The following is a 114,694-nucleotide window of genomic DNA, read 5'->3' as shown; positions in this document are numbered from 1 at the left end:
GATGGCCCGGTTCGCGGCAACGGCAAGATCATCCAGGAACTCGAAGGCGTGTTCCGTGGTGCCCAGTGGAACGTCAACAAAGTCATCTGGGGCCGTTTCTGGGACCCACTGCTGGCCAAGGATACCGACGGCATCCTGCAGCGCCGCATGGACGAAGTCATCGACGGCGAGTACCAGAACTACAAAGCCAAAGACGGCGCGTTCGTCCGTGAGCACTTCTTCAACACGCCAGAACTCAAGGCGATGGTCGAAGACCTCTCCGACGACGAGATCTGGAAGCTCAACCGTGGCGGCCACGACCCGTACAAGGTCTATGCGGCGTACCACCAGGCGGTCAACCACAAGGAACAGCCGACCGTCATCCTGGCCAAGACCATCAAGGGTTATGGCACCGGTGCCGGCGAAGCGAAAAACACCGCGCACAACACCAAGAAGGTCGATGTCGAGAGCCTGAAGTCGTTCCGCGATCGTTTCGACATTCCGGTCAAAGACGACGAAATCGAAAACCTGCCGTTCTTCAAGCCGGAAGAAGGCAGCGCCGAAGCCCGTTACCTGAGCGAACGTCGTACCGCGCTGGGCGGTTTCGTGCCTCAGCGTCGCGCCAAGAGCTTCAACATCCCGACTCCGCCACTCGATACCCTCAAGGCTATTCTGGACGGCTCCGGCGACCGCGAAATCTCCACCACCATGGCCTTCGTGCGGATTCTCTCGCAGCTGGTCAAGGACAAGGAACTCGGCCAGCGCATCGTCCCGATCATCCCGGACGAAGCCCGTACCTTCGGCATGGAAGGCATGTTCCGCCAGCTCGGCATCTACTCCTCGGTCGGCCAGCTCTACGAGCCGGTGGATAAGGACCAGGTGATGTTCTACCGCGAGGACAAGAAGGGCCAGATCCTCGAGGAAGGCATCAACGAAGCCGGCGCCATGTCCTCGTTCATCGCCGCCGGCACCTCGTACAGCAGCCACAACCAGCCAATGCTGCCGTTCTACATCTTCTACTCGATGTTCGGCTTCCAGCGTATCGGCGACCTGGCCTGGGCCGCCGGCGACAGCCGCACCCGTGGCTTTTTGATCGGCGGCACCGCCGGGCGCACCACGCTGAACGGCGAAGGCCTGCAGCACGAAGACGGTCACAGCCACATCCTGGCCTCGACCATCCCCAACTGCCGCACCTTCGACCCGACCTACGGCTACGAGCTGGCGGTGATCATCCGTGAAGGCACGCGGCAGATGATCGAAGAGCAGCAGAACGTCTTCTACTACATCACCGTGATGAACGAGGCCTATGTCCAGCCCGCCATGCCGGCCGGTGTCGAGGAAGGCATCATCAAGGGCATGTACCTGCTCGAAGAGGACAAACGCGACGCGGCCCATCATGTGCAGCTGCTCGGTTCCGGCACCATCCTGCGGGAAGTGCGCGAAGCGGCGAAGATCCTCCGTGAAGAGTTCAACGTCGGCGCCGATGTCTGGAGCGTCACCAGCTTCAACGAGCTGCGCCGCGACGGCCTGGCCGTGGAGCGCAGCAACCGCCTGCACCCGGAACAGAAGCCCAAGCTGAGCTATGTCGAGCAGTGCCTGAGCGGCCGCCAAGGCCCGGTCATCGCCTCCACCGACTACATGAAGCTGTTTGCCGACCAGATTCGCCAGTGGGTCCCGGTCAAGGAATACAAAGTGCTCGGCACTGACGGTTTCGGCCGCAGCGACAGCCGCAAGAAGCTCCGGCATTTCTTCGAGGTCGACCGCAACTTCGTCGTTCTCGCCGCCCTGGAAGCCCTGGCCGACCGTGGCGATATCGAACCCAAGGTAGTGGCCGAAGCCATCGCCAAGTTCGGCATCGACCCGGAAAAACTCAACCCACTGGACTGCTGAGGAGACGCACTGTGAGCGAATTAATCCGCGTACCCGATATCGGCAGTGGCGAAGGCGAAGTCATCGAACTGATGGTCAAGGTCGGCGACCGCATCGAGGCCGACCAGAGCCTGCTGACCCTCGAGTCGGACAAGGCCAGCATGGAAATCCCCGCGCCCAAGGCCGGGGTGATCAAGAGCCTGAAAGTGAAGCTGGGCGACCGTCTGAAAGAAGGCGACGAACTGCTGGAGCTGGAAGTCGAAGGTGACACCGCTGCGCCGGCGGCTGCCGCGCCCAAAGCCGAGGCCGCGCCTGCCGCCGCCCCGGCCAAAGCCGCAGAGCCTGCCGCTGCACCGGCGGCTGCCGCGAGCGAGTCGGTACGGGACATCCACGTCCCGGACATCGGCTCGGCCGGCAAAGCCAAGATCATCGAGTTGCTGGTCAAGGTCGGTGATCGTATCGAGGCCGACCAGAGCCTGCTGACCCTGGAATCGGACAAAGCCAGTATGGAAATCCCCTCGCCGGCTGCCGGCGTGGTGGAAAGCCTGAGCGTCAAGCTGGACGACGAAGTCGGCACCGGCGACCTGATTCTGCAACTGCGGGTAGTCGCCGCTGCAGCGCCGGCCGCTCCGGCAACCGCAGCCGCTGCGCCCGTCAAAGCCGAGGCGCCAGCAGCCGCGGCCCCTGCGGCCGCACCCACGGCAGCGGCGGCGAAAGCCGAACCGGCACCGGTTGGCGCCCCCAGCAGCGAAGGTCGCCGAGTTCACGCCGGCCCTGCCGTGCGGCAACTGGCCCGCGAGTTTGGCGTCGAACTGGCGGTCGTCAGCGCCACCGGCCCACACGATCGGATTCTCAAGGAAGACGTGCAGGCCTACGTCAAAACCATGATGCAGAAGGCCAAGCAGGCACCGAGCGGCGCAACCGCGGGTGCCGGCATTCCGCCGATCCCGGAAGTCGATTTCAGCCGCTTCGGTGAAATCGAAGAAGTGCCGATGACCCGCCTGATGCAAGTCGGCGCCAGCAACCTGCACCGCAGCTGGCTGAACGTGCCGCACGTGACGCAGTTCGACTCGGCCGACATCACCGAGCTGGAAGCCTTCCGCGTCGCGCAGAAAGCCGTGGCCGAGAAAGCCGGCGTCAAGCTGACCGTGTTGCCGCTGCTGCTCAAGGCTTGCGCGCACCTGCTCAAGGAGCTGCCGGACTTCAACAGTTCGCTGGCGCCCTCGGGCAAGGCCATCATCCGCAAGAAATACGTCAACATCGGTTTCGCCGTCGACACCCCGGAAGGCCTGCTGGTGCCGGTGATCAAGGACGTCGACAAGAAGAGCCTGCTGCAGCTTGCGGCCGAGGCGGCCGAGCTGGCGGAAAAGGCGCGGACCAAGAAGCTCTCCGCCGACGCCATGCAAGGCGCCTGCTTCACCATTTCCAGCCTCGGCCACATTGGCGGCACCGGTTTCACACCGATCGTCAACGCACCGGAAGTGGCGATCCTCGGCGTATCGAAAGCCACCATCCAGCCGGTCTGGGATGGCAAGGCCTTCCAGCCCAAGCTGATGCTGCCGCTGTCGCTGTCCTACGACCACCGGGTGATCAACGGCGCCGCCGCCGCACGCTTTACCAAGCGTCTCGGCGACGTGCTGGGCGATATCCGCACGCTGCTGCTGTAACCCGCTTCACTTTCGAGCATGCCACGCTCGTACCTCAGCCCCGCCTCTGGCGGGGTTTTTTTTGCCTCGCGCCAGCCAGGACTATCAGCGCCATCCCCGCACAGGCGGGGACCCAGTCCACAACAGCGCGCAGCTACCCCTTCTGCACATTGCGCAGCAGGAAGGACAGCGCCTTGGCCAGCGCCGCGGCGCCCTCGTGGTCACGGCGGATACTCAACCATGGGCCGCCATCGGCCGGGCTATTGAGCACGCAGACCTGCTCGGTCAATGGGCAGTCATAACGGATATAGGGGTCGAGCCCGAACACCGACAAACGCTGGTTGCGCACCGCCAGGGACTTGCTCTGGGCCGCGCGTGTCTGCTCATGGATCAGCAATTCGCCCGGGGCGCTGACACTCAGCCGGTAGACCCGGTCATAGCGTTCGCTCTGCCCGACCTGATAGGCGGCACGCACCGCATAGCGCTCCAGCAGTTGATTGATATGGGCCAGCAGGGCCTTCCGCTCGTCCGTGGTCAGGTAAAGGCGTTTCAACTCGCTCAGATAGCGCGTCTGCTCGACGCCGCTCAGCGCATCGGGTTCAGCCGCGCGCGGCATCGGGGTGACCAGCAATGTGCTGAGCAGCACCGCCGTGAAAAACGCCAACGCCTTCAGCCGCCTTGTCAGTCTCGATCGCATGATGCACCCTTACCCAGCGCTATAGTGAAGTGGGCCATGGCCCCACTCGATCAGCATACTGGAAGCGAGTCGACCGATGAAAAGCCATACCGATGCCGCCAGCCGTCCGGCGGTCGAGGTTGTGACGCAGTTGCCAGTGCCCTCGCGGCTCGGCATGTTGCGTTTCGAGCGGCTCAATGAAGCAAGCTGGACCCTGCTGTTTCTCGACGCCACCTGCGAACGGCAACTGGGCCTGGCGGCCAGCGAACTGTGCGGGCTGATCGGTTCACCCTACGCCAGCCTGATGGAGCCCGAGGCGCGCTACCAGTTGCACGATGCGATTCAACTGCAACTGCGCGACAGCCCGCACTACCAGGTGCGCTATACCCTGCATACCCCGAAGGGGGCGCTGCACCTGCTGGAGCTCGGCGAAGCCTTCAAACAGCATGGCCGCCAGCTCCTGCGGGGTTATCTGCTGGCAACGGAGCAGCCCGCCCTCGCCCTCGCACCACCGCCAAACACCGAGCTGCATGTGCAGAATAGCCACCTGCAGGCGTCCCTGGAGCTGTACCAGCGCTCCCAGGAAGAGCACGTGCAGCACCTGGGCCGCAGCCGCGCCCAGCAAAACCTCATCGTGCGCCTGGCGCGGCATCGCTACAACTCCGACGACCCACTGCGCGAAGCCGCCGAGTTGATCACCCAGGCCGCCTGCGAAACCTATGCCGTGGCCCGCGCCAGCATCTGGCACTTGCGCCACGAACAGCTCGAACCGGTGGCGCTCTACTGCAGCGACCTCGGCCAGCACGAATTGCCTGATGCGATCGACGCGAGCGTCTACCCGCACTACCTGGCCGCGCTACACAGCGGCCGGGCGATCGATGCGCACAATGCCCTGCTTGACCCGCGCACCCGCGAACTGGCGGAAAGCCAGCTCAAACCCCGCGGCGTCAGCGCCATGCTCGACGCCAGCATCCGCGTCGGCGGCGAGGTGGTGGCGGTGCTGTGCCTGGAGCACGTCGGCGCCGCACGGATCTGGCAGGCCGACGAAATCGCCTTCGCCGGCGAGCTGGCCGATCAGTTCGCCCATGCCCTGGTCAACCAGCAACGGCGCAGCGCCAACAGCGAGCTGCACCTGTTCCGGCGCGCCGTCGAACAGAGCGCCAGCGCCTTCCTGCTGGTCGACCGCGATGGCCTGGTGGAATACGTCAACCCGAGTTTCACCGCGATCACCCTGTACAGCTCCGATGAGGTACAAGGCCAGCGCATGTCCGAACTGCCGGCACTGGAGAACCTCAGCGATCTGCTGTTCGATGCGAACTCCAACCTGGCCCAGCACAACAGCTGGCAGGGCGAGTTCCGCAGCCGCCGGAAAAACCTCGAACCCTATTGGGGCCAGCTGTCGATCTCCAAGGTGTACAGCGAAAGCGGCGAGTTGACCCACTACATCGGTATCTACGAAGACGTCACCCAGAGCAAGCTGGCGCAGCAGCGCATCGAACGCCTGGCCTACACCGACAACCTCACGCGCCTGGGCAACCGCCCGGCGTTTATCCGCAGCATGGAAGAATGCTTCGCGCGCAACAGCGAGCAGCCGGTCAGCCTGCTGCTGGTGGACATCGACAACTTCAAACGGATCAACGACAGCCTCGGCCACCAGACCGGCGACAAGCTGTTGATGAGCCTGGCGCGACGCTTGCGCAACACCCTGAACCCGAACGGCAGCCTGGCGCGTTTCGCCAGCAACGAGTTCGCCGTGCTGCTCGACAACTGCGATGTAGCGACCGGACAGCGGATCGCCGGGCAACTCCTGCAGACCCTGGATAAACCGCTGTTCGTCGACAACCAACTGATCAGCGTCACCGGCTCGGTCGGCCTGGCCTGCGCGCCGCTGCACGGGCAGGACCCACACACCCTGATGAAGCATGCCGGCCTGGCCCTGCATAAGGCCAAAGCCAACGGCAAGCATCAGGTGCAGGTGTTCACCGAGGCGCTGAATGCCGAAGCCAGCTACAAGCTGTTCGTCGAGAACAACCTGCGCCGCGCGCTGACGCAGAACGAGCTGGAAGTCTTCTACCAACCCAAGCTGTGCCTCAAGAGTGGCCAGCTGACGGGCATGGAAGCCTTGCTGCGTTGGAACCACCCGGAAAAAGGCATGATCAACCCGGACCAGTTCATCAGCGTCGCCGAAGACACCGGGCTGATCATACCCATCGGCAAATGGGTGGCGCGTCAGGCCTGCCGCATGAGCAAACAACTGACCGCGCTCGGCCTCGGCGCCTTGCAGGTGGCGATCAACCTGTCGCCCAAGCAGTTCTCCGACCCGGACCTGGTCGGCTCGATCGCCGCCATCCTGCATGAGGAACAACTGCCGGCCCAGCTGCTCGAACTGGAATTGACCGAAAGCCTGCTGCTGGAAGCCACCGAAGACACCCGCCAGCAGCTCAGCAGCCTGAAAAGCCTCGGCCTGACCCTGGCCATGGACGACTTCGGCACCGGCTATTCGTCGCTCAGCTACCTGAAGAAATTCCCGATCGACGTGATCAAGATCGACCGCAGCTTCATCAAGGACATCCCGGACAACCAGGACGACATGGAGATCACCTCCGCCGTAATCGCCATGGCCCACAACCTCAAGCTCAAGGTCGTCGCCGAAGGGATCGAGACTGCCGCCCAACTGAACTTCCTGCGCCGGCACAAGTGCGACATCGGCCAGGGCTACCTGTTCGACAAGCCGATTGCCGGCCGTGAACTGCTGGAAAGCCTGCGACGTTACCCGTGCCGACCAACGGCCTGAGACGACCGTAACGCCAGGCCTTGCAATCGGTCTACTGAGACATATCTCCTAGTGGCCTCTATGACCACTAGACACGCCCCCTCCATCTCAAGGAGCCGCCCGATGGTGCTGCGTTCGCAAATTCTCGCCCACAAACTCGACCTGCCGAGCGCCGAGCAGGCCTTGCCCGGCCGCGACAGGCCGATGCCCGTGCCGGCCAGCCATTTCGTCAACGGTCATGCGCTGCAAGCGCCTTTCCCGGCCGGCCTGGAACAGGCGATCTTCGGCCTGGGCTGCTTCTGGGGCGCCGAGCGGCGGTTCTGGCAACAACCGGGGGTGTGGACGACCGCCGTGGGCTACGCCGGCGGCCAGACGCCGAACCCGACCTACGACGAAACCTGCTCCGGCCTGACCGGGCATACCGAAGTCGTGCTGGTGGTCTTCGACCCGCGCGAAACCAGCTACGAAGCACTGCTGAAAGTATTCTGGGAAGTGCACAACCCGACTCAGGGCATGCGCCAGGGTAACGATATCGGCACCCAGTACCGCTCGGCGATCTACTGCACCAGCACCGAACAACTGGCCGCGGCCAACGCCAGCCAGGAGCAGTTCCAGCGCCAGCTCGAGGCCGCCGGCTTCGGCCCCATCACCACCGAAATCGCCGCGGCACCGGCGTTCTACTACGCCGAGGCCTATCACCAGCAGTACCTGGCGAAAAACCCAGGCGGTTACTGCGGCCTCGCCGGCACGGGCGTTTGCCTGCTCTAAGGCGAACCAGACCTTCGGCAAGCTGACTCACAGCTTGCCGAAGGTCTGAGTGCAACCAGCCAGCCGTCGGCCGCTTACTCCTCGATCAACCAATCCATCCGCCAGCCGCCCTGGGTTTGCGCCAGTGTCTCGGCCAACCAGGGCAGCAGCTGTTTGAGTTCTTCTTCCAGGCCCCAAGGCGGGCTGGCGATCACCAGACCCGAGCCGTTCAGACCGAACTCGGCGCTGTCGACGGGATGCACGTACAGCTCGACGCGCAGCAACTTGGGCGCGCCACTCTTGCCCAGGTCGTTATAGAAGCGTTTGAGCTGGCGCTGGTCCTTGATCGGATACCAGATCGCCGCCACCGTCTGGCGCATGCGGCTGACCGCTTCCTGCAGCGCCAGCGCACAGCGCTGCAACTCATCGGTTTGCTCGAAAGGCGGGTCGATCAGCAGCAGAGCGCGCTTCTGCGCCACCGGCAACAAGGCCCGTGGAATGTGCCAGCCCTCGCCCAGGTGCACGGCGACGCGGCGGTCGTGTTTCATGTTGTCCTTGAGCAGACGACCGTCTTCCGGGTGCTTCTCGTTCAGGTGCAGACGATCCTGTTCGCGCGTCAGCTGCCGCGCCAGCTCGGGCGAGCCAGGGTAGTAGCGCAGACCGCCGCCGGGGTTGAGCTCGCGCAGCACGCGCAGGTAATCGCCGGCCAGCTCCGGCACATCGGTGGCCTGCCACAGGCGGTTGACTCCCTCCAGCCACTCGCCGGTACGACTGGCCTGGTCGCCCTTGAGATCGTACAAACCGATGCCCGCATGGCTGTCGAGGTAGGCGAACGGCTGTTCCTTACGCCCCATCAGGGCGATCAGGCGCGACAACAGCAGGTGTTTGAACACATCGGCATGGTTGCCGGCGTGGAAGGCGTGACGGTAATTCATTGCGCAAGATCCTCGCAGCGCAGGCTGGACGAACAGTGCTCACCCAACCCCAAGGCCGCGCAGTTTACCAGCCCGCGACCTGCTGCGCGGCATGCAAACGGCGGCGCGGTTTTGCCCCTTTATCACGCGGCTGGATGTTACTAGGCGACAACCATGGGCCAGCCTAGACTCGACGCATTCAATCCGGCTGGCATTTCCGGCCGTCATTCCCCGGCTGTCTTTCACAGGTGCGCCCATGTCCGAGACCCTGCTCAGTTCCCGCAACCTGGCCTTCGAGCTGTACGAAGTGCTGGACGCCGAAGCCCTGACCGAGCGCGAGCGCTTCGCCGACCACAGCCGCGAAACCTTCGATGCCGCCGTGGGCACTGCCCGCAACATCGCCGAGAAACTGTTCGCGCCGCACAACCGCAAGGGCGACGAGCACGAGCCGGAGTATGTCGACGGCGCCGCCGTACTGATCCCGGAAGTGAAGCCGGCGGTCGACGCCTTCCTCGAGGCCGGTTTCCTGAATGCCACCCGCGAGTTCGAGGTGGGTGGCATGCAGCTGCCCAACCTGCTGTCACAGGCCTGCTTCGCGCATTTCCAGGCGGCCAACGCGGCCACCACCTCCTACCCGTTCCTGACCATGGGCGCGGCCAACCTGGTCGAAAGTTTCGGCAGCGCGGAGCAGAAACGCCTGTTTTTGCAGCCGATGATCGATGGCCGCTTCTTCGGCACCATGGCGCTCACCGAGCCGCATGCCGGTTCCTCGCTGTCGGATATCCGCACCCGCGCCGAGCCGGCCGCCGACGGCAGCTACCGGCTCAAGGGCAACAAGATCTTCATCTCCGGCGGCGACCACCCGCTGTCGGAAAACATCGTACACATGGTGCTGGCCAAGCTGCCGGACGCACCGCCCGGGGTGAAGGGCATCAGCCTGTTTATCGTGCCGAAGTTTCTGGTCAACGATGACGGCTCGCTGGGTAAGCGCAACGACGTGATCCTGGCTGGCCTGTTCCACAAGATGGGCTGGCGCGGCACCACCTCCACCGCGCTTAACTTCGGCGATAACGGCGAATGTGTCGGCTATCTGGTGGGCAAGCCGCACGCCGGCCTGTCCTACATGTTCCAGATGATGAACGAGGCGCGCATCGGCGTCGGCATGGGCGCGGTGATGCTCGGCTATGCCGGCTACCTGTACTCGCTGGACTACGCGCGCCAGCGTCCGCAAGGGCGCCTGCCGGACGGCAAAGACCCGAGCGCGGCCCAGGTCGCGATCATCGAGCACGCCGACGTGCGGCGCATGTTGCTGACCCAGAAAGCCTACGTCGAAGGCGCCTTCGACCTCGGTCTGTACGCCGCGCGGCTGTTCGACGACACCCAGACCCTGGCCACCGAGGAGGAGCGTCGCACCGCTCTTGAGCTGCTCGACCTGCTGACCCCGATCGTCAAATCCTGGCCCTCGGAGTTCTGCCTCAAGGCCAACGAACTGGCGATCCAGATCCTCGGCGGCCACGGTTACACCCGCGACTACCCGGTGGAACAGTATTACCGCGACAACCGCCTCAACCCGATTCACGAGGGCACCCACGGCATTCAGTCCCTCGACCTGCTGGGCCGCAAGGTGTCGATGAATGGCGGTGCGGCGCTCAAGCAACTGGTCAAGCTGATCCAGGGCTGCTGCCAGCGCGCCAGCGCCCACCAATCGCTCAACGATCTGCGCCAGCCCCTGGAACACCTGCTGACACGCCTGTCGACGGTGACCCTGGCGCTGCTCGGCGACCTGATGAGCGGCAAGGTCAACCAGGCCCTGGCCAACTCGGCGCTGTACCTCAAGGTCTTCGGCCACCTGGTGATCGGCTGGCGCTGGCTGGAACAGGCGATCCGCGCCGAACAAGGCCTGGCCCGAGGCAACCCCGCGGACGTCGATTTCTACACCGGCAAACTGCAGGCCGCGCGCTACTTCCTGACCTGGGAAGTGCCGAGCTGCCACCACGAGCTGGCCATCCTGGAAAGCCGCGACGACACCTGCCTGGCGATGCAGGACAGCTGGTTCTAGCCCTCGCGCAAGCCGCGTAGCCAACGCCCCGCCTTGTGCGGGGCGTTTTTTTGACAGGGTGCTCAAGGCGCAGGTTAGAATCGGCTGGCATGCGTACTGCATGCCCACTCCTCATTCCGCCTTGCCGTTACGCTCTGGAGCCCTCCTTGGATGCAACCGCCATCAATAACCTGTTCCTGATCGGCGCGCTGCTGGTCGGGGCAAGTATTCTGGTGAGCTCGCTGTCCTCGCGCCTGGGCATCCCGATCCTGGTGATCATCCTGGGCGTCGGCATGCTAGCCGGGGTCGATGGCCCCGGCGGCATCGGCTTCAACAATTACCCACTGGCCTACCTGGTCGGCAACCTGGCCTTGGCCGTGATCCTGCTCGACGGCGGCCTGCGCACGCGGGTTTCGAGCTTTCGCGTGGCGCTCTGGCCGGCCTTGTCGATGGCCACGGTCGGCGTGCTGATCACCACCGGGCTGACCGGCATGGCTGCCGCCTGGCTGTTCGACCTCAGCCTGATGCAGGGCCTGCTGATCGGCGCCATCGTCGGCTCCACCGACGCCGCCGCGGTCTTCTCCCTGCTCGGCGGCAAGGGCCTGAACGAACGGGTCAACGCCACCCTGGAGATCGAGTCCGGCAGCAACGACCCGATGGCGGTGTTCCTCACCGTGACCCTGATCGACATGCTCTACAAGGGCCAGAACGAGTTCGGCCTCAGCCTGCTCGGCCACCTGCTCAGCGAGTTCGGCATCGGTGCCGTGCTCGGCCTCGGCGGCGGCTGGCTGGTGCTGCAACTGATCAACCGCATCCACCTGGCCCACGGCCTCTACCCGCTGCTGGTGGTCAGCGCCGGCCTGCTGGTGTTCGCCCTGACCAACTTCCTGCACGGCAGTGGCATCCTCGCCGTCTACCTGTGTGGCCTGGTGCTGGGCAACAAGGCGATCCGCTCACGCCACAGCATCCTGCACATGCTCGACGGCCTGGCCTGGATGGCGCAAATCGGCATGTTCCTGGTGCTCGGCCTGCTGGTGACCCCGCACGACCTGCTGCCGATCGCCCTGCCTGCCCTGGCCCTGGCGCTGTGGATGATCCTCTTCGCCCGGCCGCTGTCGGTGCTGGTCGGCCTGTTGCCGTTCCGCGCCTTCCACGACCGCGAGAAGGTTTTTATCGCCTGGGTCGGCCTGCGCGGCGCGGTACCGATCATTCTCGCGGTGTTCCCGCTGATGGCCGGCCTGGAGCACGCGCAACTGTACTTCAACCTGGCCTTCTTTATCGTCCTGGTCTCGCTGGTCGTGCAGGGCACCAGCTTGCCGTGGGTGGCCAAGTGGCTGCGGGTGACGGTGCCGCCGGAGCCCGCACCGATCTCCCGCGCGGGCCTGGAAGTACACCCGACCAGCCAGTGGGAGCTGTTCATCTACCGCCTCGGTGCGGAAAAATGGTGCATCGGGGCGCCGCTGCGCGAGCTGAAGATGCCAGAAGGCACGCGCATCGCCGCGCTGTTTCGCGGCAAGGAACTGCTCCACCCGTCCGGCAGTACCACCCTGCAAGCCGGCGACATGCTCTGCGTGGTCGGCCACGAACATGACCTGCCGGCACTCGGCAAGCTGTTCAGCCAGGCACCGAAACGTGGCCTCGACCTGCGCTTCTTCGGCGATTTCGTTCTCGAAGGCGATGCCGAACTGCGCGCGGTTGCGGCCCTTTACGGGCTGAAACTCGGCGATATCGACGGTAACCTGCCGCTCAGCCGCTTTATCGCCAACGAGATCGGCGGCGAACCGGTAGTCGGCGATCAGGTCGAGTGGAACGCCCTGACCTGGACGGTCGCGGCGATGGAAGGGAACAAGATCCGCAAAGTCGGCGTCAAATTCCCCGAAGGCAGCCGCCCAGGGCCAGGCCTGCTCCTCTAAACTGCAGCACTTCTCGAGCCCCGCGATCAGCGACCATGCCATTTTTACGTACTCTGTTTACTGCCAGCCTGCTCGGCCTATGCCTGAGCATTCTCCCTCTGCAGGCTGCCGAGCCGCCCACCAGCGGTGCCGTGCAAAGCGCTCTGGACAACCTCAGCGCGCGCAAGCTGCCCGAAGCCGAACAGCTGGCCGTCAAGCAGACCCTCGAAAGGACCTTGGAGTTTCTCAGCGCCAAAACCGATAGCGAGCAACGCCTGAACGACCTCAAGCAGAAGCTCGCCGAAGCGCCGCGACTGACCAGCGATGCCCAGCGTGAACTGGCCAAGCTCGACGCCAGCGCGCCAATACCTATCGCGCAGCGTTACGCCAACACTCCAATACCGCAACTCGAGCAACAGCTGACCGACCGCAGCACCCAACTGGGCGACTGGCAAAAAGCGCTCGCCGAGGCCAACAGCCAGATCATTACCGCCCAGACCCGCCCCGAGCGTGCGCAGGCGGAAATCAGCAGCAACCAGACCCGCACCCAGGAGATCAACAATCTCCTCAAAAGTGGCAAAGACAAAGGCAAGCCGCTGACCCCGGAACAGCGCGACCTGCTCAACGCCGAACTCAGCGCATTGAACGCGCAAACCTTGCTGCGCCGTAAAGAGCTGGCCGGCAGCAACCTGCTGCAAGACCTTGGCAACAGCCAGCGTGACCTGCTCATCGAGCGCATCGCCCGCGTGGAGCAAGAAAGCAGCGACCTGCAATCACTGATCAACGAGAAGCGCCGCGCACAATCGGAAAAGACCGTCGTCGAGCTGTCGAAGGAGGCACAGAAGGCTGGCTCCGACAGCGTCCTGGCCAGCGAAAGCGCCCGCAACCTCAAACTCTCCGACTACCTACTGCGGGCCACGGACCGGCTCAACGACCTGACCCGGGAGAACCTGCAGACCAAACAGCAACTGGACACCCTGATCCAGGCCGACCAGGCGCTTGATGAGCAGATCAATGTGCTCAAGGGCAGCCTGCTGCTGGCGAAGATCCTCTACCAGCAGAAGCAGGCGCTGCCGCACCTGGCGATGAACAAGGAGCTGGCCAACGAGATCGCCGATATCCGCCTGTACCAGTTCGAGCTCAACCAGGAACGGGAAAAGACCAGCAATCCACAGAGCTATGTCGACAGCCTGCTGGCCAGCCAACCCGCCGAACAGGTCACCCCGGAGCTGCGCAAGACCCTGGTGGAGCTGGCCACCACCCGCAGCGAGCTGCTCGATCGCCTGAGCCGTGAACTGAATGCGTTACTCAACGAATCCATCACCCTGCAACTGAACCAGAAGCAGTTGCAGAGTACCGCCAAGGCCCTGCAGGCAACCCTCGAAGAGCAGATGTTCTGGATTCCCAGCAACAAACCGCTGGACCTCTCCTGGCTCAGGCTGGCACCGCGTTTCCTGGAAAAACAACTGGCCGACGTGCCCTGGGGCTCCGGCCTCAAGGAACTCGCCGAAGGGCTGGGCGACCGCCCCTGGCTGTTCGTTCCGTTGCTGCTGCTGATCGGTGTGCTGCTCTGGCGACGCCACTTCATCTACGACAAGCTCAAAGAACTGCACCAAGACATCGGCCACTACAAACGCGACAGCCAATTGCACACGCCGCTGGCGTTACTGCTCAACGTGCTCCTGGCCCTGCCGGGGGCATTGTTCCTCGGCCTCTGCGGCTTCGCGCTGCGCATCGACGCACGCGGGCAGAACGCCGCGCTCGGTGGCGCGCTGCTGGAAATGGCTCAGGCCTGGCTGGTGTTCTACACCCTGTACCGCATTCTTGCCCCGGGCGGCGTGGCCGAGTTGCATTTTCGCTGGGCGCGGCCGCAGGTCGCCTTCCTCAGCAAGCAGATCCGCTACCTCGGCCTGGTGGTGATGGCGCTGGTGGCCGTGGTGACGGTCGCCGAACAGCAACCGGCCGCTCTGGCCGAGGACGTCATCGGCATCTTCATCGTGCTCACCGGCTTCGGCCTGATGACCTGGCTGCTGGGCAAACTGCTGCTGGCCGAACCGATGCGCGAACACGCCTCGCCCTTCCGCCTGCTGATCGGCGCGGCGTTCACCCTGCTGCCGGCCGTCCTGATGGTCGCCGTCGGCTTCGGTTACTACTACACCGCGCTGAAACTCACCGACCGCCTGATCGACACCCTGTACCTGCTGATCATCTGCCTGATGATCGAAGCGGCCTTCGTTCGCGGCCTGTCCGTCGCCGCACGGCGCCTGGCCTATACCCGCGCGCAAACCAAACGCCAGGCGCAGGCGAAGGAAAATGCCGACGGCGATGAAGTCTCGGTCGAGGAGCCGGCCCTGGATATCGAACAGGTCAACCAGCAGTCGCTGCGGCTGATCCGCCTGGCCCTGCTCGCCGGCTTCATCGCCTGCCTGTACTGGGTCTGGGCCGACCTGATCAGCGTGGTCGCCTACCTCGACGACGTCACCCTCTACCAATATTCCAGCGGCACCGGTGCCACCGCCACCCAGGTGCCGATCAGCCTGCTGGACGTACTCGGCGCGCTGATCATCGTCGGCCTCACCGTCGCCCTGAGCAGCAACCTGCCGGGCCTGCTGGAAGTGCTGGTGCTGTCACGCCTGCAACTGGCGCAAGGCAGCGCCTATGCCACCACCACCCTGCTGTCCTACGCGATAGCCGGCATCGGTATCGTCAGCACGCTGTCGACCCTCGGGGTCAGCTGGGACAAACTGCAATGGCTGGTGGCGGCGCTCTCGGTCGGTATCGGTTTCGGCATGCAGGCGATCTTCGCCAACTTCATTTCCGGGATCATCCTGCTGTTCGAGCGCCCGGTGCGCATCGGCGACCTGGTCACCATCGGCACCGTCACCGGCACCGTCAACCGCATCCACATCCGCGCCACGCACATCACCGATGGCGACCGCAAAGCGGTGATCGTGCCGAACCAGACGATTCTCACCAGCCAGTTGATCAACTGGACGCTGACCGACACCATCACCCGCATCGTGCTGACCTACAACGTCGTTCGCGGCTCCGATCTGGAACTGGTGCGCAAGCTGATGCTGCAGGCGACCCAGGAAAACTCGCGAGTGCTGCGCGACCCCGCACCGACCGTGCAACTGACCGCTTACGGCGCCTCGACCCTGGACCATGAGTTGAAGATCTACGTGCGCGAACTGGGCGACCGCGGCCTGGCCACCGATGAGCTCAACCGGCGTATCGACCAGCTGTTCCGCGACAACGACATCAACCCCAGTACCACGCCGCAGATGGACGTATTCATCAGCAACCGCCACGGCCAGGAGCAGCAGATCAGCGCGGCGACCGAGACCAGCGCGCTCCCCGAGGCGCCGGCCAGGGTCTGAAACAGCGGGCTGCCGCCTCCCCGGCCAGCCCGCGACATGTTAAAACGGAACGTATGAAAAGCCTCGACGAACTCGTCTTCGACAACCGCTTCGCCCGCCTGGGCGATGCGTTCTCCACCGAAGTGCTGCCCGAACCCATCGCCGAGCCCCGCCTGGTGGTCGCCAGCACGGCCGCGCTGGCCCTGCTCGACCTCGACCCGGCACAGGCCGAGGAGCCGGTGTTCGCCGAACTCTTCAGCGGCCACAAGCTCTGGGAAAACGCCGAGTCGCGGGCGATGGTCTATTCCGGGCATCAGTTCGGCTCCTACAACCCGCGCCTGGGCGATGGCCGCGGCCTGTTGCTCGGCGAGGTGCTGAACGACGCCGGCGAGCACTGGGACCTGCACCTCAAGGGCGCCGGGCAGACGCCCTACTCGCGCATGGGTGATGGCCGCGCCGTGCTGCGCTCGTCGATCCGCGAATTCCTCGCCTCCGAGGCCCTGCACGCGCTGGGCATCCCCAGCAGCCGGGCGCTCTGCGTGACGGCTTCGGACACACCGGTCTGGCGCGAGAAGCAGGAGCGCGCGGCCATGCTGCTGCGCCTGGCGCCGAGCCACGTGCGTTTTGGCCACTTCGAGTATTTCTATTACACCAAGCAGCCGGAACAACTTAAACAGCTCGGCGAACACGTCCTGCGCTGCCATTTCCCCGCCTGCCTGGAGCAACCCGAACCCTATCTGGCCTTCTTCCGCGAGGTGCTCGAGCGCAATGCCGAACTGATCGCCTACTGGCAAGCCTATGGTTTCTGCCACGGGGTGATGAACACCGACAACATGTCGATCCTCGGCATCACCTTCGATTACGGCCCCTATGCCTTTCTCGACGATTTCGACGCCAACTTCATCTGCAACCATTCCGATGACAGCGGCCGCTACTCCTTCAGCAACCAGGTGCCGATCGCCCACTGGAACCTCAGTGCGCTGGCCCAGGCGCTGACACCCTTCATCAGCGTCGAAGCCCTGCGCGAGACGTTGAACCTGTTCCTACCGCTGTACCAGGCCCACTACCTCGACCTGATGCGCCGTCGCCTGGGCTTGAGCCAGGCCGATGAGCGGGACGCCGCGCTGATCGAACGCCTGTTGCAATTGATGCAGAGCAGCCCGGTGGACTACACGCGGTTCTTCCGCGAGCTCGGCGACAGCGCCCCACGCGAGGCGCTGCAGCGCCTGCGGGAAGAGTTCATCGACCTCGCCGGGTTCGATGCCTGGGCCGCCGACTATCAGGCGCGCAGCACGGGGGAAGGCGTCACCCAGACTGAGCGGCAACGGCGCATGCACGCGGTCAACCCGCGCTACATCCTGCGCAATTACCTGGCGCAGCAGGCCATCGACGCCGCCGAGCAAGGCGACTACAGCGAAGTGCGGCGCTTGCATGCGCTGCTCAGCAAACCCTTCGACGAGCAGCCGGGCATGGAACGGTACGCCGAGCGCCCACCGGAATGGGGCAAGCACCTGGAGATCAGCTGTTCGTCTTGATGCTGGCCGGCTCGCAGGAGCGGGCCATGCCGGCGACTCGCTCGCGAACATGGCCCGCCGCCTAGCGGTCTTCCAATAGCCACTCCAAGCCCATCGCCACATGCACCTGCGTGCTATCGAGCAAGGGCAGGGGGGACGCGCAGCCCTCCAGTAGCAGGCCAATTTCCGTGCAGCCGAGAATCGCCGCCTCGGCGCCTTCGGCCCGCAAACGCTCCAGGGTCTCCAGGTAAAAACTGCGCGCCGGCGCATTGAATTGCCCACAGCAGAGTTCCTGAAAGATCACCCGATCGATCTCGGCCTGCTCCGACGCCTCCGGCACCTGCACCAGAATCCCGAAGCGTTCGCTCAAGCGCTCGCGGTAGAAGGCCTCCTGCATGGTGAAGCGTGTGCCGAGCAGAGCGGCGCGTTGCACGCCGCCTGCTTGCAGCGCCTGGCCCACTGCGTCGCCGATATGCAGCAGCGGAATGCTCAGCGCGGCTTCGATCGCCGGCGCGACCTTGTGCATGGTGTTGGTCGCCAGCAGCAGCGCCGTCGCACCGGCACGCTGCAAACCCTTGGCGGCACGGGCCAGGCACTCGCCGGCAGCGTCCCAATCACCGGCTTTCTGCAGGGCCGCGATCTCGGCGAAATCCAGCGAATGCAGCAGCAACGGCGCCGAATGCAGGCCGCCCAGCCGCTCACGCACGCCCTGATTCAAGGCCCGGTAGTAAGTCGCCGTCGACTCCCAGCTCATCCCGCCCAGCACACCCAGAGTACGCATCGCTTTGTCCTTTCGCAGTCAGACCCCGAGCCTAACCCCCTGAGTGCAAGCGTCACCAGACACAGGCGGCTACACGGCGGGCGGTACAGTGCCCATCAATAACTTAAAAGCATATAACCCTGCGCAATGATTCTTAGACTCTCTAAGCAAAGGCCACTATCTTGGCGCCACCGCGCGGCTAACCGCCCGACTTACTCACGCTCAGGCTAGCTGTAGATGAAAATCCGCGACCTCGACTTCACCCAGAACCCAATCAACAATGAACACGAAGCATTGGGTTTACCGCCAGTCGAAGATTATGTTTCGCACCCCGCCAACCACCCCATCCTGCGGGCGGCCATGTGGCTGGCGATTGCCATCCTGATCAGCCTGTTGCTGTTCCTGGCCTGGCGCCTGTTCTTCGGCGACCATGAAAGCACCGGCCTGGAGATCATCGAAGGGGCGCTGAACAGCCCGCTGTTCTGGAGCGCCGTGGCCGTCGGCTTTTTCGCCCAGGCCATCGATGGCGCACTCGGCATGGCCTATGGCATCACCGCCACGACCTTTCTCTTGGGCGCCGGCGCCTCGCCTGCCGCGGCCAGTGCCAGCGTGCATATCGCCGAAGTCTTCACCACCGGCTTGTCGGGCATCTCCCACGTCAAGCTGGGCAACGTCAACAAGTCCCTGTTTCTGCGCCTGCTGATCCCCGGCATTATCGGCGCGGTACTGGGCGCGGTGGTCATTACCCAGTTCGACGGCAAGGTGCTGAAACCATTCATCTCCGCCTATCTGCTGATCATGGGCCTGTACATCCTGAGCAAGGCCTATCGGCATGTGGTGCACAGCAAGCAGCCCGAGCACATTGCCAAGCTGGCGTTGTTCGGCGGCTTCGTCGACGCCGCCGGCGGCGGTGGCTGGGGCCCGGTGGTGACCACCACGCTGCTCGGTTCCGGCAGCGACCCGCGCACCACCATCGGCTCGGTCAACTTCGCCGAGTTCTTCCTGACCATCGCCAGCGCCACCTCCTTCATCCTGCTGGCCGGCCAGCCAAGCACCTGGCTGCTGGTTGCCGGGCTGGTATTCGGCGGGTTGTTCGCCGCGCCGTTTGCCGCGCTGCTGTGCAAAAAGCTGCATGCCAAAACCCTGCTGGCCATCATCGGCAGCTTGATCACCCTGCTCAGCGCCTACAACATTTACACCGCCCTGGCCTGAGGGCGGCTTGCCGCGGGCTTGATATCTGCCCTGCTCGGCTCCAGCTAGCAGGCATACCGCCCGCCCTGGAGCCTGTCATGTCCGCCCCCCTGCTGATCCCCTGCCTGCACTGCAACGGTCTCAACCGCATCCCCGCCGAACGCCTCGGCGATACGCCGCGTTGTGGACGTTGCAAAGACGCCGTGCTGAGCGCCACCCCCTTCGACCTGACCCCCGGCAGCTACGCCAGCCAGATCAAGGGCGACCTGCCATTGCTGGTGGATGTCTGGGCCAGTTGGTGCGGCCCCTGTCAGGCGTTTGCGCCGACCTTCCAACAAGCTGCCGGCCAGCTGCTCGGGCGCTGCCGCCTGGCCAAGCTCGACAGCGAAGCCCACCAACAGCTGTCGGCACAGCTGGGCATTCGCTCGATCCCCAGCCTGATCCTATTCAAGAACGGTCGCGAACTGGCCCGCCAGAGCGGCGCTTTACCGCTGGCGCAACTGCTGGCCTGGCTGAAGGGCCATGGCATCTGAGCATTTCGGTCAGCCGCGGCGAGCGCCACGGTCATTGCCGCCGGGTGGGTAACGGCTAGGCTGGTAGACAGCCAACAAGAAGGAAGACGCCATGCCGTTCCCCGCTGAAATCGCTCGCCAGTTCACCGAAGAAAAGATCGCCTTCGTCAAACGCAGCAACCTCAAGGCCGAGGTGCTCGAACCGGGTTTCGTGCGCCTGTGCATGCCCTTGGCGGGCAACGAGAACCATATCGGCACCCTGTACGCCGGCGCCCTCTTCACCCTGGCGGAAATCCCCGGCGGCGCATTGTTTATCACCAGCTTCGACGCCAGCCGCTTCTACCCGATCGTCAAGGAAATGAACCTGCGTTTCCGCCGCCCGGCCACCGGCGATATCCGGGTCGAGGCGCGCCTGAGTGCGCAGGAGATCGAACGCCTGCAAAACGAAGCGGCGAGCCTGGGCAAAGCCGAATACCTGCTAGAATTGCAGCTGACCGACGACAGCGGCGAGGTGGTGGCGGAGAGCCGTGGCCTGTATCAATTACGCGTCCACTGACGCCTGACCTTGCCATAGGTCAAAACACCAGCTAAGCAATGAGACACAATAAATTGCCGACACGCATCGGCAGGAGAGCCGTCTCATGTTCAAACACATCCTCATTGCCCACGACCTGCGCGACACCGCCGACATGGCCCTGTGCCGCGCGACGCAGTTGGCGCGCCAGCACGACGCCAAACTGACCATCCTGCATGTGCTCGACCCGAGCCAGAGCAGCCAGCAACATGACCAGGCCCACCAAGCCCTGGACCGCAGCCTGACCCAATATGCGCCGCCTGACAGCGCGTTGCGCCTGCTCAGCGGCAAGCCATCGGAGGTGGTGTTGCAGCAGTTACAGGAGTTGGATTGCGACCTGCTGGTGCTTGGCGGCCACCATCAACGGCATGATTTTTTCTCCGGCACCAGCCTGGATCGCATTGCCCGCCACTGCCCCGTGCCGCTGCTGCTGGTGGCGCGCAACGAGTTCCAGCCTTATCAACACGCACTGTCGGCCATCGACTTTTCGCTGTGCGCCTGCAGCGCTCTGGCGCAGGGCTACAACCTGCTGCCAGCAACGGCCGAGCTGCACGCCCTACACGTATTCGAACCGGCCAAGGGCACGCCAAAACAAGTCGAAGCGCAATTGCAGATCCAGCAGGCACTGATCGACCAGTTGCTGCATGACGAAGCGCAAAACCTCCCAGCCGGCGGCCCGACACTCAGCCACTCGGTGCAGCAGGGCGGCATCTTGCGCTGCCTGCAAGAGCAGCTGCGAACCCGTCGCAGCGAGCTGCTGGTGCTTGGCAGCCACGGCCGTAGCGCATTGTCACAGGCGCTGCTCGGCAGCCTGGCCCAGCATTTCCTGCACAAGGCGCCGTGCGATATTTTCGTCGTGCGCTAGTTCGGCAACCCACCCACGCGCAAGGAGGCCAAAGGCAGCTTTGCGCGTGGTAACCGGCTAAACCGTGCTGTCCAGCAAGCGGTGTAGTTCAACGAACTGCTGGGTCAGCTTGTGCCGTGGTTCGAAGAAGATCAGCGGCGTGGACACCTGGTGCGATTCGCGCATCTTCACCGAACTGGCCAGGTACACCGGCAATACCGGCAGGTTCTCGGCAATCAGCTCATCCAGCAATTGCTGCGGCAGCGTTGCCCGTGACTGGAACTGATTGACGACTATGCCCTCGACTTCCAGCCCTTCGTTGTGGTCTTCCTTCAGCTCTTCGATCTCGGCCAGCAGGCCATACAGCGCCTGCCGGGAGAAACTGTCGCAGTCGAAGGGGATAAGCACACGATCGGCGGCGATCAGCGCGGAAACCGTGTAGAAGTTCAGTGCCGGCGGGGTATCCAGGTAGATCCGGTCGTAATCCTCAGCCAGTTCATCGAGCAGCTTTCGCAGCTTGTTGATCTTGTGTTTGGCTTCGAGCTTGGGTTGCAGGTCGGCCAACTCGGCGGTGGCGGTGACCACGTGCAGGTTGTCGAACGGCGTCTCGTAGATATCGACCTTGCCCTTCTTGGCAAAAGGCCCGGCGGCCAGGGTCTGCTTGAAGAAGTCGGCAATACCCATGGGGATATCGTCACCGGTCAGGCCGGTGAGGTACTGCGTCGAGTTGGCCTGCGAATCGAGGTCGATCAGCAACGTGCGATAACCCTCCGAGGCACTCACCGCCGCCAGGTTGCAGGCGATACTGGATTTACCCACCCCGCCTTTCTGATTGAACACTACACGTCGCATACCGCACCTCCCTGAGCCACTCCAATAGCTAGGGATTCTATGCAAAGCGCGTGACAAGGGCGAGGCAGATAGTCGAGCAGTGACCAGCGGCGCGGTTATTCCAGACAAATACCGCCACACTCACCGCACATTTGCCCAGTTAACCAGCAAGATGCGGCGTTTTGCCGCCATCGACAGCTCCGCGTAGCGCCCGAGATAATGCAACCAGCATTTGCCTGAGCTCCGCCGGGGCGGGATAATGCCGGCGCTTTGCTATGGCGCTATCGACAAGGCTTTTGTCGCTAAGGAATCGCCCTCGTCGACATGGATGCCCACAGGGGCCGAAAAGAGCTCTCAGCCCGATGCATTTCAGTATTTCCCAATGGCGCGCCTGGGCTCCCGGACTGGAGAGCCCCCAAGACTGGCAAGCCTGGAACCGGCAACCCTGGCGACCCGCCCCGAGCGCAGCGCAACCGGACGTCGCCTTTCTCCCCCCCCTGCAACGCCGTCGTCTCAGCCGCCTGGCCCGCATGGCCTTCAGCGTCGGCTGGCCGCTGGCGGAACAAGCCGCGAGCGCGGAGCAGGCGCACGTGCCCTTGGTGTTCGCCTCGCGACACGGCGAAACCAACCGCACGTTCGCCCTGCTCAGCGACCTGGCCGCGTACGCGCCGCTGTCACCGACGCAATTCAGCCTCTCGGTACACAACGCAATCATCGGCCAGTGGTCGATCCTGCGTGGCGACACCAGTGAGATGACCGCCCTGGCCGCCGAAGGCGATGGTCTGGAGCACGCGATACTCGAAGCCGGCATGCTGCTGACGGAAGGTGCCCCGGCAGTGCTGGTGGTGGTCGCCGAGGATCTACCGCCCGCGACCTATGCGCCCTGGATCGACGATGTGCCGTTCCCCTATGCCGTTGGTCTGCTACTGACGCCCGGCACAGACTGGCAACTGAGTCTCAGCGAGAATAGCGCGCGCGCGGCGGCGGCCGAATGGCCCCATGCCCTGGACCTGCTGCGCAGCCTGCTCAGCAATCACCCCCTCTGCCAGCATCATTGGAAAACCCGCACATGGACTTGGCAACGCAACCTTTGAACAATCGCGACGGCCACTACTACTGGCGGTTGCTGGCCACGGCCTTGAGCTTCGCCCTGTTCGGCATTGGCGGCGTACTGCTGCGTGTGCTGGTTTTCCCCTTGCTCGCCCTGCTGCCGGGCGACGCCAGGGCCCGCCGCACCCGCGCCCGCGCCGTGGTCAGCCGGACTTTCCACCTATTCGTCCAGTTCATGTTCCGCAGCGGCGTGCTCACCTACGAAGTGGAAGGAATCGAGCGCCTGGGCCAGCCTGGGCAACTGGTGATCGCCAACCACCCTTCGCTGATCGACGTGGTGGTGCTGATCGCCTTCATCCGCGACGCCAACTGCGTGGTCAAGCAGAGCCTGTGGGACAATCCCAGCATGCGCGGGCCGATCCGCGCGGCGCAGTACATCAGCAACAGCGGCAGCATGGACATGCTCGACGAAGCCGCCGGCGCCCTACGCCAAGGCCAGACCCTGATCGTCTTTCCCGAGGGCACCCGCACCACGCCGGGGCAGGCGCCACAATTCCATCGCGGCGCCGCCGCCATCGCCCTGCGCGGCGCACGCATCGTCACCCCGGTGGTGATCAGCGTGAGCCCCACCACCCTGACCAAGGCCGAGCCCTGGTACAGCATTCCCGTGCGGCGCTTCCACTTCCGCCTGCGCGTCGGCGAGCATATCGACCCGCAACAGTTTGCCGCCCTGGGCCCCGCGCCCGTCGCCTCGCGCAAGCTCAACGAACATTTGCACCAGCACTTTATTAAGGAGCTCGCCAAAGATGAGCGATCTGCAGCTTGAGATTAAAAACCTGATCATCGAGGCCCTGGGTCTGGAAGATATCGGCCCCGATGACATCGACGCCGAGATGCCCTTGTTCGGCGAGGGCCTGGGCCTCGACTCGGTCGACGCCCTGGAGCTGGGCCTGGCGATTCAGAAGCGCTTCGGCTTCAAGATCGACGCCGACGCCAAGGACACCCGCAAGCACTTTGCCAACGTCGCCAGCCTCGCAGTCTTCGTGACCGCCCAGAAAGCCGCGTAAGAGAGAACGAGCATGCAAAACCGTGACGAAATTTTCAGCACCCTGCGCGCCGCCCTGGTGGAGCTGTTCGAGCTGGAACCCGAGCAGGTCGTGCTGGAAGCCAACCTCTATCAGGACCTGGAAATCGACAGCATCGACGCCGTCGACCTGATCGACCACATCAAGCGCAAAACCGGCAAGAAACTCGCCGCCGAGGAGTTCAAAGCGGTGCGCACCGTCGGCGACGTGGTCGAGGCGGTGTATCGCCTGGTCAATGCACCCGCGGCATGATGGCCCCCGCATGAGCCGCCTGATCGGCCTGACCCTGCTGCTGGCCGGCCTGAGCTACCCCTTTGCGGTGTATTTCGGCCAGCAGCACCTGTCACCGCGCTTCTTCGCCCTGTTGCTCGGCGGCCTCTGGCTGGCACGGCTGCTGAGCCAGGCGCAACGCCCCGGCAGCCGCTGGATGGCCGCGGCCGCATTGTCGTTCTGCCTGCTGCTCGGGCTGGCCGACAACCGCGAACTGCTGCGCTGGTACCCGGTGCTGATCAGCCTGTTCGGCCTCTGCCTGTTCGGCCTCAGCCTCAGCCAGCGCTTCGGCCCGCCGCTGGTCGAGCGCCTGGCGCGCCTGCGGGAGCCGCAGCTGCCGGCGGTGGCCGTGCGCTATACCCGGCAGGTGACCAAGGTCTGGATTCTGTTCTTCCTCGCCAATGGCAGCCTCGCCAGCGCCTTGACCCTGTGGGCGCCACTGAGTTGGTGGGCGCTGTACACCGGGCTGATTTCCTACGCGCTGATGGGCCTGCTGTTCGCCGGCGAATGGCTGGTGCGCCAGCGCGTGCGGGGGCAGGCATGAGCTGGCTCGGCCTGGAACGCCTGCTGCTCGCCGAACAACCGGCGCGCTGCGTCACGCTGGCGCCCGGCCTGCTGCACGGCGAACTGCGCGCGCAGGCCCTGGGCCTGGCCGCCGGTTTGCAGGCGCGCGGTGTGCAGCGCCTGGCCGTGCACCTGGAGGATGCCGCCGAGCTGGCCAGCGTCCTGCTCGGCGCCTGGCGCGCCGGCGTCCGCGTGCTGTTGCCAGCCGATCTGCAGGCGCAAACCCGCCAGCGCCTGAACGCCGAAGTCGACCTCTGGCTGAGCGATCAGCCCGGTGATGCCAGCCTGGCCAGCCTGCTCGCCGAGCCGCTACCCGGCGCCCTGCTGGACCTGGATCACCTCGGCCTGACCCTCTGCACTTCCGGCTCCAGCGGCGAGCCCAAGTTGATCGACAAATCCCTGCGCCAGATGAGCGATGAAGTCCGCGCCCTGGAACAGCTGTGGGGCGCCGAGCTGGGACAGGCCTGCATCGTCGGCAGCGTGGCCGCGCAGCACATCTACGGCTTGCTGTTTCGCGTGCTCTGGCCGCTGTGCGCCGGGCGGCCGTTCGTCCGCCGCGCGCAGCCGTTCCCGGAAGACCTGCAACGCATCAGCCTGGGTCTCGGCCGCGATGCCAGCGCTGCGAACGAGGATGCAGCGGCTGTTCGCGCCGCGACTGCCGCGCCGTTCGACTTTGCCTGGATCGCCAGCCCCGCCCTGCTCAAGCGCATGGGCGACAACCTCGACTGGCCGGCGCTGCGCCGCGTACGCCGGGTGTTTTCTTCCGGCGGCGCATTGCCGCCGGAGGCCGCGCAACACTTGCGGGCACAGCTCGGCCAGTGGCCGACGGAGATCTTCGGCAGCTCGGAGACCGGTGGCATCGCCTGGCGCCAGGGGCCCAGCCTGTGGCAGCCCTTCGCCGACGTGCAGTTGAGCCTGAACCGCGAAGGGGCGCTGCGCGTCGCCTCGCCCTATCTGCCCAACGGGTATATCGAGCAAACCGCCGATGGCGCCAGGCTCGAAGCCGACGGGCGCTTCGAACTGCTCGGGCGCCTCGACCGTATCGTCAAGCTGGAAGAGAAACGCATCTCCCTGCCGATGCTCGAGCAGGCCCTGGCCCACCACCCCTGGGTACAGGACGCGCGCCTCGGGGTGATCCAGGATCAGCGCGCCTACCTCGGTGCCCTGGTCGCTCTCAGCGACGCCGGCCTGCATGCCCTGCGCAACCAGGGCCGGCGCAGCGTCACCGGCGGCCTGCGTCAGCACCTGAGCGAACACTGCACGGCCCTGGCCCTGCCACGGCGCTGGCGCCTGGTCCGGCAGTTGCCGTGCAACGCCCAGGGCAAGCTGCCGCAAGCCGAGCTGGAGGAACTGCTCTACGCCCCGCGCCCCCGGCAACCGCAGGTGCTCGCGCAGCGCGAAGAAGACGGCCAGTGGCATCTGGAGCTGGAAGTCCCGCCGGATCTGGCGCACTTCAGCGGGCACTTCCCGCAAACCCCGATTCTGCCTGGCGTGGTGCAGGTCGACTGGGCACTGGGCCTGGCCCGGCAGTTGCTGAACCTGCCGCCGCGCTTTGCCGGTATGGAAGTGCTGAAGTTCCAGCAACTGGCCCGCCCCGGCGACCGCCTGCACCTGCACCTGCGCTTCGATGCCGAGCGCGGCAAGCTGTACTTCAGCTACCGCAATGGCACCGCCGCCTGCTCGTCCGGGCGCATCCTGCTGGGGCCGGCGCATGCCTGAACTCCGACTCTGCGCCGTGATCCCGGTCTACAACCATGAACACGCGGTCAGCGCGGTGGTCGACCAGTTGCGCGCCGCCGGGCTGCCCTGCGTGCTGGTCGATGACGCCTCGCGGCCGAGCTGCGCCGCGGTGCTCGACCGTCTCGCCGAGCAGCCGCAGGTGTACCTCCGGCGCCTGGAGCAGAACCAGGGCAAAGGCGGCGCGGTGATGGCCGGGCTGCGGGCGGCAGGCAACCTGGGGTTCAGCCATGCCCTACAGGTGGATGCCGACGGCCAGCACGACCTGCATCACCTCGCGCCCTTTCTCGAGCAGGCGCGGCAGGCGCCAGATGCCCTGATCTGCGGCTACCCGCAGTACGACGCCAGTGTGCCCAGGGGTCGCCTGTACGGCCGCTACGTGACCCACGTCTGGGTCTGGATCAACAGCCTGTCGCTGCACATCCGCGATTCCATGTGCGGCTTTCGCATCTACCCGCTGGCACCGACCCTGGCATTGATCGATGCGGTGACCATCGGCACGCGCATGGACTTCGACACGGAAATCATCGTGCGCCTGAGTTGGCGCAACCAGCCGATGCACTGGCTGCCGGTGCGCGTGCACTACCCGGCGGACGGCGTCTCGCACTTCCGCCTGCTGCAGGACAACCTGCTGATCTCGAAGATGCACGCCAAACTGTTCTTCGGCATGCTCGGCCGCGCGCCGCTGATCCTTTGGCGGCGCTGGTACGGGCGCCGCAGGTGGCGCGGATGAGCCGCGAGCATTGGGCCGCACACCGCGAACGCGGCAGTTTCCTGCTGATGCGCGTCACCGCCTGGGCCGCGCGTCACCTCGGTCGGCGAGTACTGAGCCCGCTGCTGCACCTGATCGTCCTGTACTTCTTCCTGTTCGGCCGCCGCGCCCGTCTCAGCATCCACACGTATCAAAGCCGTCTGGCCAACTGGAGCGGCCGCGCCGACCTGCGCCCGACCCCAGGCTCGGTGTTCCGCCAGTTCATGGCCTTCGCCGACGCCCTGCTGGACAAGCTCGACGCCTGGAACGGCCGCCTGCGCCTGGACCAGATCGACATGCACGACCCAGCCAATCTGCGCGGCCAGTTACGTGGCGAGCGCGGGCAGATGCTGGTCGGCGCGCACTTGGGCAACCTCGAAGTCTGCCGCGCCCTGGCCGAGCTCGGCGAGCAGGTGCAGATGAATGTGCTGGTACACACCAAGCACGCCGAACAGTTCAATCGCCTGCTCGGCCAGGCCGGCGCCAGCCACCTGCGGCTGATCCAGGTCAGCGAGCTGGACCCGGCGATCATGCTGCAACTGAGCCAGCGCCTGGAGCGCGGCGAGTGGCTGGCGATTGCCGGTGACCGCGTGCCGCTGCACGGCGCACGCAAGGCCCGGGTGGATTTCCTCGGCCAGCCCGCCGACCTGCCGCAAGGCCCGTGGCTGCTGGCCGGGCTGCTGCAATGCCCGATCAACCTGCTGTTCTGCCTGAAGCACGAGCAGCGTTATCGGCTGATCCTCGAGCCCTTCGCCGAACGCATCGAATGGCGCCGCAGCGAGCGCGAACAGGTGATCCAGCACTACGCCCAGCGCTATGCCGAACGCCTGGCGCAGCACTGCCTGCAAGCGCCGCAGCAATGGTTCAACTTCTTCCCTTTCTGGAATACCCATGACGACAGATCAGCCTGAACCGGTAGTCTTCGGTGAGCGCCCGCTGAGCATCGAGCAGGTGGTCAACCTGGCCGAACAGCACAGCCCGAGCCAACTGCAAAGCGACAGCGGGTTCCGCCAACACATCGCCAAGGGCGCGCAGTTCCTCGACTCGCTGCTGGACAAGGAAGGCGTGATCTACGGTGTCACCACCGGCTACGGCGACTCCTGCGTGATCGCGGTGCCGCTGGTGCATGTCGAAGCGCTGCCCCGGCACCTGTACACCTTTCACGGTTGCGGCCTGGGCAGGCTGCTTGAACCGGCCGCCACCCGCGCGGTGCTGGCGGCGCGTTTGCAGTCGCTGTGCCAGGGCGTTTCCGGGGTGCGCATCGAGCTGCTGGAGCGGCTGCAGGCCTTTCTCGACCAAGACATCCTGCCGCTGATTCCCGAAGAAGGCTCGGTCGGCGCCAGCGGTGATCTGACCCCGCTGTCCTACGTCGCCGCGACTCTGGCCGGCGAACGCGAAGTGCTCTGGCGCGGTCAGGTGCGCAGCGCCGCCGAAGTGCATGCCGAACTGGGCTGGCAGCCGCTGACGCTACGGCCGAAAGAAGCCCTGGCACTGATGAACGGCACCGCGGTGATGACCGGCCTGGCCTGCCTGGCATTCTCGCGTGCCGATTACCTGCTACAACTGGCCACCCGCATCACCGCCCTCAACGTGCTGGCGCTGCAGGGCAATCCGGAGCATTTCGACGAGCGCCTGTTCGCCGCCAAGCCGCATCCGGGGCAGATGCGGGTCGCCGCCTGGTTGCGCCAGGACCTGGCCATCGACGCGCCAACCGCGCCACTGCACCGCCTGCAGGATCGTTACTCGCTGCGCTGCGCGCCGCATGTGCTGGGGGTATTGGCCGACAGCCTGGGCTGGCTGCGGCAGTTCATCGAAATCGAGCTGAACAGCGCCAACGACAACCCGATCATCGACGCCGAGGCCGAGCGCGTGCTGCACGGCGGGCACTTCTACGGCGGGCACATCGCCTTCGCCATGGACAGCCTGAAAAACCTGGTGGCCAACGTCGCCGACCTGCTCGACCGGCAGCTCGCCCTGCTGGTGGACAGCCGCTACAACCATGGCCTGCCGAGCAACCTCTCCGGCGCGCCGGCGGCCACGGCGATGATCAACCACGGCTTCAAAGCGGTGCAGATCGGCACCAGCGCCTGGACCGCCGAAGCCTTGAAGAACGGTATGCCGGCGAGCCTGTTCTCGCGCTCCACCGAGTGCCATAACCAGGACAAGGTCAGCATGGGCACCATCGCCGCCCGCGACGCCCTGCGCAGCCTGGAGCTGACCGAACAGGTCGCCGCCGCCACCCTGCTGGCCGCCAACCAGGGCGTCTGGCTGCGGGAGCGCGAAGCCGACGCCCGGCCGCTGCCGGAACCGCTGGCGAACATGCGCACGCAATTGAGCGAGGACTTCCCGCCGGTGATCGAAGATCGCGCCCTGGAAGCCGAACTGCGCCTGTGCCTGACGCGCATCCGCAGCCGGCACTGGAGGCTCTATGGATAAACACTATGTCAGGGCCAATGTCTTTTGTAGGAGCGGGCCATGCCCGCGAAATGGACAACGCCAAGGCTTCGCGGGCATAGCCCGCTCCTACGGGTTCCTCGTCTGTCCTCTGACGTGGGCGGGGCATGATTATGCGTAGCCGTGGCGCGGTGCAGGCCGAGGTGGAAATCCTCGTGCCGTTCTTCGACATCGACATGATGGAAGTGGTCTGGCACGGCCATTACGTCAAATACCTGGAAGTCGCCCGCTGCGCCCTGCTGGACAAGCTCGCGCACAACTACGCGCAGATGCGTGAGGCCGGCTACGCCTGGCCGGTCATCGACCTGCAACTGCGCTACATGCGCGGCGCACGTTTCGGCCAACGGCTGACGGTGCGGGCCGAGCTGATCGAATGGGAAAACCGCCTGAAGATCAACTACCTGATCTGCGACGCCGAAACCGGCGAACGCATGACCCGCGCCAGCAGTGTGCAGGTCGCGGTGGAGATCGCCACCCGGGAAATGCTGCTGGCTTCGCCCAAGGTGTTTGTCCAGGCGGTCGAGCGGGTGTTGCGGTGAGCCTGCGCACCTTGCGCCATCGACCAGGGTTCCTGCTGCTGGCGCTGCTCTGCGCGCCCCTGGCCCAGGCCTTCGACCTGGATCAGCTCGCCGCGCAACTGGGCAAACCGCAGGTGCTGCGTGGCGAGTTCATCCAGGAAAAGCACCTGCGTGCACTGCCGAAACCGCTGACCAGCAGCGGCCACTTCGTGCTGGCCAAGCAGCATGGTCTGCTCTGGCTGCTGCAAAGCCCGCTGCAGCAGGACTACCGCATCAGCGCCACAGGCATTGCCCGGCGCGCCGCCGAGGGCTGGCAAGCCCTGCCGCAACAGGGCGCCGGTGCGCAGCAGAACCGCCTGTTCCTCGCCGTGCTGCAGGGCGACAGCAGCGGCCTGCAAAAGGATTTCGACCTGGCCCTGAGTGGCGATGCCGAGCACTGGCAACTGCAGTTGACGCCCAGGGCCGCGCTGCTCAAACAGATTTTCACCGCCATCAATATCGAGGGCGGAGCCCTGGTGGAACGCATCGAACTGCTGGAAACCCAGGGCGACCGCACCCTGATGCGCATGCCCAACAGCCTTGCCGACAACGCATTGAACACAGCGGAGCAGCATGACTTCGCTGAATAAGCACCGCTGGAGCGTCCTCGAGCGCTGGCTGCCACGGCTCTTCAGCCTGTTGCTGCTGGCGCTGTTGGCGCTGGCCGGCTGGCAGTGGCGCGCGGGGCCGCCGATCTCGGCCAATCTGCTGGAGCTGGTGCCGAGCGACGCGCCCGATGCATTGCAGCAGCTCGCCGAACAGCGCATGCAGGAGCCGCTCAACCGCGAACTGGTGCTGCTGATCCGCCACGCCGACAGCCAACGCGCCATCGCCATGGCCGCCGAAGTGGGCGCTGCGTGGCAAGCCAGCGGGCTGTTCGAAAAGGTCCAGTGGAACCTGCAAGCCGACTTCCCCGCCTTGCGCCAGCAACTGCTGCAAGGCCGCCTGGCGTTGCTTGGCGGCGCCGACCGGCAACGCTTGATCGACGACCCGCAAGCCTTTATCGAGCAGCGCGTGCAGGCGCTGTACGACCCGTTCAGCAGTTTCAGCCTGGTCAGCAGCGAGCAGGACTGGCTCGGCCTGACGCAACTGATCCAGCGCAACCTGCCGCGCAGCGGCAACGTCAGCCCTGACCTCAGCGGCGCGCTGCTGGCGCAGAACCAAGGGCAAACCTGGGCCTTGCTGCGGGCGCGCACCCTGGGCAGCGCCTTCGATGGCAACCTGCCGGAGCAAGTCGCCGAACGCGTGGCCAGCGCCCGGCAACAGGTGCAGGCGCAAGGCGGTGAACTGCTCGCCAGCAGCGGCCTGCTCTATGCGGCCAGCGGCGAACAGCAGGCCAAACGGGAAATGAGCCTGATCGGCGGCGGCGCCAGTGCCGCCGCGCTGCTGTTGATGCTGCTGGTGTTTCGCCGTGTGCGCGTCCTGCTGGCCTTTATCCCGGCGCTGGTGGGCATCCTTAGCGGGCTGGTGGCCTGCGTCGCGCTATTCGGCCATATCCATGCGCTGACCCTGGTGCTGGGCGCCAGCCTGATCGGCGTAGCCATCGACTACCCGCTGCATTACCTGTCGAAAAGCTGGACCTTGCAGCCCTGGCAGGGCTGGCGCGCATTGAGAGCCACCCTACCCGGGCTCAGCCTCGGGCTGGCGACCAATGCCATCGGCTACCTGGCGCTGGCCTTCACGCCCTTTCCGGCCCTGCAACAGGTGGCGATCTTTTCCGCCGCCGGCCTGCTCGGCTCCTACCTGTGCTCGGTGTGCTGGCTGCCGGTATTGATCGGCAACCAACCGCTGCGCCCCTGGCCGACACCTTTGCGGTGGGCACAGGCGCTGTTGGAAGTGCGCAATCGACTGCTGCAACGCATCGGCACACCCTGGCTGCTGGCTGCCTTCCTGCTGTTCTGCGCCGCCGGCGTGGCCCAGGTGACCAGCAAGAACGACTTGCGCCAGTGGATCAGCAGCCCGCCGCAGTTGCTCAGCGAATCGCAACGCATTGGCACACTCATCAACTACCAGCCCACCAGTCAGTTTTTCCTGGTCCGCGCCGCCGACCAGCAGCAACTGCTGCAACGCCAGGCGCAACTTGGCCAGCGCCTGGAGCGACTGGTGGCACAGGGCAAGCTCGGCAGCTACCTGGCCTTGAGCCAACTGCTGGCGCCAGTAGCGGAACAACAGCGGCTGCGCCAGGCCCTCGCGCAACTGCCAGCGCATGCCCAGGCATTGCAGGCCCTGGGCGTCACGGAGCAGGCCTTGGCGGCCGAGATCCGGCAGTTGCAGGCGTTGCCCGAGCAGAACCTGGAGCAAGCCCTGGCAGGGCCGCTGGGGGAAATCTGGCGGCCGCTATGGCTCGGCCAGGACAGCAGCCGGCCTGGACAGCCAGGGGTTGCCGGCCTGGTCAGCCTGCAAGGCTTGAGCGATACCAGCCTGCTGGCCGCCCAGGCCCAAGGGCTGCCCGGCGTGCAGGTGGTGGATCGGCTGGCTGCGCTTAACCGCCTGTTCGCCAGCACGCAGTTCAACGCGGCAGAGCTCAAACTGCTGTCCTGCCTGCTGATCCTCGCCGTGCTCTGCCTGCCGTTCGGCCTGCACGGCGCCTTGCGCAGCCTGGCCGTGTCGCTGCTCGCCGCCCTGGCCAGCCTGGCCAGCCTCGGCTGGCTCGACCAGCCACTGACGCTGTTTAGCCTGTTCGGTCTGTTGCTGGTCACCGCCATTGGCGTGGACTACGCGATCATCATGCGCGAACGGGTCGGCGGCGCGGCCACCAGCCTGCTCGGCACCCTGCTCGCGGCGCTGACCACCTGGCTCTCGTTTGGCCTGCTGGCGCTGTCGAGCACCCCGGCGGTAAGCAATTTCGGCCTGGCCGTTGGCCTCGGGCTGCTGTTCAGTTTCCTGCTCGCGCCCTGGGCGGCCAGTGAAGAGCAGGCGCAAGAGCAGCTGCACGCGGAGCTGGCACGATGAGCGTTGCACTGTTCTGGTTCGCACTGCTGGCGTTGTTCGCCGCGGCCACCTGGCTCGGCGCGCGAATCCGGCTGATCCCGATCGTCAGCCAGTTGCTGCTGGCCAGCCTGGGCATCCCGCTCCTGCTGCTGTTCTGGGTCGAGCCGCACGCCCAACTGAGCGCTGCGCAACTGCTCGCGCCGGCCTGGCTGCAAAGCCTCTACGGCCTGAGTTTCGCCCTGCTGCTCGGGCATATCCTCAGCGATGTGATCGACCTGGAGCTGAGCCCGCAGAGCCTGAAGATCGCCTTGCCGAGTTTTCTGCTGCCGTTCGGCTGCGGCCTCGGCTGCGCGTTCTGGCTGTTGCCGGCGCAGCCCTGGCTGAGCGGCGTGGGCATCGGCCTGCTGTTTTCGATCACCGCGATTCCGGTGCTGTACCTCTACCTGCAGAACATCGACTATCCACCGGCCGCCACTAAGCGCCTGCTGCATGCGGCGATTTTCATGGATCTGCTGTGCTGGAGCCTGTTCGCCCTGGCCCAAGGCAGCAGCCAGCCCGAGCAACTGCTCTGGCCGGTGCTCGGCGCGCTGTTGCCACTGTTGCTGCATAAAATGCTGGGGCTGCGCCATGGGCTGTTTTACAGCCTGCCATTCTTCGCGTTGATGCTGCTGATGCAGCAATTCCAGCTCAATGCCCTGGTCTTCGGCATCGGTTACATGCTCTGCCTCGCCGGGCTGAAGCAGCCATTCCAGCTACCGCTGCCGAAACCGCTCTGGCAGTGGCTGCAGAACGGCTTGGCAATCCCGCTGATCCTCGCCTGTGGCGTATTGCAGGTGGACTTCGACAACGCCTGGCAGCACTACTCCTGGCTGCACCTCGGCGCCTTACTGGTGCTGCCGGTACTGAGCAAGCTGGCCGGCAACTGGCTGGGCCTGGGCTGGGCCGAACCGAATGCCAGCCGGCGGGTGAAGTGGCGCGAAAGCGTGCTGCTGAATATCCGCGGGCTGACCGAGTTGGTGTTCCTCAACCTGCTTCTGCAGCAACAGCTGATCGACGCCCAGGTGTATTTCAGCCTGCTGCTGATGAGCCTGTTTTCCACGTTGCTGCCGGCCCTGCTCGGCATCGGCAAATCTTCCGCAGGACAACCCGCAGCAAGGAGCTCGTATGGTGGCGTTTGACAGGGAGGCGGCGGCACGCGAGCAGCGTCGCGTGCTGGTGATCGGTGCCGGGCCGGCCGGGGCGATAGCCGCCGCGCTGCTGAAACGCCGGGGCCACGATGTGCTGGTCATCGAACGCCAGCGCTTTCCGCGCTTCTCGATCGGCGAAAGCCTGCTGGCCCACTGCCTGGACTTCATCGAAGAGGCCGGCATGCTTGAAGCGGTCCAGGCCGCCGGCTTCCAGCCCAAGAACGGCGCGGCCTTCGCCTGGGGCGAGCGCTACACGCACTTCGACTTCCGCGACAAGTTCACCGCCGGCAAGGACTGGACCTTCCAGGTGCAGCGCGCCCGCTTCGACAAGCTGCTGGCCGACCAGGCCGAACTGCAGGGCGTGGAGATCCGCTACGAGGAAGAAATCATCGCCGCCGACTTCAGCGCGCAGCCGCAACTGACCGTGCGGCGCGCCGATGGTAGCGCGTATAGCGTGCAGGCCGACTTCGTCCTCGACGCCAGCGGCTATGGCCGGGTGCTGCCGCGCCTGCTCGACCTGGAAGCACCGTCGAACTTCCCGCTGCGCCAGGCGCTGTTCACCCATATCGAGGATCGCATCGACGATCCGGCCTTCGATCGCGAGAAGATTCTGGTCAGCACCCACCCGACCCTGCGCGATGTGTGGTTCTGGACCATACCGTTCAGCGATGGCCGCTGCTCCCTCGGCGTGGTCGCCGCTGCCGCGCGCTATACCGGCCGCCCGGCGGATCTGGACGCCTGCCTGCGCCAGTTCATCGAGGAGACGCCGAACCTGCGCCGCCTGCTGCAACATGCGCAGTGGGACACCCCGGTGCGCAGCCTCGGCGGCTACTCGGCGAACGTGAAAAGTCTGCACGGCCCGGGCTTTGCCCTGCTCGGCAATGCGGCGGAATTCCTCGACCCGGTGTTCTCCTCCGGGGTGACCATCGCCATGCGCTCGGCGAGCATGGCCGCCGGCCTGCTGCACCGCCAGTTGCAAGGCGAAACGGTGGACTGGCAAAGCCAGTTCGCCTTACCGCTCAAGCGCGGCGTGGACACCTTCAGGGTCTATGTCGAGGGTTGGTACGACGGTAGCTTCCAGGATGTGATCCACCATCCCGGAGGTTCGCCGGCGATCCGCCAGATGATCAGCTCGATCCTCGCCGGCTACGCCTGGGACGAGCGCAACCCTTATGCCGCGGAGCCCCAGCGGCGCCTGCGGGTACTCGCCGAACTGTGCGCCACGACGTGAAAAGGACTTCCATGAACCCTGCCGCCGCTAATTACGTGACAGAAACCCGCTTCGGCTTCTGGTTCCTGCAGAGCCGCGTCTGGCAGCAGCATGTGCTGCGCGTGGCGATCAACGACCTGCAAGGCCTGATCGACCAACCGCTGCCCGCCGACGCGGTGCTGCTGGATGTCGGCTGCGGCCAGGGCAAGTCCTTGCGCCTGTTGCAGGAAGCTTTTGCCCCGCAGCGGCTGCTGGGCCTGGATGCCGACCCGCAGAGCCTGCTCATGAGCCGCGCCGAAGCCGAACACCAGGGACTCGCGGTCGAGCTGTTCAGCAGCGACTGCGCCGCCATCCAGCGGCCCTCGGCCAGTGTCGACATCCTCTTCTGCCACCAGACCTTCCATCATCTGGTGGAACAGGAAAAAGCCCTCGCCGAGTTCTGGCGCGTGCTCAAGCCGGGCGGCTGGCTGCTGTTCGCCGAATCGACCAAGTTCTACATCGACACCTGGGTGATCCGCTGGCTGTTCCGCCACCCGATGCAGGTGCAGAAAAGCGCCGAGCAGTACCTGCAAATGCTGCGTGAACAGGGCTTCGAGTTCGGCCCGCAGAACCTCTCCTACCCCTACCTGTGGTGGAGCCGCTCCAGCGACTTCGGCCTGCTGGAACGCTGGGGCCTGTGCCGGCCAAAACCCTTCGGCCAACGCGAGGAAACCCTGATCAACGCCGCCGCACGCAAACCGCTGGAGCCGAACGCGCTATGATGCGCCGCCTCTGGCTGCCCTGGTTGCTGTTGCTGACGGCCTGCGCCCAACAGGCGCCGTTGCCCAGCACCGCACCGAGCGTGGCCTGGCCGCTGCAACTGCATGTGCAGCGCGAGCAGGCCGGGCAGCGCCAGGACTGGCTGTTGGTGGTGCAGCAGGAAGGCCCGGCACTGCGCTGGTCGCTGCTCGACCCGTTGGGAATTCCGCTGGCCCGGCAGCTATTGAGTGGCCGTCAGTGGCAAAATGACGGGCTGCTGCCGCCCAACCCGCAAGCCCGCGAACTGTTCGCCGCCCTGCTGTTTGCCCTGACCCCGCAAGCCGAACTGGCGCAGCGCTATGCCGGGGCCGACTGGCAGGTGGATGGCCAGCGCCGCACGCTGCGCGAGGCCGGCCAGCCGCGCTGGCAGATCGAATACCGGCAACCCCTGAATTTCCGGCTCAAGACCACCAACGGCCTGAGCTACCGCGTCGAGACGCTGCAATGATCAAGCAAGACTCATCCCGATGACCGCCTACCTGAATGCCCTCGGGTTGCTCTGCGCCCTTGGCAGCGGCAAACAGGAAGTCGCCGAGCGGCTGTTCGCCGGCGACGCCTCGGGCCTGAGCTGGCAGGACGGCTGGGTGCCGGAACGGCGCCTGCCGGTCGGCGCGATCAGTGGCATCTTGCCCGCGCTACCCGCCGGCAGCCCGGCCCAGGCAACGCGCAATAACCAGTTGCTGCTGGCGGCGGCGCTGCAGATCGAGACGGATATCCAGCAGGCCATTGCCCGCTACGGCCGCGCGCGGATCGGGGTGATCCTCGGCACCAGCACCAGTGGCGTGCAGGAAGCCACCCAGGCGATTGGCCACTTGCTGCAGGACGGCGAGCTCCCCGCCAGCTACCACTACGGACAACAGGAACTGGCCGCACCGGCTGCCTTTCTTGCCGACTGGCTGCAGCTGAGCGGCCCGACCTATGTGATTTCCACCGCCTGCACCTCCAGCGCCCGCGCCCTGCTCAGCGCCCGCCGCCTGCTCGACAGCGGCATCTGCGACGCGGTGCTGTGCGGCGGTGTCGACTCGCTCTGCCAGTTGACGCTGAACGGTTTCAACTCGCTGGAAGCCCTGGCCAGCGAGCGCTGCAACCCGTTCTCGCGCAACCGTGCGGGGATCAACATCGGCGAAGCGGCGGTGCTCTTTCTCATGGCCCGCGAGCCGCTGGCCAGCCAGACCGGCACACCGATCGCCCTCCTCGGCGCCGCTGCCAGCTCCGATGCCTACCATATCTCCGCCCCCGAACCGCAGGGCCTTGGCGCCCAGCAGGTGATGCACGCGGCGCTGGCGGATGCCGGCCTGGCGGCCGAGCAGATTGCCTACCTGAACCTGCACGGCACCGCTACCGGCCACAACGACGCCATGGAAAGCCTGGCGGTCGCGGCGCTGTTCCCGGCGGGGGTGCCCTGTTCGTCGACCAAACCGCTGACCGGCCACACGCTGGGCGCGGCCGGGGCCTTGGAAGCCGCATTCTGCTGGCTGAGCCTGGCGGCCGAAAACCGCGAACAGCGCGTGCCGCCGCACCTGTGGGACGCCGAAGCCGACCCGCAATTGCCCGCCCTGCGCCTGACGAACAACGCGACCCGCCTGACCGGCACCGCCCCCCGACGGATGATGAGCAATTCCTTCGCCTTCGGCGGCAGCAATATCAGCCTGGTGCTTGGTCACCCGACGGAGGGCAGGCCATGAGCCTTTGGCCGATAGCCGAACTGCTGCCGCATGCCGGCGACATGATCCTGCTGGACCGGGTGCTCAGCTTCGGCGAAGAGGAGGTGCGCACTGAACTGACGGTGCGTGCCGGCGGTCTATTCAGCCAGGCCGATGGCAGCCTGCCGGCCTGGGTCGGGGTCGAGCTGATGGCGCAGAGCATCGCCGCCTACGCCGGTTGCCAGGCGCGCCAGGCCGGGGCACCGGTGGAGCTGGGCTTTCTGCTCGGTACCCGCAGCTTCCAGTGCAACGTCGAGGCCTTTGCGCTCGGGGCGCAGTTGCAGATCCACGCCATCCGCTCGCTGCAGGACGACAATGGCATGGGCGTTTTCGAGTGCCACCTGAACGGCCCCGGCATTCATGCCGAAGCCCGCCTGAACGTGTTTCGCCCACCGCAAGTGGCCAGCTACCTGGAAGAGCCCGCACATGATTGAATCGATTCTGCTAACCGGCTCCAGCCGGGGCCTTGCCGCCAGCGCCATGGGGCGCCACCGTCAAGACGCTCAAGAGCCTGCACATGACTGAGTCAATTCTGGTAACCGGCTCCAGCCGGGGCATCGGCCGCGCCATTGCGCTGCGCCTGGCTCGCGCCGGCCATGACCTGGTGCTGCACTGCCGCAGCGGCCGCGACGAAGCCGAAGCGGTACGCGCACAGATCCTCGAACTGGGGCGCCAGGCGCGCATCCTGCAATTCGATGTCGCCGACCGTGCCGCCTGCCGCGAGCGGCTGGAAGCCGATGTCGAGGCCCATGGCGCTTACTACGGGGTGGTCTGCAATGCCGGCCTGACCCGCGACGGCGCCTTCCCGGCGCTGAGCGAAGAGGACTGGGACCTGGTCATGCGCACCAACCTGGACGGCTTCTACAACGTCCTGCACCCGCTGATCATGCCGATGATCCGCCGCCGCAAGGCCGGGCGGATCGTCTGCATCACCTCGGTCTCGGGGCTGATCGGCAACCGTGGCCAGGTCAACTACAGCGCCTCCAAGGCCGGCGTGATCGGCGCCGCCAAGGCCCTGGCGATCGAGCTCGGCAAGCGCAAGATCACTGTCAACTGCGTCGCGCCCGGGCTGATCGACACCGCCCTGCTGGATGAAAACGTGCCGATCGAGGAACTGCTGAAGATGATCCCGGCACAACGCCTGGGCACGCCGGAAGAAGTGGCCGGCGCGGTGAATTTTCTGATGTCGGATGAAGCGGCCTATATCACCCGCCAAGTCCTCGCCGTCAACGGAGGGCTGTGTTAATGAAACGTGTGGTCGTCACCGGCATGGCCGGTATCACCTCGCTGGGCAGCGACTGGGCCGGCATCGAGGCGAATTTTCGCGCCAACCGCAGCGGTATCCGGCGGATGCACGAATGGGACCGCTTCACCGAGCTGAATACCCGCCTGGCCGGGCCGATCGACGACTTCGCCGTGCCCAAGGCCTGGACCCGCAAGCAACTGCGCAGTATGGGCCGGGTCTCGCGGCTGGTGGTGCTGGCCGCCGAGCGGGCATTGACGGACGCCGGGCTGCTGGATGACCCCTCGATCCGCGACGGGCGCATGGGCGTGGCCTGCGGCTCGTCCACCGGCAGCACCGACGAGATCAAGGCGTTCGGCAATATGCTGCTCAATTCGGTGGCCGACGGGCTCAACGCCAATTCCTATGTACGCATGATGCCGCACACCACGGCGGCCAATATCAGCATCTTCTTCGGCCTCAAGGGCCGGGTGATCCCCACCTCCAGCGCCTGCACCAGCGGCAGCCAGGGCATCGGTTATGCCTACGAGGCGATCAAGTTCGGCCGCCTGCCGCTGATGCTCGCCGGCGGCGCCGAGGAGCTGTGCCCGACCGAGGCCATGGTGTTCGACGCGCTCTATGCCACCAGCCTGAAGAACGATGCGCCGCACACCTCGCCACGCCCCTATGACAGTGGCCGCGATGGCCTGGTGATCGGTGAAGGCGCCGGCATCCTGGTGCTCGAAGAACTGCAGCACGCCCTCGCCCGTGGCGCCCATATTCACGCCGAGATCGTCGGCTTCGGCAGCAACGCCGACGGCCAGCACGCCACCAAGCCGGAACAGCTGACCATGCGCCGGGCCATGGAGCTGGCGCTGGAGGATGCCAATCTGGCGCCCGCCGCCATCGGCTACGTCAACGGCCACGGCACCGCCACCGAGCAGGGCGACATCGCCGAGACCCTGGCCACCAGCAGCCTGTTCGGCGCGCGCATGCCGATCAGTTCGCAGAAGAGCTTTCTCGGCCACACGCTGGGCGCCTGCGGGGCGCTGGAGTCCTGGTTCAGCATCGAGATGCTCAACCGCGACAGATATATCCACACCCTCAACCTCGACCAGGTCGACCCGCAGTGCGGCGAACTGGACTACCTGCGCGGCGAAACCCGGCAGATGAGCAACGAGTACGTGATGAACAACAACTTTGCCTTTGGCGGACTCAACACTTCGTTGATTTTCCGCCGCTGGCGCTGACCCCCAACCTGTAACCACTGGAGATCACGGAATGTCCCACCTGATTCGCGCACTGCTGCTGTCCATCGGCCTGGCCACTCTGGCGGGCTGCACCAGCAAACCTGTGGAGAACATCCAGCAAAGCGTACCGGCCGCCAGCGTGCGCAGCAGCGCGGACATGCAGCGGGCAATCGTCAGCGGCCTGAACCAGCGCGAGTGGCTGGTGCAGCAGATCGGCCCGAGCGAGATCCGCGCCGAAATCACCCAGCGCGGCCGGCACCATGCGGAAATCACCATTCCCTACAGCGCCAGCCAGTTCGCCATCGAATACCGCAGCAGCCGGGGCCTCGACTACAAAAATGGGAAAATCCATCGCAACTACAACAACTGGGTCAACAACCTGCGCGCCGACATCCTCCAGGAGCTGCAGGCGCAAAGCCTGGGACAGCGCTGAAGCCCGTCTTGTCGAAGCCACCCTCTGCGCCAGGTATTTCCGTGCGGTTCTATAGCGTTGCGCTAAGCAAATGCGTCGGTTATACCCTGGCCCTGATGTGTCTGGCAGCCTGCGGCACCTTATCGCGCATGCCGGTCGACCCCTCCGATCAGCAGACGCTGCGCTTGGCCCGCAGCGGCGACCTGGGTGCTGAAGTCGACTCCCTGGCCCAGCCGCTGATCGACGCGCAGCGAACCCCAGGCCTGGTGGTTGGCGTGCTCAGCGCCGACGGGCAAAAACACTTCTTCGGCTATGGCGTCAGCGATCAACTCAGTGGCCGCAAGCCGGATGGCGACACGCTGTTCGCCGTCGGCTCACTGAGCAAAGGCTTTCTCGGCGATATCGCCGCCTTGCTGGTGCAGGACGGCCGGCTGAACTGGGATGACAGCCTCGAAAGCCTGTTGCCCGCCAATACGCCGCTGAGCGACGACGCCAAGCGCATCACCCTGCTGCAATTGGCCACCCACACTTCCGGCCTGCCGCGCCAGCCGATGACGCCGCAAACCCTCACGTACTTCATCGAGTACCTGTTCACCGGCAACAGCTTCTACCGGCACTTCGACCGCGCCTACCTGCTCAACTACCTGGCTGACTTCGACCGGCCCGCGCAGGTCGAACCGCAGTATTCGAACATCGGTTATGGCTTGCTGAGTTACGTGCTGGAAGTGCGCACCGGCAAGAAGGTCGATGAGTTGCTGCAGGAGCGCGTCGCCGCGCCACTGGGCTTGAGCAACACCAATTACCTGCCGGAACAGCTGGCCGGCTACAGCCGCCGGGCTCGCGGCCATGCCGGCGACCAACCCAAGTTCATCCGCCGCGGCCAGCCCGTTCCCGACTGGCAGTTCACCGACATCCTGCATGGCACGGCGGCGCTCTACTCCAACGCCGATGACTTGCTCAGCTACGCGGCGGCGCACCTGCGCCCCAGCGCCAACGCGAACATGGATGCGGCGCTTCTGGACACCCTGCAGGTACGCGTCGACCGACGCCAGGAAGCGGCCGCAGTAGCCTGGATCGTCGATGACATCGGCGGGCGGAAAATCACCTACCAGATCGGCCTGGTCGGCGGCTACTCCAGCTATATCGGCCTGGACACCGAGCACAGGACCGCCGTGGTGGTGCTGCAGAACAGCTTCAACTGGAGCAACGACGTGGGCCATCGGCTGTTGCTGCGCATGGCCGGCGCACTCGATGAGCGCCGCGACAGCGCGCCGCGCCTGACCCAGCAACCATAAAAAAGGCCGCATCAGCGGCCTTTTTCGTAACCCCTCAGGGGTGGTACCGCGCCGACAGCTCATGCACCGCTTCGAGGAAGGCGCCGGCGTGGGCCGGGTCGACTTCCGGGGTGATGCCGTGGCCGAGGTTGAACACATGGCCACTGCCCTGGCCATAGCTGGCGAGGATGCGCGCCACTTCGGCGCGGATTGCCGCCGGCTGGGCGTAGAGCACGGTCGGGTCCATATTGCCTTGCAGCGCCACCTGATCACCGACGCGACGGCGGGCGTCACCGATGTCGCAACTCCAGTCCAGGCCCAAGGCGTCGGCACCGCTGGCGGCGATCGACTCCAGCCAGAGTCCGCCGTTCTTGGTGAACAGGATCACCGGCACCTGGCGGCCGTCGTGCTCGCGGATCAGGCCGCTGACGATCTTCTGCATATAGGCCAGGGAGAACTCCTGGTAGGCGGCGGCGGACAGGTTGCCGCCCCAGGTGTCGAAAATCTGCACGGCCTGGGCGCCGGCGCGGATCTGCCCGTTCAGGTAGCGGGTCACCGACTGCGCCAGCTTGTCGAGCAACAGGTGCATGGCCTGCGGGTTGTCGTAGAGCATGGCTTTGGACTTGCGGAAGTCCTTCGACGAACCGCCTTCGACCATGTAAGTGGCCAAGGTCCAGGGGCTTCCGGAAAACCCGATCAGCGGCACACGACCATTCAACGCGCTGCGGATGGTACGCACGGCATTCATCACATAACCGAGGTCCTGTTCCGGATCGGGGATCGGCAGTGCCTCGACATCGGCCAGGGTGCTGATGACTTTCTTGAAGCGCGGGCCTTCGCCGGTCTCGAAATATAAACCCTGGCCCATGGCATCCGGGATGGTCAGGATGTCGGAGAAGAGGATCGCGGCATCCAGTTGCGGGTAGCGGTCCAGCGGTTGCAGGGTGACTTCGCAAGCGAACTCGGGGTTCTGCATCAGGCGCATGAAATCGCCGGCTTTCGCCCTGCTGGCGCGGTACTCCGGCAGGTAGCGACCGGCCTGACGCATCATCCACACCGGGGTGACGTCGACGGGCTCCTTGAGCAGGGCACGGAGGAAGCGATCGTTCTTCAAGACAGTCATGGCAGGTTTCCGACAAAAAGTGCGGGAATTTTGTAGGGTGGGTCGGCCGTAACACGGCGTAATCCACCACCCACAGGCGAAAAAGATCAGGCATTGTCGCAAAGCACAAAACAAAAGGCACGGCGAGTGCCGTGCCTTTTGTCTATCGCGACGATTTGCCTCATCGCTCTCCGTCGGGTGGGTTAGCCGCGCAGCGGCGTAACCCACCCGACGAATCACACGCCCAGATAGTCGAGGATGCCTTCGGCGGCTTGCCGCCCCTCGAAGATCGCGGTCACCACCAGATCGGAACCGCGCACCATATCGCCGCCGGCGAAGATTTTCGGGTTGCTGGTCTGGTGCTTGAACTGCGACTGCTCCGGCGCGACCACACGGCCCTGGCTGTCGGTCTGGATACTGAACTGCTCGAACCAGGGCGCCGGGCTTGGGCGGAAGCCGAAAGCGATAATCACGGCATCGGCCGGGATGATCTCTTCGGAGCCCGGGATCGGCTCGGGGCTGCGCCGGCCACGGGCATCCGGCTCGCCGAGACGGGTCTCGACCACCTTTACGCCTTCGACCTTGTCTTCGCCGACGATGGCGATGGGCTGGCGGTTGTAGAGGAATTTCACCCCTTCTTCCTTGGCGTTCTTCACTTCTTTACGCGAGCCGGGCATGTTTTCTTCGTCGCGACGATACGCACAGGTCACGGCCTTGGCGCCCTGGCGAATCGAGGTGCGGTTGCAATCCATGGCGGTGTCGCCACCGCCGAGCACCACGATCTTCTTGCCCTTCATGTCGATGAAGTCTTCCGGCGACTTCTCGAAACCGAGGTTGCGGTTGACGTTGGCGATCAGGAAGTCCAGCGCGTCATAGACGCCCGGCAGATCCTCGCCGGGGAAGCCGCCTTTCATGTAGGTGTAGGTGCCCATGCCCATGAACACGGCATCGTAGTCTTCCAGCAACTGCTCGACGGTCACGTCGGTGCCGACTTCGGTGTTCAGGCGGAACTCGATGCCCATACCGGTGAAAATTTCCCGGCGACGGCTGAGTACGCTCTTTTCCAGCTTGAATTCGGGAATGCCGAAGGTCAGCAAGCCGCCGATTTCTGGGTTCTTGTCGAACACCACCGGACTCACGCCATTGCGCACCAGCACGTCGGCACAACCCAGGCCGGCCGGACCGGCGCCGATGATCGCGACCTTCTTGCCGGTCGGCTTGACCTTGGACATATCCGGACGCCAGCCCATGGCAAAGGCGGTGTCGGTGATGTACTTCTCCACCGAACCGATGGTCACCGCGCCGAAGCCATCGTTGAGGGTGCAGGCGCCCTCACACAGACGATCCTGCGGGCACACGCGACCGCAGACTTCCGGCAGGGTGTTGGTCTGGTGCGCCAGTTCGGCGGCAGCCAGGATGTTGCCTTCCGACACCAGCTTGAGCCAGTTCGGAATGTAGTTGTGCACCGGGCACTTCCATTCGCAATACGGGTTGCCGCAACCCAGGCAACGATGCGCCTGGTCGGCCGCTTGCGCTGGCTTGAAGGGCTCGTAGATCTCGACGAATTCCTTCTTGCGCTGACGCAAGAGCTTCTTCTTCGGATCTTTGCGCCCGACCTCGATGAACTGGAAGTCGTTGTTCAGACGTTCAGTCATTTTAAAACCTCATCAAGCTGTAGGGCGTGATCACGCTAATCACGAGTCGCGTCAGCTCTGCGACCACGCCCCTAGGCGCAAATTATTGTGGGTTGGCACGGGTGCTGGAAAGCAGCGACCCCAAGCTGGCGGCTTTCGGCTTGACCAGCCAGAACTTGCGCAGGTAGTCGTCGAGGTTTTCCAGGAGGTTGCGACCCCACTCGCTGGACGTTTCCTGAACATACTCGGCAAGCACGCGCTGCAAGTGGCTACGGTAGGACTCCATGGCCTCGCCGCTGATCCGCTGGATTTCCACCAGTTCGTGGTTCACCCGGTCGACGAAGCTGTTGTCCTGATCCAGTACGTAGGCGAAACCGCCGGTCATGCCGGAACCGAAGTTGTAGCCGGTCTTGCCCAGCACGCAGACGAAACCGCCGGTCATGTATTCGCAGCAGTGGTCACCAGTGCCTTCGACCACGGTGTGGGCCCCGGAGTTACGCACGGCGAAACGCTCGCCGGCGGTACCGGCGGCGAACAGCTTGCCGCCCGTGGCGCCGTACAGACAGGTGTTGCCGATGATGGCGCTGTCCTGGGTTTTGTAGGCGCTGCCGGCCGGTGGCACGATGACCAGCTTGCCGCCGGTCATGCCCTTGCCGACGTAGTCGTTGGCGTCGCCTTCCAGGTAGAGGTTCAGACCGCCGGCGTTCCACACACCGAAACTCTGCCCGGCCGTGCCCTTGAAGCGGAAGGTGATCGGCGCCTTGGCCATGCCCTGGTTGCCGTGCAAGCGGGCGATTTCACCGGAGACACGGGCACCGATGGAACGGTCGCAGTTGCAGATATCCAACTCGAACTCGGCACCGGTCAGGCCATCGATGGCCGGCTTGGCCAACTCGACCATGTGCTCGGCAAGCTTGCCGAGGTCGAACGGCGGGTTGCGCTCAACCTGACAGAACTGCGGCTTGTCGGCCGGGATATGGTCGCTGCCGAGCAGCGGGGTCAGGTCCAGGTGCTGTTGCTTGTCGGTTTCGCCCGGCAGCATTTCCAGCAGATCGGTACGCCCGATCAGCTCTTCCAGGCTGCGCACACCGACCTTGGCCAGCCACTCGCGGGTTTCCTCGGCGACGTAGGTGAAGAAGTTCACCACCATGTCGACGGTGCCGATGAAGTGATCCTTGCGCAGCTTGTCGTTCTGGGTAGCGACGCCGGTGGCGCAGTTGTTCAGGTGGCAGATGCGCAGGTATTTGCAGCCCAGGGCGATCATCGGTGCAGTGCCGAAGCCGAAGCTTTCGGCGCCGAGGATGGCCGCCTTGATCACGTCGAGGCCGGTTTTCAGGCCGCCGTCGGTCTGCACCCGAACCTTGCCGCGCAGGTCGTTGCCGCGCAGGGTCTGGTGGGTTTCGGCCAGGCCGAGCTCCCACGGTGCGCCGGCGTACTTGATCGAGGTGATCGGCGAAGCGCCGGTGCCACCGTCGTAACCGGAGATGGTGATCAGGTCAGCGTAAGCCTTGGCCACACCGGCGGCGATGGTGCCGACGCCCGCCTCGGCAACCAGCTTGACCGATACCAGGGCCGCAGGGTTGACCTGCTTGAGGTCATAGATCAGCTGCGCCAGGTCTTCGATGGAGTAGATGTCATGGTGCGGCGGCGGCGAAATCAGGGTCACGCCAGGCACTGCGTAACGCAGCCGCGCGATCAGGCCGTTGACCTTGCCACCCGGCAACTGGCCGCCCTCACCGGGCTTGGCGCCCTGGGCGACTTTGATCTGCAGCACTTCGGCGTTGACCAGGTACTCCGGCGTAACACCGAAGCGGCCGGTCGCCACTTGCTTGATCTTGGAGCTGCGGCTGGTGCCGTAACGGGCCGGGTCTTCGCCGCCCTCACCGGAGTTGGAGCGCGCACCGATGCGGTTCATGGCTTCGGCAATGGCTTCGTGAGCCTCCGGCGACAGGGCGCCGAGGGAAATGCCGGCGGAGTCGAAGCGCTTGAGAATGGCGTCCAGCGGCTCGATCTGGTCGAGTGCCAGCGGCTCATCGAGCACTTTGACCTTGAGCAGGTCGCGGATCATCGACACCGGGCGGGTATCCACCAGGGTCGTGTACTCCTTGAACTTGGCATAGCTGCCCTGCTGCACGGCGGCTTGCAGGGTGTTCACCACATCCGGGTTGTAGGCGTGGTATTCGCCACCGTAGACGAACTTCAGCAGGCCGCCCTGCTGGATCGCCTTGCGGTTGTTCCAGGCCTCATTGGCCAGCAGTTTCTGCTCGGCTTCGATATCGACGAAGCGCGCGCCCTTGATCCGGCTGGCGACGCCGCGGAAGCTCAATTCGACCACTTCTTCGGACAGACCGACCGCTTCGAACAACTGCGCACCGCGGTACGAGGCCACGGTGGAGATGCCCATCTTCGACAGGATCTTCAGCAGGCCTTTGGAGATGCCTTTGCGGTAGTGCTTGAACACCTCATAGAGGTCGCCGAGCACTTCGCCGGTACGGATCAGGTCGGCCAGCACTTCGTAGGCCAGGTAGGGATAAACCGCCGAAGCGCCGAAGCCGATCAACACCGCAAAGTGATGAGGGTCGCGGGCGGTGGCGGTTTCCACCAGGATGTTGCAGTCGCAACGCAGGCCTTTTTCCACCAGACGGTGATGCGCGGCACCCACGGCCAGCGAGGCATGCATCGGCAGCTTACCCGGCGCGATGTTCCGGTCGGTCAGCACCAGCAGGGTCTTGCCGCCACGCACGGCTTCTTCGGCCTGATCCGCGACATTGCGCACCGCGGCTTCGAGACCGAGGGTCTCGTCGTAGTTGAGCTCGATGACCTGACGCTCGAAGCCCGGCGTTTGCAGAGCCATCAGCGAACGCCACTTGGCCGGCGAGATCACCGGCGAGCTGAGGATCACGCGGCTGGCATGGGCCGGCGATTCCTCGAAGATATTGCGCTCGGCGCCCAGGCAGATCTCCAGCGACATCACGATGGCTTCGCGCAGCGGGTCGATCGGCGGGTTGGTGACCTGGGCGAACTGCTGACGGAAGTAGTCGTAAGTGGAGCGCACGCGCCGGGACAGCACCGCCATTGGCGTGTCGTCGCCCATCGAGCCGACTGCTTCCTGGCCTTGCTCGGCCAACGGCCGCAGTACCTGATCACGCTCTTCGAAGGTGACCTGGAACATCTTCATGTATTGCTTGAGCTGCTCGGCGTCGTAGCTGGCCACGCCATGGTCGTCTTCCATGGTCGCCTGAATACGCACGGCACTCTTGCGCAGCCACTGCTTGTAGGGATGACGCGACTTCAAGCGACTGTCGATATCGTCGGTGCCCAGCACCTGGCCGGTTTCGGTATCCACGGCAAGCACCTGCCCCGGGCCGACGCGACCTTTGGCAATCACTTCATCCGGCTGATAACCCCAGACACCGATCTCGGAGGCGATGGTGATGTAGCCATTGCGGGTGGTGACCCAGCGCGCCGGGCGCAAACCGTTGCGATCGAGCAGGCAGACGGCATAGCGACCGTCCGTCAGCACCACACCGGCCGGGCCGTCCCACGGCTCCATGTGCATGGAGTTGTATTCGTAGAAGGCGCGCAGGTCGGCGTCCATGGTCTCGACGTTCTGCCATGCCGGCGGAATGATCATGCGGATGCCACGGAACAAGTCCATGCCGCCGGTGACCATCAACTCCAGCATGTTGTCCATGCTCGAGGAGTCCGAACCGACGCGGTTGACCAGCGGCCCCAGCTCGTCCAGGTCCGGCAACAGGTCGTTGCTGAATTTGGTCCGCCGGGCCTGGGCCCAATTGCGGTTGCCCGTGATCGTGTTGATCTCGCCGTTGTGGGCGAGGAAACGGAACGGCTGGGCCAGCGGCCACTTCGGCAGGGTGTTGGTGGAAAAGCGCTGGTGGAACACGCAGATCGCGGTCTGCAGGCGCTCGTCACTCAGGTCCGGGAAGAACTGAGCGAGATCGACCGGCATCATCAGGCCTTTGTAGATGATGGTCTTGGGCGAGAAGCTGCAGATGTAATGCTCGCTGTCGGCCGCGTTGGTCACCGAGGAACGACGACGAGCGCAGAACAGCTTGATCGCGAATTCCTGGTCGCTGAGGCCTTCGCCACCGATGAACACCTGCTCGATCTGCGGCAGGCGCTCCAGGGCCAGACGGCCGAGCACGCTGACATCGATCGGCACCTTGCGCCAGCCGATCAGTCGCAGCCCGGCGGCCTGAATCTCGCGATTCATGTTTTCCCGGCCGACGCTGGCCTTGGCTTCGTCCTGATTGAGGAAAACCATGCCCACGGCGTACTGCTTCGGCAACTCGACGCCAAACTGCTGCTGGGCGATAGCGCGCAGGAACGCATCCGGCTTCTGCATCAACAGGCCACAACCGTCGCCGGTCTTACCGTCGGCGTTGATCCCGCCGCGGTGAGTCATGCAGGTCAGGGCTTCAATAGCCGTCTGCAGCAAATGATGACTCGCCTCGCCCTGCATGTGGGCGATCAGGCCGAAGCCGCAGTTATCCTTGAACTCATCAGGATGGTACAGACCTGCTTTCATAGGGACTCTCACCAGGCAAACTTATATCTATTTCAAACACTTACCTTGCGCGCAGGTCATGCGCCAGCTTTGCGCAGGCAAAAGGGGGGTCATTGTACACAGCCACACAGGGGCTCACAAATGTCTCGCGACGACACCGCGAAACCTTATGTCGCTAATCTAGAAGAAAAGACCGGTCGGTCGTGCTAGCGACCGCCTGGTCATGTCAGCCCGACACTCAGCGCGCCTGGGCTTCCTTCTGGATGCTGGCGAAGGTTCGCGGCCAGGGCTTGCTCGCCTGGACCTTGTCCGGCAGGGCCTTGATCGCCGCCTGCGCGGCAGCGCGCGTGGCAAAACTGCCGTATGTCACCACATAGAGCGGCTGCCCTTGGTGAACCTTCTTGAAGTAGCGGTACTCGCCACCCTGCTGACGCACGAACGCCTGCGCACTGCTCTCCGAGCGAGTGCCCAGAACTTGCAACGCATAATGCGCTCCAGCCTGACTGCGGTACCAACCCGCCCCTGCCGGCGAAGCACTGGCGACAACCTTTTCCACTGGCTTGGCGGCAGCTTTCACCGGCGCAGTCACTGCCGGCTTGGGCGCAGGCGCAACCACCGCAGGCCTGGGCGCCACAGCAACAGCCGGGCTGGCCGACTGATCTGGCACTGCCGGCGGGGCCGGGCGAGTGGCCGGCGCAACAACGGGGGCCACTGGAACAGCGCTCGCCACCGCACCCAACGGCGGCGCAACACTGGTAACCGTCGGTGGTACGGAGCCCGGCGCCGACGCCGGCTCAGCCAGTCCAGCATCCTCGCCATCCGCCAACCCTGCGGCCTGCGCCAACGGCTCGCGGATCACCGGCTGCGCCTGCCCCACCAACGGCAATGGCAACGGTTGGGTCGAGCCGGCAAATTCGATAGCCGGAGCATTCGGTTTGGGTTCCACGGCTGGCTCAGCATCCGCCGCAATTGGCGCCACAGCCGAGTCCAGCGGCAACTGGGCGGCCACCGGCGCAGCCGGCTCGCTATCGCTACGCCCCTGCATCAGCCAGGCTGCGCCCACCGCTATTGCGACCACAACCAAGGCCAACAAATGCTTTTTTGGCAGATTGAAACTGAAACCCGGACGCTGAGCGGCACCGCGCTGGGCCAACATCGTCTCAATCAAGGTATCGCGCGCCACCTGATTGATCGCCCCAGGCCAGCCTCCGGACTGCAGATGGATATCGGCGACCTGTTCATCGGACAGAATTTCCACCCCCTGCCCTGCACCGTCCAGACGCTGCGCCAGGTAGTCGCGCGTTTCATCTTCGCTATAGGGCTGCAACTCGATGGCATGGAAACGCTCCTCGCCATCGGCCAGCAACTCAAGGCGCGCAAGCAGCGCGACCTCACCAAACAGGAACACATGCGCCCGCCCGTCGGCATTGCCGGCCGCCAACAGCAACAAGGCATCCAGCGAGGAGTTATCCAGCGCCTCGGCATCATCAACCAACAGGTAGACCTCCTGCCCGGTCAACGCCAACTGCGCGACCTGCGCCAGAACGGCCTGCGCATCCGACTGAACCACGTTCAAACCCTGGGCGATCTGCCGCATGACGCCAGCCGCATCGGACGCACCACGGGCAGAAACCACTACGCTGTGCACGGCCTGTTTGTTGGTGCTCGCTACTAGCGCCTGGCGCAGCAGGGTCTTGCCACTGCCCTGCGGCCCACTGATAACCAGCAACAACTGGCTGTAACGCGCCAGATGATGAAGCTGACCCAGCACCGGCTTGCGCTGCGCCGGGAAAAACTTGAACCCCGGCACGCGCGCCGCGAAAGGATCGTGACTGAACTGGTAGTGGCCGAGAAAGGCCTCATCGGCATGCAAACTGGTCATGGGACTCTCAATTAGTCTTTAAGCTGTTCCACCATGGCGCGGTAGTCCGCAGCCAAGGTGGCATCCAAAATCTCGCGGGGAAAATCACCCGTCACTACGGCATCGCCCATCTGACGTAACAACACCAGACGCAAACGGCCGCCCAGAACTTTCTTATCGACCGCCATATGCTTGAGAAAGTCATCCGCCGTCATATCCTGCGGCGGTATCACCGGCAGGCCTGCCCGCTGAAACAGACGGATTGCGCGATCGCGCTCGGCCGCCGTAATCCAGCCAAGACGGCTGGACATCTCCAGCGCCATGACAGTACCGGCAGCCACCGCCTCCCCATGCAGCCAGACACCATACCCTTGCTGGGTTTCTATGGCATGCCCGAAGGTATGCCCCAGATTGAGCGTCGCACGCACACCCGACTCGCGCTCGTCAGCCCCGACAACCCGAGCCTTGGCCGCACAGGAGCGCTCGATCGCCTCGGTCAACGCCACCTGATCAAGCGCACGCAGGGCCTCGATATTGGCCTCCAGCCATGCCAGGAAGGGCTCATCGCAGATCAAGCCATACTTGATGACTTCCGCCAGCCCCGCCGAGAGCTCGCGTGCCGGCAGCGTAGTAAGCGTCGAGGTATCGATCAGCACCGCCTGCGGCTGATAGAAGGCCCCGACCATATTCTTACCCAGCGGGTGGTTGATCCCGGTCTTACCGCCCACCGAGGAATCGACCTGCGAAAGCAGGGTGGTCGGCACCTGAATGAAGTTGACTCCACGCTGGTAGCAGGCCGCTGCGAAACCGGCCATATCGCCGACAACACCGCCCCCCAGGGCAATCACCGTGGTGCTGCGCTCATGTCGAGCCGTCAGCAGACCATCGAAAATGCTCTGCAGGGTTTCCCAACCCTTGAAGGCCTCGCCATCCGGCAGCACAACAGTCGCCACCTCGTAGCCCGCCAGCACGCGAGTCAACGCCTCCAGGTAAAGAGGCGCAACGGTTTCATTAGTAACGATAGCCACTTGCCGCCCGGCAATATGCCGCGCGAACAGCTCGGGACGAGCAAGCAAACCCGCCCCGATATAGATGGGATAGCTGCGATCGCCAAGCTCGACCTGAAGAGTTTGCATGAGGCCCCCACGATAAAAGGGCTCTAGGATAGCGCAATTCCGCCTGCGCTTTAACGTGGAGACAGCGCCTCGAGGCGCTCGAGAATTTCCTGCACCACCATCCGCGGTGGCCGCTCGTCGGTTTCAATCACCACATCGGCGATCTCACGGTAGAGCGGATCACGAATATGCATCAGGTCGCCCAGCACCTTACCGGGGTTTGCTGTGCGCAACAGCGGGCGATTTCGATCACGCGACGTACGATCCAGCTGTTGTTCGACGGAAGTATGCAGGTAAACCACCCGCCCTCCCGCCCGCAACGCGGTACGGTTTTCCGGGCGCAGGACAGCACCACCGCCCGTAGCCAACACCACACCATCCAGCTCGCAGAGCTCGACAATCACCGCCTGTTCGCGCTCACGAAACCCAAGCTCGCCCTCGACATCGAAAATCCAAGGAATATTGGCACCCGTACGCTGCTCAATTTCCTTATCAGAATCTTTGAACGGTAGTCTCAGCTCTTTAGCAAGAAGCCGCCCGATGGTGCTCTTACCAGCCCCCATCGGGCCCACGAGGATCAAATTTCGCACAAAATTAACGGCTCACTGCAATCGCCTGATTGTTCATTATACGGGGAGTGAGGAAGACCAGCAGCTCGGATTTCTTGTCTTCCACGACGTCACGTCGGAACATCCGCCCCAGGTAAGGCAAGTCGCCGAGGAACGGAACCTTATCGACAGTCTTACTTTGCGTGTTGGAGAACACGCCACCAATCACGATTGTCTCACCATCGCTGACCAGCACCTTGGCGTTGACTTCGTTTTTCTTGATTGGTGGCACGCCATTCAAGGCATTTACAAAGTCAGCCTCGTCCTTGGTCACCTTCACTTCGATGATGATGCGGTTGTCCGGGGTGATTTGCGGTGTCACCTCAAGCGACAGCGCAGCCTCTTTGAACGACGTACTGGTCGCACCGCTGGAACTGGCTTCCTGGTAAGGAATTTCAGAACCTTTGAGGATTTTCGCCGTTTCCTTGTCCGAGGTGACGACCTTGGGCTGGGAGACGATCTCGCCGTTGCCGGTTTTCTCCATGGCCGACAGCTCCAGATCGAGGATCAGGTTGTCGGTGACGAAACCGATGCCGATGCCCGCGGTACGGTTAGCCACGCCCATGTCGACGAACGGGAAGTTGCCATTGCTGTCGTCACCGGAGTCGCCACCTTCATCGCCATTGTCATCGTTACCATAGACTACCCCACGACCGTTGCCGAACAGCTGAGAACCACCCCAACGCACGCCAAGGCTCTTGTCGTAGTCGACGTTGGCTTCGACGATGCGCGCCTCGATCATCACCTGACGAACCGGAATATCCAGCTGCGCAACGATCCGACGCAACTCATCGAGCTTGGTCTGGGTCTGGTAGGCGATGATGCTGTTGGTTCGATCATCGACCGTGATGGAGCCACGCTCATCAGAACCCTCGGCAGCGGCAGCATTTTCATTGCCGCTGCTGGTTACCGACTGGAACAGCTTGGCGATATCCGCGGCCTTGGCATAGTTGACCTGAATCAACTCGCGACTCAGGGGCGCCAGCTCGGCAATCTGCTTCTGCGACTCCAATTCCTGGCGCTCGCGGGCGGCGATTTCATCCGCCGGCGCAACCAGCAGGACGTTGCCGACCTTGCGCTTGTCCAAGCCCTTGGTTTTCAGCACCAGATCCAGCGCCTGGTCCCACGGCACATTCTGCAGGCGCAGGGTAATGTTGCCTTGCACGGTGTCGCTTGCCACCAGGTTCAGGTCCGTGAAGTCGGCGATCAACTGCAGGACCGAGCGAACATCGATATCCTGGAAGTTCAAGGAAAGCTTCTCGCCGCTGTAAGCAAAACGCTCAGCCTTACGCTTCTCGACATCGTCCTGGGTGAGCGGTTTGACGCTAATCGTCAGCTTGTTATCGGTCTGATAAGCCAGGTAATCATAGAAACCGGTCGGTTCGATGGTAATGGTTGCCTTATCGCCTGTTTCAACGGCGCTGACAAACTGAACCGGCGTTGCGAAGTCTTTGACATCCAAGCGTACGCGCAGAGATTCCGGCAGCTGGGTTTTCGCGAAGCTCAAGCGAATTTTGCCGCCCTGCTCTTGAATGTCCGGGCTGACCGACGGATCCGACAACTGGATGACGACATTGCCTTCACCCTGTTCGCCGCGCTGAAAATCGATATTGCTGATGGATTTACCAACAGCTGCGTAAGTCTTCTTCACGGGTGCCTGCGCCTGCGCGGCAACGGGCGCAACAACGGGCGCGGCAGCGGCGACGCTGCCAGCGCTGTCACCCACGACCACGTACAGGTTATTGCCTTCGGCACGCGTGCTGTAGGGAACCAGGGTCGACAGGTTGATGATCAGCCGCGTGCGATCCTTGGCCTCGACCACGGTAACGCTGCGCGCATTACCGACACCCAGCTCACGGTTCTTCGAACCCAGCTGATTGGTCACGCCCGGCAAATCAAGGGCAATACGTGCAGGTTGTTCAATGGTGTAGCCACGCGGCGCCGTTACCGGCTCGTCGAATGCCAGCTTCAGCTCCACCCGATCACCAGGCAGTGCAGCGACGTCCAGCGTTTGCAGGCTGGCGGCCAGCAGGGCCGGTGAAATCAGGGTAGCTAACAGGGATATGCAGAGGCGCGAAAGCGAGCTATTCATTCTCAGGTTCCGTTGTACAGACCGGTCATTATTTTTCATATTCACCTCGCCCTTAAGAGCGCTCCTTGAGAGAGAGGCTTCGCGGCCGTTCCAGCCAGCCACCTTCACCATCAGGAACAATTTCGATCACATCAATTTTCGCTTCGTTAATTGTCAAGATGCGACCATTGTTGCGCCCCAGGTAATCACCCACTTTGACTCTGTGGACACCGCCCGCGCCATTTACCAGAGCGAACGTTCCGCCATCATTGGAAAGCGTCCCGACCATCTCGAAAACTTCGATATTGAAGCCCTCGAGAAACTGCTTGACCCGCGTTTCGTCGGGCTTGATCTCTTGAGAACCTTTCGGCCGGCTGACCAGATCAATTTTTATCGGCGGCTGGAATGGGCTACGCAATGCAGCGGCGCTGTAAGTGAAGGCCTCGTAAGGCTGAAACTTTGGCAAGGGCTCAATAGAACCCTTCGGGCGCGTACGAACCTCGTCCATATACACCTGAAGATCATTGAAATCGCCACTCGAACCACAACCGCTCAAACTAGCCAGCAACAAACCGCACACCATCAGATTGGAGCTCTTCATTTCTGCAGCCCCTTATCGTTGTAACGGTAGGTCTTGGCGAGGATGCTCATGTGCAGCTTCGAGGTGCTCTCCTCGCTGACTGGTTTGATCTCGAAGTCATGCAGCGTCACGATCCGAGGCAGGCTGGCCACGCCACTGACGAAAGTCGCCAAGTCGTGATACGCACCCACCACGGAAATCTGAATCGGCAACTCGATATAAAACTGCTGCACGGCTTCCGGCAGTAATTTAATTTCTTCGAACTCCAAGCCACTGCCCAGCCCAGTGCGCGTTATATCCTCGAGCAGCCCGGGCACTTCGGTATCACTTGGCAATTGCCGCAAAAGAGCGCCGAAAGAGACTTCCATCTCTTTCATCTGTTCTTTATAGGCTTCCAGGTTGGCCGCTTGAAAGGCTTTGGTGGAGAACTGCTGCTTGAGGGTCTCTTCTTCGCTTCGCTGCTGATCCAGCTGCGTCTGCAAATCTTTAAGGTGGAAGTTGTAGCCCAGCGCCAGAACCACAACCAAGAGCAGAAAGCAGGCTATGACCTTGACCGCCGCCGGCCAGGAGCCGAGGTTGTTGAGATCGAGATCGCCAAGGTCTATTTTGCGCAGGTTTTCCAGGGACTCAGCCAGACTCATTTCTTGGCTCCTTCGGCTTCAACCGACGGCTGCGTTTGCTGCACAGTCAGCTGGAAGACATTGGCCTGATCCAGCTCTCCAGCCGTAATGGCCTTGACCGCCGTCAGGTTAGGCGCGTCCAGCCACTGCGAAGCATCCAGATTACGCATCAAATTAGAAACCCGATTGTTTGACTCGGCCGCACCATCGATGGAGATGCTCTTACCCACCATTTTCAGGGAGTTGAAATACACGCCATCAGGCAATGTGCGAGCCAACTGGTCGAATACCCGCCCGATAATGGGTCGATTGCCCTGCAGATCCTGGATGATTTTCATCCGTTCCAGGAGCTGTTGACGGCGGGTCTTGAGCTCGCTGATCTCCTTGATTCGCGCATCCAGAACGGCAATTTCTTTACGCACGAAGTCGTTGCGTGCGTTTTGCTGTTCGATGGCGCCATTCAGGTACTGATCGCCAAGGAAAACGCTGCCGCCGGCCACTATCAATACACCCGCAAGAGTGACCAAAAAGCGTTGTTTGCGCTCCTCGCGCAGCTGCTCCCGCCAGGGAAGTAGGTTGATGCGCGCCATCAGTCGAAACTCCTCATCGCCAGACCACAGGCAATCATCAGCGCCGGGGCATCACTCGCCAAAGCCCCGGCATTGACCTTGCCACTAAGCGCCATGTCCGCGAAGGGATTCGCCACCAGGGTCTGTGTCCCGATCTTTTGCTGGATCAAGCGGTCCAGATCAGGAATCGAGGCCGTCCCTCCCGCCAACAGGATGTAGTCGACATCATTGAACTGGCCTGCCGCGAAGAAGAACTGCAGCGAGCGGGAAACCTGCTGCACCACCGCCTCTTTGAACGGTTGCAACACTTCACTGTCATAGTCATCCGGAAGACCGCCCTGCTTCTTGGCAAGCCCGGCTTCCTCCACCGACAACCCGTAACGACGCTGAATTTCTTCTGTCAGTTGCTTGCCGCCAAAGAGCTGCTCGCGGGTATAAATGGTCCGACCGTTGTGCAGCACGCTCAGCGTGGTCATGGTCGCGCCGATATCGACGATCGCGACTGTCAGCTCGTCATGCCCGCTACCCAACTGAGCAGCCAGCAAGCTGTAAGCCCGCTCAAGGGCATAGGCTTCGACATCGACGACCTTCGCCGTCATGCCGGACAGCGCAAGTGCCGCCTCACGCACCTCGACGTTCTCCTTGCGGCACGCCGCCAGCAGCACATCGACCCGCTCGGCATTACGCGCCGAAGGCCCCTGCACTTCGAAGTCGATCGCGACTTCTTCGAGCGGATAAGGAATGTACTGGTCGGCCTCGATCTTCAGCTGGTTCTCCAGCTCATCGTCCGAAAGCCCCGCCTCCATCTCGATGGTCTTGGTGATCACCGCCGAGCCCGCGACCGCGACCGCGACCGTCTTCACCCCGGTTTTGGCTTTGGCCAGAACACGAGACAAGGCTTGACCCACGCCTTCCAGCTCAGCGATGTTTTTCTCGACAACTGCATTAGGGGGGAGTGGCTCGACAGCGTAGGCCTCTACCTTGTAGCGGCTTCCTGAGCGACTCAATTCGAGGAGCTTGACCGAGGTCGAACTGATATCGATCCCCAGCAGCGTATTCGCTTTCTTATTGAAGAGCCCTAGCACGACCGATTTCCTATTGGCATCCGCGACTTACGGACTATTTATGTTTTTTCACATTAAATAACAGTCTTGACATAAGCGCAAATGGCTACCCGGGAAAAAAAACGCTTATAATGTGAACAGTTTTCCCCTTTTAACATCGCCTTACGCTTAACTCTTTCTTTTATCTGGAAATCCAAAAATTTTGATGCGTCTGCTGAAGTTTTTCTGGTGGTGCTGCGTAGCCGTTTTTTGTGGACTGTTGCTCAGTCTCAGCGGCGCTTTTCTCTACCTAAGCCCTGCCCTGCCATCCGTCGAATCGCTTCGCAGCATTCAACTGCAGATCCCTCTGCGGGTCTATAGCAGCGACGCCAAGCTGATTGCCGAATTTGGCGAAATGCGCCGCTCCCCGATCCGCTTCGCCGACATCCCCCCGGACTTCATCAAAGCCCTGCTATCGGCCGAAGATGACAACTTCGCCAATCATTATGGCGTTGACCTCAGCAGCCTAATGCGTGCTGCCACGCAATTATTGAAAAGCGGGCAGATCCAATCTGGCGGCAGCACCATCACCATGCAGGTGGCGAAAAACTTCTTCCTCACCAGCGAAAGAAGCTTTTCCCGCAAGATCAATGAAATCCTGCTTGCGTTACAAATTGAGCGCGAGCTCAGCAAGGATGAAATCCTCGAGCTCTACGTCAACAAAATCTACTTGGGCAACCGCGCCTACGGCATCGAAGCGGCGGCCCAGGTTTATTACGGCAAATCCATGCGCGACCTGAGCCTGGCGCAGATGGCCATGATCGCCGGGCTGCCAAAAGCGCCTTCGCGCTTCAACCCGCTGGTGAATCCGCAACGCAGCCAGGAACGCCGCGACTGGATCCTCGGGCGCATGTACAAGCTCGGCAAGATTGATGAGGCACGCTTCCAGGCGGCCATCCATGAACCGATCAATGCCAGCTACCACGTTCCCACACCAGAACTCGCCGCACCTTATATAGCGGAAATGGCGCGCGCGGAAATGGTCGGACGCTATGGCAGCGAGGCCTACACGGAAGGCTTCCATGTCACCACCACGGTGCCCAGCAGCTTGCAGGAAGCCGCCAACAGCGCGGTTCGTAACGGGCTGATCAGTTACGACCAGCGTCACGGCTATCGCGGCCCGGAGACCCGTCTGCCGGGCATGACGCGCGAAACCTGGCAAGCCGAGCTGACCAAGCAAAAATCACTCAATAGCCTCGAACCCGCCATCGTCAGCCAGGTGGAAAAAAGCGGCATCCTGGTACTCGGCCGCAACGGTCAGGAAGAAGCCGTCAGCTGGGATAGCATGAAATGGGCACGCCCATTCCTCAACACCAACAGCCTTGGCCCGCGCCCGCAAAAGCCGGAGGATGTCGTACAGGTCGGCGACCTGATCCGCGTTCTGCGCCAAGAGGACGGCAGCCTGGCGTTCAGCCAACTGCCCGCCGCGCAGAGCGCGCTGGTGTCTCTCGACCCGCAGAACGGTGCGATCCGCGCCCTGGTCGGCGGCTTCTCCTTTGACCAGAGCAACTACAACCGCGCCGCGCAAGCCAAGCGCCAGCCCGGCTCCAGCTTCAAACCCTTCATCTACAGCGCGGCGCTCGACAAGGGCTACACCGCGGCGAGCCTGGTAAACGATGCGCCCATCGTGTTCCAGGAAGCCGGCATGGACGAAGCCTGGCGTCCGAAGAACGACAGCAACACCTTCCTCGGCCCCATCCGCCTACGCGAAGCCCTGTACAAGTCGCGCAATCTGGTTTCGATTCGCTTGCTGCAAGCCATTGGCATCGAATATGCCCTGAACTACGTCAGCCGCTTCGGCTTCAACAAGCAAGAATTGCCGCGCAACCTGTCCCTGGCCCTCGGCACCGCCAACCTGACACCGCTGGAGGTCGCCAGTGGCTGGAGCGCCTTTGCCAATGGCGGCTACAAGGTACAGCCCTACCTGATCGAGAGCATCCATAGCCGCAAGGGTGAGCCCCTGTATGTCGCCAACCCCGCCAGCGTACCCAGCGGCGAAGCTGCCGCCAGCAACTTGGAGCCAGCCGCCGACAGTGACAACGCCGCCCCGGCACAAGCAGCGACAACCGCCATGCAGCCCGTGGTCGCCGAGCGGATTGTCGATGCCCGCACCAGCTACATCATGACCAGCATGCTGCAGGACGTGATCAAGCGTGGCACCGGGCGGCGCGCGATGGCCATGGGCCGTAGCGACCTGGCCGGCAAGACCGGGACCACCAACGAGTCCAAGGACAGCTGGTTCTCCGGCTACAACGCCGACTACATAACCACCGTCTGGACTGGCTTCGACCAACCGGAAAGCCTCGGCCGCCACGAGTTCGGCGGCACCGTCGCACTGCCGATCTGGATGAGCTACATGAGCGCCGCACTCAAGGACAAGCCCGCGCACACGCTGCCCGAACCGAGCGGCCTACTGACCCTGCGGATCGACCCACTGAGTGGCCGCGCCGCCACACCGGGCACGCCGAACGCCTACTTCGAGCTGTTCAAGAGCGAAGACACGCCGCCGCCGATGAGCGAACTCGAGCCTGGCTTGGCAGTGCCCGGCAGCCCCCTCCCGGCCGACGAAGCCACACCTATCGACCTGTTCTAAACCGGCACAACCGCCCACGGACAATACCCAAACCCCTCAGGCGCCCGAACGACAGACAATAAAAAGCCCCGCATCTGCGGGGCTTTTTCATGCAACCGACAACGACTCAGCCGTTGAACACGTCATCCACTGACTTCAGCGGATAGTGCTTCGGGTAGGGCAGGGTCGCCACACCGCTCTCGATTGCCGCCTTGGCCACCGCATCGGAAATCACAGTGATCAGACGCGCATCCATCGGCTTCGGAATGATGTACTCGCGGCCGAACGACAGCGCGATCCCACCATAGGCATCGCAGACTTCCTGCGGCACCGGCAGCTTGGCCAGCTCACGCAGGGCCACGGCGGCGGCAATCTTCATCTCTTCGTTGATGCGTGTCGCGCGAACGTCCAGTGCCCCACGGAAGATGAAGGGGAAGCCGAGCACGTTGTTGACCTGGTTCGGGTAATCCGAACGACCGGTGGCCATGATCACGTCATTGCGCGTGGCGTGAGCCAATTCCGGGGCGATCTCCGGGTCCGGGTTGGAGCAGGCAAACACGATCGGATCGGCCGCCATGCGCTTGAGGTCTTCGGCGCTGAGCAGATTGGCCCCGGACAGACCGACGAACACGTCAGCGCCGTCGAGCGCATCCGACAACGAGCGCTTGTCCGTCTCGTGAGCGAATACCGCCTTGTACTGGTTCAGATCGTCGCGCCCGGCGTGGATCACCCCTTTGCGGTCGACCATGAAGATGTTCTCGATGTTCGCGCCCATGCTCACCAGCAACTTCATGCAGGAGATGGCGGCGGCGCCTGCGCCGAGGCAGACGATCTTGGCTTCCGGCAGCGTCTTGCCGACGATTTCCAGGGCATTGAGCATACCGGCTGCGGTCACGATGGCGGTGCCGTGCTGGTCATCGTGGAACACCGGAATGTCGCACTGCTCGATCAGCGCACGCTCGATCTCAAAGCACTCTGGCGCCTTGATGTCTTCCAGGTTGATGCCGCCGAAGGTGATGGAAATGCGCTTGACCGTATCGATGAACGCCTGCGGACTTTCCGAATCGACTTCGATATCGAATACGTCGATGCCTGCGAACCGCTTGAACAGCACCCCCTTGCCTTCCATCACTGGTTTGGAAGCCAGCGGGCCGAGGTTGCCCAGACCGAGGATTGCCGTGCCGTCGGAAATCACCGCCACCAGGTTGCCCTTACCGGTGTACTTGTAGGCCAGTTCGGGATCGCGCGCGATCTCACGAACCGGCTCAGCCACACCCGGGCTGTAGGCCAGCGACAGATCGCGGGCGGTCGCGGTAGGTTTGGTCAGCTCGACACTCAGCTTCCCTGGGCGGGGATTGGCGTGGTATTCGAGAGCGGCAGTTTTCAGATCAGACATGTTGGCATTTCCGCTTTTTTTGCTGTTGAACAGACAGGCCGCGAGGATACGCAAGATGCCGAAACCTAACAAGACTGAGCAGTCAGTCTGCGTCAAGGTCTCTAGCGTAAGACTTTAAGCCAGTCACCGGGGCGCGGCTCGCCGCTCGGATAGAGATGATTGAGCAACCGCAAGCGCGCTTGCGCGTCGGCCGGCAACTTACTTTCCCGAGCTAACTGAGCCATGGTTTGCCCGCTTTTGGCCTTGATCATGTGCAGCCGCAGCGGTTGAGCCAGCTTACGCTCATCATCCTTGAGCGGGCGAAAACTCTTGATCACCTCGAGGAAGTTGGCGTCCTCGGTCTCCAGCGAAGCCGGTGGCTTGACCGCGGCCACGAAGAGATAAGCCTGCGCGCCCCTGAGGAGCACCGCAACGCGCCTTGCCGGGCTGCCGGGCATAACCGCGGTGTAGCCTTGCAAACCGGCCTGCTGCAACGACTCCTCCGCCGCCAGCCGCCGGCCGCCCGTGCGCTCTTTGATGAAGGCAGCCGGGGTCTGGCCTGGCTTGGCCTGCTCCAGGGTCATGGCGATAAAGGCCTGCTGATCGGCCGTGTGCCCGATCATCGCGTCGGGGCGATTGAGCAGCGTCCAACCCGCCGGGTAGCCCAGGGTAAAGTCCAGGTCGGCGTGATAGAAGCGCTGCCCCCGGCGCACGCCGGTCGCCTGCGAGTCGCCGAATGGCAGGCCCTCCAGGTGCTGCAAAAACACCTCCTGATTGACCTCCTGCTGCCCGCCAGCCAAGGCCCTGGCCGGACCTATCACCTCTTGCAACCGCCGATCGTTACCCGGATGGGTATCGAACAAACCATGGTAGCCACTGGCCGGAGCGGCCTGGCCGCTCTTGGCCGCCTGATCGCGGGCGAAGTCGTCCTGACTCTTGAGCACTGCAACCACTTCGATCATCGCCTGCGGATCGTAGCCGCTGCGCGCCAGGTACTGCGCCCCGAGACCATCCGCCTGCAACTCCATGTCGCGACCATAGCCGCGGACGAAGGCCGACCCCAGCGCCCCGGTCAGGTCGGCTGCCGCGCCGACTCCGGTGCCGATCGCGACCGCCTGCCCCAGAATGCCCCAGGCCTGCGACTGACTCTGCTGCTGGACGCTGTGGCGCGCCGTGACATGACCGATTTCATGCCCCAGCACCGCGGCCAATTCGGCTTCCGAACTGAGATAGGCGAGCAGCCCGCGATGGATATAGATGTAGCCGCCCGGCAGGGCGAACGCGTTGATATCCGGGCTGTCGATCACCGTGAAGCGATAGCTCAGGTTGCTGCGATGGCTGTGCTTGGCCACGCGCTCGCCGACCTGCTGAACATAGGCCTGGAGCTTCTCATCGGCATAACGCGGGTACTGCTTGGCGATTTCCTGGCTGTAACTGCGCCCGAGATCGAGCTCCTTCTGCTCGCTCATCATCACGAAGTTGTTCTCGCCGGTCGCCGGGTTCAGCGCGCAACCGGTCAACGCCGCCAACAACAAAAGCACAAGCGCAAAACGCAGACTCACGGCAACACCTCAAGCATCGACGCATGGGTCAAGGGCAACATCCAGCGAGCTTGCCCAGGTTTTACGCCGCCACGCCGGGAGCGGTCAATCACCCAGCCGCGCGCCTCGACACGCCGCCCCTCCAGCCCCTGCAAGCGCTCAAGGTCGAATTGCGCGAGCAGCTTCGGCGCAACCCGCAGCACCAGCGAGTCGTCCAACTCGAGCCACACGCCGCCACGGTTGCGCTCGACCTTCAGCACCTGCCCGCGAATCAAGGCGAAGCCACCCGTACTCAGCTGCTCCGGCGTGCGCACTGGCGACTGGCTCCAGAGCCCGAGCCGCGAAGCCCGCGCACTGCGCTCGGCGGCCTGCTGGCAACTCACCAGCGCCACATTCGGCGCCACCGCTACCAGATAACCAAGGCCCTCGGCCAGCAACTGCGCCTCCAGGTTTCGCCCCTGACGGTCATAGCCGTGCGCCAAGGTACGACCGTAGTGATCCTTCGCCTCGCGCCCCGGCTGCAAGGCGATACGCCCGTCACTGGCGTCGACCAGCGCCTGCAGGCGGCGCCGGGCCAGCTCGGCGAACGGCTCGGCCGAGCGCCCATGATGAGCCAGCTCAGGGGCATTCACACCGATCAAGCGCACGCTGCGGCCATCGCTGAGCTTCAACGTGTCGCCATCGACCACCTGCCGGACGCTGACGCTCGGCAACCCGGACGGCAGCGGGCAAAATGCCTGGGCCGGAAAAACCACGGCGAGAGAAACGAAAAAGGCGCCCGCAAGGGACGCCTTTTTCAACAGCATGGAAAAGCTCATCAAGCCTTCCGAGACAGCAAAGCCACTTAGGCCTTGGAGCCGAACACACCGAAACGCTGCTTGAAGCGATCAACACGGCCGCCCACGTCCAGCACTTTCTGCTTGCCGGTGTAGAACGGGTGGCACTCGTTGCACACGTCCAGGCTCAGCGGCTTGGCCAGGGTGGAGCGAGTTTCGATCACGTTGCCACAGCTGCAAGTGGCGGTGATGGCTTCGTAGGTAGGATGAATATCAGCTTTCATGGTGTATTCCTCAGGTCTGACGTGCCGCCACCCGACACAATTGTCGAATACCGCACGGAATTAGGCCGCGGATAATACCAGAGCACGACAACGACGCAAGCCACTCTCTGCACCGATCGTCGTCTGGCTGCGTGCTAAGATCGCGCCTCGCTCACCAGGAACTCCTCGCGTGCCCGACGCCATTCTGCGCCTCGCCCTGCCCTCGCCGCTGCGCCGCCTGTTCGACTACAAGGCCCCGGCCGGCGTCAAGCGCGCCGACCTGCAACCGGGCATGCGCCTGCGCGTGCCGTTCGGCCGACGCGAGATGATCGGCATTCTGGTCGAAGTCACCGAACACAGCGAAGTGCCGGCCGACAAACTGAAGCCGGCGCTGCAACTGCTCGACACGCAGTCACCGATGCCCGCGACCTTCTTCAAGCTCTGCCTGTGGACCGCGCAGTATTACCAGCACAGCCTCGGCGACACCTTCAGTTGGGCGCTGCCGAATCTCCTGCGCCAGGGCGAGCCGGCCGAAGCCCGGCAAGAGCGCTTTTGGCATATGACCGAGGGCGCCCGCCTCGACGACCCGCGCCTGGCGCGCGCGCCGCGGCAACGCGACGCCCTGAGCACCATCGCCCAGCACCCCCATGGCGTCGCACACCAACTGCTCAGCCAATTGCAGCTGAATAAAGACAGCCTCGAACTGCTGCGCGAGAAAGGCCTGGTCAACATCGAGGTGCGCCGCCACGCCGTCAGCCCGCGGCACGCCAACTGGCTGGCGCAACCTGAGCTGCCGCTGAACCCCGAGCAGCGCGCGGCGACCGAAGCGATCCGCACCGGCCTCGACAGCTTCAAGGCCTTTTTGCTGGCCGGGGTGACCGGCAGCGGCAAGACCGAGGTGTACCTGCAGCTGATCCGCGAAACCCTGGAGGCCGGCAAGCAGGCGCTGGTGCTGATCCCGGAGATCAACCTCGGCCCACAGACCCTGGCGCGCTTCGAGCGCCGCTTCAACGCACGCATCGCCCTGCTGCACTCGGCGGTGAACGATCGCGAACGGCTGGATGCCTGGCTGGCGGCCCGCGATGGCGAGGCGGACATCATTATCGGCACCCGCTCGGCGCTGTTCACCCCGATGAAGAACCCGGGGCTGATCATCATCGACGAGGAGCACGACGCGTCTTATAAACAGCAGGAAGGGCTGCGCTACCACGCCCGCGACCTGGCCCTGGTCCGTGCGCGGCAGGAAAACATCCCGATCGTGCTCGGCTCCGCCACCCCGTCGCTGGAAAGCCTGCAGAACGCCCACGCCGGCCGCTACGCCCTGCTGCGCCTGAACCAGCGCGCCGGCGGCGCCCAGCAGCCGCGCTTCCTGCGCCTGGATATCAAGAGCCGGCCGCTGGACAGCGGCATCTCCGGGCCCATGCAGCAAGCCATCGGCCAGACCCTGGCGGCCGGCCAGCAGGTGCTGGTATTCCTCAACCGCCGCGGCTTCGCACCAACGCTGCTGTGTCATGACTGTGGCTGGCTGTCGGAATGCCCGCGCTGCGATGCGCGCATGACCGTACACCAACGCTCCGGCGAGTTGCGCTGCCACCACTGCGGTCATGTCGAACGCCAGCCGAGCAACTGTCCGCAGTGCGGCAAGGTCGATCTGCGCCCGGTCGGCGCCGGCACCGAACGCGCCGAGGAGCGCCTGGCGATTCTCTTCCCGAACGTCCCGGTGCTACGCGTCGACCGCGAAAGCACCTCACGCAAAGATGCGATGCAGCAATTGTTCACCATCATCCAGCGGGGCGAACCGTGCATCCTGATCGGCACCCAAATGCTCGCCAAGGGCCACCACTTCCCGCGGGTGACCCTGGTGTCGATCCTGGATGCCGACGGCGGGCTGTTCTCCGCCGACTTTCGCGCCAGCGAGCGCATGGCCCAGTTGATCGTGCAAGTCGCCGGCCGCGCCGGGCGTGCGGAAGAGCCGGGCCGGGTGATCATCCAAACCCACCTGGCCGACCATCCGTTATTGGTGCAACTGACCGAGCAAGGCTATTTCGCCTTCGCCGAACAGGCCCTGAGCGAGCGCCGCGCCGCCGGCCTGCCACCCTTCTGCCACCTCGCCCTGCTGCGTGCCGAGGCCCATAAGCCGGGGCAGGCGGAAGGTTTTCTCGATGATGCCTGCGTCGAAGCCGAACACCTGCTGCGCGAGTTGAACCTCAGCGGCATTGAACTACTCGGCCCGGTGCCGGCTCCGATGGAGCGTCGCGCCGGCCGTTACCGCGCGCAACTGTTGCTACAGGCCAACGCCCGCGCGCCGCTGCATCGCCTGCTCGGCAGCTGGCTGCTGGCACTGGAAGGCATGCCGGCGGGCCGGGCGGTGCGCTGGTCGCTGGATGTCGACCCGATAGACCTGTTCTAAGCGTCAAAAGCCCCTGTAAGCAGCGCATTCGAGCCGTTATCCCGTAAGCGCAACTGACCAGCGCGGTTGGCAAGGCCGCCACAGCCACGGATAATGGCCCATTTTCCACCCGCTTCCCGGCGCACTGTCGCCCCGATGGCCGCACGAGCAGACCATGAAAGACACCATTCGCCAGCTGATCCAGCAAGCCCTCACCCGCCTCGTCAGTGAAGGCGTGCTGCCGCAAGGCCTCAGCCCGGCGATTCAGGTCGAGAACAGCAAGGACAAGACCCACGGCGACTTCGCCAGCAATATCGCCTTGATGCTGGCCAAACCGGCCGGCCTGAAGCCGCGCGAGCTGGCCGAGCAGCTGATCGCCGCACTGCCGGCCGATGCGCAGGTCAGCAAGGTCGAGATCGCCGGCCCGGGTTTCCTCAACTTCTACCAGGACAGCCAGGCCCTGGCCGCCCGTCTCGACGCCGCCCTGGCCGATGCCCGCCTCGCGGTGCGCAAGGCTGGCCCGGCGCAGCGGGTGGTGGTCGATCTGTCCTCGCCGAACCTGGCCAAGGAGATGCACGTCGGCCATCTGCGCTCGACCATCATCGGCGACGGCGTGGCGCGGGTGCTGGAATTCCTCGGTGACGAAGTGATCCGGCAGAACCACGTCGGCGACTGGGGCACCCAGTTCGGCATGCTGCTGGCGTACCTGCAGGAAAACCCGGAAAGCAGCGAAACCGAACTGTCCGACCTGGAAGGCTTCTACCGCGCGGCCAAGCAGCGTTTCGATGAGTCCGCCGAGTTCGCCGACCGCGCCCGCGAGCTGGTGGTGCAGTTGCAGGCCGGCGAGCCCGAGTGCATGCGCCTGTGGCAGCGCTTCAATACGATTTCCCTGGCGCACTGCCAGAAAGCCTACGACCGCCTGAACGTCAAACTGACACCGGCCGACGTCAAAGGTGAAAGCGCCTACAACGACGACCTCGCCCAGGTGGTTGCCGACCTCAAGGCCAAAGGCCTGCTGGTCGAAAGCAACGGCGCCCAGTGCGTGTTCCTCGACGAATTCAAGAACGCCGAAGGCAACCCGTTGCCGGTGATCGTGCAGAAGGCCGGCGGCGGCTACCTGTATGCCACCACCGACCTGGCAGCCATGCGCTACCGCAGTCAGGTGCTGAAAGCCGATCGCGCGCTGTATTTCGTCGATCAGCGCCAGGCCCTGCATTTCCAGCAGGTGTTCGAAGTGGCGCGCCGCGCCGGTTTCGTCCACGCCGGCATGCAACTGGAGCACATGGGCTTCGGCACCATGAACGGCGCCGACGGCAAACCGTTCAAGACCCGCGATGGCGGCACGGTGAAGCTGATCGACCTGCTCGATGAAGCCCAAGAGCGCGCCTACGCGCTGGTCAAGGACAAGAACCCGGAACTGGCCGAAGATGAGCTGCGGACCATCGCCCGCGTGGTTGGCATCGGCTCGGTGAAATACGCCGACCTGTCCAAGCACCGCACCAGCGACTACAGCTTCAACTTCGAGCAGATGCTCAGTTTCGAAGGCAACACCGCGCCGTACCTGCTTTATGCCTACACCCGCGTCGCCAGCGTGTTCCGCAAGCTCGGCCAGGAGCACACCCAGATCGACGGCCAGATCAGCCTCGATGCTCCACAGGAACAGGATCTCGCCGCCAAGCTGGCGCAGTTTGGCGAAGTGCTCGGCAACGTCGGCGAAAAGGGCACGCCGCATATTCTCTGCACCTACCTGTATGAGCTGGCCGGGCTGTTCTCCAGCTTCTACGAGCACTGCCCGATCCTCAGCGCCGAGTCGCCCGCACAGCAGCAGAGCCGCCTGCGCCTGGCCGCACTGAGCGGACGCACCCTCAAGCAAGGCCTGGAACTGTTGGGCCTGGAAACACTGGAGCGCATGTAAGTTGGCGGCTAAGAAAAAACCAGCACCCAAGCGCGGCGCCAGCCGCTATCAGGCACCACCCAGGCAACCGGTACCCGGCTGGGTCTGGCTGGCCTGCGGTCTGGCCATCGGCGTCTTCATAATGTTCTTGATGAAGCTGGAGCCGGGCCGCGACGAGGTCAAACGAGCCAAGCCCGAGCAGCCGGGCAACCGCACCGCGTCAGCGCCAAAAGCACCGATCAGTGCACCTGCCCCGCAGGCACCGGCGAAGCCGAAGTACGACTTCTACACCCTGTTGCCGGAGTCCGAAGTCATAGTGCCGGCCGATGCCGTACCGGAGAAAACCCCGCCGGCACCGACCCCGGCCGAGCTCGCCAAGGCCGACGCCGCCCGCGCCGAAGCCGCGCTCAAGGGCGAAACGCCACCACCGCTTACCGTTGCCGTGAAGGCGGCTGTGACCCAGTACTTCCTGCAGGCCGGCTCGTTCCGTAAACAGGGCGATGCCGACAAGGTGCGCGCGCAGATCATCCTGCTCGGGCAAAACGTGCAGGTAGAATCCGGCACCGTGCGCGAGGAAACCTGGTACCGCGTGCTAGTCGGCCCGTTCAGCAACCGCGAGCAGCTCACCAGCGCGCAGAAGAAGCTGGCTGGCAATGGCTTCAGCAATCTGCTGTTACAGCAGCGACAGAGCCGCTAACAGGCCACTGAAAACTACCTGCGTTGCCGATACGGCGTTAAAAATGGCTTCGGAAAGCTCATTTACAGCTCGTAAACTCCGCTTCCTCAGCCATTTCTGCCTTGTCTCGGCTGCCTCGCCTACGTTTTCAACGGCCCGTTAAGCCGCTGCTCGCGTCCGCCGGTTGAAATGCCGGCGGGCGTCCCCCATATGAGTTTCCATTAGGGCATTTCGCCCCGCTGCGTGGAGACTCACCCTTGACCACCATCGTTTCAGTCCGCCGCCACGGCAAAGTCGTCATGGGCGGCGACGGCCAGGTGTCCCTCGGCAACACCGTGATGAAAGGCAATGCCAAGAAAGTCCGACGCCTCTACCACGGCCAGGTGATCGCCGGCTTCGCCGGTGCCACTGCCGATGCCTTCACCCTGTTCGAGCGCTTTGAAGGGCAGCTTGAAAAACATCAAGGCCACTTGGTGCGCGCCGCCGTCGAACTGGCCAAAGAATGGCGCACCGACCGCTCCCTGAGCCGCCTGGAAGCCATGCTGGCAGTCGCCAACAAGGACGCCTCGCTGATCATCACCGGCAACGGCGATGTGGTCGAACCCGAGGACGGCCTGATCGCCATGGGCTCCGGCGGCCCCTTCGCCCAGGCCGCCGCCCGCGCACTGCTGATGCATACCGACCTGTCCGCCCGTGAAGTCGCCGAAACCGCGCTGGGTATCGCCGGCGATATCTGCGTCTTCACCAACCACAACCTGACTATCGAGGAGTTGGACCTCGCTGTCTGAGGCCCGCCCAATCCCATGCCTATGACGCCCCGCGAAATCGTTCACGAACTCAGTCGCCACATCATCGGTCAGGACGAGGCCAAGCGCGCCGTCGCCATCGCCCTGCGCAACCGCTGGCGGCGCATGCAACTGCCCGCCGAGCTGCGCGCCGAGGTGACCCCGAAAAACATCCTGATGATCGGCCCCACCGGTGTCGGTAAAACCGAGATCGCGCGCCGCCTGGCCAAGCTGGCCAACGCGCCGTTCATCAAAGTCGAAGCGACCAAGTTCACCGAAGTGGGCTACGTTGGCCGCGACGTCGAGTCGATCATCCGCGACCTGGCCGATGCCGCGATCAAGCTGCTGCGCGAGCAGGAAATCGTCAGAGTCCGCCACCGCGCCGAAGACGCCGCCGAAGAGCGCATCCTCGACGCGCTGCTGCCGCCGGCACGCCCGGGATTCAATGAAGACCCGGTGCCGAGCCATGATTCCAGTACCCGCCAGCTGTTCCGCAAGCGCCTACGCGAAGGCCAGCTGGACGACAAGGAGATCGAAATCGAGGTCGCCGAGCATCCGGCCGGGGTCGAAATCATGTCGCCGCCCGGCATGGAGGAAATGACCAACCAGCTGCAAAGCCTGTTCTCCAACATGGGTAAAGGCAAAAAGAAAGCCCGCAAGCTGAAGGTCAAGGAAGCCCTGAAACTGATCGGCGATGAAGAAGCCGCGCGCCTGGTCAACGAGGAAGAACTCAAGGCCCGCGCCCTGGAGGCGGTCGAACAGCACGGCATCGTCTTTATCGACGAGATCGACAAGGTCGCCAAGCGTGGCAATTCCGGTGGCATGGACGTGTCCCGCGAAGGCGTGCAGCGCGACCTGCTGCCGTTGATCGAAGGCTGTACGGTGAACACCAAGCTGGGCATGGTGAAAACCGACCACATCCTGTTCATCGCCTCCGGCGCCTTCCACCTGAGCAAGCCGAGCGATCTGGTGCCGGAGCTGCAAGGTCGGCTGCCGATCCGCGTCGAACTCAAGGCGCTGAGCCCGAACGATTTCGAACGCATCCTCACCGAACCGCACGCTTCGCTGACCGAGCAATACCGTGAGCTGCTGTTGACCGAAGGCCTGGCCATCGAGTTCGGCGCCGACGGCATCAAGCGGCTGGCCGAGATTGCCTGGCAGGTCAACGAGAAGACCGAGAACATTGGCGCCCGGCGCCTGCACACCCTGCTCGAGCGCCTGCTGGAAGAAGTGTCCTTCAGCGCCGGCGACCTGGCCGGGCAGCAGAATGGCCAGGCGATCCATATCGATGCGGCCTATGTGAACAGCCACCTCGGCGAACTGGCGCAGGACGAAGACCTGTCGCGCTATATTCTGTAGCCCTGCAAGGCGGATAATCGCGCAATGCGTTATCCGCCTCACCTCCAGCCAGAGCCCTGAAGATGCGTGTCCCCACTGCCATCGAGCTGCACAAAGCCTCGAAGACCCTGACGTTGAAATACGGACCCGACGAGGTCTACAACCTGTCCGCCGAATTCCTGCGCGTGCACTCGCCCTCGGCCGAGGTGCAGGGCCACGGCAAACCGATACTGCAAACCGGCAAGCTCGGAGTCGGCCTGAGCAAAATTGAACCCGCCGGGCAGTACGCACTAAAACTGTGCTTCGATGACGGCCATGACAGCGGTTTGTTCACCTGGGATTACCTCGACCAGTTGGCACAACGCCAGGAAGCGTTGTGGGCCGACTACCTCGCCGAACTGGCGCGGGCCGGAAAATCCCGCGATCCCGCCGAGTCGGTGGTCAAGCTGATGCTCTAGGTTAGGCCCTGCCGTGGTTAGGGCGAACTTTCTAATCGGGCTCGGCATACTCTCCCGCGCGCATGGCCAACCGACTGGCCAACTTGCGAAAATTCTTAAACTCGGGTAACCAAGTAGCTGGCAAGTTCCGTGCATTTGGCTAAGCCAGATGCAACGAATGAAGCGGAGTTCGCTCCGCCCCCGGTAACCCGAGCAGTACTTGGCTCTGAGCCCTGTGTCACCGCGCACAGCAGCATGCCGGTATCCGTCTCAGGACAATGGAGCGTCGTAGATGAGCAATAAAAATAACGAAGATCTGCAGCGTCAAGCCTCGGAAAACACCCTGGGTCTGAACCCGGTGATCGGCTTGCGCGGCAAGGACATTCTGGCGTCCGCGCGTATGGTGCTGACCCAAGCCATGAAACAACCCTTGCACAGCGCCAAGCATGTTGCCCACTTTGGCCTGGAACTGAAAAACGTCCTGCTCGGCAGCTCGGAACTCAACCCGGAGGCCGGTGACAAGCGTTTCGCCGATCCCGCCTGGAGCCAGAACCCGCTGTACAAGCGCTACCTGCAAAGCTACCTGGCGTGGCGCAAGGAACTGCACGACTGGGTCGAGCACAGCAACCTGTCCGAGTCCGATGCCAGCCGTGGCCACTTCGTCATCAACCTGATGACCGAAGCCATGGCGCCGAGCAACAGCCTGGCCAACCCGGCGGCGCTCAAACGCATTTTCGAAACCGGCGGCAAGAGCCTGCTCGATGGCCTCTCCCACCTGGCCAAGGACATCGTCAACAACGGCGGCATGCCCAGCCAGGTCAACATGGATGCCTTCGAAGTCGGCAAGAACCTGGCCACCACCGAAGGCTCGGTGGTGTTTCGCAACAACCTGCTGGAGCTGATCCAGTACCAGCCGAGCACCGAACAAGTGCACGAGCGTCCGCTGCTGGTGGTGCCGCCGCAGATCAACAAGTTCTACGTATTCGACCTCTCGCACGAGAAGAGCCTGGCGCGCTTTTGCCTGCGCAACGGCCTGCAGACCTTCATCGTCAGCTGGCGCAACCCGACCAAGGCCCAGCGCGAATGGGGCCTGTCGACCTATATCGAAGCGCTGAAAGAAGCCATCGACGTGATCATTGCCATCACCGGCAGCAAGGACGTCAACATGCTCGGCGCCTGCTCCGGTGGCATCACTACCGCCGCCCTGCTCGGCCATTACACGGCGCTCGGCGAGAAGAAGGTCAACGCCCTGACCCTGCTGGTCAGCGTGCTCGATACCAAGCTCGATACCCAGGTCGCCCTGTTCGTCAACGAACAAACCCTGGAAGCCGCCAAGCGTCGTTCCTACCAGGCCGGCGTTTTGGAAGGCAGCGACATGGCCAAGGTGTTCGCCTGGATGCGGCCCAATGACCTGATCTGGAACTACTGGGTCAACAACTACCTGCTCGGCAACGAACCGCCGGTGTTCGATATCCTCTACTGGAACAACGACACCACTCGCCTGCCGGCGGCCTTCCACGGCGACCTGATCGAACTGTTCAAGACCAACCCGCTGATCCGGCCAAATGCCCTGGAAGTCTGCGGCACGCCGATCGACCTGAAACAGGTCACCGCCGACATCTTCTGCCTGGCCGGCACCAACGACCACATCACCCCCTGGGAAGCCTGCTACCGCTCGGCACGACTGTTTGGCGGCAAGATCGAATTCGTCCTGTCCAACAGCGGGCATATCCAGAGCATCCTCAACCCGCCGGGCAACCCGAAAGCGCGCTTCATGACCAGCGACACGCTGCCGGCCGATGCCAAGGTCTGGCAGGAAGACGCCACCAAACACACCGATTCCTGGTGGCTGCACTGGCAAGCGTGGATGGCCGAGCGTTCCGGCAAACTGAAGAAAACCCCCAGTTCGCTCGGCAGCAAGGCCTACCCGGCGGCCGAGGCGGCGCCAGGCACTTATGTGCATGAACGCTAGGCACACATGAACACCCGGTATGGACAAGAACTCAGCGCGCGGCCTCGATCCACGAGTCCGCGACCTGACACGGCTACAGCTTACGTCACACTGCCCGCGGCACTTGGAAGTGCCGCACGCCACTCCAGCCTTTACCGGCCAGGGCGGCAGCCACGAAGCCAGCCAGGGAAGCCAGCTTCGTCATTCTGGGAAAGCGCTGGACGGCGTCCCCAGCAGTTCAATCCATAGGGTTCTGCGCATGCCGTTACCATTTATTTTTCGCACCATCGACCTCGACGGACAGACCATCCGTACGGCCGTCCGTCCAGGCAAGGCGCACCTGACCCCGCTGCTGGTGTTCAACGGCATCGGTGCCAACCTGGAACTGGTGTTTCCGTTCGTCCAGGCCCTCGACCCCGATCAGGAAGTGATCGCCTTCGACGTCCCTGGCGTTGGCGGCTCCTCGACCCCCAGCAAACCCTACCGCTTCCCGGGCCTGGCCAAGCTCGCCGCGCGCATGCTCGACTACCTCGATTACGGCCAAGTCAATGCGATTGGCGTGTCCTGGGGCGGCGCGCTTGCGCAGCAGTTCGCCCACGACTACCCGGAACGCTGTAAAAAACTGGTGCTCGCCGCCACCTCGGCCGGAGCCGTCATGGTGCCGGGCAAGCCCAAGGTACTTTGGCGCATGGCCAGCCCACGACGCTATGTGCAGCCGTCCTACGGCGTGCAGATCGCCCCGGACATTTACGGCGGAGCGTTCCGCCGCGACCCCAACCTGGCCCTCGCCCATGCCAGCAAGGTGCGCTCCTCGGGCAAGCTCGGTTACTACTGGCAACTGTTCGCCGGCATGGGCTGGACCAGCATCCACTGGCTGCACAAGATCACCCAGCCGACCCTGATACTGGCCGGTGACGATGACCCGCTGATCCCGCTGATCAATATGCGCCTGCTGGCCTGGCGGATTCCGAACTCCGAGCTGCACGTGATCGACGACGGCCACCTGTTCCTGATCACCCGGGCCGAAGCGGTCGCACCGATCATCATGAAATTCCTCCAGGAGGAGCGGCAACGCGCGGTCATGCACCCGCAACCCATGCCACTGCGCGGTCACTGAGCAATGCCGCGAACACGCGCACCGAGTTGGTACGCCGTCTATTCACTTGACCCAATAGAGGGCCTCGTGTAACACAGTTGTTTCTTCGCGCGGCTGTCTGGAATGCACCTCCGGCGCGCCTTGGTACAAGCCTTGCTGCTGACCAATTTGACGTTGAGTCCTTGACGGTTTGACGACGGAGTGTTGCCACATGCGAAATAAATCTGCCGCAGATCCTGTACCCGCGGCCTTCATGAATGCGCAGAACGCCGTACTTGGCCTGCGCGGCCGCGACCTGTTCGCCACCGTGCGTTCACTGGCCCTGCAGGGCCTGCGCCGGCCGGTGCACAGCGCCAAGCATGCGCTGGCCCTGGGCGGCCAACTGAGTCGCGTACTGCTCGGCGATACGCTGCACAAGCACAACCCCAACGACCCGCGCTTTGCCGACCCGGCCTGGCGTCTCAATCCCTTCTATCGCCGCAGCCTGCAGGCCTACCTGGCTTGGCAGCAGCAATTGAATCTCTGGATCGATGAAAGCGACCTGCCAGCCGATGACCGCGCCCGTGCGCGGTTCGTCGCGACGCTGATCGGCGATGCGCTGGCGCCCTCCAACAGCCCACTCAACCCGTTGGCGGTCAAGGAGTTGCTCAACAGTGGCGGCACCAGCCTGTTCAAGGGCATGCGCCATCTGTACGACGACCTGCTGCACAACCACGGCCTGCCCAGCCAGGTCAGCAAACAGGCCTTCGAGGTCGGCCGCAACCTGGCCGCCACACCCGGCTCGGTGGTCTTTCGCAACGAGATGCTGGAGCTGATCCAGTACAAGCCGATGAGCGAAAAGCAGTATGCCCGCCCGCTGCTGATCGTTCCGCCGCAGATCAACAAGTACTACATCTTCGACCTCAGCGCGGAGAAGAGCTTCGTCCAGTTCGCGCTGAAGAATGGCCTGCAGGTATTCATCGTCAGTTGGCGCAACCCCGACGCCCGCCATCGCGAGTGGGGCCTGTCGAGCTATGTGCAGGCCCTCGAAGAGGCCGTCGACGTGACCCGCGCCATCAGCGGCAGCAAAGAGGTCAACCTGATGGGCGCCTGCGCTGGCGGCCTGAGCATCGCGGCCCTGCAAGGCCACCTGCAAGCCAAGCGGCAGTTGCGCAAAGTCTCCAGCGCCACCTACCTGGTCAGCCTGCTGGACAGCCAGATCGACAGCCCGGCCATGCTCTTCGCCGATGAGCAGACCCTGGAAGCCGCCAAACGCCGTTCCTACCAGAACGGCGTCCTGGATGGCCGCGACATGGCCAAGGTGTTCGCCTGGATGCGCCCGAACGACCTGATCTGGAACTACTGGGTCAACAACTACCTGCTCGGCAAACAACCCCCGGCCTTCGACATCCTCTACTGGAACAACGACAACACCCGCCTGCCGGCCGCCCTGCATGGTGACCTGCTGGACTTTTTCAAACACAACCCGCTCACCCGCCCCGGCGGCCTGGAAATCTGCGGCACGCCGATCGACCTGCAAAAGGTCACGGTCGACAGTTTCAGCATCGCCGGCATCAACGACCACATCACGCCCTGGGATGCGGTCTATCGCTCGACCCTGCTGCTGGGCGGCGAACGCCGCTTCATGCTGTCCAACAGCGGGCATATCCAGAGCATCCTCAACCCGCCGGGCAACCCCAAGGCCAACTATTACGAGAACGGCAAACTCAGCTCAGACCCACGCGCCTGGTACTACGACGCCAAGCAGGCCAGCGGCAGCTGGTGGCCGCAATGGCTGGAGTGGATTCAACAGCGCTCCGGCGAGCAGCGGGAAACCCTGCTGGCGCTGGGCAACCAGAGCCACCCGCCGATGGAGGCCGCACCCGGCACCTATGTGCATATACGTTGACCGCCTACCTGAACGTTGAGAAAACTGGCCAGCAAGCACCCGGCCAGTTACCGCCAGACCCTAAATGGAAACCGGTTTAAGATCGTTGCGAGCGCAGGTCAGCTCAGGCAAGGCGCAACCAAGCGAAGCGCAGAAACAGCCAAAGGCTGGCCCGCCGGGTGAGTGAAGCGGGCCTGTTTCCGTATCACGCCCCAAGCCCGCAGCAGAGCGTAAACAGGTTTTAAGAAGAGTGAATGAAAACCCGCGACCGCATCCTCGAATGCGCCCTGGCGCTGTTCAACCAGCAGGGCGAACCAAACGTTTCCACCCTGGAGATTGCCAATGAGCTGGAGATCAGCCCGGGCAACCTCTACTACCACTTCCACGGCAAAGAGCCGCTGATCATGGAGCTGTTCGAACGCTTCCAGACTGAGATGGCACCGCTGCTCGACCCGCCCATCGATGTGCGCCTGGACGCCGAAGATTACTGGCTGTTCCTGCACCTGATCGTCGAGCGCCTGGCGCACTACCGCTTCCTGTTCCAGGACCTGTCCAACCTGGCCGGGCGCCTGCCCAAGCTGGGGCGCGGCATCCGCAACTGGTTGAATGCCTTGAAGCGCACCCTCGCCTCACTGCTGGCCCGCCTGAAGGCCGAGGACCAATTGGTCAGCGATACCGCAGCGCTCGGCCTGCTGGTCGAACAGATCACCCTGACCTTACTGTTCTCCCTCGACTACCAGCGCATCCTTGGCCGCGACGGCGAGATTCGCCTGGTGGTTTTCCAGGTGATGATGCTGGTGGCACCGCACCTGCGCGCAGGCTCCCGCCACGCGGCCGAACAGCTGGCGCAGGGCTACCTGGACGCCTGAGCAAGCCCGTACCGAGGGCCGATGCTACCCAGAGGCGAACAACCCGGCACGGGGCTGCGAAGATTGTCGGCCTTGCTCATGGCATTCCAGCCCACTTTGCCGCTGACGCAGTGCTTCGCGAGTGCGCCCAACGCCGCCACCCTGAAACGCAAACGCCCGGCGCATGGCCGGGCGTTTTTGGTCCTGAAAAACTCAGGACGGGTTGCTTGGCGTCACCGCAGCAGGCGTTGCCACCGGAGCAGCAGCCGGCGTTGCGACCGGCGCTGCGGGTGCAGCAGCCGGCGTTGCGACCGGCGCTGCGGGTGCAGCAGGCTTAGCCGCTACCGGCTTGGCGACAGCAGGTTTAGCCGCTGGTTTGACGGCCGGCTTGGCCGCAGCTTTGACCGCAGGCTTCGCGGCCGGTTTGGCTGCGGGCTTGGGCGCGGCCTTGACTGCTGGTTTAGCCGCAGGCTTGGCAGCAGCTTTAACCACTGGTTTGGCCGCAGGCTTGGCAGCGGGTTTGGCAGCCGCCTTGGCCACTGGCTTGGCAGCAGGTTTCGCGGCGGCTTTAACCGCGGGCTTGGCCGCAGCTTTGACCACAGGCTTGACCGCTGGTTTAACCGACTTGGCGGAAATGCCGGTCAGTTTTTCCAGCTGCTTGGTCAGGGTCTCAACCTTGCCGTGCAACTCTTTCACTTCGTTGCGGCTCGGTACGCCCAGACGCGAGATCGCGCTGTTCAGACGTTTATCAAACGCCTCTTCCAGCTCGCCCCACTTGCCCAACGCCATACCTTTGACTTCATCGACCTTGGATTTGGCCGACTTGGCCGAGGACTTCACGGCACCGACTTGCTTGTCGACTTCGCTCTTGGCCAGCTTCTCGGCTTTCTCGCCATCCTGAACCAGGTTGTCGAACAGCTTGTTGCCGTCCTTGCTGATCTTCGAATAGGCACCTAGGCCAGCCAGCCAGATTTGGCGCGAGTATTTTTCAACTTCGCCAATCCACGAGCTGCTTTCTTTTTCGACTTTCTTCTTAGCGACCATCCCGCTCTCCTTATTGAGTCTTAGCGACACGTGCAACCAACGCATTCAGCACGTCCAGCTTAGCAGAGAGCGCATCGACGTCCTGACGCGAAGGAATACCGAAACGATTCAAGGCACTGGCGACCCGACGGTCGAAGGCTTTTTCGATCTTGTCGAGCTGCCCTTCAACTTTGCTTTTAACGCTGGTCACGTTGCTGTTGACGCTGCTCTTGACCGTATCGATCTGGCTGTTGGCCGCTTCGACCTGCCCGGCAACCAGCTTTTTGCCTTGCTTCTCAACGCCTTCACCGGCCTTGACCAGATCCTTGAGGTAATCCGCGCCTTCCTGACCGGCTTTGGCGTAGGCACCCAGGCCCGCCAGCCAGATTTGACGACCGTAATGCTTAACGTCGGTCAGCAGGTTGGTTTTGCTTGCGGCAATCTTCTTGACGGCAACTTTGGCCATGGTGCACCTCACGCGCAAAAGGTTTAAGGAAACGCCCACGAAATGCAGGCTTAAGCGCAAGGTAACGAGGAAAATTAGAATCTACATACTAGGTTTGCCGGGCCGAGCGTAGAAACGCAAGCTGGCCCGAACTCACCAAGCCCTACGCTGGAAGGGCTCCGTGACGTTGGGTTTCGTCGCTACGCGCCTCAACCCAGCCACGCGCACAAGCGCATCAGACCAGGTACTCGTCCAGGCCTTTTTCGATTTCACGCTTGATCGTGCCGCCCATGGCCGACAGCAGCAGACCAAGGCTCAAATCGACCCGCACGCGATCCTCGCCGACCGAGATCTTGCCTTCCGCGCCGCTGCGTTTGAACTCCAGCACATCGCCGACCCAGTGGTAACGCACGGCGTATTCGCTGGCCAGGCGCTCAGCGAGTTTTTCGGCTTTGGCGCGGGCGGCCTCGCGGCCAAGTGTGTGCGAGCGTTCGACGGTAATGCGGGCCATGGGCAACTCCTGACTGCGACCTTAGGTCGCGCGACTATAACAGCCCACACCCGCTTGTACGCCAAACACGGGTGCGCGTTGCCAAGACAAAGCCGGTCACCGGGATTAGAATGGCCGGCACTTTCTTCCGGTGACAGCGACATGAACGATCCGCGCAAAGGCAGTGATGCCGAACCGACTACCCACTTCGGCTACCAGAGCGTGCCGGAAAGCCAGAAGGCCGACAAAGTCGCCGAGGTCTTCCACTCAGTGGCAGCCAAGTACGACCTGATGAACGACCTGATGTCCGCCGGCGTACATCGCCTGTGGAAGCGCTTCACCATTGAGCTCTCAGGCGTGCGTACCGGCAACCGCGTGCTGGATATCGCCGGTGGTACTGGCGACCTGACCAAGCAGTTCGCGCGCCTGGTCGGCCCGACCGGCGAAGTGGTGCTCGCCGACATCAACGCCTCGATGCTGAAAGTCGGCCGTGACAAGCTGCTAGACAGTGGCGTCGCTGGCAACATCAAGTTCGTCCAGGCCGATGCCGAGAAGTTGCCGTTCCCGGACAACCATTTCGACTGCGTGACCATCGCCTTCGGCCTGCGCAACGTCACCCACAAGGAAGACGCCATCCGCTCGATGCTACGGGTACTCAAGCCCGGCGGCCGCCTGCTGATCCTGGAATTCTCCAAGCCGACCAGCAACCTGCTGTCCAAGGCCTATGACGCCTACTCCTTCAGCCTGCTGCCGCTGATGGGCAAACTGATCACCAACGACTCGGAAAGCTACCGCTACCTCGCCGAGTCGATCCGCATGCACCCGGATCAGGAAACCCTCAAAGCGATGATGGTCGAGGCCGGTTTCGAGCGCGCCACCTACCACAACATGACTGGCGGCATCGTCGCGCTGCACCGCGGCATCAAACCCTGATGCTGACTCAGGCTCTGCTGGCCGGTGTGGAGCACGGCGTCAATCGCGTGTTGCGCCTGGACAGCACGGCGTTGCCACGGCTCGAGCGCCTGGCCGGCAAGGTCATCGCGGTGGACTGCAGTGCCCCGCTACTGCAACTGTTCATCCTCGCCGACGGCAGCGGCCTGCGCCTGGCCGCGAACTGGGCAGGCGACGTCGCCTGTCGCCTGCGCGCGCCGGCCAGCAGCCTGCTGCGCCTGGCCACCAGCAAGGACAAAACCGCCGTTCTGCACAGCCCGGAAGTCGAGCTGGAGGGTGACAGCGCGGTACTGCTGGAGCTCGCCGGCATCCTCCAGGATCTGGAGCTCGACTGGGAATATGAACTGGCGCGCTGGCTCGGCCCAATCGGTAGCCAACTGCTCAGCGGTCACCTGAAAAGCCGCGCACGCTGGACCAGCCAAAGCCTCGACAGCCTGCGCCAGAACCTCGCCGACTACCTCAGCGAGGAGTCGCGCAGCCTGGTTGGCGAGCGCGAAGCTCAAGCACGTTTTGCCGAACTGGACAGCCTCAAGCTCGCCCTCGATCGTCTCGATGCGCGGGTTGAACGCCTGACGCTCACACTCACCCCAAAGCCTAGCGAACCCGCATGAAGCTGCTTGCCGTCCGCCGTCTGTTGCGCATCCAGCGTGTGGTCATCCGCTACCGCCTCGATGATTTACTGCTCGAACTGCCGCTGCCCTGGTGGCTGCGCACGCTCAGCTATGCCCTGCCCTGGCGTTGGTTGCGGCGCAAAGCGCTGCCGTTGACCCGCGGCGAGCGGGTGCGCCTGGCGCTACAGGATCTTGGGCCGATCTTCATCAAGTTCGGCCAGCTGCTCTCCACCCGCCGCGACCTGCTGCCCGTGGACATGGCCGACGAACTGGCCAAGCTGCAGGACCAGGTACCGCCCTTCGACTCCGCACACTCGCTGGCGCTGATCGAGGCGCAACTGGGCGCCAAGGTCAACAGTGTGTTCGCACGCTTCGACAGCCAGCCGCTGGCCTCGGCTTCGGTCGCGCAGGTGCATGCCGCGCAGCTGAAAAGCGGCGAAGAAGTGGTGGTCAAGGTCATTCGCCCGAACCTCAAGCCGGTGATCCGCGCCGACATCGCCTGGCTGTTCCTGCTGGCCAAGCTGGCCGAAAGCATCTCCACCGAAGCCCGCCGCCTGCACCCGGTCGAAGTGGTCAGCGACTACGAGAAAACCATCTACGACGAACTCGACCTGCTGCGCGAAGCGGCCAACGCCAGCCAGCTGCGCCGCAACTTCGAGGGCTCGCCGCTGCTCTACGTACCGCAGGTGTACTGGGACTGGTGCCGCCCGCAAGTGCTGGTGATGGAGCGCATCTACGGCATTCAGGTAACCGACCTGGCGACCCTCGCCGACCAGCGCACCGACATGAAACTGCTGGCCGAGCGCGGCGTGGAGATCTTCTTCACCCAGGTGTTCCGCGACAGCTTCTTCCATGCCGACATGCACCCCGGCAACATCTTCGTCAGCACCCGCCAACCGTGGAGCCCGCAGTACATTGCGATCGACTGCGGCATCATCGGCAGCCTGACCCCGGAAGACCAGGACTACCTGGCACGCAACCTGATCGCTTTCTTCAAGCGCGATTACCGCAAGGTCGCTCAGCTGCATATCGACTCCGGCTGGGTGCCGGCGTACACCAAGGTGAATGATTTCGAGGCGGCGATCCGCACCGTTTGCGAACCGATCTTCGAGCGGCCGCTGAAAGACATCTCCTTCGGTCTGCTGCTCATGCGCCTGTTCCAGACCGCGCGGCGCTTCAATATGGAAATCCAGCCGCAGCTTGTTCTTTTGCAGAAGACCCTGCTGAATATTGAAGGCCTGGGCCGCCAACTGTACCCGGACCTGGACCTGTGGAGCACCGCGCAACCGTTCCTCGAACGCTGGATGCGCGAACGGATCAGCCCGAAAAGCCTGCTGCACAACCTGCAGACCCAGGTCGAGCAGGTGCCGCACCTGGCGCACATGACCCGCGACCTGCTCGAACGCATGTCGCAGCCCCCCGGCATCGAGCCGCCCACCCGCGCGCAAGCGGATGGCTGGGCGTTGCGCCTGATCGGCGCGGCCCTGTTGGCTGGCGGCGTGCTGCTGGGGTTCGGCGCCACCAATCTGGACGCGGCGACGGCCTGGCCGATCTGGCTGATGGGCGCCAGCGGACTGTACTTGATCCTGCGCCGATAGCCAGTCGCGGCGCCAACTGGCAAACTCGCTAGATACAGACGGCGCCGAGCAGGCTGGCCCGCCCTTGAACCACGGAACAGCAATGAACGACTGGCTAGACGAAATCAACTGGAACAGCGACGGCCTGGTGCCGGCGATCGCCCAGGACCACAAAACCGGCCGCGTGCTGATGATGGCCTGGATGAACCGCGAGGCCCTGAGCCTGACGGCCGCCGAGCAACGCGCCATCTATTGGTCACGTTCGCGCGGCAAGCTCTGGCGCAAAGGCGAAGAATCCGGCCATGTGCAAAAGCTGCATGAACTGCGCCTCGACTGCGACGCCGACGTTATCATCCTGATGGTCGAGCAACTCGGCGGCATCGCCTGCCACACCGGCCGCGAGAGTTGCTTCTACCGGGTCTTCGCCAATGGCGGCTGGAGCACCGTCGATCCCGTGCTCAAGGACCCGCATGCCATCTATGCCACAGGACACAGCCATGAGTGACACCCTGACCCGCCTGGCCGAAGTGCTCGAAGCGCGCAAAGGCGCCGCCGCCGACAGCTCCTACGTGGCCAGCCTGTACCACAAGGGTTTGAACAAGATTCTGGAAAAGGTCGGCGAAGAATCGGTGGAAACCATTCTCGCCGCCAAGGACGCCGCCGTCAGCGGCGATTGCAGCGACCTGATCTACGAAACCGCCGACCTCTGGTTCCACTGCCTGGTCATGCTCGCCGCCCTCGGCCAGCACCCCCAGGCGGTGCTGGACGAACTGGATCGACGTTTCGGTCTGTCCGGGCATGCCGAAAAGGCTGCCCGCGAACCTTCTGCATAACGCACTTATCGAGAGGAACAGTTCCATGGGTATTTTTGACTGGAAACACTGGGTCGTCATCCTGATCGTCGTCGTACTGGTCTTCGGCACCAAGAAGCTCAAGGGTCTGGGCGGTGATCTCGGCGAGACCATCAAAGGCTTTCGCAAAGCCATGAGCGACGAGGAAAAACCCAGCGAGCCGCCGGTACAACCGAGCGCGCCGCTGAGCCAGCCGCACACCATCGACGCGCAGGCACAGAAAGTCGAAGAGCCGGCCAGGAAGGACTAGCCGCATGTTCGGCATTAGCTTCAGTGAACTGCTGCTGGTCGCCCTCGTCGCCCTGCTGGTGCTCGGTCCCGAGCGCCTGCCGGGGGCTGCGCGCACCGCTGGCCTGTGGATTGGTCGGCTGAAGCGCAGCTTCAACACGATCAAGCAGGAGGTCGAGCGCGAGATCGGCGCCGACGAGATTCGCCGCCAACTGCACAACGAGCACATCATGGCGCTGGAGCAGGAGGCGAAAAACCTGATCGCCCCACCCCAGGCGGCTGCCGTCAGCGAGCCGCTCGCCAGCCCCGCGCCGGTTGCCGCGCCGCAACCCGACGCACAACCCGTCGAGCAGCCCAGCGCCGCCAGGCCGATTGCCGCCATGCCCCCTGCCACCGATCCGCAACAGCCACCGCGAGCCCCATGAGCGCCGAAACCCCGGAACACGACCAGCAGATGCCGCTGGTCTCGCACCTCACCGAACTGCGCACCCGCCTGTTGCGCTGCGTCGCCGCGACCTTCCTGATCTTCGCCGGGCTGTTCTACTTCGCCCAGAAGATCTACACCTTCGTCTCGGCCCCGCTGCGCGCCTACCTGCCGGAAAACGCGACGATGATTGCCACCGACGTGGCCTCACCGTTCATCGCCCCGTTCAAGCTGACCATGGTGGTGGCGCTGTTCCTGGCCATGCCAGTGATCCTGCACCAGATCTGGGGCTTTATCGCGCCCGGTCTGTACAAGCACGAAAAGCGCATTGCCATGCCGTTGCTGGTTTCCAGCATCGTGCTGTTCTACGCCGGTATGGCGTTCGCCTATTTCCTGGTGTTCCCGCTGATTTTTCACTTCTTCGCCAGCGTCACCCCGGAAGGCGTGTCGATGATGACCGACATCAACAGCTACCTGGACTTCGTCCTGACACTGTTCTTCGCCTTCGGCGTGGCCTTCGAGATTCCGGTGGCCGTGGTCCTGCTGATCTGGATCGGCGTGGTCGACGTCGCCTACCTGCGCAAGATCCGCCCCTATGTGGTGATCGGCTGCTTCGTGGTCGGCATGGTGCTGACCCCGCCGGACATCTTCTCGCAAACCCTGCTGGCAGTGCCGATGTGGCTGCTGTTCGAGATCGGCCTGTTCTTCGGCGGTTTGATCCGCAAGCGCGGCGAGCACCCGGACGACGACCAGGCCAGCCCTGACGACGGCGACCAACCGCCCGCGACCCAGCCGTGAACCTGCTGCTACTGGAAGATGCCGACTTCGTCGCGGCGGATCGAGTACTCCTGCGCGACCGCCGCCTCAAGCACCTGCAGGAGGTGCATCGCGCCGAGTCCGGCGACAGCCTGCGGGTCGGGCGCCTGAACGGCTTGATGGGCCGGGGCCAGCTGCTGCGCCTCGACGCCCAGGAGGCCGAGCTACAGGTCAGCCTGGAGCAACCGCCGCCGGCCAAGTTGCCGCTGACCCTGCTGCTCGCCCTGCCCCGCCCGAAAATGCTCCGGCGGGTGCTGCAAACCGTCGCCAGCATGGGTGTCCCGCGCTTGATTCTGCTCAACAGCTACCGGGTGGAAAAAAGCTTCTGGCAGACACCGTTTCTCGAACCCGCGGCGATCCACGAACAATTGCTGCTCGGCCTCGAACAGGCGCGCGACACCGTGTTGCCGCAAGTGCGGATCGAGAAACGCTTCAAGCCCTTCGTCGAAGACCAGCTGCCGCAGCTGGCGGCGGGCACTCTGGGCCTGGTCGGCCACCCTGGCGATTATCCGGCCTGCCCGCGGGCGGTCGAGCAGCCGGTGACCCTGGCCATCGGCCCGGAAGGCGGCTGGATACCTTACGAGGTCGAGAAGCTGCACGCGGCGGGCTTGCAGCCGGTGCAACTCGGCGAGCGCATCCTGCGGGTGGAAACCGCCGTCACCGCGCTGCTCGCCCGATTGTTCTAATCAGTAGGGTGGATTAGCCGGGTAGCGGCGTAATCCACCCTACTTGGCAAACGCGAGACGCTCAAACGCCCCGAAGCCCTAGCCGCCAGTTGCTTCGGGCAAGCGGTGGAAGCCCCTGCGGGGATTCCACCCTACTCATCCAATTCGGCAGCGGATCGTGAGCAGGCTTTAAGCCCGCGACTTGGCATGCCAGTGCTCCGGCAGCAACTGGCCTTGGAAATCCGGCGCTTCGCGCAACTCAACAGCCCGCGAGGCCAGCGGTTCACTGCACTCGGAGCAGACCAGCACGCCGTGCATGACGTGGCCGCAGCTCTTGTGCACGTGGCGGATCGGCGCGCCCTCTGCACCGCTCATATGGCGGTCGCCCCAGTTCACCAATGCCAGCACCGCCGGGTACAGGTCATGGCCTTTCTCGGTCAACCTATACTCCTCGCGCAGCGGCCGTTGCTGGTAGGCCTGCTTCACCAGCACCTCAGCCTCGGTGAGCTTCTTCAGCCGATCGGCAAGCACATGCCGGGTGACGCCCAGGCGCTTTTCGAAATCATCGAAACGCCGCACGCCGGTAAAGCATTCGCGCAGCACCAGCAGCGTCCAACGATCACCGACCACCGACAAGGTACGCGCCAACGAGCACGGTTGTTGATCGAGTTCTTCCCAACGCATGACGACACCTCTGCAAGCCAATGGGTCTAAGATAACTTGACAGGTTCTAAAAAGGAACTGACTATTGGCCAAGGTTCCAAAACAGAACTTAAGCGCAAGCCAGGAGAGAACAACAATGACTGTACGCAAAGCGATGTTAGTGGTGGGTGCCGGCGACGCGACCGGCGGGGCGATTGCGAAACGCTTTGCCCGCGAGGGCTATGTCGCCTGCGTGGCTCGGCGCCATGCTGAAAAGCTCACGCCACTAGTCGATGAAATCATTGCTGCCGGCGGTACGGCACGCGCCTTTGGCTGCGATGCACGGGTGGAAGAACAAGTACTCGACCTGTTCGAAACTATTGAACGGGAGATCGGCCCGCTGGAAGTGGTGGTGTTCAACATCGGCGCCAACGTGCAATTTTCGATCACTGAAACCACCGAGCGGGTCTACCGCAAAGTCTGGGAAATGGCCGCGCTGGCCGGTTTTCTCACTGGCCGCGAAGCCGCCCGGGTGATGCTGCCCCGCGGACGCGGCACAATCATTTTCACTGGCGCCACCGCCTCCCTGCGTGGCGGCAAGAATTTCGCCGCTTTCGCCAGTGCCAAGTTTGCCTTGCGTGCCACCGCCCAGAGCATGGCCCGCGAGCTGGGGCCGCAGGGCATCCATGTCGCCCACCCGATCATCGACGGTGCCATCGATACCGCGTTCATTCGCGAGAACTTCCCCGAGCGCTACCAGCTCAAGGAGCAGGACGGCATCCTCAACCCCGAACACATCGCCAACACCTACTGGCAGATCCATTGCCAGCCGCGCGATTGCTGGGCCCATGAGATGGACCTGCGGCCATGGCTGGAAACGTTCTAAACAGCAGAACCCCGTTTAACCACACGAGAACAATAAGATGAGCAAAACCCTGGAGTTCTTTTTCGATTTCGGTAGCCCGACCAGCTACCTGGCCTGGACCCAACTGCCGAAAATCGCCGCCGACGCGGGCGTTGAGATCACCTGGCGGCCGATGTTGCTGGGGGGCGTGTTCAAAGCCACCAGCAACCAATCGCCAGTAACCATTCCGGCCAAAGGTCGTTACATGCTGCATGACCTGGCACGCTTCGCCGCACGCTACGGCGTGCCCATGGTCTTTAACCCACACTTTCCGATCAACACCCTGACGCTGATGCGTGGCGCAGCCGGCTACCTCGGTACAGCGCAGTTCGAGACCTATGTGAAAGCGGTCTTCGAGGCCATGTGGGTCGAGAAGAAAAATCTCGGCAAACTGGAGGTGGTGGCCGAGGTGCTGAGTGCGGCGGGGCTGGACCCTGTGGAGTTCGAACGCTTGGTGAGTGATGAAACGGTCAAGGAGCGACTGAAAAGCACCACTGACGAAGCCATCCAACGCGGCGCATTCGGCGCACCAACCTTCTTCGTCGGAGATGAGATGCACTTCGGCCAGGATCGCCTCGACTTCGTCGCCGAGGCGCTGAAGGCGTAACGCATTACCTGTAGGCGCGACCCATGGCCGCGAAAGGCCCAGAAACCATCGCGGTCATGGGCCGCTCCTACAAAATCGAGGCGCACCGGCTTGCCGCCCTGTAGGAGCTGGCCACGCCTGTGACGCTTTTCGCGGCCGTGGGCCGCGCCTACAGCAGCGACCCGTCAGGCAGAACCTACAACACTTGCTTGAGAAAGGCCTGCGCGCGCGGGTCCTTCGGCTGGGCGAAGAATTGCGCGGGCGGCGCATCTTCCAGCAGCTTGCCGTGGTCGAAGAACAGCACGCGATCCGCCACTTCCCGGGCGAAACCCATTTCATGGGTGACGCAGACCATGGTCATGCCTTCCAGCGCCAGGGTTTTCATCACATCGAGCACTTCGCCGACCATTTCCGGGTCGAGGGCCGAGGTCGGCTCATCGAACAGCATCACCTTCGGTTCCATCGCCAGCGCCCGGGCGATGGCCACCCGCTGTTGCTGGCCGCCGGAGAGGCGCGAGGGAAATTCATTGGCCTTCTCGCCGATGCCGACCTTGGTCAACAGTGCCCGGGCCTTTTCCTCGCTCTCGGCCTGGCTGCGCTTGCGCACCACCTTCTGCGCCAGGCAGAGGTTTTGCAGCACAGTCATGTGCGGGAACAGGTTGAAGTGCTGAAAGACCATGCCGACTTCGCGGCGGTAAGCGTTGACGTCGGTCTTCGGGTTGGCCAGGTCGAGGCCGTCGATGCTGACAGAACCGGAGTCGAGCTCCTCCAGGCCGTTCAGGCAGCGCAGGAAGGTCGACTTGCCGGAGCCGGACGGGCCGATCACCACCAGCACCTCGCCCTTGTCCACCCGCGTGCTGACGTTGTCCACCGCGCGAACCACCTGCCCGCGGGCGTCGAAGACTTTTACCAGATCGCGAACTTCAATCACTTTGCGCGAGCCTCCGTTCGAGCCGACTGGCGATTTGCGACAGCGGCAGGTTGATAACCAGGTACAGCGCGGCCACGCAGAACCAGATCTCGAAAGTCGAGAACGAGGTGGTGATGGCCTCGCGACCGCTCTTGGTCAGTTCGGTGATGGCGATCACCGAGACCAGCGAGGTGTCCTTGACCAGGCTGATGAACTGCCCGGCCAGTGGCGGCAGCACGCGCTTGAGCGCCTGCGGCATAATCACGTGGCGCATCGACTGCGGCGCGGTCAGGCCCAGCGAACGGGCCGCTTCGCCTTGGCCCTTGGCGATCGACTGCACGCCGGCGCGGATGATCTCGGCCACATAGGCGCCGGTAAACAACGCCAATGCGGCGACCCCGGCCACCTCGCGGGAGAGGTTGAGCACCGTGCCGATAAAGAAGTAGAAGATGAAAATCTGCACCAGCAGCGGCGTGCCGCGCACCAGTTCGACGTAGACGGTGGACAGGTCGCGCAGGGTCGGGTTGCTCGACAAGCGGCAGAGCCCGGTGCACAGGCCGATCAGCAGCCCCAGCGCACCGGAAGCGACCGAGATCCACAGGGTGGTCCACAGGCCCCACATGAGCGGCCCGGCGGCCCAGTGCTTGGTCACGCCGATCACATCGCCTTCGGCCACATCGTCGCCGACCGAAACCTGCAGGCTGTCCTTGGCCACTTCCAGCAGCTGCTTGCCGCCAGCGCTGTCGACCAGCGTCACCCGGGCCGGCTCGGCATCCAGGTCGACCGCCTCGACTTGGGCGAAGTCGGCGGCCCGTTGCGGCAACTCGGCCTGGTAGGCGAAGTACTGCGGCACCCGGCTCCAGCGCCACTCGTAGGAGATCAGGGAGGTGGCGAACCAGATGCTGCACGCCAGGCCGATCAAAATCAGCCCGGTCAGTACATGCCAGGGCCACAGTGGTTTTTTCTGTTTAGCCACGAACGTGTTCCACAAAAAGAGTATTCCGTAATGAGCAACGCGCAGGGCGAACCTGCGCGTTGCTCAGTGTAGCCAGTAGCCGGATCGGCTTATTCCATGTCCTTCAGCCACGCCGTGCTCTTGAACCACTTGGCATGGATACGCTCGTAGGTGCCGTCGGCACGAATCTGCTGCAGGTAGTTATTGATCCAGTTGAGGCTGTCGTAGTCGCCCTTCTTCAGGCCGAACGCCAGCGGCTCGTAGGTGAAGGGCTCGGGCAGGTACACCAGCTTGCCGGCGCCGGCCTTGTTCACCGCCACCACGTTGTACGGGGCGTCGTAGATGAAGGCATCGGCTTTGCCGTTGACCACGTCCATCACCGCTTCCTGCTCGTTGTCGAAGCCGTTGTACTTGGCCTGACTGATCAGCTTCTTGGCGACCATCTCGCCGGTGGTACCGATCTTGGAGGTGATGCGGTACTGCGGATCGTTGAGGTCCTTGTAGGACTTGATCTTGCCTTCCAGCTCCTTGCGGATCAGCAGGGTCTGACCGACCACGATAAAGGGGTCGGAGAAGTTCAGGCGCAGGTTGCGCTCCTGGGTCAGGGTCATGCCGGAACCGATCATGTCGAACTTGCCGGTCAACAGCGCCGGGATGATGCCGTCGTAAGCCGTGGAGACCAGTTCCAGTTTGACGCCCATGGCTTTGGCCATGTTCTTCAGCAGATCGACCTCGAAACCGACGATCTCGCCGCGCTTGTTGGTCATCTCGAACGGCATGTAGGTCGGGTCCATGCCGACCCGCAGGGTGCCGCTCTTCACCGCGTCATCGATGGCTCCGGCATTGGCGCCGAGGCCCGTCAGGGCGCAGGCGGAAAACAGCAGTGTGGCGAGAAACTTTTTCATTCCCTCTCCTAAATTGGCAGGTTGTCTGGGGTGAAGCGCGAGCCCGCAGGCTTTGGGAGCGCATGCTAACCGGCGCAAGCGTGGCTGGCGAGTCTGGCTGTCGAAACTGGACAGGGCAAAAGCCAGGCCAGCGATCCACCCTGCTTCAGGTTAGCCACAGTTTCAGGTTTCCAGCAGAAAAGTCACCGGCCCGTCGTTGATCAGATGCACTTGCATGTCCGCGCCGAACTGCCCGGTCGCGACCGGCGCATGCTTGTGCCGCGCCTGCGCGACCAGGTACTCGAACAGCGCCGCGCCCTGGGCCGGTGGCGCCGCGCTGGAAAAGCTCGGGCGCAGGCCGCTGTTGGTATCGGCGGCCAGGGTGAACTGCGAAACCAGCAGCAAACCGCCACCGATATCGCAGAGCGAGCGGTTCATCTTGCCGTCGGCGTCGCTGAACACCCGGTAGTTGAGCAGTTTGTGCAGCAGCTTGGCGCTGCTCGCTTCGTTGTCCTGCGGCTCGACGCCGACCAGTACCAGCAGGCCCTGGTCGATGGCCCCGACGATCTCGCCCGCCACCTCGACCCGCGCACTGCGCACCCGTTGAATCAGTCCCTTCATGCTTCTTCGGGCGACAGGTTGAGCAGACGCCGGGCGATCTGGTCGGCACCACGCACCAGGGCATCGGTGATGCCCGGTTCGGAGGCCGCGTGGCCAGCGTCGCGAATCACCTGCAGTTCGCTGTTCGGCCAGGCCTGGTGCAGCGCCCAGGCGTTGTCCAGCGGGCAGACCACGTCATAGCGGCCGTGCACGATGATGCCCGGCAGGTGGGCGATCTTCGGCATGTCGCGGATCAGTTGATCCGGCTCGAGGAACGAATCGTTGATGAAGTAGTGGCACTCGATCCGCGCGATCGACAGCGCGCGCTGCGGCTCGGAGAAACGGTCGACCACCAGCGGGTTGGGCCGCAGCGTCGCGGTGCGCCCTTCCCAGGTCGACCAGGCTTTGGCCGCGTGCATCTGGGCGATCTGATCGGCGCCGCTCAGGCGCTTGTAGAACGCCTGCACCAGCTCGCCGCGCTCTTCCGGTGGAATCGGCGCCAGGTAATCCTGCCAGTAGTCGGGGAACAAGCGGCTCGCGCCTTCCTGGTAGAACCAGTGAATCTCCTGCGGGCGGCAAAGGAAGATGCCGCGCAGGATCAGCGCATGCACGCGCTCGGGGTGGGTCTGGGCGTAGGCCAGCGACAGGGTCGACCCCCAGGAGCCGCCGAACAGCACCCATTTTTCGATACCCAGGTGCTCGCGGATGCGCTCAAGGTCCGCCACCAGGTCCCAGGTGGTGTTGTTCTCCAGGCTGGCGTGCGGCGTGGAGCGGCCGCAACCGCGCTGATCGAAGGTGACGATGCGGTACAGATTTGGGTCGAAGAAGCGCCGGCTCAGCGCGTCGCAGCCCGCACCCGGGCCACCGTGGATAAAGACAACGGGTAAACCATCCGGCGTGCCGCTCTCGTCGATGTAGAGTACGTGCGGCTCATCCACGGCCAATTCATGGCGCGCGTAAGGCTTAATCTCCGGATACAAAGTCTGCATGGTGCGCTCCCTTGTTTTTACCTACGGTGCCTGCCAGGCGCCGCTCTTATGCTCTGCCCGGCATCATAACCATGAAAAGGAGATTCAGCATGCCAGCACGACTATTTAGCCTGCCCCTGCTACTGGTTTTCGCCCTGCTGGCCGGTTGCCGCCGCGACGATCCGCAGGCGGCGCTGGAAGCTGCGGTGCAGCAACTGCAGGACAACCTCGAGGCGAAGAACAACCATGCCGTGCTCGAACAGCTGCACCCCGAGTTCCGTGCCCAACAGGAATTCGACCGCGACTGGGCCAAGCGCACCATGCTCGGGCTGTTCATACGTTACAAGAACGTCAAGGTGATCGCCTTGGGCAAGAGCAGCCACATCGACCCGACCTACAGCAACAAGGGCTTCAGCGAAGCGCAGGTGGCCATGACCGGCGCCGAGGGGCTGATCCCGGACAGCGCCAGGCACTACGGCGTCAAGCTGGAATGGTGGAACGACGACGGCGAATGGAAACTGGCGCGGTTGAACTGGGAGTAGTTCAGCCGCGCCCAAGGCTCAAGCCTGGTAAAGCGCTTCGGCCGGCAGCCAGCGCAGGAAGGCCCCCGTCTCGACCCAGGCCCGCGCCGCGACGATGTCCGGGGCGAAATAACGGTCCACGTCATACTGTGGCACCTCGGCGCGGATCAACGCCATCACCTCTTCGAGCGGCGGCGAAGTCGTCATCGGCCGATGGAAATCCAAGCCCTGGGCCGCCGCCAGCACCTCGATCGCTACCACCCCGGCGCTGTTGCCGGCCATATCGGCCAAACGCCGGGCGGCGAAGGTCGCCATCGACACGTGGTCTTCCTGGTTCGCCGAGGTCGGCAGGCTGTCCACCGAGGCCGGGTGCGCCAGGCTCTTGTTTTCCGAGGCCAGGGCCGCCGCCGTTACCTGGGCGATCATGAAGCCGGAGTTCAGCCCACCCTCCAGCACCAGGAAAGCCGGCAAACCCGAGAGCGCCGGGTCGACCAGCTGCGCGATACGCCGCTCCGACAGCGCGCCGATCTCGGCAATCGCCAGGGCCAGCACGTCGGCGGCCATGGCTACCGGCTCGGCGTGAAAGTTGCCACCGGAGAGCACATCGCCGGAGTCGGCGAACACCAGCGGGTTATCCGACACCGCATTGGCCTCGCGCAGGAACACCCCGGCGGCGAAGCGCAGATGATCCAGGCAAGCGCCCATCACCTGCGGCTGGCAGCGCAGCGAGTACGGGTCCTGCACGCGCTTGCAGTCAAGGTGCGAATTGCGGATCTGGCTGCCGGCCAGCATGCCGCGATAGAAGGCCGCCACGGCGATCTGCCCCGGCTGGCCACGCACAGCCTGGATGCGCGGGTCGAAGGGCACGTCGGAGCCTTTCAGCGCGTCCACCGTCAGCGCGCCGGCAACCACCGCCGCGGCGAATAGCTGCTCGGCGGCGAACAAGCCACGCAGGGCCAATGCGGTGGACACCTGGGTGCCGTTGAGCAGCGCCAGTCCTTCCTTCGGGCCCAGGGTCATGGGTTCCAGCCCGGCCAGCTTGAGGCCCTCGCGGGCACTGAGCAGCTCGCCACGGTGGCGCATCTGCCCTTCGCCGAGCAGGGTTGCCGCCAGGTGCGCCAACGGCGCCAGATCGCCGGAGGCGCCGACCGAGCCCTGGGACGGGATGCACGGGTAGATCTCCAGGTCGAGCAGCTTCAGCAGCGCCTCCAGCACCTCGACACTGATGCCGGAGAAACCACGGGCCAGGGAACCGACCTTGAGCACCATGATCAGCCGCACGCTGGCGTCATCCAGCAGCGGGCCGGTGCCGCAACTGTGGGACAGCACCAGGTTGCGCTGCAGGGTGCTCAGCGACTCGGCGGGGATCGAGGTGCGGGCCAGCAGGCCGAAGCCGGTGTTGATGCCGTAGACCGTACGCTCACTGGCGATGATCTCGGCCACCGTGGCGATGGACGCCTTGATGTCGGCATAGCAGGCCGGATCCAGGGTCACGGTGAGCGGTTCACGGTACACCTGGCGCAGTTGCTCCAGGCTCAGTTGACCGGGGGTAAAATGCAGCTTGGCCTTCATGATGAGGTCCTCGTCGAATAAGTTTCCCGGCCCCAGGCCAGGTAGGTTTCCAATAGTTTGCGCAAGACCACGCGGGCATCGGCGGCAAGCGCTTCACGAAAGGCGAAGGGCTCGGCCTCGTCCATGTAGATGCACTGCGCCAGTTCCAGCTGGACCGCATGGATAGCGTTTGTCGGCTTGCCGTAATGGCGGGTGATATGGCCGCCCTTGAAGCGCCCGTTGAGCACATGGCTGTACTGCGGGGCGGCGGCGCAGACCTGCTCGAGCCGTTGCGCCAACTGCGTGTCGCAACTGGCGCCGTCATTCGTACCGAGGTTGAAGTCCGGCAGGCAGCCCACGAACAGGTGCGGCACCTGCGAACAGATCGAGTGCGCATCGAACAGCAGTGCATAACCGAACTCGGCCTTCATCCGCGCCAGCTCAGCGGCGATGGTCTGGTGGTACGGCGTCCAGATCTGCTGCAGATAGCGCCCGCGCTCGGCCTCCGAAGGCACGCCGCCTTCACGGAACAGCGGCGCGCCATCGAACAGCGTGCCGGGGTACAGGCCGGTGGTGGCCGTGGCGTACAGCGGCTTGTCATCGGCGGGTCGGTTAAGGTCGACCACATAACGTGAATAGCCGGCGGCCAAGGTGCTGGCGCCCAGTTCGGCGGCGAAGTCGTAGAGCCTGGGGATGTTCCAGTCGGTATCCGGCAGGCTTTGCGCGTGCGCCACCAGCCCGGCGGCGACCGCCGGGGTCAGACGGGTGCCGGCGTGCGGCATGCTGATCAGCAGCGGTACGCGGCCACGGTTGAACTCGAAGGCATCGTTGATCAAATCAGACATTTATCAGCTCCTCGCCATGGCGAATCACCCGTCTACCCAGCTCGCCGCCCAGCCAATAGGACAGCTCCGCCGGCCGCGCGATGCCCCAGGCGACAAAGTCGGCGACCTTGCCGACTTCCAGGCTGCCGTGGCTATCCGCCAGGCCCAGGGCCTTGGCTGCATGCAGGGTGACACCGGCCAGTGCTTCTTCCGGGGTCATGCGAAACAGCGTGCAGGCCATGTTCAGCATCAGCCGCAGCGACAGCGCTGGCGAGGTGCCGGGGTTGAGGTCGCTGGCAATCGCCATGCTCACCCCGTGCTGACGCAACGCCTGCAGCGGCGGCAGCTGGGTTTCGCGCAGAAAGTAGAACGCGCCCGGTAGCAACACCGCGACGGTGCCGGCCGCGGCCATGGCCTGGGCATCCGCTTCGGTCATGAACTCCAGGTGATCGGCCGACAATGCCTGATAGCGCGCCGCCAGGCTGGAGCCACCGAGGGCCGACAGCTGCTCGGCATGCAGCTTGACCGGCAAACCCAGGGCACGGGCGGCGATGAACACGCGCTCGACCTGCGCCGGCGAAAACGCCAGGTATTCGCAAAAGGCATCCACCGCATCGACCAGCCCTTCGGCGGCCAGCGTCGGCAGCATGTCCGTGCAGATATGCGCGATGTAGTCATCGGCGCGCTCGGCGTATTCCGCGGGCAGCGCATGGGCCGCCAGGCAGGTGCTGCGCACGGTGACGGGCAGCGTCTCGCCGAGGCGGCGGATCACCCGCAACATCTTGCGTTCGCTGGCCAGGTCGAGGCCGTAGCCGGACTTGATCTCCACCGTGGTCACGCCATCGCGCAGCAAACTGCGCAGGCGCTGACTGGCGCTGACGAGCAGTTCATCCTCGCTGGCCGCACGGGTGGCGCGCACGGTGCTGGCGATGCCGCCACCGGCTGCGGCGATCTCGGCGTAGCTGACGCCTTCGAGGCGCTGCTCGAATTCGCCGCTGCGATTGCCGCCAAATACCGCATGGGTGTGGCAGTCGATCAATCCGGGGGTGACCCAGGCGCCACCGAGGTCGATGCGCTCGGCATAGTCGCCAGCCGGCAGCTCGGCGTGCGGGCCGATCCATTCGATGCGTTCGCCAGCGGTGACCAACGCCGCATCCTCGATGATCGAGTAACGCCCGCCCGCCATGGTCGCGGCGTGGCAGCCGTGCCAGAGCTTTTTCATTGCAAGCCTCCCACACAGGCGTCGAGCCTGTTCAGCGCCGCATCGTCACGCAACAGCGCGGCGCTGCTGGCGATGTCCGGCGCCAGCCAGCGATCCTGTGCGTAGGCCGGCACATGCTGGCGCAGCAGGCTCCAGGCGTGCCCGGTGCCGACGCCGAAGCGCTGATTTTTGAGAAATTCGAAGGCCTGGGCGGCCAGCAGGTACTCGATGGCGAGGATCTGCGTGCTGTTGTCCAGCACCCGCTGCAGCTTCAGGGCCGCGCTGGTGCCGAGGCTCAGGTGGTCCTCCTGCAGCCCGGAGGTGACGAAGTTGTCGACCACCGCCGGCTGCGCCAACTGGCGGTTTTCGCCGCAGAGCGAGGCCGCCACGTACTGCACGATCATCATCCCCGAGTTGACGCCCGGCTGGCTGACCAGGAACGCCGGCAAGCCACTGACCAGCGGGTTGATCAGTCGATCCAGGCGGCGTTCGGCGATGCCGCCGAGTTCGGCCACGGCAATCGCCAGCAGGTCGGCCGCCATCGCCACCGATTCGCCGTGCGGGTTGGCTTGCGAGACCACCCGGTAGTCGTCCGGCGTACCCAGCACCAGCGGGTTGTCGGTCACCGAGTTGAGCTCGGTTTCGATCTGCTGCGCGGCATGGGCCAGTTGATCGCGACAGGCGCCATGCACCTGCGGAATCGAGCGGATGCTCAGGGCGTCCTGGGTGCGGATGCCGCGGCTGTTGGCCAGCACTTCGCTGCCGGCGAGCAGGGCGCGCAGGTTGCCGCCGACCCGTTGCATGCCCGGGTGCGGCTTCAGCGCAATGATCTCGGCATCGAAGGCGTCGAGCTGGCCACGCAGGGCCTCGAAACTCATGGCGCCGATCACATCGGCCCACTGCGTCAGGCGGGTCGCATCGGCCAGCGCCAGGCAGCTCAAGCCGGTCATGCACGGCGTGCCATTGACCAGGCAGAGCCCGTCCTTGGCACCCAACTGTACCGGCTCCAGCCCTTCGGCCGCGAGTGCCTCACTGGCCGGCATGATCTGGCCGCGATAACTCACCTCGCCAACACCGAGCAGGCAGATGCCGACATGCGCCATGTGCGTCAGGTAGCCCACCGACCCTTGCGCCGGTACGCGCGGGGTGATGCCGCGATTGAGCAGGGCCAGCAGGGCTTCGACCACGGGCCGCTGCACGCCGGATTTGCCTTGGCTGTAGTTGGTGATTGCCGCGCAGATAATCGCGCGGGTCTGCTCGTCCGCCAGTGGCGCGCCTACGCCGCAGGCATGGCTGAGCAGGGTATTGCGCGACAGCTGGCTCAGTTGTTCGCCCTGCAAGGCGACGTTGCACAACGCCCCCAGCCCGGTGTTGATGCCGTAGGCGCGCTCGCCGCTGGCGACGATGCGCTCGACGATGCCGCGAGCGTTGTCGATCCGCGCCCAGGCCATGGGCGACAGCTCCAGCCGGGCGCCGTAACGGGCCACCGCGACCACGTCCTGCCAACGCCACGGGCCATTGCCAAGCACGATTTTTTCCACAGACGACATCGGGCGCTCCTTTAGATTGTGGCCACGCGGCGCTGGACGAAACGATCGACGTAATCGTCGGCGGGCTGGTAGAGGATTTCCTTCGGCGTACCGACCTGGATCAGCCGGCCGTCCTTGAGAATGGCGATGCGGTTGCCGATGCGCACCGCTTCATCGAGATCGTGGGTGATGAAGACGATGGTCTTGTGCAGGGTTTTCTGCAGTTCCAGCAACTGGTCCTGCATCTCGGCGCGGATCAGCGGATCGAGGGCGCTGAAAGCTTCATCCATGAGGATGATGTCGGTGTCCGCCGCCAGGGCGCGGGCCAGGCCGACCCGTTGGCGCATGCCACCGGAGAGCTGGTGCGGGTAGGATTTTTCGTAGCCCTTGAGGCCGACGGTGTTGATCCAATGCAGCGCGCGTTCGGCGCAATGGGCCTTGCTCTCGCCGCGCACCTTGAGGCCGTAGGCGACGTTGTCCTGCACGCTCTTGTGCGGCAACAGGCCGAAGCTCTGGAACACCATGCTGATCTTGCGCCGGCGGAAGTTGCGCAGCGCTTCCATGTCGTAGCGCAGGATGTCTTCGCCATCGACCAGGATCTCGCCGCTGGTCGGGTCGATCAGGCGATTGAAGTGCCGCACCAGGGTCGACTTGCCCGAACCGGACAGGCCCATGATGACGAAAATCTCGCCGGCGCCGATGCTCAGCGACAGGTCGTTGACCCCGACCACGCAATCGGTCGCGGCCAGCACCTGATCCTTGCTCTGGCCCTGCTGGATCATTTTCAGCGCGGCCTCGGGGCGGGCACCGAAAATCTTGAAGACGTTCTTGACCTCTATCTTGTTCATTTGCTCACCTCATGCCGCGCACGGCCATAGGCCTGGGTGATGCGGTCGATGACCACGGCCAGAATAACGATGGCCAGACCGGCTTCGAGACCGCGTCCGACGTTGAGGGTCTGGATGCCGATCAGCACGTCTTCGCCCAAGCCACGGGCACCGATCATCGAGGCGATCACCACCATCGACAGGGCCATCATGGTGGTCTGGTTGATACCGGCCATGATGCTCGGCATCGCCAATGGCAGTTGCACGCCGAACAACTGTTGCATGCGGTTGGCACCGAAGGCGTTGACCGCCTCCATCACCTCGCGATCGACCTGGCGAATGCCCAGATCGGTGAGGCGGATCAGCGGCGGCGCGGCGTAGATCACCGTGGCGAAAATCGCCGGCACCTTGCCCAGGCCGAACAACATCAGCACCGGAATCAGGTACACGAAGCTGGGCATGGTCTGCATGATGTCCAGCAGCGGCATCAGCACCGCACGCAAACGGTTGCTACGGGCGGACAGAATGCCCAGCGGAATGCCGATCAGCACCGAGATCAGGGTCGCCACCAGCATCAGCGCCAGGGTCTGCATCAATTTGTCCCAGAGCCCGACGGCACCGACCAGGAACAGCAGGCCGACGATCACCAGGGTCGGCAGCGCACGGCGCGTGGCGTGCCAGGCGATACCGGCGACAATGGCCAGCATCAGCCACCAGGGGGTGGAGCGCAGCAGACCTTCGAGGTTGACGATGGCCCACAGCAGGGTGTCGGAAATGTGCCGGAACACATCACCGTAATTGGTCACCAGATCATCGACCCAGCCATTGACCCAGTCGGCGATGGAGAAAGTAAAGCGTTCGGGGAACATAGGGTGCTCTCGATCGGTTTGGCCTGGGAGGGCGGCGCCAGCCCCCGCTCCGCAACCCTCGCCAACCCGCGCGAGGGGACTGTCCTTTGCAACACAGGAGGGGCATCGAGCCCCTCCCCTACGGCGGTTTACAGCGCTGCGTCGATCTTCTTCGCCGCGTCTTCGCTGACCCAGGCGTGCCAGACTTCCGGGTGTTCCTTGAGGAAGACCTGGGCCAGCTTGGGCGAGTCGATGCGCTCCTTGGCCATCCGCGCCAGGTTCTGGTTCAGCAGGTCGATCGGCAGATTGACCTTCTCCAGCACCGCAACCAGCTCCGGCGCCTGCTCATGGAAGGCCTTGGACAAGCCGACCTGGATGCTGATGCTCTTGTCGACGCCCGGTTTCTCGTCCAGCTTGACCAGATCGACCTGCCCCATCAGCGGCGTCGGCGACCAGTAATAGAACAGGATAGGCTCGCCACGCTTGTAGCTCGACAGCACCGCGGCATCCAGCGCCGGGCCGGTGCCAGGGCGGAAGTTGGTGAACTTGTCTTCCAGGCCGTAGCTTTTCAGCATCTCGCTGTTGTCCAGCTCGCAGGTCCAACCGGCCGGGCAATTGTAGAAGCGGCCTTTACCGGGCTCTTCCGGGTCACTGAAGACTTCGGTGTACTGGGCCAGGTCAGTGATCGCCTTGAGGTTCGGCGCCTTGGCTTCGAGCTTGCGCTTGGCATCGCCCTCGACCACATAACGCGGCACGTACCAGCCTTCGACCGCACCGACGATCGGCGCACCGACCCCCACCACCTTGCCGGCCGCCGCGGCCTTGTTCCAGACCTCGCTACGACCGACCCACTCCTCGGCGAACACCTGGATGTCGTTGCTGCTCAGGGCGTTTTCCATGGTGATGGAGTTGCCCGGCAGGCTGTCGGTTTCACAACCGTAGCCTTCCTTGAGCACGATCTGCAGCACATCGGTGAGTAGCATGCCGCTCTCCCAATTGAGCCCGGCGAACTTCACCGGTTTACCCGACTCGCACCAACCGGCGGCCTGACTCGCAGCACTGCCGGTCAGCAGGCCGAGGGCGAGCAGCGAGGCCAGCAGGGTCTTGTTGTATTTCATGATCGGACGCTCCTAAACAGTGAACAGGGTTATGGCAGTGCAAACACTCGCCAGCAGGTGGCGAGCGAGTGCCATCAGGCCTTGAGCATGGGCAGATTGAGGCCCTGTTCGCGTGCGCAATCGATGGCTATTTCATACCCGGCATCTGCGTGCCGCATTACCCCGGTGGCCGGGTCGTTGTGCAGTACGCGGGCGATCCGCTGGGCGGCGTCGTCGCTGCCGTCGCAGACGATGACCATCCCCGAATGCTGGGAGAAGCCCATGCCGACGCCGCCGCCGTGGTGCAGCGAGACCCAGGTCGCGCCACTGGCAGTGTTCAACAGGGCATTCAGCAGCGGCCAGTCGGAGACCGCGTCGGAGCCGTCGCGCATGGCTTCGGTTTCACGGTTGGGGCTGGCCACCGAACCGGAGTCGAGGTGGTCGCGGCCGATTACGATCGGTGCGGACAGCTCGCCGGTACGGACCATTTCGTTGAAGGCCAGGCCAAGCTTGGCGCGCAGGCCCAGGCCGACCCAGCAGATACGCGCCGGCAGGCCCTGGAAGGCGATGCGCTCGCGGGCCATGTCCAGCCAGCGGTGCAGGTGCTCGTCGTCCGGAATCAGTTCCTTGACCTTGGCGTCGGTCTTGTAGATGTCCTGCGGGTCGCCGGACAACGCGGCCCAGCGGAACGGCCCGACGCCACGGCAGAACAGCGGGCGGATATAGGCCGGGACGAAACCGGGGAAGTCGAAGGCATTGGCCACGCCCTCTTCCTTGGCCATCTGCCGGATATTGTTGCCGTAGTCGAAGGTCGGCACGCCCATCTTCTGGAAGTCCAACATGGCTTGGACGTGCACGGCCATCGATTGCTTGGCGGCCTTGACCACTTCAGCCGGCTGCAACTGCGCCTTGGCGCGGTACTCGTCCCAGGTCCAGCCCTTGGGCAGGTAGCCGTTGAGCGGGTCGTGGGCGCTGGTCTGGTCGGTGACCATGTCCGGGCGCACGCCGCGGCGCACCAGTTCCGGAAGAATCTCGGCGGCGTTGCCACACAGGGCGATGGAGATCGCCTTGCCCTCGGCGCAGTACTTCTGGAGGCGCGCCAGGGCATCGTCCAGGTCGCTGGCCTGCTCATCGACATAACGGGTTTTCAGGCGGAAATCGATACGGCTCTGCTGGCACTCGATGTTCAGCGAGCAGGCACCGGCCAACGTTGCGGCCAGTGGCTGGGCACCGCCCATGCCACCGAGCCCGGCGGTCAACACCCACTTGCCCTTGAGGCTGCCATCGTAATGCTGGCGGCCGGCTTCGACGAAGGTTTCGTAGGTGCCCTGGACGATGCCCTGGCTGCCTATGTAGATCCAGCTGCCGGCGGTCATCTGGCCGTACATGGCCAGGCCCTTGGCATCCAACTCATTGAAGTGTTCCCAGGTGGCCCAATGCGGCACCAGGTTGGAGTTGGCGATCAGCACGCGCGGGGCATTGCTGTGGGTCTTGAACACGCCGACCGGCTTGCCCGACTGCACCAGCAGGGTTTCGTCGTCGTTCAGCTCCTTGAGGGTCGCGACGATCTTGTCGTAGCACTCCCAATCGCGCGCGGCGCGGCCGATACCGCCGTACACCACCAGCTCCTTGGGGTTCTCCGCCACTTCCGGGTCGAGGTTGTTCATCAGCATGCGCAGAGGCGCTTCGGTCATCCAGCTCTTGGTGTTCAGCTGAGTGCCACGCGGAGCACGGATTTCGACATCGCGGTATTTGGTGTGGGTGGTCACGGCAAGCTCCTTGGGAAGGTTAGGGCTGAGGGCGCAGGCGTTGCGGCGCCAGAGACGGGCCAGTCGATGCAACGACCCGCAGCACCTGAGCGGGGCTGGGGGCGATAACGGCAAGCGGTTGTTGGCTCATGGCACGCTCCGGCTGGTGAGAGGTTTCCCGCGGAAACACTCGCACACATATTTACTTGTACATACAAGCATATGCAAGCGAGAGGCCAAAATTCTCGCAAACTGCTTGGCAGTCTTGAGACAATCAAATAAAAACGTTATATATCAATAATTTAAATAACATCGTACAGCCCATGCCCACCGTCACGGCACGGCGCGCGAGCAGAAAAAATGCACAGTCATGCAGCAGAACGCTCGAAATTGAGGCGAAAAGTAACGCCAGGGGCTGCCGCGACAGCGTCACACCCGTAGCAATGTCACCGCCTGGTCTGTGAAGAGTGGCCGCAACTGCGACCCTGTGCCGAGAGTGTGGTTGCGCAAGCGGTAACCGGCGGTAACACCGCCAGGCAGCACCTACTTCACGGCAGCATCGATACGCGCGGCAACGTCGGCCGGCACCCACTGCGACCACAGCTCACGGTGCTCGCGGAAGAACGCCGCACGCACCTGCGCGACATCGCTGTGCTGCTCCGCCATGCGGGCGAGGATGCGGTTGAACAGTGGCAGGGGGATTTCGACCTTTTCGAACAGACTGATCAACTGCGGCGCCTGATCATGCAAGGCCCGCGACACACCGATGCTGATCTTCGCCGGTAGCGAGCGCGAGCCAATCGGGTTCGGGTTGCCTGGATCGGTCAGGGTGGCCCAGGCCTGCTCGTCGAACGGTGGCTCTTCGAGCTGAATCAGCGGGTAGCGGCCCATCAGCGGCGTCGGCGACCAGTAATAGAACAACACCGGCTCACGCCGTTTGATGGCCGAGCTGATGGCCGCATCCAGTGCCGCGCCGGCGCCCGTGCGGAAGTTGGTGTAGTCGCCCAACAGGTTATAAGCCTTGAGCTTCTGGCTGTTGACGATCTCGCAGGTCCAGCCGCTCGGGCAATTGTAGAAGCGGCCTTTGCTGCGCTCTTCGGGGTCGCTGAACAGCTGCTTGTAGCGCGGCAGATCGGCGACCGACTTCAACGCCGGCGCCATCGGCTTGAGCCCGTGCTGCGGATCGCCCTTGATCACATAGGCGGGCACCCACCAGCCTTCGGTCGCACCCTTGACCGTCTCGCCGACGGCAAAGACTTCCCCGGCCGCCTCCGCCTCGCGCCAGATCGGGCTGCGCCCGGCCCACTGTTCACCGGTGACCTGGATATCGTTCTGCCGCAGGGCGTTTTCCATGGTCACCGTATTGCCCGGCAGCGCATCGGTCTGGCAGCCGTAGCCGTGCTCCAGCATGAAGCGCAGCACCTCGGTGGTGAACATGCCGCTTTCCCAGTTCAGGCCAGCGAACACCACGGGTTTCGGATACGGGCAGGTGACAGGCGCGGCGCCCGCATTCGTTGCCAGCAGCGCGCCGAACAGCAGCAACGCGGCAAGATCGAGACGATGAACGGCCATGCGAACCTCCAAGCCAACGGATATCGGCTTCGAGCAAGACTAGTTCGCAAACCGCCTGGGCAGCGGAAAATTACAACGCGGTGGCGCGTGGCTGCAGCTCGATCAATACACAGGCTCCGGCCAGGTCAGCCTGTAGGCGTAACTCGCGGAGCAGCGGCTGACCGCGCTCCAGCAACAGGCAGTCGAAGCGATCGAGCTCGGCCGCCGGCTCTCCTTCGAGCTGAACCCGCACCCCATCCAAGGCGCTGAACAGCAACATCGTGGCGGCCGAGCTGAACAGCTGCAATTGTTGTGGCCCTGGCTGCAACCACTGCAGGCGGGCGGTATAGCGCACGGGGTCGTAGATCAGGTTGAAATCGCGGATCGGCCCATCGAGCAGTCTGCACTCGACCTGGCTGGCACCGGAAAATGCGAAGGCATCCAACGCCAGCAGCGGGCGCGACGCCTGGCCATCGACCGTCAACTGCATGCCTGCGCCCTCCAGCACCGTGATGATGCGCTGGTAGCCGGTGAAAGCGGAGAAACCACCGGACTCGCCGACATCGGCGATCGACAGGCGCCAGCCGAAGCCGTCCAGACCCTCGCCGACATCGCGGGCGATTTCCAGGGTGCTGCCGGCACCATTCTTCCAGGGCATGCGCGGGTAGTCGGCAGCCCGCAGCAGACGCAACCCGCTCATGAGCTGAACCGTCCTTCCAGGCGATGCCGTGAACCGGGGTACAGCAGCCGCGCGTTGGTCACCGTATTACGCCCCGACCAGGTGCGTCGGCGGATCAACAGGCACGGCTCGCCGCGCTCGATCTGCAGCAGCTTGCACTCGCTGGCATCGGCCAGAATCGCCTCGACCACATGCTCGCCCTCGCTCAACGGCGCGACTTGGGACAGGTAGGCGTAAGGTGTCTGCCGGGTGAAATCCTGCTTGAGGTAATCCGGCGCCACCGCGGCGTTGACGTAGCGATCCTCGATCTGCACCGGCACATCGTTTTCGTAATGGACGATGATCGAATGGAAAACCCGCTGGCCTTCGCGCACATCCAGTGACAGCGCACGCTCGGAACCGGCCTGCTCTTCCTGCAGGCTGACCACCACGCAGTGATGGCGATGGCCACGAGCGGCGATCTCATCGGCGATGTTGTGCACCTCGAACAGCGCCGACTGGCCCTTGGGCTCGGCGACGAAAGTGCCGACGCCCTGCATGCGCACCAGCAGGCCTTCGGCCGTCAGCTCGCGCAGCGCGCGGTTGATGGTCATGCGGCTGAAGCCAAGCTGGCTGACCAGCTCGCTCTCCGAGGGCACGCGATGGTGCGGTGGCCAGACGCCGGTCTGGATCTGGCCGCTGATCATCTGTTTGACGCGCGCATAGAGCGGCGCGGGGACATCCCCCAACTGCGAAGCCAGCGAAGCGATCTCGGGGTGCGAGGTGGACACGGGGTTCTCCTGGTCATGGCGAGGGCGCCGGTAAGACAGTGCAGCGTCCAGCATTGTCGAGGGCGTGGAAACGTCCCGCCGGCGGACTCGGCAACAGGGCACATGCACAGTCTGCCAAGAGTTTACGGCGCAGCCAAACATCTGTATATGTATATACAAATTATTCAAGACAAGCGAGGTTTTGGATCATGTCTGCTTTTTTCGCTGAACGTGCGCTGCTGCCGAGCGGCTGGGCCCACGACGTACGCTTCGAGGTTTCCGCCGACGGCCGGCTCGAACAGGTCAGCGACAACGCCAGCAGCGCCGGCGCCGAGCGGCTGAACGGGCCGGTGCTGCCGGGCATGCCTAACCTGCACTCGCATGCATTCCAGCGGGTCATGGCCGGGCTGGCCGAAGTCGCGGGCAACCCGAACGACAGCTTCTGGACCTGGCGCGAGCTGATGTATCGCCTGGTCGGCCAACTCGACCCCGAACAGATCGAAGTCATCGCCCGCCAGTTGTATATCGAGATGCTCAAGGCCGGCTACACCAGCGTGGCCGAGTTCCACTACGTGCACCACGACAGCGCCGGCCAGCCCTACAGCAACCCGGCGGAACTGGCGCTGCGCGTCAGCCAGGCGGCCGCAGCTGCCGGTATCGGCCTGACCCTGCTGCCGGTGCTGTATGCCCACGCCGGCTTCGGCGGGCAGCCGCCAAACGAGGGGCAACGCCGCTTCATCCACAGCAGCGACAGCTACCTGGCCCTGCAACAACAGTTGCGACCACTGCTGGCGCAACAACCGGCGCAACAGTTGGGCCTGTGCTTCCACTCGCTGCGCGCGGTCACTCCCGCGCAGATCGCCGCCGTGCTGGCCGCCGACAGCAGCGATTGCCCGATCCATATCCATATCGCCGAGCAACAGAAGGAAGTCGACGACTGCCTGGCCTGGAGCGGGCGGCGGCCCTTGCAGTGGTTGTATGAGCAGGTGCCGGTTGATCAGCGCTGGTGCCTGGTGCATGCCACCCACGCGGATGCCGGCGAAATAGCCAGCATGGCCCGCAGCGGCGCCGTGGCCGGGCTGTGCCTGACCACCGAGGCCAACCTGGGTGATGGGATTTTCCCCGCCGTGGACTACCTCGCCCAAGGCGGACGCCTGGGTATCGGCTCGGACAGCCATGTGTCGGTCAGCGTCGCCGAAGAGTTGCGCTGGCTGGAATATGGCCAGCGCCTGCGCGATCAGAAGCGCAACCGCCTGTACCGCAGCGACCAGCCGATGATCGGCCGCACCCTGTACGACGCCGCCCTCGCCGGTGGCGCCCAGGCGCTGGGGCAGCCAATCGGTGCCCTTGAGGTCGGCAAACGCGCCGACCTGCTGGTGCTCGACGGTAACGACCCGTACATCGCCACCGCCGAGGCCGACGCGATCCTCAACCGCTGGCTGTTCGCCGGTGGTGATCGTCAGATCCGCGATGTGATGGTGGGTGGCCGCTGGGTGATCCGCGAAGGCCGGCACGCCGCTCAGGAACAGACCAGCCGGGCCTTCGCCCAACTGCTGCGCAAGCTGCTGGGCTGAGGCTCGGCCTGGGGATGGTTATGGCTTGATCTTGACGTCCGGCGTACGCCAGATCAGGCCATCGACCGCATAGCCGCGCTCGCGCGCCTCGCGTAGCAGAGCGTCGCGGGTCGCGGGGGCCACTTCGGGCGTGCGCGCCAGCAACCAGAGGTTATCGTGGTCCGGCGTGCCGACCAGGACGCTGCTGTAGTCGTCATCCAGGTAGAGCACCCAGTATTCACCTTTGCCCAGGGCCGGAAACAGCTGCGAGAAGGTGTTATCGAAGCGCACCCAGAGCTTGTCGGTCTTACCGGCAACCTGCGGCTCGGCACGGCCGCTGACCTGTTGCCACTTGCCCTCCAGGCTCCGACAGCGATTGATCACCGCGATGTTGCCATCGCCTTGCAGCTGATAGTGCGCCTCGGATTGCGCACAGTTGCGCTGGAAGTACATCGGCAACCGCGCCAGCTCGTACCACGAGCCTTGGTAGCGCTGCAGATCGACCCGATCCACGGTTTTCGGTGGCGCCACGCCGGTACCCGAGTTGGCGCAGCCAGCCAGCAGCACAGCAACGCAGAGCGAAAAGAACAGCCGCATGGTCACTCCTTACTTCAGCCCTTGACCGGAGAACACCAGCACACTGTCGCCGGCGTATTGAATGCTGATAAAGCTCTTCTGGTCACCCCAGGTGCAGCTGGAAATCCCCAGCGCGCCGGAGCAATCGGTCGGGCTGCCGAGCAGGCTTTCCACTTCGGCCTTGCTCATGCCGGTTTTGATTTTCGAATAGTTTTCCTGATTGACCTTGCTGCACGCCGCCAGCAGCACACAGAACGACAACAGGACGAAGCGACGCAGGGACATGGAGCGACTCCTAGAGGGGCATTGGTTGACGGCAAGCTTGGCACAGCGAACCGCGACTCGCCTGATTGGACGTCAGAAGCGCGAGCCGGGTTCCTGCAGGAAAGAAACTTCCTCTGCCGAGCTAACGCGACCGAGTATGTGATTGCGATGGGGGAACCGGCCAAAGCGGGCGATGACCCGCTGATGGCGCTCGGCGTAGTCCAGATAATCGGCGAAGAGCCTGGCCTGCGTGGCGTCCGCGCCAGCGTGCAAGGCGGCGAAGCGCGTGACTGCCAAGGCCTGGCTGGGCAGGTCTTCGGCATGTTCGAGCACCAGGTAGATAAAGACCTGCCGGATCGGCGGCAACCGGGCTTCCAAGCCTTGCGCCAAGCCTGCGCGAACCAGTTGCTGGGCACGATGATCACCGGCAAAGGCGGGTGGCGTGTCGCGATGGATCATTCGCGGCAGTTGATCCAGCAGCAGGATCAGCGCCAGCCAGCCTGCGGGGTCGGCCTCCCAGTCGCTCAGGCCACCTTGCAGCGCCTGTCCCACCTGCTCGGCGAAGCGTTCACGGGCCTGGGCATCCTGACTGTCGCGCTTGCCGAACCAGAGCCCGGCGTGCGCAGCCGCCACCTCGGTGGCCGTCACGGCTGAACCAAACCACCAGTCCAGCAACGGCTGCCAAGGCGTGCCCATGGCTTACTCCTGGTGGTAGGCGGTAACCCGCTCGACTTCCTCTTTGGAACCGAGGAATACCGCAACCCGCTGGTGCAGCGAGGTCGGCTGGATGTCGAGAATCCGTTGCACGCCATTGGTCGAGACACCACCTGCCTGCTCGACGATGAACGACATCGGGTTGGCTTCGTACATCAGGCGCAGCTTGCCCGGCTTCTCCGGCTCACGGGAGTCGCGCGGGTACATGAACAACCCGCCACGGGTGAGGATGCGATGCACGTCGGCCACCATCGCGGCGACCCAGCGCATGTTGTAGTCCTTGCCCAGCGGCCCGCTCTTGCCGGCCAGCAACTCACCGACATAGCGACTCACCGGGGCTTCCCAGTGGCGCTGGTTGGACATGTTGATGGCGAATTCCTTGGTCTGCTCGGGAATGCGAATGTTGTCGTGGGTCATCACGAAACTGCCCAGTTCGCGATCGAGGGTGAAACCTTTGACGCCATCACCCAAGGTCAGCATCAGCATGGTCTGCGGGCCGTAGATCGCATAGCCGGCGGCGACCTGCTCGGTACCGGGTTGGAGGAACGCCTCTTCGCCGAGGTCGCCTTCATTGCCATTGCGATCCGGGCAACGCAGCACCGAGAAAATGGTCCCGACCGAGACGTTCACATCGATGTTCGAAGAGCCGTCCAGCGGGTCGAACACCAGCAGGTAGGCGCCTTTCGGGTACTTGCCGGGGATCTGGTAGGCATTGTCCATCTCTTCGGACGCCATGCCGGCCAGGTGACCGCCCCACTCGTTGGCTTCCAGCAGGATTTCGTTGGAGATGACGTCGAGTTTCTTCTGCACTTCGCCCTGCACGTTCTCGGTTTCCATGCTGCCCAGCACGCCGCCCAGCGCACCTTTGGAGACCGCATGGCTAATTTCCTTGCACGCGCGCGCCACCACTTCGATAAGGAAACGCAGATCGGCCGGGGTGTTGTTGCAACGGGTCTGCTCGATCAGGTAGCGGCTCAGGGTAACGCGGGACATGGAAGGCTCCGGAAGATTGGAAAACTCGCGCGCAGTTTAACCTGTAACCCGGGTCGGCGCCTCCCGACACCGACAACCGCACGCGAGTTCCTGGCCGCTACCAGTCCCAGACCAACGACAAGCTGGCACCTTGCAGGGTGTCATCCTCACCCTTGCGCAAGCTGTAACCACCGCGCAAGGCCAGATCGGCGGCGAGCTTCTGGTTGAAGCCGATGCTGGCACGGGTCAGGCTGTCCCCAGGGGTATAGCCCTGCAGAGTAAAGTCGAGAGCCGGCAGGCTGTTGAGGGCAATGGTCACGTCGCTGGCGTCGTCCTCGTACTCCTTCTCGCGGCTCACTTCGCCGAACAACTGGGTCGCGGGAGTCACGTCAATACGCCCTTGCAAACCAGCACCGAGGCGCTTGGAGGTGCGTTTCTGATCGTCGAAGCGCAAGGAGGTGGCGCTGTCGCCTTGCTCTTCATAGCCGTCGACTTCCACCCGCGCATAATCGGCGCTGATAAAGGGGCTCAGGTGCCAGGCACTGCCGGGCTGCGCGATGTCGTAGCCGAACCGGCCGCTCAACGCCCACAGGTAACCGTCGGTATCGCCTTTCTCACTACGCTCGCTAATGCCCAGCGCGAACTTACGCTTGAGGCTGTCATAGTCGAGGTAGCCGGCGCTCAACGCGCCATCGGCCCACCAGCGGTTTTGCTGGTATTGGACAAAGGCGCTGCCCAGGTAACTGCGCAGGTCGTAGTCGGAATCCGCGGCCCCCGCCTCGAGTTCCTGCTCGTAAAAGCCCAGTGCAACGCCGGCGCGCCAAGCCTCGTTCAGGCGATAACTACCGCCCAGATTCAAGCTGTAGCCATTGCCGTCGGCACTGGCGGAGCTGTCCTGTTCGTCGAAATCCAGGTGCTGGCCGCCGCCATTGACGAAGGCGCGCCACTGGCCCGGCGCTTGCCAGGACTCCCAGTCGGCCTGGAACTGGCTGCGTAACTGATCCTGATGGGAACGCAGCGTGTCATGGGCCATTTCCGGCAGCAGGGTCAGCTCCCAGGGCGCGGCCAGCAAGGAATAGGCGTAGTCGGCGAGGATCTGTTGCACCGCCGTAGTCGGGTGCACGCTGTCATTGAAGAACAGCTTGTCCGGATTCGGGTTGGCGCTGTTGATGCCATGGGTAGGGTTTTGATTGGCGCAGCCATCGAAACAGCTGCCTGCGAGATTCTGGGTCGGATCCAGCCCATAGATAGCCGGATTGTTCAGCACTTCGTCGACCAGTAGCGGCACATTGAGCGGGATGATCTCGGCATCGATTGCCGCCAACTGGCGCACCAGTTCGCTATTGAGATCCTGCCCCAGCCCGGCAAAGAGCGCCGCCGCCCCGCTACCGGAAAGTGCCGGCGTACGGCCGACATTCGGCAGCAACGAAACCATGATGTAGCGCGCACCAGCCCCCTGCAGGGCGCGCACGCTGTCGGCCAGACGCCCTGCGGCGGCTTGAGCCTGGACGGTATTGAGTACGCGACCCTGGAGGAAGTCGTTACCGCCACCATTGACGTAGAACAGCGTATTGGGATCAATACTCAAGCCGCGGCTGGCCAGATCGACCAGATAACCATCGCGAGTCCGCGAGCCGGCGACCGAGCCGCCCACTGCGGTAATTGAGTTGTAGATCTGGTCGGTGCGGTAGCCACCCACCGCCCAGCCGCTACCATCAGCCAGGCCCTGCGCTGCAGCCGTCGAGGAGGTGGAGGGCGCCAGCTCACCCAACCCCAGCTGTCGGCTCAGCAGCATGGGGCCGGTGGCGCCAAAGATCTCCCCGCTGCCACCCGCATATGTCGGGCCAACCCTATTGGTGAAGCGCAGGGTGGAGCCAGCAGGGCCGCCGGCATCGGGAAGTTGCCCGGCATCGCTCAGGCTGTCGCCGAAGACCACCAGGCCGGAATAGGGCGAGGCGTAAAGAGGGGTCGCAACGGTCGCCAACAGGCAAGCCATCGCCAGCGGGGTGAGCGCTCGCATCATCGGGTGAGTCCTTATCGTTATTATTGGCTCAGGTACGAAGTTGGGACTATAGCTCTGTTTTACCGATGCTGCAGCAAGCGCTTGCTCCAAGCCGACTGCGACCGACAGTGCGAATACGCGCTCAGGGCGTAGAGACTTTCACCAGCGTGCAAACCCGGTTACGGCCACTGCGTTTGGCCTCGTAGAGTGCCGCGTCCGCAGCCTGCATCAGTTCGTCCAGCGCCTGCCCCTGGACCGGCCAGAAGGCCAGGCCGGCGGACAGGGTCACGGTCTGCAGGCCACTGCGTGTGGGCAGCGGGCTGTCGGCCAATTGCCGGCAAATCAGCCCCAGGCGTTGCTGCGCCTCTTGCGCGCCCGCGCCCGGCAAGATCAACAGGAACTCCTCGCCGCCGATGCGAAACACCGCATCCGAGCTGCGCAGGCTGTCGGTCAGGTGCTGCGCCACCATCTTCAGCACGTCATCGCCGACCAGATGGCCGTGGGCATCGTTGAGCAGCTTGAAGTGATCCAGATCGATCAAGGCCAGGGCAATCGGCATGTGCTCGCGTTGCGCACGGGCCAGTTCGCGGCTGAAGAATTCATCCAGATAACGGCGGTTGTAGAGCCCGGTCAACGGATCGCACAGCGCCTGCTCCTGCAACTGCTCGTGCAGGCAGGAGATCGTCCGCAGGCGCTCCTCGCTGATCGCCAGGGCCTCGGCCAGCTTGAGCTCGCTGAGGTGGCGCTGGGTGACATCGCGCAAATAGAGCATCTGCCCGAGCACGAAAGTGCCGCTGCGGGTAACCCGCTCGATGGCGCGCATGCTCACCTCGAAATAACGCACCGGGCAGGCCAGCGTCAGCAGACGATCCCGCTCATTGCTCGGCGACTCTTGCAGCAGGGCCTGCAGATCCTTGCCAAATACCGGCCAGTCCGCCAGCCCCCGGCCCTGCCAGGCACTGGGTAAACCCGCCAGCTTGAACGCCGCGGGATTGGCTTCGATAACCCGCTGCTGCGGATCGATCACCAGCACCGGATCGAGCAGCTCCTGCAGCAACAGGTGACGCGCCACGGGCATCAGGTCGAACAAGCGCACGCCGACGATCAGCCAGGCAAAGGCAATCAAGGTGAAGGCGAAGCTGAAGGGCGTCGGATCGAAACCAAAGAGTGTCCGGCCGTACAGCACATAGCTGAGATTGGCGACCCAGGGCACCGCGGTGACCAGCACGAACGCCAGGTAATGCCGGCGGTGCACGCCATGGCTGAGCAGCACCGCGCGAATCACGATGGCCATGCAGAACAGCATGAAGAGATAAACGTAGGCGGCCGCGGCAAAGAACAACGGGCCGTGCTGGTAACGGATCGGCGCCCCGAGCGCAGCGGAGATTGGCGCGCTGCCGGCGGCGTAGAACAAACCATGCCAGGGATTGCTCAGCGCCAGCAGCCAGACCAGGAACGGCACCACCGTCAGGCTGAGAACGTGGCGCAACGGCAGCGATTGCCGCTCGCTATTGAGGTATTGCCAGAGAAACACTGCCCAGAAGGTCGGTGCCCCGACTATGCCCGGCCAGGCCATGCTGGCCCAGAACATCTTGCACCCGGCGCCCTGTGCCGACATCTCGGCGGCGGCGGCGAACATCCACCAGAGACTGGCCAGATGCAGCAGGATAAAGCTGTCGCGGCCCGGAAAATAGCGCTGCTGGGTCACCCAGCGCGCCAGCAGGATGACGCCGAGACAGACCAGAAGGGTGATAATGACCGGCATGTTCAGCGCCCAGCCCGAGGAGCTGCACGCGCTCATGGCTGCGCACCCGCTCGCGCCAGGGCAGCGGGAATAACCATCGACGAAGCCATCAAGAAATACTTACGCAAGGGTCTTTCTGCCCCAAAGTCACACGGACTGATCGCACAAAACGGCGTACCGAAGCCACCATACGTCAACTCTCTCGGTTATCTGAAGACTTTCTGCATGCCCGCCAACCCTCAGGGCTTGACCGCCGGCGTGCGCAGCAGACTCCAGGCCATCAGCACCAGCAGCGCCACCCCGAGCAATAATACACCCCACAGCCCGCCACGCTTCCAGTCCACACCTGCCGCCTGCACTGCGCTGGACTCGCCGACCGCCGGCACCTGCGCCGCGGCGTGCGCCCGCCCCAAGGTAGCCAGACGTTCATCGTCATAGCCGGGAATCAGGGTCGTCAATGGCAGATTGGCGGCTTTCGCCGCCGTATTGCCGATCGCCAGCACATAGGGCGGCGTACCGCGGGCAAGGAACACCACCTGTGTCGCCCGCAGCCCGACCGTCAGTTGCGGCGCGGCGCTGCCCAGGCCACCGCCGCGCTCATCGACCTGCAAACGCAATTGCTGCACCCGCTGCCCCGACAACTCCAATTCATTGCGGGTCACCTCTGCGCCGCCCTGCGGCAGGCGATAGAGCACGCCGCGCGCCAACGGCTGCCACTCCACCTTGCCGTCACGGCGACCACTGAGGATCACCGGCGCCAGAGTGTTGGCCTGTTTCAGCTCGATTCGCACCCGCTCCAGCGGCAACGCCAGGGGCAACGCCCAGCTGTATTCGCCGGCTTTCACGCTACTCGGTGCCAACGCCGCCGACCAGGCCATCGGCGCGGGCGCACTGCTGCTGGTGGCGCTGAGCAGGCTGGCGGCGGTCAGGGCCGGCGCTTGTTGCGGCGCGATCCAGAGCAGGCGCAGATAACGCGCGCGTTGCCCCGGCAGGCTGACTTCGCGCTGGTCAATGCGCTCATCGGCGAAGGCCAGGCGAGCG

Annotated in this window: 104 protein-coding genes (2 of these 104 cut by a window edge); 58 read left to right on the top strand and 46 right to left on the bottom strand. The window is 63.9% G+C overall.

Annotation, left to right across the window (positions count from 1 at the left end; genetic code table 11):
• Positions 1-1,869, top strand: partial view of a pyruvate dehydrogenase (acetyl-transferring), homodimeric type gene (gene aceE, locus AC3IYG_RS02415; protein ID WP_489312129.1) — the 3' portion only. The gene continues 777 nt to the left of window position 1, outside the view; the window shows 1,869 of its 2,646 coding nt (coding positions 778-2,646); its start codon lies beyond the left edge, outside the window; it ends in the stop codon at positions 1,867-1,869.
• Between the two features lie 11 nt (positions 1,870-1,880).
• The gene (gene aceF / locus AC3IYG_RS02410) at positions 1,881-3,515 is read left to right on the top strand and encodes a dihydrolipoyllysine-residue acetyltransferase (RefSeq protein WP_489312128.1); all 1,635 of its coding nucleotides are present in this window, start codon (positions 1,881-1,883) and stop codon (positions 3,513-3,515) included.
• A gap of 133 nt (positions 3,516-3,648) precedes the next feature.
• On the opposite strand, the gene AC3IYG_RS02405 is transcribed toward aceF, so the two are convergent.
• On the bottom strand, positions 3,649-4,191 hold the full coding sequence (locus AC3IYG_RS02405; protein WP_489312127.1) for a hypothetical protein: 543 nt from the start codon (positions 4,189-4,191) through the stop codon (positions 3,649-3,651).
• A 76-nt stretch (positions 4,192-4,267) separates the two neighbouring features.
• Between AC3IYG_RS02405 and AC3IYG_RS02400 the strand changes: the two genes are divergently transcribed.
• Together AC3IYG_RS02400 and msrA are read left to right on the top strand one after the other, a co-directional pair.
• Positions 4,268-6,964 carry a putative bifunctional diguanylate cyclase/phosphodiesterase gene (locus AC3IYG_RS02400; protein ID WP_489312126.1) on the top strand — a complete coding sequence of 899 codons (2,697 nt, stop codon included), beginning with the start codon at positions 4,268-4,270 and terminating at the stop codon, positions 6,962-6,964.
• A gap of 102 nt (positions 6,965-7,066) precedes the next feature.
• Complete coding sequence (gene msrA, locus AC3IYG_RS02395; protein ID WP_489312125.1) at positions 7,067-7,711, top strand: peptide-methionine (S)-S-oxide reductase MsrA; 645 nt, start codon at positions 7,067-7,069, stop codon at positions 7,709-7,711.
• Between the two features lie 74 nt (positions 7,712-7,785).
• Here the strand turns inward: msrA and AC3IYG_RS02390 are convergent, their stop codons facing one another.
• Entirely contained in the window at positions 7,786-8,625 is an 840-nt protein-coding gene (locus AC3IYG_RS02390) for a 23S rRNA (adenine(2030)-N(6))-methyltransferase RlmJ (protein WP_489312124.1), read from the bottom strand.
• A 235-nt stretch (positions 8,626-8,860) separates the two neighbouring features.
• Between AC3IYG_RS02390 and AC3IYG_RS02385 the strand changes: the two genes are divergently transcribed.
• The 4 genes from AC3IYG_RS02385 (at position 8,861) to selO (ending at position 17,428) form a co-directional block, all read left to right on the top strand.
• Positions 8,861-10,663, top strand: coding sequence for an acyl-CoA dehydrogenase (locus AC3IYG_RS02385; protein WP_489312123.1), 1,803 nt, complete (start codon positions 8,861-8,863; stop codon positions 10,661-10,663).
• Positions 10,664-10,809: 146 nt separating this feature from the next.
• A complete protein-coding gene (locus AC3IYG_RS02380) occupies positions 10,810-12,555 on the top strand; it encodes a potassium/proton antiporter (protein WP_489312122.1) in 1,746 nt (581 codons plus the stop codon).
• A 35-nt stretch (positions 12,556-12,590) separates the two neighbouring features.
• Positions 12,591-15,914: a mechanosensitive channel MscK gene (mscK, locus tag AC3IYG_RS02375; protein WP_489312121.1), complete on the top strand. Its 3,324-nt coding sequence runs from the start codon at positions 12,591-12,593 to the stop codon at positions 15,912-15,914.
• 53 nt (positions 15,915-15,967) lie between these two features.
• Positions 15,968-17,428: a protein adenylyltransferase SelO gene (selO, locus tag AC3IYG_RS02370; protein WP_489312120.1), complete on the top strand. Its 1,461-nt coding sequence runs from the start codon at positions 15,968-15,970 to the stop codon at positions 17,426-17,428.
• Between the two features lie 61 nt (positions 17,429-17,489).
• On the opposite strand, the gene AC3IYG_RS02365 is transcribed toward selO, so the two are convergent.
• Positions 17,490-18,188: an aspartate/glutamate racemase family protein gene (locus tag AC3IYG_RS02365; protein WP_489312119.1), complete on the bottom strand. Its 699-nt coding sequence runs from the start codon at positions 18,186-18,188 to the stop codon at positions 17,490-17,492.
• 216 nt (positions 18,189-18,404) lie between these two features.
• On the opposite strand from AC3IYG_RS02365, the gene AC3IYG_RS02360 reads away from it, so the two are divergent.
• The 4 genes from AC3IYG_RS02360 (at position 18,405) to AC3IYG_RS02345 (ending at position 21,309) form a co-directional block, all read left to right on the top strand.
• Positions 18,405-19,379 carry a sulfite exporter TauE/SafE family protein gene (locus tag AC3IYG_RS02360; protein ID WP_489312118.1) on the top strand — a complete coding sequence of 325 codons (975 nt, stop codon included), beginning with the start codon at positions 18,405-18,407 and terminating at the stop codon, positions 19,377-19,379.
• Positions 19,380-19,456: 77 nt separating this feature from the next.
• Positions 19,457-19,891, top strand: a complete 435-nt coding sequence (trxC, locus tag AC3IYG_RS02355; protein ID WP_489312117.1) for a thioredoxin TrxC — start codon at positions 19,457-19,459, stop codon at positions 19,889-19,891.
• A gap of 91 nt (positions 19,892-19,982) precedes the next feature.
• Entirely contained in the window at positions 19,983-20,426 is a 444-nt protein-coding gene (locus AC3IYG_RS02350; protein WP_489312116.1) for a YiiD C-terminal domain-containing protein, read from the top strand.
• A gap of 85 nt (positions 20,427-20,511) precedes the next feature.
• Positions 20,512-21,309 carry a universal stress protein gene (locus AC3IYG_RS02345; protein ID WP_489312115.1) on the top strand — a complete coding sequence of 266 codons (798 nt, stop codon included), beginning with the start codon at positions 20,512-20,514 and terminating at the stop codon, positions 21,307-21,309.
• 57 nt (positions 21,310-21,366) lie between these two features.
• Here AC3IYG_RS02345 and AC3IYG_RS02340 read toward each other — a convergent pair whose 3' ends face one another.
• On the bottom strand, positions 21,367-22,140 hold the full coding sequence (locus tag AC3IYG_RS02340) for a ParA family protein (protein ID WP_489312114.1): 774 nt from the start codon (positions 22,138-22,140) through the stop codon (positions 21,367-21,369).
• Between the two features lie 341 nt (positions 22,141-22,481).
• Between AC3IYG_RS02340 and AC3IYG_RS02335 the strand changes: the two genes are divergently transcribed.
• The 22 genes from AC3IYG_RS02335 (at position 22,482) to AC3IYG_RS02230 (ending at position 42,595) form a co-directional block, all read left to right on the top strand.
• Positions 22,482-23,213 (top strand): beta-ketoacyl synthase chain length factor, encoded by a 732-nt coding sequence (locus AC3IYG_RS02335; RefSeq protein ID WP_489312113.1) that lies wholly within the window; start codon positions 22,482-22,484, stop codon positions 23,211-23,213.
• Positions 23,189-23,995 carry a lysophospholipid acyltransferase family protein gene (locus tag AC3IYG_RS02330; RefSeq protein ID WP_489312112.1) on the top strand — a complete coding sequence of 269 codons (807 nt, stop codon included), beginning with the start codon at positions 23,189-23,191 and terminating at the stop codon, positions 23,993-23,995. Before AC3IYG_RS02335 ends, AC3IYG_RS02330 begins: the two co-directional genes overlap by 25 nt.
• A complete protein-coding gene (locus AC3IYG_RS02325) occupies positions 23,976-24,236 on the top strand; it encodes a phosphopantetheine-binding protein (protein ID WP_489312111.1) in 261 nt (86 codons plus the stop codon). Before AC3IYG_RS02330 ends, AC3IYG_RS02325 begins: the two co-directional genes overlap by 20 nt.
• A 12-nt stretch (positions 24,237-24,248) precedes the next feature.
• Positions 24,249-24,506, top strand: a complete 258-nt coding sequence (locus AC3IYG_RS02320; protein WP_489312110.1) for an acyl carrier protein — start codon at positions 24,249-24,251, stop codon at positions 24,504-24,506.
• A gap of 10 nt (positions 24,507-24,516) precedes the next feature.
• Positions 24,517-25,068: a COG4648 family protein gene (locus tag AC3IYG_RS02315; RefSeq protein ID WP_489312109.1), complete on the top strand. Its 552-nt coding sequence runs from the start codon at positions 24,517-24,519 to the stop codon at positions 25,066-25,068.
• Entirely contained in the window at positions 25,065-26,807 is a 1,743-nt protein-coding gene (locus AC3IYG_RS02310) for an ApeI family dehydratase (RefSeq protein WP_489312108.1), read from the top strand. Before AC3IYG_RS02315 ends, AC3IYG_RS02310 begins: the two co-directional genes overlap by 4 nt.
• Positions 26,800-27,558, top strand: a complete 759-nt coding sequence (locus AC3IYG_RS02305) for a glycosyltransferase family 2 protein (RefSeq protein ID WP_489312107.1) — start codon at positions 26,800-26,802, stop codon at positions 27,556-27,558. The genes AC3IYG_RS02310 and AC3IYG_RS02305 overlap by 8 nt, the downstream gene beginning before the upstream one ends.
• A complete protein-coding gene (locus tag AC3IYG_RS02300) occupies positions 27,555-28,487 on the top strand; it encodes a lysophospholipid acyltransferase family protein (protein WP_489312106.1) in 933 nt (310 codons plus the stop codon). The genes AC3IYG_RS02305 and AC3IYG_RS02300 overlap by 4 nt, the downstream gene beginning before the upstream one ends.
• Complete coding sequence (locus AC3IYG_RS02295) at positions 28,468-30,012, top strand: HAL/PAL/TAL family ammonia-lyase (RefSeq protein ID WP_489312105.1); 1,545 nt, start codon at positions 28,468-28,470, stop codon at positions 30,010-30,012. The genes AC3IYG_RS02300 and AC3IYG_RS02295 overlap by 20 nt, the downstream gene beginning before the upstream one ends.
• 131 nt (positions 30,013-30,143) lie before the next feature.
• On the top strand, positions 30,144-30,569 hold the full coding sequence (locus AC3IYG_RS02290; RefSeq protein ID WP_489313822.1) for an acyl-CoA thioesterase: 426 nt from the start codon (positions 30,144-30,146) through the stop codon (positions 30,567-30,569).
• Between the two features lie 2 nt (positions 30,570-30,571).
• On the top strand, positions 30,572-31,177 hold the full coding sequence (locus tag AC3IYG_RS02285; protein ID WP_489313821.1) for an outer membrane lipoprotein carrier protein LolA: 606 nt from the start codon (positions 30,572-30,574) through the stop codon (positions 31,175-31,177).
• Positions 31,161-33,539, top strand: a complete 2,379-nt coding sequence (locus AC3IYG_RS02280) for an MMPL family transporter (protein ID WP_489312104.1) — start codon at positions 31,161-31,163, stop codon at positions 33,537-33,539. Before AC3IYG_RS02285 ends, AC3IYG_RS02280 begins: the two co-directional genes overlap by 17 nt.
• A complete protein-coding gene (locus tag AC3IYG_RS02275) occupies positions 33,536-34,696 on the top strand; it encodes a cation:proton antiporter (RefSeq protein WP_489312103.1) in 1,161 nt (386 codons plus the stop codon). The genes AC3IYG_RS02280 and AC3IYG_RS02275 overlap by 4 nt, the downstream gene beginning before the upstream one ends.
• Positions 34,683-35,936, top strand: a complete 1,254-nt coding sequence (locus AC3IYG_RS02270; RefSeq protein WP_489312102.1) for an NAD(P)/FAD-dependent oxidoreductase — start codon at positions 34,683-34,685, stop codon at positions 35,934-35,936. The genes AC3IYG_RS02275 and AC3IYG_RS02270 overlap by 14 nt, the downstream gene beginning before the upstream one ends.
• 11 nt (positions 35,937-35,947) lie before the next feature.
• The gene (locus AC3IYG_RS02265; protein ID WP_489312101.1) at positions 35,948-36,676 is read left to right on the top strand and encodes a class I SAM-dependent methyltransferase; all 729 of its coding nucleotides are present in this window, start codon (positions 35,948-35,950) and stop codon (positions 36,674-36,676) included.
• Positions 36,673-37,161, top strand: a complete 489-nt coding sequence (locus AC3IYG_RS02260; RefSeq protein ID WP_489312100.1) for a DUF3261 domain-containing protein — start codon at positions 36,673-36,675, stop codon at positions 37,159-37,161. Before AC3IYG_RS02265 ends, AC3IYG_RS02260 begins: the two co-directional genes overlap by 4 nt.
• Positions 37,162-37,180: 19 nt before the next feature.
• Positions 37,181-38,398 carry a beta-ketoacyl-[acyl-carrier-protein] synthase family protein gene (locus tag AC3IYG_RS02255; RefSeq protein ID WP_489312099.1) on the top strand — a complete coding sequence of 406 codons (1,218 nt, stop codon included), beginning with the start codon at positions 37,181-37,183 and terminating at the stop codon, positions 38,396-38,398.
• Positions 38,395-38,850: a hotdog family protein gene (locus AC3IYG_RS02250; protein WP_489312098.1), complete on the top strand. Its 456-nt coding sequence runs from the start codon at positions 38,395-38,397 to the stop codon at positions 38,848-38,850. Before AC3IYG_RS02255 ends, AC3IYG_RS02250 begins: the two co-directional genes overlap by 4 nt.
• 83 nt (positions 38,851-38,933) lie before the next feature.
• Complete coding sequence (gene fabG / locus AC3IYG_RS02245) at positions 38,934-39,662, top strand: 3-oxoacyl-ACP reductase FabG (protein ID WP_489312097.1); 729 nt, start codon at positions 38,934-38,936, stop codon at positions 39,660-39,662.
• A complete protein-coding gene (locus AC3IYG_RS02240; protein WP_489312096.1) occupies positions 39,662-40,888 on the top strand; it encodes a beta-ketoacyl-ACP synthase in 1,227 nt (408 codons plus the stop codon). The genes fabG and AC3IYG_RS02240 overlap by 1 nt, the downstream gene beginning before the upstream one ends.
• Positions 40,889-40,919: 31 nt before the next feature.
• Positions 40,920-41,321: a hypothetical protein gene (locus AC3IYG_RS02235; protein WP_489312095.1), complete on the top strand. Its 402-nt coding sequence runs from the start codon at positions 40,920-40,922 to the stop codon at positions 41,319-41,321.
• Between the two features lie 41 nt (positions 41,322-41,362).
• Complete coding sequence (locus AC3IYG_RS02230) at positions 41,363-42,595, top strand: serine hydrolase domain-containing protein (RefSeq protein WP_489312094.1); 1,233 nt, start codon at positions 41,363-41,365, stop codon at positions 42,593-42,595.
• A gap of 34 nt (positions 42,596-42,629) precedes the next feature.
• On the opposite strand, the gene hemE is transcribed toward AC3IYG_RS02230, so the two are convergent.
• The 11 genes from hemE to AC3IYG_RS02175 all read right to left on the bottom strand — a co-directional run bounded on the left by hemE (position 42,630) and on the right by AC3IYG_RS02175 (position 58,347).
• Positions 42,630-43,697: a uroporphyrinogen decarboxylase gene (gene hemE, locus AC3IYG_RS02225; protein WP_489312093.1), complete on the bottom strand. Its 1,068-nt coding sequence runs from the start codon at positions 43,695-43,697 to the stop codon at positions 42,630-42,632.
• A gap of 215 nt (positions 43,698-43,912) precedes the next feature.
• The gene (locus AC3IYG_RS02220; RefSeq protein ID WP_489312092.1) at positions 43,913-45,331 is read right to left on the bottom strand and encodes an FAD-dependent oxidoreductase; all 1,419 of its coding nucleotides are present in this window, start codon (positions 45,329-45,331) and stop codon (positions 43,913-43,915) included.
• A gap of 82 nt (positions 45,332-45,413) precedes the next feature.
• A complete protein-coding gene (gene gltB / locus AC3IYG_RS02215) occupies positions 45,414-49,859 on the bottom strand; it encodes a glutamate synthase large subunit (protein WP_489312091.1) in 4,446 nt (1,481 codons plus the stop codon).
• 217 nt (positions 49,860-50,076) lie between these two features.
• Entirely contained in the window at positions 50,077-51,720 is a 1,644-nt protein-coding gene (locus tag AC3IYG_RS02210) for an AAA family ATPase (RefSeq protein WP_489312090.1), read from the bottom strand.
• A gap of 11 nt (positions 51,721-51,731) precedes the next feature.
• Entirely contained in the window at positions 51,732-52,835 is a 1,104-nt protein-coding gene (aroB, locus tag AC3IYG_RS02205; RefSeq protein ID WP_489312089.1) for a 3-dehydroquinate synthase, read from the bottom strand.
• Between the two features lie 50 nt (positions 52,836-52,885).
• The gene (gene aroK, locus AC3IYG_RS02200; RefSeq protein ID WP_489312088.1) at positions 52,886-53,404 is read right to left on the bottom strand and encodes a shikimate kinase AroK; all 519 of its coding nucleotides are present in this window, start codon (positions 53,402-53,404) and stop codon (positions 52,886-52,888) included.
• 4 nt (positions 53,405-53,408) lie between these two features.
• Positions 53,409-55,514, bottom strand: a complete 2,106-nt coding sequence (locus AC3IYG_RS02195; protein WP_489312087.1) for a type IV pilus secretin PilQ — start codon at positions 55,512-55,514, stop codon at positions 53,409-53,411.
• A gap of 52 nt (positions 55,515-55,566) precedes the next feature.
• Complete coding sequence (pilP, locus tag AC3IYG_RS02190; RefSeq protein WP_489313820.1) at positions 55,567-56,076, bottom strand: type 4a pilus biogenesis lipoprotein PilP; 510 nt, start codon at positions 56,074-56,076, stop codon at positions 55,567-55,569.
• Between the two features lie 14 nt (positions 56,077-56,090).
• Positions 56,091-56,714, bottom strand: a complete 624-nt coding sequence (gene pilO, locus AC3IYG_RS02185) for a type 4a pilus biogenesis protein PilO (protein ID WP_489312086.1) — start codon at positions 56,712-56,714, stop codon at positions 56,091-56,093.
• On the bottom strand, positions 56,711-57,283 hold the full coding sequence (locus AC3IYG_RS02180; protein WP_489312085.1) for a PilN domain-containing protein: 573 nt from the start codon (positions 57,281-57,283) through the stop codon (positions 56,711-56,713). Before AC3IYG_RS02180 ends, pilO begins: the two co-directional genes overlap by 4 nt.
• Positions 57,283-58,347 (bottom strand): pilus assembly protein PilM, encoded by a 1,065-nt coding sequence (locus AC3IYG_RS02175; protein WP_489312084.1) that lies wholly within the window; start codon positions 58,345-58,347, stop codon positions 57,283-57,285. The genes AC3IYG_RS02180 and AC3IYG_RS02175 overlap by 1 nt, the downstream gene beginning before the upstream one ends.
• Positions 58,348-58,528: 181 nt before the next feature.
• On the opposite strand from AC3IYG_RS02175, the gene AC3IYG_RS02170 reads away from it, so the two are divergent.
• A complete protein-coding gene (locus tag AC3IYG_RS02170) occupies positions 58,529-60,958 on the top strand; it encodes a penicillin-binding protein 1A (protein ID WP_489312083.1) in 2,430 nt (809 codons plus the stop codon).
• A 106-nt stretch (positions 60,959-61,064) separates the two neighbouring features.
• Here the strand turns inward: AC3IYG_RS02170 and AC3IYG_RS02165 are convergent, their stop codons facing one another.
• The 4 genes from AC3IYG_RS02165 to rpmE form a co-directional block, all read right to left on the bottom strand.
• The gene (locus AC3IYG_RS02165; protein ID WP_489312082.1) at positions 61,065-62,333 is read right to left on the bottom strand and encodes a malic enzyme-like NAD(P)-binding protein; all 1,269 of its coding nucleotides are present in this window, start codon (positions 62,331-62,333) and stop codon (positions 61,065-61,067) included.
• Between the two features lie 101 nt (positions 62,334-62,434).
• Entirely contained in the window at positions 62,435-63,868 is a 1,434-nt protein-coding gene (locus AC3IYG_RS02160) for a M48 family metalloprotease (RefSeq protein ID WP_489313819.1), read from the bottom strand.
• A gap of 2 nt (positions 63,869-63,870) precedes the next feature.
• The gene (locus AC3IYG_RS02155; RefSeq protein ID WP_489312081.1) at positions 63,871-64,671 is read right to left on the bottom strand and encodes a thermonuclease family protein; all 801 of its coding nucleotides are present in this window, start codon (positions 64,669-64,671) and stop codon (positions 63,871-63,873) included.
• Positions 64,672-64,697: 26 nt separating this feature from the next.
• Positions 64,698-64,913, bottom strand: coding sequence for a 50S ribosomal protein L31 (rpmE, locus tag AC3IYG_RS02150; RefSeq protein WP_119953453.1), 216 nt, complete (start codon positions 64,911-64,913; stop codon positions 64,698-64,700).
• A 169-nt stretch (positions 64,914-65,082) separates the two neighbouring features.
• Here rpmE and AC3IYG_RS02145 point away from each other — a divergent pair, with 169 nt between their 5' ends.
• From AC3IYG_RS02145 to AC3IYG_RS02100, 10 genes are all read left to right on the top strand, one after another.
• On the top strand, positions 65,083-67,302 hold the full coding sequence (locus AC3IYG_RS02145; RefSeq protein WP_489312080.1) for a primosomal protein N': 2,220 nt from the start codon (positions 65,083-65,085) through the stop codon (positions 67,300-67,302).
• A gap of 154 nt (positions 67,303-67,456) precedes the next feature.
• Positions 67,457-69,196, top strand: coding sequence for an arginine--tRNA ligase (gene argS / locus AC3IYG_RS02140; protein ID WP_489312079.1), 1,740 nt, complete (start codon positions 67,457-67,459; stop codon positions 69,194-69,196).
• A 1-nt stretch (position 69,197) separates the two neighbouring features.
• Positions 69,198-69,872 (top strand): SPOR domain-containing protein, encoded by a 675-nt coding sequence (locus AC3IYG_RS02135; protein ID WP_489312078.1) that lies wholly within the window; start codon positions 69,198-69,200, stop codon positions 69,870-69,872.
• A 236-nt stretch (positions 69,873-70,108) separates the two neighbouring features.
• Positions 70,109-70,639, top strand: coding sequence for an ATP-dependent protease subunit HslV (hslV, locus tag AC3IYG_RS02130; RefSeq protein WP_489312077.1), 531 nt, complete (start codon positions 70,109-70,111; stop codon positions 70,637-70,639).
• A 15-nt stretch (positions 70,640-70,654) separates the two neighbouring features.
• The gene (hslU, locus tag AC3IYG_RS02125) at positions 70,655-71,995 is read left to right on the top strand and encodes an ATP-dependent protease ATPase subunit HslU (RefSeq protein WP_489312076.1); all 1,341 of its coding nucleotides are present in this window, start codon (positions 70,655-70,657) and stop codon (positions 71,993-71,995) included.
• Positions 71,996-72,057: 62 nt separating this feature from the next.
• Entirely contained in the window at positions 72,058-72,432 is a 375-nt protein-coding gene (locus AC3IYG_RS02120; protein ID WP_489312075.1) for a gamma-butyrobetaine hydroxylase family protein, read from the top strand.
• Between the two features lie 271 nt (positions 72,433-72,703).
• Positions 72,704-74,383, top strand: a complete 1,680-nt coding sequence (gene phaC, locus AC3IYG_RS02115) for a class II poly(R)-hydroxyalkanoic acid synthase (protein WP_489312074.1) — start codon at positions 72,704-72,706, stop codon at positions 74,381-74,383.
• A gap of 238 nt (positions 74,384-74,621) precedes the next feature.
• Entirely contained in the window at positions 74,622-75,479 is an 858-nt protein-coding gene (gene phaZ / locus AC3IYG_RS02110; protein WP_489312073.1) for a poly(3-hydroxyalkanoate) depolymerase, read from the top strand.
• A 190-nt stretch (positions 75,480-75,669) separates the two neighbouring features.
• Positions 75,670-77,346 carry a class II poly(R)-hydroxyalkanoic acid synthase gene (phaC, locus tag AC3IYG_RS02105; RefSeq protein ID WP_489312072.1) on the top strand — a complete coding sequence of 559 codons (1,677 nt, stop codon included), beginning with the start codon at positions 75,670-75,672 and terminating at the stop codon, positions 77,344-77,346.
• A gap of 233 nt (positions 77,347-77,579) precedes the next feature.
• Positions 77,580-78,194: a TetR/AcrR family transcriptional regulator gene (locus tag AC3IYG_RS02100; protein ID WP_489312071.1), complete on the top strand. Its 615-nt coding sequence runs from the start codon at positions 77,580-77,582 to the stop codon at positions 78,192-78,194.
• A gap of 192 nt (positions 78,195-78,386) precedes the next feature.
• On the opposite strand, the gene AC3IYG_RS02095 is transcribed toward AC3IYG_RS02100, so the two are convergent.
• The 3 genes from AC3IYG_RS02095 to AC3IYG_RS02085 form a co-directional block, all read right to left on the bottom strand.
• Positions 78,387-79,217, bottom strand: coding sequence for a phasin family protein (locus tag AC3IYG_RS02095; protein WP_489312070.1), 831 nt, complete (start codon positions 79,215-79,217; stop codon positions 78,387-78,389).
• A 10-nt stretch (positions 79,218-79,227) separates the two neighbouring features.
• Complete coding sequence (locus AC3IYG_RS02090) at positions 79,228-79,662, bottom strand: phasin family protein (protein ID WP_489312069.1); 435 nt, start codon at positions 79,660-79,662, stop codon at positions 79,228-79,230.
• Between the two features lie 214 nt (positions 79,663-79,876).
• Positions 79,877-80,152 (bottom strand): polyhydroxyalkanoic acid system family protein, encoded by a 276-nt coding sequence (locus tag AC3IYG_RS02085; protein ID WP_489312068.1) that lies wholly within the window; start codon positions 80,150-80,152, stop codon positions 79,877-79,879.
• A 141-nt stretch (positions 80,153-80,293) separates the two neighbouring features.
• On the opposite strand from AC3IYG_RS02085, the gene ubiE reads away from it, so the two are divergent.
• The 9 genes from ubiE to AC3IYG_RS02040 all read left to right on the top strand — a co-directional run bounded on the left by ubiE (position 80,294) and on the right by AC3IYG_RS02040 (position 86,275).
• Positions 80,294-81,064 (top strand): bifunctional demethylmenaquinone methyltransferase/2-methoxy-6-polyprenyl-1,4-benzoquinol methylase UbiE, encoded by a 771-nt coding sequence (ubiE, locus tag AC3IYG_RS02080; RefSeq protein WP_489312067.1) that lies wholly within the window; start codon positions 80,294-80,296, stop codon positions 81,062-81,064.
• Complete coding sequence (locus AC3IYG_RS02075) at positions 81,064-81,693, top strand: ubiquinone biosynthesis accessory factor UbiJ (protein WP_489312066.1); 630 nt, start codon at positions 81,064-81,066, stop codon at positions 81,691-81,693. Before ubiE ends, AC3IYG_RS02075 begins: the two co-directional genes overlap by 1 nt.
• Positions 81,690-83,291, top strand: coding sequence for a ubiquinone biosynthesis regulatory protein kinase UbiB (gene ubiB / locus AC3IYG_RS02070; protein WP_489312065.1), 1,602 nt, complete (start codon positions 81,690-81,692; stop codon positions 83,289-83,291). The genes AC3IYG_RS02075 and ubiB overlap by 4 nt, the downstream gene beginning before the upstream one ends.
• A gap of 82 nt (positions 83,292-83,373) precedes the next feature.
• Complete coding sequence (gene hisI / locus AC3IYG_RS02065; RefSeq protein WP_489312064.1) at positions 83,374-83,775, top strand: phosphoribosyl-AMP cyclohydrolase; 402 nt, start codon at positions 83,374-83,376, stop codon at positions 83,773-83,775.
• Positions 83,768-84,103, top strand: coding sequence for a phosphoribosyl-ATP diphosphatase (locus AC3IYG_RS02060; RefSeq protein WP_489312063.1), 336 nt, complete (start codon positions 83,768-83,770; stop codon positions 84,101-84,103). The genes hisI and AC3IYG_RS02060 overlap by 8 nt, the downstream gene beginning before the upstream one ends.
• A 25-nt stretch (positions 84,104-84,128) precedes the next feature.
• Positions 84,129-84,371 carry a twin-arginine translocase TatA/TatE family subunit gene (locus AC3IYG_RS02055; protein WP_489312062.1) on the top strand — a complete coding sequence of 81 codons (243 nt, stop codon included), beginning with the start codon at positions 84,129-84,131 and terminating at the stop codon, positions 84,369-84,371.
• A gap of 4 nt (positions 84,372-84,375) precedes the next feature.
• Positions 84,376-84,774 carry a Sec-independent protein translocase protein TatB gene (tatB, locus tag AC3IYG_RS02050; protein WP_489312061.1) on the top strand — a complete coding sequence of 133 codons (399 nt, stop codon included), beginning with the start codon at positions 84,376-84,378 and terminating at the stop codon, positions 84,772-84,774.
• Complete coding sequence (gene tatC, locus AC3IYG_RS02045) at positions 84,771-85,571, top strand: twin-arginine translocase subunit TatC (protein ID WP_489312060.1); 801 nt, start codon at positions 84,771-84,773, stop codon at positions 85,569-85,571. Before tatB ends, tatC begins: the two co-directional genes overlap by 4 nt.
• Positions 85,568-86,275: a 16S rRNA (uracil(1498)-N(3))-methyltransferase gene (locus AC3IYG_RS02040; RefSeq protein WP_489312059.1), complete on the top strand. Its 708-nt coding sequence runs from the start codon at positions 85,568-85,570 to the stop codon at positions 86,273-86,275. The genes tatC and AC3IYG_RS02040 overlap by 4 nt, the downstream gene beginning before the upstream one ends.
• Positions 86,276-86,443: 168 nt before the next feature.
• Here the strand turns inward: AC3IYG_RS02040 and AC3IYG_RS02035 are convergent, their stop codons facing one another.
• On the bottom strand, positions 86,444-86,938 hold the full coding sequence (locus tag AC3IYG_RS02035; protein ID WP_489312058.1) for a winged helix-turn-helix transcriptional regulator: 495 nt from the start codon (positions 86,936-86,938) through the stop codon (positions 86,444-86,446).
• Between the two features lie 115 nt (positions 86,939-87,053).
• Here AC3IYG_RS02035 and AC3IYG_RS02030 point away from each other — a divergent pair, with 115 nt between their 5' ends.
• Entirely contained in the window at positions 87,054-87,782 is a 729-nt protein-coding gene (locus AC3IYG_RS02030; protein ID WP_489312057.1) for an SDR family oxidoreductase, read from the top strand.
• Between the two features lie 37 nt (positions 87,783-87,819).
• Complete coding sequence (locus AC3IYG_RS02025) at positions 87,820-88,407, top strand: 2-hydroxychromene-2-carboxylate isomerase (protein ID WP_489312056.1); 588 nt, start codon at positions 87,820-87,822, stop codon at positions 88,405-88,407.
• A gap of 175 nt (positions 88,408-88,582) precedes the next feature.
• Here the strand turns inward: AC3IYG_RS02025 and AC3IYG_RS02020 are convergent, their stop codons facing one another.
• From AC3IYG_RS02020 to pip, 5 genes are all read right to left on the bottom strand, one after another.
• Positions 88,583-89,317, bottom strand: a complete 735-nt coding sequence (locus tag AC3IYG_RS02020) for an amino acid ABC transporter ATP-binding protein (RefSeq protein ID WP_489312055.1) — start codon at positions 89,315-89,317, stop codon at positions 88,583-88,585.
• The gene (locus AC3IYG_RS02015; protein WP_489312054.1) at positions 89,310-90,272 is read right to left on the bottom strand and encodes an amino acid ABC transporter permease; all 963 of its coding nucleotides are present in this window, start codon (positions 90,270-90,272) and stop codon (positions 89,310-89,312) included. Before AC3IYG_RS02015 ends, AC3IYG_RS02020 begins: the two co-directional genes overlap by 8 nt.
• An 89-nt stretch (positions 90,273-90,361) precedes the next feature.
• A complete protein-coding gene (locus AC3IYG_RS02010; protein ID WP_489312053.1) occupies positions 90,362-91,156 on the bottom strand; it encodes a transporter substrate-binding domain-containing protein in 795 nt (264 codons plus the stop codon).
• Between the two features lie 162 nt (positions 91,157-91,318).
• Complete coding sequence (gene dtd / locus AC3IYG_RS02005; protein WP_489312052.1) at positions 91,319-91,756, bottom strand: D-aminoacyl-tRNA deacylase; 438 nt, start codon at positions 91,754-91,756, stop codon at positions 91,319-91,321.
• Positions 91,753-92,724: a prolyl aminopeptidase gene (pip, locus tag AC3IYG_RS02000; protein ID WP_489312051.1), complete on the bottom strand. Its 972-nt coding sequence runs from the start codon at positions 92,722-92,724 to the stop codon at positions 91,753-91,755. Before pip ends, dtd begins: the two co-directional genes overlap by 4 nt.
• Before the next feature lie 89 nt (positions 92,725-92,813).
• Here pip and AC3IYG_RS01995 point away from each other — a divergent pair, with 89 nt between their 5' ends.
• Positions 92,814-93,245 (top strand): hypothetical protein, encoded by a 432-nt coding sequence (locus tag AC3IYG_RS01995; protein ID WP_489312050.1) that lies wholly within the window; start codon positions 92,814-92,816, stop codon positions 93,243-93,245.
• 18 nt (positions 93,246-93,263) lie between these two features.
• Here the strand turns inward: AC3IYG_RS01995 and hutH (AC3IYG_RS01990) are convergent, their stop codons facing one another.
• From hutH (AC3IYG_RS01990) to hutC, 11 genes are all read right to left on the bottom strand, one after another.
• Positions 93,264-94,796, bottom strand: a complete 1,533-nt coding sequence (hutH, locus tag AC3IYG_RS01990; RefSeq protein ID WP_489312049.1) for a histidine ammonia-lyase — start codon at positions 94,794-94,796, stop codon at positions 93,264-93,266.
• A complete protein-coding gene (hutG, locus tag AC3IYG_RS01985) occupies positions 94,793-95,620 on the bottom strand; it encodes an N-formylglutamate deformylase (protein ID WP_489312048.1) in 828 nt (275 codons plus the stop codon). The genes hutH (AC3IYG_RS01990) and hutG overlap by 4 nt, the downstream gene beginning before the upstream one ends.
• Entirely contained in the window at positions 95,613-96,821 is a 1,209-nt protein-coding gene (hutI, locus tag AC3IYG_RS01980; RefSeq protein WP_489312047.1) for an imidazolonepropionase, read from the bottom strand. The genes hutG and hutI overlap by 8 nt, the downstream gene beginning before the upstream one ends.
• Complete coding sequence (gene hutH / locus AC3IYG_RS01975; RefSeq protein ID WP_489312046.1) at positions 96,818-98,350, bottom strand: histidine ammonia-lyase; 1,533 nt, start codon at positions 98,348-98,350, stop codon at positions 96,818-96,820. Before hutH (AC3IYG_RS01975) ends, hutI begins: the two co-directional genes overlap by 4 nt.
• Positions 98,351-98,361: 11 nt before the next feature.
• The gene (locus tag AC3IYG_RS01970) at positions 98,362-99,177 is read right to left on the bottom strand and encodes a quaternary amine ABC transporter ATP-binding protein (RefSeq protein WP_489312045.1); all 816 of its coding nucleotides are present in this window, start codon (positions 99,175-99,177) and stop codon (positions 98,362-98,364) included.
• Positions 99,174-100,025, bottom strand: coding sequence for an ABC transporter permease (locus AC3IYG_RS01965; RefSeq protein ID WP_489312044.1), 852 nt, complete (start codon positions 100,023-100,025; stop codon positions 99,174-99,176). The genes AC3IYG_RS01970 and AC3IYG_RS01965 overlap by 4 nt, the downstream gene beginning before the upstream one ends.
• A 128-nt stretch (positions 100,026-100,153) precedes the next feature.
• The gene (locus AC3IYG_RS01960; RefSeq protein ID WP_489312043.1) at positions 100,154-101,122 is read right to left on the bottom strand and encodes an ABC transporter substrate-binding protein; all 969 of its coding nucleotides are present in this window, start codon (positions 101,120-101,122) and stop codon (positions 100,154-100,156) included.
• A gap of 74 nt (positions 101,123-101,196) precedes the next feature.
• Complete coding sequence (gene hutU / locus AC3IYG_RS01955; RefSeq protein WP_489312042.1) at positions 101,197-102,870, bottom strand: urocanate hydratase; 1,674 nt, start codon at positions 102,868-102,870, stop codon at positions 101,197-101,199.
• Between the two features lie 522 nt (positions 102,871-103,392).
• Positions 103,393-104,421 carry an ABC transporter substrate-binding protein gene (locus tag AC3IYG_RS01950; RefSeq protein ID WP_489312041.1) on the bottom strand — a complete coding sequence of 343 codons (1,029 nt, stop codon included), beginning with the start codon at positions 104,419-104,421 and terminating at the stop codon, positions 103,393-103,395.
• A 70-nt stretch (positions 104,422-104,491) separates the two neighbouring features.
• Complete coding sequence (locus AC3IYG_RS01945) at positions 104,492-105,100, bottom strand: HutD/Ves family protein (RefSeq protein ID WP_489312040.1); 609 nt, start codon at positions 105,098-105,100, stop codon at positions 104,492-104,494.
• On the bottom strand, positions 105,097-105,849 hold the full coding sequence (hutC, locus tag AC3IYG_RS01940) for a histidine utilization transcriptional repressor HutC (protein WP_489312039.1): 753 nt from the start codon (positions 105,847-105,849) through the stop codon (positions 105,097-105,099). The genes AC3IYG_RS01945 and hutC overlap by 4 nt, the downstream gene beginning before the upstream one ends.
• 188 nt (positions 105,850-106,037) lie before the next feature.
• Between hutC and AC3IYG_RS01935 the strand changes: the two genes are divergently transcribed.
• A complete protein-coding gene (locus AC3IYG_RS01935; protein ID WP_489312038.1) occupies positions 106,038-107,402 on the top strand; it encodes a formimidoylglutamate deiminase in 1,365 nt (454 codons plus the stop codon).
• A gap of 18 nt (positions 107,403-107,420) precedes the next feature.
• Here the strand turns inward: AC3IYG_RS01935 and AC3IYG_RS01930 are convergent, their stop codons facing one another.
• From AC3IYG_RS01930 to AC3IYG_RS01900, 7 genes are all read right to left on the bottom strand, one after another.
• A complete protein-coding gene (locus AC3IYG_RS01930; protein ID WP_489312037.1) occupies positions 107,421-107,978 on the bottom strand; it encodes a lipocalin family protein in 558 nt (185 codons plus the stop codon).
• Between the two features lie 9 nt (positions 107,979-107,987).
• Entirely contained in the window at positions 107,988-108,242 is a 255-nt protein-coding gene (gene bamE, locus AC3IYG_RS01925) for an outer membrane protein assembly factor BamE domain-containing protein (protein WP_489312036.1), read from the bottom strand.
• Positions 108,243-108,314: 72 nt separating this feature from the next.
• Positions 108,315-108,917, bottom strand: coding sequence for a DUF924 family protein (locus AC3IYG_RS01920; protein WP_489312035.1), 603 nt, complete (start codon positions 108,915-108,917; stop codon positions 108,315-108,317).
• Positions 108,918-108,920: 3 nt separating this feature from the next.
• Entirely contained in the window at positions 108,921-109,928 is a 1,008-nt protein-coding gene (locus AC3IYG_RS01915) for a class 1 fructose-bisphosphatase (RefSeq protein ID WP_489312034.1), read from the bottom strand.
• A 97-nt stretch (positions 109,929-110,025) separates the two neighbouring features.
• Complete coding sequence (gene estP, locus AC3IYG_RS01910) at positions 110,026-111,930, bottom strand: esterase EstP (RefSeq protein ID WP_489312033.1); 1,905 nt, start codon at positions 111,928-111,930, stop codon at positions 110,026-110,028.
• Between the two features lie 121 nt (positions 111,931-112,051).
• Positions 112,052-113,710: a histidine kinase N-terminal 7TM domain-containing diguanylate cyclase gene (locus tag AC3IYG_RS01905; RefSeq protein WP_489312032.1), complete on the bottom strand. Its 1,659-nt coding sequence runs from the start codon at positions 113,708-113,710 to the stop codon at positions 112,052-112,054.
• A gap of 182 nt (positions 113,711-113,892) precedes the next feature.
• Positions 113,893-114,694, bottom strand: the 3' portion of a protein-coding gene (locus AC3IYG_RS01900) for a DUF3999 domain-containing protein (RefSeq protein ID WP_489312031.1). 569 nt of this gene lie beyond the right edge of the window; only the last 802 of its 1,371 coding nucleotides appear in the window; its start codon lies beyond the right edge, outside the window — the gene reads right to left on this strand; its stop codon occupies positions 113,893-113,895.

This window comes from Pseudomonas sp. KH_027, from assembly GCF_057838565.1.
This window is presented reverse-complemented; position numbering and strand designations above follow the sequence as displayed.

What these genes read in the sequence shown, in the direction of transcription:
- AC3IYG_RS02405 (WP_489312127.1), bottom strand. Translation starts at nt 4,191, where the DNA reads ATGCGATCGAGACTGACAAGGCGGCTGAAGGCGTTGGCGTTTTTCACG.
- AC3IYG_RS02400 (WP_489312126.1), top strand. Translation starts at nt 4,268, where the DNA reads ATGAAAAGCCATACCGATGCCGCCAGCCGTCCGGCGGTCGAGGTTGTG.
- msrA (WP_489312125.1), top strand. Translation starts at nt 7,067, where the DNA reads ATGGTGCTGCGTTCGCAAATTCTCGCCCACAAACTCGACCTGCCGAGC.
- AC3IYG_RS02390 (WP_489312124.1), bottom strand. Translation starts at nt 8,625, where the DNA reads ATGAATTACCGTCACGCCTTCCACGCCGGCAACCATGCCGATGTGTTC.
- AC3IYG_RS02385 (WP_489312123.1), top strand. Translation starts at nt 8,861, where the DNA reads ATGTCCGAGACCCTGCTCAGTTCCCGCAACCTGGCCTTCGAGCTGTAC.
- mscK (WP_489312121.1), top strand. Translation starts at nt 12,591, where the DNA reads ATGCCATTTTTACGTACTCTGTTTACTGCCAGCCTGCTCGGCCTATGC.
- selO (WP_489312120.1), top strand. Translation starts at nt 15,968, where the DNA reads ATGAAAAGCCTCGACGAACTCGTCTTCGACAACCGCTTCGCCCGCCTG.
- AC3IYG_RS02365 (WP_489312119.1), bottom strand. Translation starts at nt 18,188, where the DNA reads ATGCGTACTCTGGGTGTGCTGGGCGGGATGAGCTGGGAGTCGACGGCG.
- AC3IYG_RS02360 (WP_489312118.1), top strand. Translation starts at nt 18,405, where the DNA reads ATGAAAATCCGCGACCTCGACTTCACCCAGAACCCAATCAACAATGAA.
- trxC (WP_489312117.1), top strand. Translation starts at nt 19,457, where the DNA reads ATGTCCGCCCCCCTGCTGATCCCCTGCCTGCACTGCAACGGTCTCAAC.
- AC3IYG_RS02350 (WP_489312116.1), top strand. Translation starts at nt 19,983, where the DNA reads ATGCCGTTCCCCGCTGAAATCGCTCGCCAGTTCACCGAAGAAAAGATC.
- AC3IYG_RS02345 (WP_489312115.1), top strand. Translation starts at nt 20,512, where the DNA reads ATGTTCAAACACATCCTCATTGCCCACGACCTGCGCGACACCGCCGAC.
- AC3IYG_RS02340 (WP_489312114.1), bottom strand. Translation starts at nt 22,140, where the DNA reads ATGCGACGTGTAGTGTTCAATCAGAAAGGCGGGGTGGGTAAATCCAGT.
- AC3IYG_RS02335 (WP_489312113.1), top strand. Translation starts at nt 22,482, where the DNA reads ATGCATTTCAGTATTTCCCAATGGCGCGCCTGGGCTCCCGGACTGGAG.
- AC3IYG_RS02330 (WP_489312112.1), top strand. Translation starts at nt 23,189, where the DNA reads ATGGACTTGGCAACGCAACCTTTGAACAATCGCGACGGCCACTACTAC.
- AC3IYG_RS02325 (WP_489312111.1), top strand. Translation starts at nt 23,976, where the DNA reads ATGAGCGATCTGCAGCTTGAGATTAAAAACCTGATCATCGAGGCCCTG.
- AC3IYG_RS02320 (WP_489312110.1), top strand. Translation starts at nt 24,249, where the DNA reads ATGCAAAACCGTGACGAAATTTTCAGCACCCTGCGCGCCGCCCTGGTG.
- AC3IYG_RS02315 (WP_489312109.1), top strand. Translation starts at nt 24,517, where the DNA reads ATGAGCCGCCTGATCGGCCTGACCCTGCTGCTGGCCGGCCTGAGCTAC.
- AC3IYG_RS02310 (WP_489312108.1), top strand. Translation starts at nt 25,065, where the DNA reads ATGAGCTGGCTCGGCCTGGAACGCCTGCTGCTCGCCGAACAACCGGCG.
- AC3IYG_RS02305 (WP_489312107.1), top strand. Translation starts at nt 26,800, where the DNA reads ATGCCTGAACTCCGACTCTGCGCCGTGATCCCGGTCTACAACCATGAA.
- AC3IYG_RS02300 (WP_489312106.1), top strand. Translation starts at nt 27,555, where the DNA reads ATGAGCCGCGAGCATTGGGCCGCACACCGCGAACGCGGCAGTTTCCTG.
- AC3IYG_RS02295 (WP_489312105.1), top strand. Translation starts at nt 28,468, where the DNA reads ATGACGACAGATCAGCCTGAACCGGTAGTCTTCGGTGAGCGCCCGCTG.
- AC3IYG_RS02290 (WP_489313822.1), top strand. Translation starts at nt 30,144, where the DNA reads ATGCGTAGCCGTGGCGCGGTGCAGGCCGAGGTGGAAATCCTCGTGCCG.
- AC3IYG_RS02280 (WP_489312104.1), top strand. Translation starts at nt 31,161, where the DNA reads ATGACTTCGCTGAATAAGCACCGCTGGAGCGTCCTCGAGCGCTGGCTG.
- AC3IYG_RS02275 (WP_489312103.1), top strand. Translation starts at nt 33,536, where the DNA reads ATGAGCGTTGCACTGTTCTGGTTCGCACTGCTGGCGTTGTTCGCCGCG.
- AC3IYG_RS02270 (WP_489312102.1), top strand. Translation starts at nt 34,683, where the DNA reads ATGGTGGCGTTTGACAGGGAGGCGGCGGCACGCGAGCAGCGTCGCGTG.
- AC3IYG_RS02265 (WP_489312101.1), top strand. Translation starts at nt 35,948, where the DNA reads ATGAACCCTGCCGCCGCTAATTACGTGACAGAAACCCGCTTCGGCTTC.
- AC3IYG_RS02260 (WP_489312100.1), top strand. Translation starts at nt 36,673, where the DNA reads ATGATGCGCCGCCTCTGGCTGCCCTGGTTGCTGTTGCTGACGGCCTGC.
- AC3IYG_RS02255 (WP_489312099.1), top strand. Translation starts at nt 37,181, where the DNA reads ATGACCGCCTACCTGAATGCCCTCGGGTTGCTCTGCGCCCTTGGCAGC.
- AC3IYG_RS02250 (WP_489312098.1), top strand. Translation starts at nt 38,395, where the DNA reads ATGAGCCTTTGGCCGATAGCCGAACTGCTGCCGCATGCCGGCGACATG.
- fabG (WP_489312097.1), top strand. Translation starts at nt 38,934, where the DNA reads ATGACTGAGTCAATTCTGGTAACCGGCTCCAGCCGGGGCATCGGCCGC.
- AC3IYG_RS02240 (WP_489312096.1), top strand. Translation starts at nt 39,662, where the DNA reads ATGAAACGTGTGGTCGTCACCGGCATGGCCGGTATCACCTCGCTGGGC.
- AC3IYG_RS02235 (WP_489312095.1), top strand. Translation starts at nt 40,920, where the DNA reads ATGTCCCACCTGATTCGCGCACTGCTGCTGTCCATCGGCCTGGCCACT.
- hemE (WP_489312093.1), bottom strand. Translation starts at nt 43,697, where the DNA reads ATGACTGTCTTGAAGAACGATCGCTTCCTCCGTGCCCTGCTCAAGGAG.
- AC3IYG_RS02220 (WP_489312092.1), bottom strand. Translation starts at nt 45,331, where the DNA reads ATGACTGAACGTCTGAACAACGACTTCCAGTTCATCGAGGTCGGGCGC.
- gltB (WP_489312091.1), bottom strand. Translation starts at nt 49,859, where the DNA reads ATGAAAGCAGGTCTGTACCATCCTGATGAGTTCAAGGATAACTGCGGC.
- AC3IYG_RS02210 (WP_489312090.1), bottom strand. Translation starts at nt 51,720, where the DNA reads ATGACCAGTTTGCATGCCGATGAGGCCTTTCTCGGCCACTACCAGTTC.
- aroB (WP_489312089.1), bottom strand. Translation starts at nt 52,835, where the DNA reads ATGCAAACTCTTCAGGTCGAGCTTGGCGATCGCAGCTATCCCATCTAT.
- AC3IYG_RS02195 (WP_489312087.1), bottom strand. Translation starts at nt 55,514, where the DNA reads ATGAATAGCTCGCTTTCGCGCCTCTGCATATCCCTGTTAGCTACCCTG.
- pilP (WP_489313820.1), bottom strand. Translation starts at nt 56,076, where the DNA reads ATGGTGTGCGGTTTGTTGCTGGCTAGTTTGAGCGGTTGTGGTTCGAGT.
- pilO (WP_489312086.1), bottom strand. Translation starts at nt 56,714, where the DNA reads ATGAGTCTGGCTGAGTCCCTGGAAAACCTGCGCAAAATAGACCTTGGC.
- AC3IYG_RS02180 (WP_489312085.1), bottom strand. Translation starts at nt 57,283, where the DNA reads ATGGCGCGCATCAACCTACTTCCCTGGCGGGAGCAGCTGCGCGAGGAG.
- AC3IYG_RS02165 (WP_489312082.1), bottom strand. Translation starts at nt 62,333, where the DNA reads ATGTCTGATCTGAAAACTGCCGCTCTCGAATACCACGCCAATCCCCGC.
- AC3IYG_RS02155 (WP_489312081.1), bottom strand. Translation starts at nt 64,671, where the DNA reads ATGAGCTTTTCCATGCTGTTGAAAAAGGCGTCCCTTGCGGGCGCCTTT.
- rpmE (WP_119953453.1), bottom strand. Translation starts at nt 64,913, where the DNA reads ATGAAAGCTGATATTCATCCTACCTACGAAGCCATCACCGCCACTTGC.
- argS (WP_489312079.1), top strand. Translation starts at nt 67,457, where the DNA reads ATGAAAGACACCATTCGCCAGCTGATCCAGCAAGCCCTCACCCGCCTC.
- hslU (WP_489312076.1), top strand. Translation starts at nt 70,655, where the DNA reads ATGCCTATGACGCCCCGCGAAATCGTTCACGAACTCAGTCGCCACATC.
- AC3IYG_RS02120 (WP_489312075.1), top strand. Translation starts at nt 72,058, where the DNA reads ATGCGTGTCCCCACTGCCATCGAGCTGCACAAAGCCTCGAAGACCCTG.
- phaC (WP_489312074.1), top strand. Translation starts at nt 72,704, where the DNA reads ATGAGCAATAAAAATAACGAAGATCTGCAGCGTCAAGCCTCGGAAAAC.
- phaZ (WP_489312073.1), top strand. Translation starts at nt 74,622, where the DNA reads ATGCCGTTACCATTTATTTTTCGCACCATCGACCTCGACGGACAGACC.
- phaC (WP_489312072.1), top strand. Translation starts at nt 75,670, where the DNA reads ATGCGAAATAAATCTGCCGCAGATCCTGTACCCGCGGCCTTCATGAAT.
- AC3IYG_RS02100 (WP_489312071.1), top strand. Translation starts at nt 77,580, where the DNA reads ATGAAAACCCGCGACCGCATCCTCGAATGCGCCCTGGCGCTGTTCAAC.
- AC3IYG_RS02095 (WP_489312070.1), bottom strand. Translation starts at nt 79,217, where the DNA reads ATGGTCGCTAAGAAGAAAGTCGAAAAAGAAAGCAGCTCGTGGATTGGC.
- AC3IYG_RS02090 (WP_489312069.1), bottom strand. Translation starts at nt 79,662, where the DNA reads ATGGCCAAAGTTGCCGTCAAGAAGATTGCCGCAAGCAAAACCAACCTG.
- AC3IYG_RS02085 (WP_489312068.1), bottom strand. Translation starts at nt 80,152, where the DNA reads ATGGCCCGCATTACCGTCGAACGCTCGCACACACTTGGCCGCGAGGCC.
- ubiE (WP_489312067.1), top strand. Translation starts at nt 80,294, where the DNA reads ATGAACGATCCGCGCAAAGGCAGTGATGCCGAACCGACTACCCACTTC.
- AC3IYG_RS02075 (WP_489312066.1), top strand. Translation starts at nt 81,064, where the DNA reads ATGCTGACTCAGGCTCTGCTGGCCGGTGTGGAGCACGGCGTCAATCGC.
- ubiB (WP_489312065.1), top strand. Translation starts at nt 81,690, where the DNA reads ATGAAGCTGCTTGCCGTCCGCCGTCTGTTGCGCATCCAGCGTGTGGTC.
- hisI (WP_489312064.1), top strand. Translation starts at nt 83,374, where the DNA reads ATGAACGACTGGCTAGACGAAATCAACTGGAACAGCGACGGCCTGGTG.
- AC3IYG_RS02060 (WP_489312063.1), top strand. Translation starts at nt 83,768, where the DNA reads ATGAGTGACACCCTGACCCGCCTGGCCGAAGTGCTCGAAGCGCGCAAA.
- AC3IYG_RS02055 (WP_489312062.1), top strand. Translation starts at nt 84,129, where the DNA reads ATGGGTATTTTTGACTGGAAACACTGGGTCGTCATCCTGATCGTCGTC.
- tatB (WP_489312061.1), top strand. Translation starts at nt 84,376, where the DNA reads ATGTTCGGCATTAGCTTCAGTGAACTGCTGCTGGTCGCCCTCGTCGCC.
- tatC (WP_489312060.1), top strand. Translation starts at nt 84,771, where the DNA reads ATGAGCGCCGAAACCCCGGAACACGACCAGCAGATGCCGCTGGTCTCG.
- AC3IYG_RS02035 (WP_489312058.1), bottom strand. Translation starts at nt 86,938, where the DNA reads ATGCGTTGGGAAGAACTCGATCAACAACCGTGCTCGTTGGCGCGTACC.
- AC3IYG_RS02030 (WP_489312057.1), top strand. Translation starts at nt 87,054, where the DNA reads ATGACTGTACGCAAAGCGATGTTAGTGGTGGGTGCCGGCGACGCGACC.
- AC3IYG_RS02025 (WP_489312056.1), top strand. Translation starts at nt 87,820, where the DNA reads ATGAGCAAAACCCTGGAGTTCTTTTTCGATTTCGGTAGCCCGACCAGC.
- AC3IYG_RS02010 (WP_489312053.1), bottom strand. Translation starts at nt 91,156, where the DNA reads ATGAAAAAGTTTCTCGCCACACTGCTGTTTTCCGCCTGCGCCCTGACG.
- dtd (WP_489312052.1), bottom strand. Translation starts at nt 91,756, where the DNA reads ATGAAGGGACTGATTCAACGGGTGCGCAGTGCGCGGGTCGAGGTGGCG.
- pip (WP_489312051.1), bottom strand. Translation starts at nt 92,724, where the DNA reads ATGCAGACTTTGTATCCGGAGATTAAGCCTTACGCGCGCCATGAATTG.
- AC3IYG_RS01995 (WP_489312050.1), top strand. Translation starts at nt 92,814, where the DNA reads ATGCCAGCACGACTATTTAGCCTGCCCCTGCTACTGGTTTTCGCCCTG.
- hutH (WP_489312049.1), bottom strand. Translation starts at nt 94,796, where the DNA reads ATGAAGGCCAAGCTGCATTTTACCCCCGGTCAACTGAGCCTGGAGCAA.
- hutG (WP_489312048.1), bottom strand. Translation starts at nt 95,620, where the DNA reads ATGTCTGATTTGATCAACGATGCCTTCGAGTTCAACCGTGGCCGCGTA.
- hutI (WP_489312047.1), bottom strand. Translation starts at nt 96,821, where the DNA reads ATGAAAAAGCTCTGGCACGGCTGCCACGCCGCGACCATGGCGGGCGGG.
- hutH (WP_489312046.1), bottom strand. Translation starts at nt 98,350, where the DNA reads ATGTCGTCTGTGGAAAAAATCGTGCTTGGCAATGGCCCGTGGCGTTGG.
- AC3IYG_RS01970 (WP_489312045.1), bottom strand. Translation starts at nt 99,177, where the DNA reads ATGAACAAGATAGAGGTCAAGAACGTCTTCAAGATTTTCGGTGCCCGC.
- AC3IYG_RS01965 (WP_489312044.1), bottom strand. Translation starts at nt 100,025, where the DNA reads ATGTTCCCCGAACGCTTTACTTTCTCCATCGCCGACTGGGTCAATGGC.
- AC3IYG_RS01960 (WP_489312043.1), bottom strand. Translation starts at nt 101,122, where the DNA reads ATGAAATACAACAAGACCCTGCTGGCCTCGCTGCTCGCCCTCGGCCTG.
- AC3IYG_RS01950 (WP_489312041.1), bottom strand. Translation starts at nt 104,421, where the DNA reads ATGGCCGTTCATCGTCTCGATCTTGCCGCGTTGCTGCTGTTCGGCGCG.
- AC3IYG_RS01945 (WP_489312040.1), bottom strand. Translation starts at nt 105,100, where the DNA reads ATGAGCGGGTTGCGTCTGCTGCGGGCTGCCGACTACCCGCGCATGCCC.
- AC3IYG_RS01935 (WP_489312038.1), top strand. Translation starts at nt 106,038, where the DNA reads ATGTCTGCTTTTTTCGCTGAACGTGCGCTGCTGCCGAGCGGCTGGGCC.
- AC3IYG_RS01930 (WP_489312037.1), bottom strand. Translation starts at nt 107,978, where the DNA reads ATGCGGCTGTTCTTTTCGCTCTGCGTTGCTGTGCTGCTGGCTGGCTGC.
- bamE (WP_489312036.1), bottom strand. Translation starts at nt 108,242, where the DNA reads ATGTCCCTGCGTCGCTTCGTCCTGTTGTCGTTCTGTGTGCTGCTGGCG.
- AC3IYG_RS01920 (WP_489312035.1), bottom strand. Translation starts at nt 108,917, where the DNA reads ATGGGCACGCCTTGGCAGCCGTTGCTGGACTGGTGGTTTGGTTCAGCC.
- AC3IYG_RS01915 (WP_489312034.1), bottom strand. Translation starts at nt 109,928, where the DNA reads ATGTCCCGCGTTACCCTGAGCCGCTACCTGATCGAGCAGACCCGTTGC.
- estP (WP_489312033.1), bottom strand. Translation starts at nt 111,930, where the DNA reads ATGATGCGAGCGCTCACCCCGCTGGCGATGGCTTGCCTGTTGGCGACC.
- AC3IYG_RS01905 (WP_489312032.1), bottom strand. Translation starts at nt 113,710, where the DNA reads ATGAGCGCGTGCAGCTCCTCGGGCTGGGCGCTGAACATGCCGGTCATT.